This is a genomic window from Paenibacillus wynnii, assembly GCF_030812855.1.
GTDB lineage: Bacteria > Bacillota > Bacilli > Paenibacillales > Paenibacillaceae > Paenibacillus_AQ > Paenibacillus_AQ wynnii_A.
Genome location: NZ_JAUSTK010000004.1, coordinates 56,242 through 171,584, shown reverse-complemented (window position 1 = coordinate 171,584; position 115,343 = coordinate 56,242). Strand labels below are relative to the sequence as shown.

The following is a 115,343-nucleotide window of genomic DNA, read 5'->3' as shown; positions in this document are numbered from 1 at the left end:
GGATTTTTGGTGTGGAGTTATTTTTAACAAATCGTGGAGTGTTGTTCAGCGAAGTATCACCAAGGCCGCATGATACCGGTATGGTGACGATGGCGACTCAGGACTTATCACAATTTGCCTTACATGTCAGATCGATTCTTGGATTTCCCGTTCAGTCAGTGAATTTATTGACACCGGGAGCCTCTGCTACCCTTAAAGCGGTAGGGAATGGACAAGCCTTTGCTGTTACTGGACTGAAGGAGGCCCTTGCGCTTCCGCGTACTCAGGTTCGGGTGTTCGGCAAGCCGGAAGTTCGTCCCGGTCGGCGGATGGCAATAACGTTAAGCGCAGCGGAAAATGTGGAAAACGCAAGGACGACAGCCAAAAAGGCAGCGTCTATGCTAAAAGTGGAGGTATATGAGGATGAACAGTAGTATTGCGGCACCAGTACTGCAAATTCGCAAATGCGGCATGAACGATCTGGAGAGAGTTACTGCACTCTTGCGTGAATTCGGCTATCCAACAACGCTTAGCGTAATGAAAGAGAGATTGCAAGATATGGAGAATGATTCCCTCCATTGTACATTCGTTGCCGAACTGGACAACGAAGTCGTGGGTATGATCGGACTGCGGCAAATAAGTTCATACTACAAACAACAAGACTGTATTACCGAGATAACAGCACTCATTGTATCAGAGCAACTAAGAGGAAATGGACTCGGAAAAAGACTTGTAGCCTCAGCGGAAGAATGGGCACGCCAGCAAGGTTGCTGTCAGCTTTTCCTTAGAAGTGGAAACCGAGTAGAGAGAGCCCCGGCGCATGCTTTTTACCGTCATATCGGGTTTGAAAAGGCAGGTTACCGTTTCAACAAGGCGTTATAGTAGAACGTATACGTTAAAGATCATCCCCATCCCGGTTCAGGCGGGATGGTTTTTTTTCGAAAAAAAGACCGTAGTAAATCATTATCTTAACTTAAACATAGATCGTATTGATTGAATCATATAGAATAGTTTTATTACGAAAATTAACCTTATCCAAAGAGGGATGAATGCATGTATAAATTAATTTTGGTTGAAGACGAAGAAGATGTAAGAGAAGGGATTATAGCTCAGATCGATTGGGCGAAATACGGCTTTGAAGTAGTTGATCAGGCGGAGAACGGAAGAGAGGCGGCAGAATCGATTGACCGACTCATGCCGGATGTAGTTGTAACTGACATACAGATGCCATTTATGAACGGACTGCAGCTTGCGGAGTGGATTCGCAGTCGTCATCCGAATACAAAAATTATTATATTAACGGGATATGATGAATTTGAATATGCCCAGCGGGCAATCAAGCTGCAAATCGATGAATATGTATTGAAGCCTTTCTCTGCTCAGGAACTGATTGACATCCTGATTAAGGTAAGGGAACAGATTGAAGCTGAAATCTCCGAAAAAGAGAATGTTTATGTACTCAGCGAGCATTATCGTAAAAGTCTGCCTGTACTTCGTGAGCAATTCCTGTCTTCCCTTGTTTCCCGTAGACTGCGTCCGGCAGAGATTGCCGAGAAGAGTGCAGAATATGGGCTGAAGCTCTATGGAGCCTTATTCCAGGCTTCAGTAATAAGTGTGGATTATATCCGTGGGGATGGACAGCCTAACACTTCGGGAACAAGACAGATTTCCTTGAGAGATACTGGAGATCGTAATTTACAGCTGTTCGCTGTGCTTAACATCGCCGAGGAAATATGCATGAAGCACGGCTTTGGCAAGGTGTTTATTCATAGAGATGATATCGTCATGCTCTCGGTGAGCGGAACACTTGATGAGGCAGAGATTACCGGCAAGACCTTTGCAATTCTAGAGGAAATTAGACAGAGCGTGCAACGTTTTTTGAAGCTGACTATTACCGCAGGAGCCGGAACAGTATGTCAATCTGCGGCACTGTTGTTCAATTCTTTCGCAGATGCTTTGCAGGCCCTGGATTACCGGCTTGTTCTGGGCAACAATAGGGTGATCTGGATTGAGGATGTTGAATCCCGCTCTAATCGGATGCTTGCCTATGATGAACTGACTGAGCAGGCTTTGATTCGAACCCTAAAGCTGGGTACCGTGCAGGAGTTAACCGAAACCATCGATGAGCTGTTCAGCGGTTTGGATGTGGATCATGTTTCCACACAAGACTATCAGATTTTTCTACTGGAGATTATCACATCGATCCTGCGTGTAGCCAAAGAAGCAGGCAGTGAGACCACAGAACTGTTTGGACCGGGTTTTTCTTCACTAATGATCATGAACCGCTTTAATAATTTGGGTGAGGCTAAACAATGGATCATTTCGGTATGCACCCGGCTTATGGATAATATCGCCACAGAACGGCAGTCCAGCTATAAACTGTTGATTGAACAGGCTAAAGGGTACATCCGGGCCCATTATGAGGAATCTGATATTTCAGTCGGTAAGGTTTGTCAGCATCTGCACATCAGTACAGGTTATTTCAGCAGCATCTTCAAAAAAGAAATGAAAATGACTTTTGTCAGCTACCTGCTGCAAATTAGGCTTGAGGCTGCAAAGGATTTACTGCGTTCTACGGAGCTTAAGGCTTTTGAGATTGCGGAGAAAATCGGCTTTGCTGATCCGAATTACTTCAGCTTTTGCTTCCGCAAGAAATATGGACAATCTCCTAAAGAGTACAAAAACAGCTCCAGAGGAGGATAAGCAATGTCGATGAAGAAGGCTTTTTTTCCGCTACGACCTGAGCGGCCCAAAGGAGGGAAGCTTCGACTTTCCTCCAAGCTGCGCAGCATCCAATTCTTAATTACAGTTACCTTCACAACCGTTGCCGTTCTTGTAGCGGTTATTGTGAGTTTTATGCTATATAACAAGTTTGCCAAGACCGCTGAAGACAATGCTAATCTGAATATGCAGCAAATTATAGAACAGGTGAACTATAACTTGGAGCTGTATGTCAAAGGTATGCGGAATATCTATGAGAAGGCTGAGGAACAAATCTCCCAGACTTCATCCATCGATACTCCGCTTCTAAAGGAAAGGCTGTCCACTCTTCGTGAGACACGGGAAGATTTAGTATCTGTTGCATTGTTTACACCTCAGGGAAAGCTGGTACTTGATGTGCCGAGTACGACGATGCGCAATAATACACAGTTGGGGAACCAAAGCTGGTTCACTGCACCGACGCGTACCTCAGAAATCTCATTTTCCCCCCCTCATATTCAAAATTTATTCAAGAATCAATATACATGGGTCGTCTCCATGAGCAAACTGGTACAGTACAAAGAGAATGGAGTGCATAAGACCGGGATTTTACTGATAGACTTTAACTTTCGGACGATTGATGAGCTCAGCAAACAGGTAAAGCTAGGTAAAAGAGGATACGCTTACATCCTGGACCCTTTAGGCAATATTGTGTACCATCCTCAACAGCAGCTCATCTATGCCGGATTAAAATACGAGAATGTGGAACCGGTGCTCGAATATGCGTATCGAAGCTATTTGGATGAATCCACCGGGGAGAAACGGTTTATCACCGTTCGTACCCTGGCACAGACAGGCTGGAAAATTGTTGGTGTAGCGTATTACGACGAAATTGTCACTACAAAGAGGGATCTAAATCAATTTCTAGCCGGGTTTTTAGCAGTTGTAATCCTAGGTGTAATTATCGCGTCAGTTCTCATGTCCGCTCTGATAGCAAGCCCAATCCGTAAGTTGGAACGGACGGTTAAGCTGGTGGGAGAGGGAGACTTGAACACTCCAATAGATGTTAGTGGAACCTATGAGGTGGAACAGCTCTCCAAAAGGTTCAACTTAATGCTGCAGCGTATCCGCCAGTTGATGGATCAAATTATTTATGAACAGGAGACCAAGCGGAAAGGAGAGCTGGAAGTTCTGCAATCGCAGATCAATCCCCACTTTCTATATAACACGCTGAATTCGGTTATTCGGTTAGCAGAGCGCGGTAAAACAGATGAAGTGGTAACGATGATTCAGTCTCTATCCAAGTTTTTCCGTATCAGCTTAAGCAAAGGAAAGAATATAATAACCATCCAAGAGGAGCTGGATCATATCCGGCATTATCTGGTGATACAGAGTTTTCGGTTCAAGAATAAATTTCGCTTTGAGATAACTGCAGACGAGGAAGTTCTGCCTTATCAGACCATTAAGCTTATTTTGCAGCCGATTGTGGAGAATGCACTATATCATGGTATCGAGATGATGCCGGATGAGGGTCTGATCTCTATTCAAGCAAAGCTCAAGGAAGGCCTTATTGAGATTTCGATTTGTGATAATGGATTGGGCATGTCGGAAGAAATTCTGAATGGGATTTTGACAGGGGGAAGCAAGAGTGGAGGCGGATCCGGTGTAGGGGTTCGAAATGTTAATGAGCGCATTGGACTATACTTCGGACGTGAATACGGGCTTTCCTTTGAAAGTGAAATTGAAGAAGGAACTACCGTCACTATCACTTTTCCTGCGTTAATCAATCAAGAAGACCCTATAGATAAGGAGGGGGGGACTCCCGAATGAAAAAAGTTCGGTTTGGCTTAACCCTGCTGCTGTGCATTGCCCTATGGGTAACCGTCACATCCTGCTTTAGTGCAACACCTACTTATATTGGAAAAAGCAGTGAAACCCGTAATATTCATATGATTGTAAAGATGAACAGAGGTGAATATTGGAATACCGTCAAGCAGGGAGCGGAGGCTGCAGCCAAAGAGTTTAATGTTAATTTGACCTTTAAGGCCCCTAATTCTGAAAGCGACGTCATGGATCAGATACAAATGGTAGAGGACTCTATTACGGCAAAAGCCGATGCAATTATTTTGGCTGCCAGCAGCTATATGGGACTTGCGCAGGTTGTAGATAAAGCATCTTATTACAAAATACCTGTGATTTCGGTGGATGCGGAGGTTGGCTCGGCTAGAGTTACAACCTACGTGGGAGCAAATAGTTATGAAGCCGGACAAAAATCCGCCGAAAGGCTTATAAAGCTTCTGAACGGATATGGAGAAATCGGGATCATTAATTTTACGAATTCTTCTTCACACGAGGAAGGTGAATCCTCTAGTTCCATGGATATAGGGGCCCGGGATGCGGATGAACGGGAGAAGGGTTTTTTGAATTACGCAGCCAGATACCCTGATGTGCATGTCGTTCAGATCTCTTACACCAACTCAGAGATAAAGGACGCCGAGGACCTTACAAGACTGATGCTGATCAAGCATCCGAATTTACGCGGTATAGCAACGTTGAACGAAATTGCATCTCAGGGAGCAGCTAAAGTAATACAAAACTCAGAATTGGATAATATAAAGATGGTTGCATTTGATAGCTCTCCGGCCATGATGGAACTGCTGCAGGACGGGACTGTCCAAGCTGCGGTGATCCAAAACCCATTTAGTAATGGATATTTGGCTGTGAAGCATGCAGTAGAGGTAACTGAGGGTCTAGATGTACCAGATCGGGTGGATACGGGTACAAAGCTCATTGATCTAGAAAATATGTTGTGGCCGGAAAATCAGAAGCTGTTGTTTCCGTTCGTCAGATAACCTAATTCCCCTAATGAAAGGAGGATTTTTATAACTTTATGAGTATTGTTATAAGAGTCTGGGCAGTACATTAGAATTTTCATAAAACAGAGTAGTATTTTATATTCGCAACCGTTTTCAGGTGTTGCATAATAAGGATGTACCCGGGACAACACGGGATAACAAAAAAGAAATATAAAATGGAGGTCAATGAATAATGAAAAAAATCACTTCCGTATTACTCGCTAGTGCTTTGCTGGGTGCTGCTCTTGCAGGCTGTGGCGGCAACAACAACAAAGAAGCTAACACAGGTAACAATGCTGGTAATGCTGCAGAAGCAACTGCTGCTCCTGCTGCCGATGCAGCTAAAACTCCAAAAGTTGGCGTAGCAATTTACAAATTTGACGACACTTTCATGACTGGTGTTCGTAACGCAATCCAAACTTCTGCTGAAGGTATCGCTGAAGTAGACATCGTGGATAGCCAAAACTCCCAACCAACACAAAATGACAAGGTTGACTTGTTCGTTACTAAAAAATATAACGGTATGTTGATCAACCCGGTTGACCGTACAGCTGCCGGCGTTATCATCGACAAAGCAAAAGCAGCAAGCATTCCGGTTGTATTCCTGAACCGCGAACCGCTTCCTGAAGATATGAAGAAATGGGACAAAGTTTACTATGTAGGCGCTAAAGCAGAAGAGTCCGGTACAATGTCCGGCCAACTGATTGTTGACTACTGGAAAGCACACCCAGAAGCTGACAAGAACAAAGACGGAGTACTTCAATACGTAATGCTTAAAGGCGAGCCAGGACACCAAGATGCTGAGCTTCGTACAACTTACTCCATCCAAGCTATCGAAGATGCTGGAATCAAAGTTGAAAAATTAGCTGAAGATACTGCAATGTGGGATCGCGTTAAAGGTCAAGAAAAAATGGCTGCATTCTTGGGTTCCAACGGAGACAAAATCGAAGCTGTACTTGCTAACAACGATGACATGGCTCTAGGAGCTATCGAAGCTTTGAAAGCTGCTGGATACTTCACAGGCGACAAATTCATGCCTGTAGTAGGTGTTGATGCAACTGCTCCTGCTGTTCAAGCATTGCAAGATGGAACTATGCTTGGTACTGTGCTGAACGATGCCAACAACCAAGGTAAAGCTGCTATCACAGTTGCCGCTTTGCTTGCAAAAGGCGAAACACCAACTAAAGACAACGTAGGCTTTGACGTTACTGACAATCAATATGTATGGATCTCCTACAAAAAGATTACTAAAGAAAACGTTGCTGAAGCTAAATAATAATTCTTAAATAAGGGTATGCATAGGGAGCGCTATCGCTCCCTAACATTCCTTTCGGGTAGGGAACAGGATAGAACCGCTGTGCCTCTCATAAAAAAAAGAAAAAAACTTAGGGGGCGTAAGAAAATGGCTCAAAGCGAGTTTTTGCTGGAAATGAAAAACATCACGAAAGAGTTTCCCGGCGTTAAAGCACTAGATGGTGTAAGCTTGCAGGTTAAACCGGGCTCTGTTCATGCTCTTATGGGCGAGAATGGTGCTGGAAAATCAACACTAATGAAATGTCTCTTCGGAATTTATTCACCGGATGCCGGTGAAATATTCTTGGACGGCGAGAAAGCTTCTATTAATAACTCCAATGATGCACTGAAAAGCGGAATCTCAATGATTCACCAAGAACTGCATCCAGTACCTTTCCGCAGTGTTATGGAAAATATCTGGTTAGGACGTTTTCCGACCAAGGGAATCGGGCCGCTTCAGTTTATTGATCACAAAAAAATGTATGCTGATACGGAAAACCTTTTTAAAGATTTGGATATCGATCTGAATCCCGAAACTTTGGTGGGCAAGCTGTCCGTATCCAAAATCCAATCCATTGAAATCGCGAAAGCAGTCTCTTTTAATTCTCGCGTTATTGTAATGGACGAACCAACATCATCCCTGACAAGCGTAGAAGTGGAGCATCTATTCCGGATTATCCGTGATCTCCAAAAAAGAGGCGTAGCCATTATTTATATATCTCACAAGATGGAAGAGATTCTTGAAATTTCTGACGATGTTACCATCATGCGTGATGGTAAAAAAATTGGTACTTGGCCTGCAGCAGAGATGACTACCGACCTTATTATTTCCAAAATGGTTGGGCGGGATTTAACGAATCGTTTCCCGGAACGCTTTAATGTACCAAGTGAAGTCTACATGAAGGTTGAAGGGTTAACCTCACCGGAACCAAGATCCTTCAAAGACGTGTCTTTCGATTTGAGACGCGGTGAAATTCTCGGTATTGGTGGTCTTGTAGGCGCTCAGCGTACAGAAGTTATTGAAGCACTGTTCGGTCTGCGTGCGATTAAGTCAGGTACGATCTCCATCGCTGGAAAACAAGTTAAAATCAATTCTCCAAAAGATGCAAAGAAGCATGGTTTAGCATTGCTTACCGAAGAGCGGCGTGTAACCGGTATTTTCCCGGTATTGTCCGTACATGAGAATGGTGCGATCGCAAACCTTGACCGTTATCAGAAACCGTACCTTCTGCTTGATGGTAAGAAGAAAAAAGAAGAAGTGGATAGAATGATTGAAAAATTGCGTACCAAAACACCTACAACCAAAACGCAAATCATGAACTTGTCTGGTGGTAATCAGCAAAAGGTGCTGCTAGCCAGATGGTTGCTTACAGAGCCTGAAATTCTTCTTCTTGATGAGCCAACGCGCGGTATCGATGTTGGAGCTAAATTTGAGATTTATACCATCATTGCCGACTTGGCAAAACAAGGCAAGAGTATCATAATGATTTCCTCTGAAATGCCGGAATTGCTCGGAATGTCTGATCGCGTTATGGTCATGTCAGAAGGAAAATTGACAGGTATATTAGAAGGCGCGCAGGCTACGGAAACCGAAGTTATGCGACTCGCTGCACAGCACTAGGATAGGACGAAAGAGTATGCTTTTCGAAGACGGTTTTGCGCAGCAAAACTGGTTATGCTTACGAAGAGAGCTACGCATCGCGTAACTTTAAGGAGGAACACTACTAATGAACGTTAAAAAAGCTCAATCCTTTATAACACAAAACGCTATCTACATCGTATTGGTACTGCTTATCGCTGGTATTGCCTTGTATGAACCCGCTTTTATCTCTGTAAACACTTTGCGTGACATTATGATTCAATCGTCCACGCGGATCATTATCGCACTTGGTGTTGCTTTTATCCTCATCACGGCTGGTACAGACTTGTCTGCAGGTCGGGTAGTAGGTTTCACGGCGGTTATCTCCGCTTCCATGCTGCAAATTCCGGATTATTCCCGTCGTTTCTTCCCGGACCTGCCGCAAGTAAATGTACTTCTTCCAATTGTTATTGCGATCATTGCAGGTTTGCTATGCGGTCTCGTGAACGGACTGATTGTATCCAAGCTGAATGTTCCACCGTTTATCGCAACACTGGGTACCATGGTTATCGTGTACGGTGTTAACTCCCTGTACTTCGATATGGACCCGAACCAATCGCAACCTATCGGCGGTCTGCGTCCTGACTTCACTAAAATCGGTTCCGGATTTATTGGCAGCGGTCAGTATTCCATTCCGTATATCGTAATTATAGCCTTGGTAGTGGCCGCCTTTGTCTGGGTATTGTTTAACAAAACAAAGCTTGGCAAGAACATGTACGCTATCGGCGGTAACATGCAAGCTGCTAAAGTATCCGGTATCGACGTTTCCAAGAACCTGGTCTACATCTACGCTATTGCCGGTGCTTTGTATGGTCTGGCTGGTGTGCTTGAAGCTGCTAGAACAGGCGGAGCAACAAACAATTATGGTAACATGTATGAACTTGATGCGATCGCAGCCTGCGTAGTCGGCGGTGTATCCACAACTGGCGGTATCGGTACTGTACCGGGCGTTCTGGTCGGTGTTATCATCTTCACCCTGATCAACTATGGTTTGACCTTTATCGGCATCAGCCCGTACTATCAGTTGATTATCAAAGGTTTGATCATCATCGCTGCAGTTGCCTTCGATATGCGTAAATATTCATCGAAGAAATAAGGGGGCTCGGTGATTGAGCCGTAACTGCGGTGAATATTGAGCTTACGATCGCTGTTGTTCTCGGATTTCCTGATTTAAACCGCTGTTCGCGGTAGAAATCCGAGAACAGCTTATGCTTACGAAGCGAGCTTTTCTACGAAAAGCTTTCGGGCGACCACTAACGTTTCTCCAGCTTCAATATTCCCCTTCGTTACTTCTCATCACCTCGCCTAAGCAGGTGGCAGTCCAAAAAGCGTTTGCGATACACAGCAAACGCTTTTTGGCATGTTTTATATCGATTGCTTCGCTCCGAAATAACACCCCAGACCCCAGACCCCAGACCCCAAAACCCGGAACCCAGAACCCAGACCGCGAGCCGCGAGCTGCATCCTGAAGTTTCAAGCTGGCTGAAACTTCGTCTATTTAAACACCCACTCCAAGTAGGGTGTTTTTTGTCTTTCTTTCACAGATGTTGAAGTTGGTGTTGGGGGTGGTAGTTGGGTTACCGCTGATAGCAGCGGAGAGAACGGAAGGATTGCGGAGAAGCGTCAGCGTTCGCCTTTGTATCCAAATTTCAACCGCGCTGCGGTTCCAATCCAGAAATTTGGATACAACAGCGATTGTAGCAACCTTCCGTTCGTGTAGCGGCCGTCCGAGAGCAATCGTCCGAGCAGGGACCGCCAGCCATCACATCCCACTCCCCAGCCTCAACTTCATGTGTGACAATAAGACACATAAACACCCGCTCCCCCATATTCTATAGGCAAATGCCTTGTGCAGGGGGAGCGAATGAAATGATACGGATGAGGTTAAACGGCTTGGACAGCGGGCAGGGAGACCACCTGCTTCATGTAGAAGTATGGAAATGGGACGGAATGAGCTGGAAAGCTTGGTTGGACCAGCAGCAAAGCTTTATCCGCGGGGAGGAAGAACAATTTGTAACGATTCCTGCCGAACCAGGATTATACCGTGTTGATTACTCTTCCAGACCGTGGGAGGCGCTCTCTCTGGTTGATCAGGGGGACGAAAATGATTTACGGGTGACAACGCTGCACCCGGCCCCCTTTAAGCTTAAGGAAGGAATGCTGTGGGGTTATATAAATGATGACGGTAAGACTGTGATTGAACCGCGGTTTGAATATGCGGAGGAATTTCAGGAGAATGGGCTAGCGATCGTGCAATTGAAAGGACATAGTGGACTCATCGACAACATGGGGCGGGAGAAAGTAAAGCCCATTTATTCGTTTATCGGTCCATTCTCTGAAGGCCGCGCAGTAGTCTCAGATGAAAAGGGATATTTTTTGATAGATGAAAAGGGCAAAACCGTTACCTCGAAACGCTATGATTTTTTGAACTCATTGCAGGAAGGGCGGGCACTATTTTATACAGGATTAGAGGGTGGGAAAATTCTTTATGGTTATCTGGATCGTCATGGAAAAGAGGCCATACCTGCTGAGTATGAGGATGCCGGCGATTTTAAGGAAGGGACGGCCGTGGTTAAGATTAGCAGCGGTGAATTCGCTTTGATTGATACTGAGGGGCGCAAACTGCATACCTATAATCATCCCTATGTAGGAAGTCTTAGTGAGGGTCTGCTTCCTTTCCAGGAGACGGAAAATGGTAAATACGGTTACCTCCAGATCGACGGAACCATTGCTATACAACCACAGTTCACATCTGCCCTTCCTTTTTCTGAGGGGCGAGCTGTTATAAATACAGCTGAGAATTATGGTAATGCATACGGATTGATCGATAAACAGGGAAAAAGGATTATCCCCGCAAGGTATTACGAGGTCCAGCAGCTTGGAGAAGGCAGGGTGGCACTTGGCACACCTATCTACCCGGATCAACCTTATCGCGGTTCCCGCTACGCCATTGCTGATGCGGAGTCAGGACAGATTTTAAGTAATCAGCCGCTGCTAGCCGTCAACAACTACGATAGGGGGGTAGCGTCAGTACATGATGCGAAGGAGACATACTTTATTGATAGAAGCGGCAATAGAGCAGCTCAGCCACCCGTCATTCCGGGGTCCGGAACACTTTCCTTCAGTGGGAACTTAATTAGGGCCGATGTAGATCAGCGAACAGCCTATTATAATCGCATGGGCAAGCAAATATGGAAGCAAAATACGGTAATCCCTCTGAGACCCCCATATTCGGTCTTAGAGAAAAAATACAAACCGAATGCGGACTATTTAGTCTATTATCCGATCGTTGAGGGAATCGCCAATGTAGAGGTCTCTAGAGAAGTTAATAATAGGCTGCGGAAGCTTTCACTAGCAGAAGGTGCAGGGATCGGTGGGGCTTCGAAGGAATTCAGCTATACTGGGGACTTTTCAGTAGCCTTTTTCCGTAAAAATTTATTGGTGCTTGAGTTAAATGGTTACAAGTTCCCCTTCGGGGCTGCACATGGTATGCCTACCAGAGAGTATGTACACATCAATTTACGGAGTGGAAAATTCTATGAGTTGCGTGACTTATTTAAACCGGGAAGTAAATATGTGGAGAAACTTAGCGAAATTGTGGGTAAACAAATCGCGAACGATCCGCAGTATTCTTACGTATTCCCCGGTTCATATAAAGGAATAACTGCGAATCAGCCATTTTATGTGGATGAACAGGCACTTTATCTATATTTCGCCCCTTATGATATTGCGCCCTACGTTGCTGGATTTCCCACATTCAGGATTCCTTATGCTGAAATAATGGGGTTAATCTCAACAGAAGGGGATTTTTGGCAATCCTATCATTAAAATTAGGATAAGTAACGCCGATAAATGTAGTAGTGAAGCGTAATCTAAATTGATTTCTAGGCCGCTCCCTACGGGGGCGGCAATGCTCAAATTCCAATCTTTTACTTCGACAATGGACAAGCCTTTTTAGCCTATAATTTACAGAAAATAACACCGCACAACTCAATAAATTGTGATACAATGACTGAGGACGAGAAAAGTTACATATTTGTAATCTTTTCCGCCATGTATCTAAACAGCTTAGAGAATAGCATCCAGACTTAAGGAGATGACAAAATGAAGAACAAAAACCTAAAAGCATTATTAATAGGCGGTAGCCTTGCAACAGTTATGGCAGTTAGTATTTCTTTACCCTCACAAGCTAGTGCGGCTACAAGCAGCCCTATTGACCTGACTAACACTCGTTACGAGCAAATACTGAAATATTTTCAAACTTATTATAGCCAATCTGCCCCTACTGTAGTGGTTAATACTCCTGTTGTAACAGAGCAGAAGGCTCCAGTAGCACCAGTAGCTCCGACAAAAACTACTCCAGTTGTTACACAAGCTCCCAAGAGCACACCAACAACGGCTGTAGCAGCTCCAAAATTAACTTATACTCAACAGGTAGTAGTCTTAGTCAATAAAGAGCGAACTGCTGCCGGACTAAAACCGGTTACCGGATTGGACAGCTTAAATAAATTGGCGGCCACTAAAGCGACGGATATGCGTACGAACCAATATTTCTCTCATACCTCCCCTACTTATGGATCTCCATTTGATATGATGGGTACCTTCGGAATTACTTATAGAGCAGCGGGCGAGAATATTGCTATGGGGCAAAAAACTCCGCAAGAAGTAATGACGGCTTGGATGAATAGCCCGGGTCACCGCAAGAATATCCTCAGCGTTGATTTTAACTATATTGGCGTAGGATTTGATAATAATTACTGGGTTCAAGAATTCATAGGTAAATAAGCAAATCAGTGACAAAGTCTTACAGGAAAAAACGTTCTTCGCCTATTAGCGGAGAGCGTTTTTTATTATGAGCAAGTATAATTGTGTATTTATGTCCTTGTCATCTATTCCTGATTAGGAACATTTGCAAATTGCAGATAGAAGATTTATGTTTAACTACATAGCTAAAATTACTGAACAATTTGGCAGAATATAAGGGATATGGAGGAATGGCTTTTGAATGATTCCAAATGGACCTGGCGGTTTGTATGCCTGATTTCCATAGCAGCAACCCTAATCTTTATAGTTGGTTTTGGTTATGCGGTGAAAGATATTGTCTACCCGCAAGGAGATGCTCCTCTGACCGCTCTGCCACAGAAGACGGGTGCGCCGGATGAGGAAGTGACCGGAATTTTGAAGGTGGTCGCTATTGGAGACTCGTTGGCAAAAGGGACCGGCGATAATACAGGGAGCGGATTTGTTAAACGAGCCGTTGAGGGAATGTCAGAAGGAGACCAAGAGGTAAATTTGCTTGGAAACCTGGGAATAAATGGACTGACCACTCTTGGGCTGCAAAATGAACTCAACGAAGAAGGTGTTAAGTATACCCTTCGACAAGCCAATACCATTTTGGTGTCTATAGGCGGTAATGATTTATTCAGAGGAGCAGGTATTGTTCAGAGTAACAGCAATACAAGTTCACCAACCTCGGATGAACCCTCGGCTCCAACAGATGAATTAACCTCGAAGGAACTTTTGGCAGCTCTACCCGAAGCCTCAAAACGGCTTGAAGAGGCGCTTCTGAAGATCGCCGAAATTAATCCGGAAGCAAAAATCTATTTTTTGGGCCTATATAATCCATTTGGCGATATTCCGGAATTGCGGGTTCCCGGTAATCAAGCCGTCACAGTTTGGAATAATGCAGCCATGGATATCATTAATACTCACAGTAACATGACGCTGGTACCGACTTTTGATTTGTTCCACAACCACCTGGAGAAGTATCTTTCAACAGATCATTTTCATCCGAACGGTGACGGTTATCAGCGAATAGCGGATCGAATTATACAGGCAGTGCATTAGAGGACTGCGGTTTTTTTATGGATTTCGACATGAGGGTACTAAGGAGTTGTAGGGATATGAATAATGAGTACGGCAGTACCGCAAAAGTTGTCTTGTCAGTTAGTAACGTCCGTAAAAAAATCGCCCATAAGTGGATTATCGACGATGTATCCTTCGACGTAAGAGAAGGCGAAATATTTGGCTTTCTTGGACCTAACGGTGCAGGAAAGACCACGACTATACGTATGCTCGTTGATTTGATACGGCCAAGCGCCGGGACTATTACTGTTTGCGGGTATAATGTTAACCGTCATCCTGAAAAAGCACTGCAATTTGTGGGCTCTATCGTAGAAAACCCGGAGGTCTATACCTATTTGACGGGCTGGGAAAACTTACAGCACTTTGCCCGTATGCAGCCTGGAGTGGATGAGGCCCGGATCGCCGAGGTAGTGGAAATAGTACGACTGGATCAGCGCATTCATGATAAAGTCAGAACCTACTCTCTTGGAATGCGTCAGCGGTTGGGTATCGCACAAGCTTTGCTCGGACGTCCTCGACTGCTTATACTGGATGAGCCAACAAATGGACTTGACCCTAAAGGCATTAAGGAACTGCGAGAGTTTATCCGTCAGCTGGCTGATGAAGGTTTAGCTGTATTTGTCTCCAGCCATCTACTTAGTGAAATTCAGCTTTTATGCGATCGGGTCGCAATTATAAGTAAAGGCCGGGTTTTGGCTGTAGGCGGAGTAGACGAGCTTGTATCCAGGAACTCTCCATATGTATTATGGAATGTTGAGCCTTATGATAAGGGTAGGGAACTGCTTGCAGCCCGAAACGGAATAAATATAACAGATCCGGCAGATGTCAGTTTAGACGATACAGTAATTGCAGGTATGGGAACGAACTCGGTGATTACGATCATGGAGGATGAGCTAATTCCGGAGATCGTTGCCATGCTGGTTGCCGCTGGTATAGAAGTTAGAGGCGTGCATAAAATCAACCCTACACTGGAACAGCTATTCTTGAAACTGACGGAGGGTGAGACCATTGAATAATCTACTGCCGCTCATCCGAAATGAGTGCATAAAGATACTGAAAAAGAAACGTTTTTATGTTATTCTGCTTATTCTGGCTGTATTGGTACCGATGTTCACCTATGCACAGATGCGTATAGCTGAGCGCAGTCAGGATAAATTCAACTCTGATTGGCGATTAGAAGTACAACAGCAGATTACCGATAACCAGAATTCACTAAGCAGTGACCGGATTCCTGAGGAGTGGAAATCGTACCGCCGTATTTTTGTACAGCAGCTTCAATATTATCTTGACCATGATGTGAATCCGAATGAACCGAGTGGAGTTACCTTTACTCGCGAATTTTTGGACAACTCCGTAACGTTATTCATTCCGCTCTTGATTATGGCAGTGGCCTCCGATCTAGTATCAGGTGAAAGAACCACAGGTACAATTAAGATGCTTCTAACAAGGCCGGTTAAACGTTGGAGGGTACTCTTCAGTAAAATGACGGCTCTGATCATGTTTGTTTCATTGATTGTTTTGTCTACATTTTTAGTAAGCTACTTAATTTCAGGACTGGCCTTTGGGTACAGAGGGTTTAATGTGCCGGTATTTACAGGATTTCAGATCGGCGGGGATACCGTAAATATGTCTACAGTGCACGCAGTGCCTCAATGGAAGTATATCCTTATGCAATGCGGTTTGATCTGGTTTGTCAGTATCGTTGTAGCTTTATTGGCTTTTATGGTTTCTGTACTCGTGCGCAGCACGGCGGCCAGTATCGTGGTAATGATGGCAACACTAATCGCTGGAACCATATTAACGAACATGGCATCGGCTTGGACAACTGCCAAATATTTGTTTATGGTTAACCTGGGGCTAACCGGATATTTAGCGGGTACACCCTCGCCGATAGAGGGAATGACCCTTCCATTTTCAATGGCAGTGCTGGGCACATGGGGTTTGATTTCAGTGATCATTTCATTCACCGTCTTTACGAAACGGGATATCTTGAATTAGAATAAACAAAGTGACCAAAACGTTTGTTTGCATTTTGGGTATAGAGACAAAAGAAGGAGGAGCATGAATGCTCGAACAGATCGATATGTTTGCAGAGTCATCAAAGACCGGTGCAGCAGGCCGGACTGGATACGATGCTGACGACATTCAAGTGCTCGAAGGTCTGGTTGCAGTACGCAAACGACCTGGCATGTATATTGGCAGTACTAGCGCCTCGGGGCTGCACCATCTAGTATGGGAAATTGTTGATAACGCAGTAGATGAACATTTGGCGAAATATTGTTCCAAAATTGATATTACGCTGCGCAAGGATGGCTCGGTTACCGTGATTGACAACGGTCGGGGAATACCGACAGGAATGCACAAGACGGGAGTACCCACGCCGCAGGTCGTGTTTACGATTCTGCATGCCGGCGGAAAATTCGGCGGTTCAGGCTACAAGAAATCGGGCGGGTTGCACGGAGTAGGGGCTTCAGTTACCAATGCTTTGTCCGAGTGGCTGGAGGTCGAGATTTACCGCGAAGGCAAAATTCACCGGCAGCGCTTCGAATATTGGGTAGATAAGAACGGGAAAGAGCATGTAGGTGAGCCGGTTACGGGTTTGGAAGTCTTGGGTAATACGAACAAAACCGGTTCGAAGATTACCTTCAAACCGGATATTCGTGTCTTCCCGAATGGGATTGCTCTTAACTACGATACGCTTGCCGAAAGAATTCAGGAGATAGCATTCCTTAATTCTGGTCTGCGAATCACACTTACAGATGATCGAAGCAATAAGCAGGATGAGTATTTCTATGAAGGCGGAGCAAGTCAATTCGTTCAATTCCTGAATGAAGGCAAGGATGTATTACATGATGTCATCCACTTCACTGCAGAGAAGGATGATATAGAAGTAGAGATAGCCCTTCAGTATAATGCTGGCTATACCGAAACCATAGCTTCCTTTGTGAACTCGATTCCTACCCGCAGCGGAGGAACACATGAGACCGGCTTCAAAACAGCCTATACTCGTGTCATGAATGATTATGCAAGGCGTACACAATTGCTGAAAGAGAAAGATAAGAATCTGGAAGGCAATGATTTGCGGGAAGGCATGATGGCTGTAATCAGCGTGAAAATGTCTGAAGTTGAATTTGTCGGTCAGACCAAGGATCAGTTAGGGAGTGCTTCTGCTCGCAGTGCTGTAGACTATATGGTTTCCGAGAATATGGCGCGTTTTCTGGAGGAAAACCCCCAGGTTGCGCAGAGCCTCTTGAAGAAATCGATCCAAGCCTCCAAGGCTCGTGAAGCGGCCCGCAAAGCCCGTGATGAAATCCGCACAGGAAAAAAACGGAGCGAAAGCTCGAATCTTGGCGGGAAGCTGACACCTGCTCAGTCCAAAGATGTTACGCGTACAGAGTTGTTCATTGTGGAAGGGGATTCCGCTGGAGGGTCGGCGAAGCAGGGCCGTGATTCTAAGATTCAGGCTATTTTGCCGCTTAAGGGCAAGCCGATGAATCCTGAAAAGGCCAAGCTGCTGGACATTTTGAAGAATGATGAGTACAAAGCAATCATCTCTGCGATTGGAGCGGGGATTGGCACGGAATTTGCCGTGGAAGACAGCAATTATTCCAAAATCATTATTATGACCGATGCGGATACTGACGGAGCGCATATACAAGTGCTGCTGCTTACGTTCTTCTATCGGTATATGAAGCCTTTGATTGATGCCGGAAAAGTATATCTGGCCCAACCGCCACTGTATAAGCTGACTCGAAAGACAGGAAAGCTGGAAACGGTGCGTTATGCATGGAGCGATGAAGAACTACAGAATTACCTGAAGGAATTCGGTAAAAACTTCGAGTTGCAGCGTTATAAGGGATTGGGAGAGATGAATCCTGACCAGCTATGGGAAACGACAATGAATCCTGAATCCCGCACACTTCTACAAGTGCAGATTGAGGACGCTGCAAAAGCTGAGCGCCGTGTGTCCACTCTAATGGGTGACAAAGTCGATCCCCGTAAACGCTGGATCGTTGAGAACGTCGATTTCACCGAAATCGTAGAATAGCACTTAAGATTTTGAGTAGTGCAGTAAGTGGCAAGTGACGAATACTTCCCTTTTTTTATTTTTTTGGTGATAGGCAAACGGAGTAGGCGGAATCGTTCTGGAGGAGCGTAGCGTTCGCCTTTGTTCCCGGATTTTAACCGCGATCAGCGGCTATAATCAGAAAATCTGGGAACAACAGCGACCGGAGGAATGATCCGCCAGCGGAGTGTCTGAATAATACCAATGTTTAAAAAACATGGACAGATTGAGGAACAGAAGGTGAGCCAATGAGTAGTTTATCAGAACAATTTTTACCGGCTTTTCTGGAAGAGGTCGTCGGTGACCGTTTTGGCCGGTATTCCAAATATATCATTCAGGACCGCGCTATTCCCGATGTGCGTGATGGTCTGAAGCCGGTTCAACGTCGTATTTTGTATGCGATGTATGATTCCGGCAATACTCCGGACAAGCCGTATCGGAAATCTGCAAAAACTGTCGGGGACGTAATGGGTAACTACCATCCTCACGGTGACTCCTCGATTTACGACGGCATGGTGCGTATGGCACAGCCTTGGAAGATGGGACATGTGCTTGTTGACGGACATGGCAACTGGGGTTCGATGGATGATGATCCAGCTGCGGCTATGCGGTATACGGAGGCTCGCTTGTCTCCGATAGCTATGGAAATGATGCGGGATATTGAGAAGCGGACCGTATTGTTCAAGGATAACTTTGACAATACAACTAAAGAGCCTGTCGTTGTTCCTTCACGGTATCCGAATCTGCTTGTGAACGGTGCAAGTGGTATTTCTGCAGGTTTTGCAACCGAAATTCCACCACATAATCTGCGCGAAGTCATTGATGCCTGTATAGCAGTAATGCAAAAGCCCGATATTGAGCTTGAAGATATCATGACCTTCATCAAAGGTCCGGATTTTCCAACAGGCGGCACCATTATGGGCGGCGACGGAATCATGGATGCTTATCGTACCGGCAAGGGTCGCATCTACTTGCGGTCTAAGACGGATATTGAGAATTTACGCGGTGGCAAGCAGCAGATTGTCATTACTGAGGTCCCTTATCAAATCGTGAAGTCACGACTGGTTACTGCAATGGAAAATATCCGTCTAGAGAAGAAAATTGAGGGTATTGCCGAAGTTCGTGACGAGAGCGGGCGGGAAGGCCTTCGTATCGTGGTGGAATTGAAGAAGGAAGCGGACGCACAAGGGATTCTGGCTTATTTACTCAAGAAAACGGATCTGCAGGTTACATATAACTTCAACATGGTGGCGATTGTTAACAAAGCGCCCCAGCAGCTCGGTTTAAAATCGATCTTGGAAGCCTATATCGCCCATCAACGCGAAGTGGTAACGCATCGGACACGCTATGATTTGGAACGTGCAGAAGATCGTGCCCATGTGTTGGAAGGGCTAGTTAAAGCCCTGAACATCTTGGATGAAATTATTGCGGCAATCAAAGCGTCGAAGAATCGTCAGGATGCCCAGAATAACCTGGTGTGGATGTTTGGTTTCAGCGAACGTCAGGCAGACTCTATTCTTACTTTGCAATTATATCGTCTAACCAACTTGGAGATTAACTCTCTACAGAAGGAACTTGACGAAATGCATGCTCGGATTGCGGTTCTACAGGGGATATTGGACAGTGATAAGAAGCTGATCGCTGTAATCCGCAAAGAACTCATGGAGATTCGTGAAAAATACGGGATAGACCGCCGCTCTCTCATCCAAGGTGAAGTAGAGGAGCTCAAGGTCAGTCTTGAAGTGCTGGTTAACGCAGAGGAAGTGTTAGTCGCGCTTTCTTCTGACGGTTATATTAAGCGTACTAGTATGCTTTCCTTTACCCGTTCCGGCAGTGAAAGACATACTTCCGGGGTTAAGGAAGGCGACCATATCGTTAAGCTGATGGATCTGAATACAAGGGACAGCTTGCTGGTATTTACCCGTAAAGGCCAGTATTTCTTGCTTCCGGTTCATCAAATTCCAGAGTTTAAATGGAAAGATCCCGGAACAGCGATAGTAAACGTCATCAGCTTGGCTAAAGGCGATGGGGTAGTTAGTGTTCTGCCCGTGAATAATCTGGAAGATCCGCAGCAAAGTCTTGTGTTTATCACCCGTAAGGGTCAGGTGAAGCGTACAGAGCTCAAGGAGTACTCCACAAGCCGTTCTGGAGCAGTAGCAGCCTGTAAGGTGGCTGAGGGAGATGAAGTCCTTACGGTGGCGATTAGCCGGAATGACAAGGACATAGTTTTGGTCACTCGCGAAGGGATGAGCATCAGGTTCCATGAGAATGAGGTAAATCCAATGGGTCGGGTGGCATCCGGAGTAAGAGGGATTCAATTGCGGGAGGGTGATAGTATCCTATCCTGCTTCTGGGTCAGCGAAGATGAAGGCGAAATCTTGACCATTACGGATCTAGGCTATGCCAAGCGTACACTGCTCTTGGATTATCCATCCCAGAGCCGCGGGGGCAAAGGGATGCCGACGTTTGAATTCAAGGAAGGTAAGCGGGTTCGTCCGAACGGAAGCCGATTAGCGGGTGCGTTCTATTGCAAAGATCCGCTGGAACTAACTGCTGTTACACAGGATGGTTTGATACACACGTTTACTTCCGAATCTGCACCTCTTGGAGAACGCCGGTCTATAGGCAAGCAGATTGTCCCAGTTGAGAAAAAAGACGAGATATTAAATATCATACTTACGATTAAGTAATGGAAACTTAACAATAATAAGAGGCGTTTGATCTATCTCCTAAGAGAGCGATCAAACGCCTTTATGCATAATTGTTAGTATTTTATTTTTTTCCTTTTGCAGGAAATAGAATCTTTTTCGCGAAATGTAGATATACAGAAAAGAACCGTGGGGAAAGGAAGGAATAAGTGTGCACTCCTCTGAATTCAGTAAAATTTGGCATAAGATTTTGAAGGACTATAAGCTACACATGGATAGCAAGCTTGCCCCGACGTTGACGGATGCCCAACTCACTGTGCTGGAATTGCTTCAAGAGCGTGATGTCATGAAACCTTCTGATTTGGCACCACATCTGGCGACCAGTCCGGCAGCAGTTACCATGCTCCTTGACCGAATGGAGAAACATGAGTTAATCAGCCGCGACCGGGATATTGCTGACCGCCGGATAGTATGGATCAGTATCACCGAGACAGGGAAGAAGGAAACGGAGCGTGGCTTAAAGATACGCAGTGACTTTTTTGCTGAAGCATTAGATCCTATTTCTTCACACAATCAGCAGTTGTTGCTATATCTGATGGGAAAGATGGTTGTTACTTCAACACCTGAGGCTGCAACGTCTTAAGGTTGTTATTTCTACAATTGTTAGTAAGAACGTTTACATATGATCCAACTGAAGCGGAATTCATGTGAAAAAGCAGGTCGTCCATTAACGGACGGCCTGCTTTTGTAATTCCTGCGCCCACAAATTCCAAGGATGGCTTTGCGGCGGTAGGGATATTAACTGTATATCTTCTTTGGTTGTAGGATGGGGGAACCCAACAAGTGCCGACCAAAGTGCAATTTGCTGTCCCGGTTTATTCACCGAGGCACCGTACTTCTGATCACCATAGAGCGGACAGCCCTTGGAACTAAGCTGCACACGAATTTGGTGGGAACGTCCGGTTAGCAGATCTACCTTGAGCAGGCTGAAACCTCCCGAAGTCCCGAGTACGGTGTAATCCAAAATAGCTTCCTTACCGCCGGGTGTTCCTTTTCGAACAACGCTAACGGTATTGCTTTTTTCATCCTTTAACAGAGTGTCTGTAAGACGTCCCTGCGAGGTAGGGAGCGTTCCGTGAACCACTGTAAGGTAAATTTTACGGAAACTTCGGCTGCGTACGCTTTCCGAGAGACGTGATGCGGACTTGGAGGTTTTGGCGAATACCATCGCACCGCCTACGGGTCGGTCCAGACGATGAACCAATCCCATATACACATTGCCGGGCTTGTTATAACGCAATTTAACATCCTCTTTAAGGATATTGAGGAGATCCAGATCTCCTGTGGCATCCTCTTGTACAGGAACATTAACAGGCTTCACAATGCCGAGCAGATGATTGTCCTCATATAAAATCTCGACAGATGGCAACCCGTTCTGACTCTCATGCTGTGCCATGGCTTACGCCTCCCAGCGTCCCAAGATACCGCAAGGAAGGTTCATTCCGGTGGAGGTAATCGGTAAGCCGATCTCGCCGGAGGTCAGCTTGCCGCCGTAGCGCTTACCCATCGTCATCGACAGCATATTTCTCAGTACAGTTGGAGAGATCCCTGTTGTATAAGAGTTAATGAGCATGAACAAAGGATTGTCACTCATAATTTCCATACAGCTTTCTAGGAAAGGATAGAGACTGGATTCCAGCTTCCACATTTCGCCGCTTGGCCCTCTGCCATAAGAAGGGGGATCCATGATTATCGCATCATATTTACTGCCGCGTCGCTGTTCACGCTGAACGAACTTGAACACGTCGTCTGTGATGTAGCGGACAGGGCGTTCGCTGAGACCGGACAGCTTCACATTATCCTTCGCCCATTGCACCATGCCTTTAGCGGCATCAACGTGAACAACTGAAGCCCCTACACTAGCCGCTGCTACAGTTGCTCCTCCTGTGTAGGCAAAAAGGTTAAGCACTTGGATGGGACGGTTAGCCGCTGAAATCTTGTCCATCATCCATTTCCAGTTCGCCGCTTGCTCAGGGAATAATCCCGTATGTTTAAAGTTAGTCGGACGAAGTTGGAATTTCAACTTGCCGTAGTTAATGTGCCAATGATCAGGGACAGCTTTCTTCATCTCCCATTGACCCCCGCCAGCCGAGCTGCGGTGGTAATGTCCATGTACATTTTTCCACTGAGCTGTTTCCTGCTCCAAAGGCCAAATAATTTGTGGGTCTGGGCGTCTAAGTATTACATCTCCCCAACGCTCCAGCTTCTCCCCGCCTCCGGTATCAATAACTTCGTAGTCCTTCCAATCACTTGCTATATACATGTTTTTATCCATCCTTCAAAATTTCATTTAGCCTTTATTGTACAACATTTCGCCCTACAGCTACAAACAAATAGCTGCGATTATTCTCATTTTATCCCATAGAACGCATGTGTATAAGATTACAGCTGTTATTCTGGCACTCCTAGTAACGATTGTGTATGATTAAGTGGATATAACCACAGATGATTTTCAGATAAACAATATTAATTTTGTGGCCACTTAATCAGAAGTGAGCATATGAACATTACATACACCGAGGACGGTCAGAGAAAGGACCTTATGTTCAATCTATCAGAGCTATATCATCCTCTAACAGCGAAACCTGCGCATACCAACGAGTTCTTACCTTGTAAAGCATTGCAGCCCTATATACGCTGTTTCTGGGGACCGGAATCTTCCTTTTCCTTGGAGGAACCGCAAACTTTTGCTACTCAAAAAGAGATGATCATACCGGATACCTGCATGGACATTATTTGGGAGTTGGATGAAGCGGTAGGCAGGCCGGAAATTTATTTTTGCGGAATTAATGATACTCCCTTTGAAATCATGCAGGAGAATATGAAAAGCAGAACAACACGCTTCGCCATCCGTTTTCACTTTTGGGCAGTACAGTTTTTTGCCGATCATCATCTTAGAGATGTTCTTAATGTGAGTACTGATGTGGAGCATTATTTCAGTTCCTTCAGGAAAGACCTGGGTGATCTGCTGGCGGTGGCCTGCACAATGTCAGAACGGATCGCTGCCGCGGAAGCCTATTTGCTGCGTCGTTTGGAGGGGCCACACCGGACCAATGATAGTCTAATGAATGCTGTTCACTTGATTATTAAGCGTAAGGGTGTCGTGACCGCTGATGATTTGGAGAGCACTTCCGGTCTTAGCCGGCGCCAGCTTGAAAGGCTGTTTCAGGAGTATATAGGTGTTGCGCCCAAAAAAACGGCAGATCTCGTACGTTTCCAGAATGTATGGCAGGACTTGTACTACAGCCCAGGTAGAAGGGGGAGGGTACAGGATATTGTCTTTGCTTATCAGTACAGTCACCAGTCCCATCTCATTAATAATTTCAAAAAGTATGCCGGAAGAACACCTATGGAGGCCTTAACGAATGCAGGGCGGTAAGCATGTCGTTTTTTTGCAATACTTTGGATAGAAATGAAGGTAAGATGTCTCTAGCAGAGATAACTGCCGTCATTACTAAATATTAAATGTGAGGGGACGAGCTATGATTTCTTCATTTGAGGGCATTAATATCTACAGTAAGGACACCGCTGCATTGGCAGCATTTTACACAGAGGTACTCGGTATTCCACTAGTCTTTGAAGGATTCGGGAATTTTGACGGTGCAAAAATCAGCTTTAATGTTAATCAACCCGGCATAATCCTATGGGATGAGATCAAATGGAGTAAACTCACTACCGGAGCTATTAATTTAGTATTCTCCTGCGGTAATTTGGATGATACCTATAAGACGCTCAAGTCCAGAGGGCTAGAATGCGAGCCTCCGGTGACTATGGAATATGGCGGAAAAGAAATGAATTTCAATGATCCTGACGGCAATAATATCACGCTGCTTCAAGGTTCTTATGTCCAATAAGCAATAGCATATTCCAAAAGAAAGAACGCAACAGCGCCGGGGTAAAGCCGGTGCCATTGCGTTTCTTTTTTTCTTTATATTGACAATGATAATCATTATCAAATAAAATAAGGATAATAAAAATATAGGTTGAACTAAAAATAATCTCTGGGTGATAGAAACGAAGGGGAATTTTGGAACTGGAAGAGCGTCAGCGACCGCCCAAAAGCTTTCCATAGGAAAGCTCGCAACGGAAGCATAAGCAGTTTCCGGATTTCATCCGCGGACGGCGGTAAAAATCAAGAAATCTGGAAACAACAGCGGCTGGAAGTCCAAACATTCACCGTAGTTACTACCACACCCAAATGAGAATATCTTAGGTTAGATTAAATTTTATCTATCCATTTAGGGAGGAACAAATGTATGACCAAGATTTTGGTTGCGTATGCGAGTCTGACCGGCAACACGGAAGAAATTGCTGAACTCATAGTTGAAGGTATACGCGATGCAGGAGGAGAGGCTGTCTTGAAATCGGTCACTGACTGTAATGCGGTTGAGATACAATCATACGAGGGTGTCCTGCTGGGTGCTTATACTTGGGGGGACGGAGAACTGCCGGATGAATTCCTCGATTTCTATGAGGAGCTGGAGGAGCTGGATCTATCCACTTCTAAATCAGCAGCCTTCGGAAGCGGAGACACTGGATACGACATATACTGCGGAGCTGTAGATCGAATTGAGGAAAAGCTGAAGGAGCGCGGAGCTATCATTCTCCAAGAGAGTCTAAAGATCGAATACGGGCCAACCGCACCGGAAAAAGAAGCTTGCCGTCAGTTCGGCCGTCAATTCATTGAAGCCTGCAAAGCGGTTTCATAAATATGGGCGGCCCCGTAGATACTTATTCGGCTCGAAATGGTACTTCGCCAACAGAAGGGTATAGAAGACTTCACGATTATCGGGTGGAGCATATCATGCTGGATAGAACCTATATTTCAGGTAGGAGCCCTTCTGCCACAGGACTTCCTCGTTGGCGCCAACAGGTCCAGTATGCAGTGGGGCACACGTTGAACGATTTTTATAGTCTGCACCCGGATGTTCGCCGAGAAACACCGATTCAGTTTCTACTGGAACGTCGATGGCCTCCCAAGGGAACTTCCTTTTCTTCCTTAATGAATTACTGGGATATCAAGACAAGAATAGCCGATGAGCTGATGCGAATCGCTTCTGTCAATCATTTGCAAGATAATCCTGTGAAATTGTATGAACAATGGTTTGTACCCGTACCGGAGCTTAAGATTGAGCTGTCTATTATATTTCAGCTAGCCTGGAAATCTCAAATCAGAGGTCGCAGTCTTCATGTGCAAAAGTTCATGGTTACGGCAGATGAAGAAGTGATTTCCGGATTTTTGCATTTGGTTAATGTCTTTTGCCACTATGCCTATGGAGAGCCACCTGAGCGGGTGGAAATCTATTCTCTGCTGGATGGACGGAGACACAACTTTGACTGTAGCTCCATACCGCTTGCTAAATCCTTAGATTATATTCGACTACTGTCTGTGTTTTTAGAGCAGGAAGAAGTTTCTGATTGTTCTTTAACATGCGCCGGCCGAAAAAGCGAGAAGAATGAGGATTCGTATGGTAGATTTGGATTGATGTAAAAACACCCTTAACTCCGGCTTTTTACGCTGGGTTAAGGGTGTTCTATTCTAAGTACTAATCAGCCAATGTATCGGTAATAATCCTGCTTGTTCAGAATGACAAAACCGCAGCTCTCATATAGCTTCAGGGCATTGGGATTATCCAACGCTACCTCAAGATTTACTCCATTATAATTGCGGCGTTCACGCTCGATGGTCTGCAACAAAGCACTGCGTCCGATGCCGAGCCCGCGCAATTTCTTGTCGACCGTAAACCCGTAAATCCAGGTTTCGTTATCCTCTGTCCAAAGGCGCATTTTTCCGGCTGGATGTCCATCCAGCTCAATAATAATATGTTCCTGTAATTCTTCTTGCTTCTGAAGTTCGTAGACTTTGGAGGCCTCCTCCTTCGTCATATTGAATCCCCCGCAGTCCAGATCCACAAGTATATGAGCTTCATCATCGCCTGCAGGCCTCAGAATTACTGCACCTGAGGCTGAGCTGGCCTCTGATGAGGCTAAGTGAGCCGAAGCCCCGTCCCATTTCATTTGATATTCTGCATGATTAAAGGAGAGTGGAAGAGTGCTTAGGAACGCCTTCGCTGTTGTAGAAGCTGCAGGGGCATTCAGTAGCAGCTTTGAAACGTTACTCCCTATGATGATACTACGGGCCCGCTTCCAAAGAGAGGTAAAGATACCTCTCCGGCGATAACCCGGACGTACCATTCCGCATACTTCCATCTCTCCACTGATGCTGTACATTCCTAAAAATCCGACCAGCAGCTCGTCCTCATAAGTAACCAGCCATTCTGCACCCTCCGAAGACGGGGGTTGACGCAGCATGTCCCAATTTAGTTTTAGCGATATTCCGTCGAATTGCTCGCAGCGGCGCTGCAGCTCTTCCACATCTTTTAAAGTGTCGGTTGTTGTCAAACTCTTTCCTCCCAAGCTGAAATCTCATTTAATTAAATGCTACTAACGGTCATTCACTGCTAAGCACGTCTTGGTATTCTGGATGTTTCTTGAATTGATGAGCCGCATAGGAACATACCGGAACAATCTTCAATCCTTCATTTCGAGCCTTGTCTACTACAGCCTTAACCAGTTCTTCACCGGTACCTTGTCCGCGAAGTTCCTCTGAGACACGGGTATGTTCTATTACAAGAATTCCCGAATCCTGCTGGTGCTTGAATGTGATTTCCGCAAGATCTTTCTCTTCTCCAGCCACCCAAAAACGATCTTTCTCACTTTGAATTTGTACCATGTTTCATCACTCCCGCCATTTTAATTACCTTTATTTTACTACCCTGATTTGCAAAAAGCGAGGAGAGACAAGTAGGCATCTATTTTATTGTTAATTCAATTAACGTTTAATTGGGTCGAAATAGGGGTAATTTGATAATCAGATATCAGTTTATTTTAAATTCATATGTATAGCTAATATGGATTTCAATTAAATATTACTTAGGAGGAATTGTCATGAATACAACAGTACGTTTGACAGAAAGATCCGGATCAACTACTTCACAACGGAAAAAAGGCTTTGTACCAGTCGTTATCTACGGTGCAGGTTCAGATAGCCAATCTTTTACAGCGGACGCAAAAACAATCAATGAAATATTAGGAAAGAACCCGCGGGCGATTCTCAAAGTAGAGTTTCCGGGATCCGGTTCCAAGAATGTAGTTATCCAGGAGGTACAACGCCAGCCGTTATCAAAGCAGCTGCTTCATGTTGATTTTCAACAAATTGATATGAAGGCAGAGCTGGTTACCAAGGTAGCGTTCCATTTTACCGGTGAACCTATAGGTGTAAAGAACGGAGGCACCCAGCAAGTTGAATTGTATGAGTTGGATATTCGTACTCTCCCTGATAATCTGACGGCATCCTTTGATGTTGATATCAGCGGATTAGATATTGGTGATCAACTGTTGGTTTCCGAACTGCCTACGCATAAAGGATGGGAAGTATTGACCCCTGAAGACACACTTGTTCTTAGAATTGCGACTCCGGCTCATGAAGAGCCTGCTGAAGGTGAGACTGCTGCCGAACCGGTAGCTGCAGACGCCTCCGGTGAGGACAAGTAGTAAGTTAAATCCTAAACACGCATTTGGATAATTGAACGTTAAGGAGTAGACTAGTATCCGTAACAGGGGCTGTCTACTCTTTTTTAAGTGTATGAGTTTGGTTATTCTGGAATTGTGGATCTCCTATGTATTAAATGACAATAATTTGTCTCTCTCTCTTTTCTCCTAAGCTCGCCGCCACCGCAGATAGTTCATAAAGTTTTCGATCTCGATCAGTTCTGCTTCCGAATAATCGGATAAGTCGATTTTCCTTTAAAATTATATATGAACTTAGCAAAGATTTAACCGATTTTTTTGATAACAAGATTCGGTTAAGTCTATGGTTTATACAACGAATGGGTAGTAAACTTGGGAATAGATGGATTCTACCAATAATATACTTGGAGGTCTTACTATGCTTCGGCTATTTGATAGCAACAAAATAAGGCGGGTACGCGAGCTTGAAGGAGATTGGGATTTTCATCCATTAGATGCGGGACAAGAACTGCCTTCCATGTATAGCTACCGCTTACCGGTGCCCGGTTGCTGGGAGATGCATCCTAAGTTTTCTACATATCGTGGAAAAGGTGCATATCGTACAACGGTGAAAGTCGATAGAGAAGGTGCTATTCGACTAATCTTTAAAGGAATCAGCCATACCGGTGAAGTTTATTTGAACGGAATCAAAGTGGGTGAGCATTACAATGCCTATACCCCTTTTGATATCGTGGTTCCTAGTGTTAAGAGTGGTGAACATGAGCTTGCCGTTATCGTGGACAACTCTTTTAATAGTAATTCAGCACTTCATGTTCCTAATGACTATTATACATATGGCGGTATTATCCGGCCTGTTGCCGTTGAATTTATTCCGAATACCTTTGTTGAACGTATGGAATTCATGCCGAACTTATCTAATAACATCTGGGGTGCGGAGATAAAAGCGTATGTGAGGAATATTGGCGAAGAAGAGGCAATGCTTTACTTAAAAGGTAAGCTTGGCGGGATTACTTTGGATTTTGGGAAAAAGGCGTTGAATCCGGGCGAAACCGGAGTGTTCACCGTCAATCAAACGATTCCGGGGGTTATCCCTTGGAGCTCTAAGCAACCTCAATTGTATTTGCTGGAGCTTAATCTTCATTCGGAAGGAAATACGGAACCTGTGGATGATTTGATTGAGCGTGTTGGATTCCGTACTATAACTACAAAGGATGGCCGCATTCAGATCAATGGAGAGAATCTGATTCTAAAAGGCTTTAATCGGCATGAGGATCATGCGCTGGCAGGTGTAGCGATCCCTTACCCCTTAATGGTGCATGATCTGGAGCTTATGCTTGATATGGGAGCCAACTCGGTGCGTACCAGCCATTATCCTAACGATGAGCGGTTCCTGGATCTTTGCGATGAACGCGGCGTTTATATTTGGGAGGAAAATCATGCCCGTGGGCTCTCTATCGAGCAGATGCGCCATCCTTTATTCGAGAAGCAGTGTGAGGACTGCAACCGGGAGATGGTAGAGTCCCACTTCAATCACCCAAGCATCATTATGTGGGCGATCCTGAACGAATGTGCTAGTGATGTGCCGGAAGGGAAGGAGATGTACCGTGCACAACTTTCTCAAATCCGCAGGATGGATACTTCCAGACCCCTTACCTTTGCCTCGGATAAACGTGACAGGGAGTTGTGTTTTGAGCTTGCTGATATCGTTTCCTTTAATCTTTACCCGCTCTGGTACGGTGATGAAGATCCGGGTGAGCTAATGCAGCAGGCAAGGCAGTGGGCAGATGCTGCAGGGGGTTCAGGCAAGCCGATGATCATGAGTGAGTTCGGAGCCGATGGACATTATGGTCTCCGTGATCCTAGCAGGGTGAAGGGAACCGAGGAACGCCAATGTGATATCTTGGAACGTAATCTACAGGCTTATACTTCCTCAACTTTAATATCCGGAATGTTCATATGGCAATTCTGCGATTGCCGCGTGACCGAAGGGAATGGCTGGCTATTGGCTCGGGCCGGAACGCAGAACAGCAAGGGTGTGGTGGACAGATACCGCAGACCGAAGCTGGCATATGCCACGGTGAAAGAATATTTTACTAAACCTTAAATAGTTCATTGAAGAAGCAGATAGATCCTCCTACGGGAGGATCTATCTGCTTCTTTTTCATATCATATAATCGGTATGACATCTGGATTTACAGCGTAACAGTGTTATGTTACAATCCTCGCAAGGAGTGATTGAGATGGAAGAGGATTTAATCTCCAAAAAAGATCTGTTGGATTTAACCGGCATCTCTTACGGACAATTATACCGTTGGAAACGAAAGCAGCTTATACCGGAGGATTGGTTCATTCGAAAGTCCACGTTTACGGGCCAAGAAACCTTTTTTCCAAAAAAATTGATTCTAGCTCGTGTCCATAATATCTTGAATCTGAAGGATGATCTTTCATTAGATGACTTGGCAGGTAAATTGTCTGATAACTTCTCCTTTAGTACGCTTACACTATCCGCTGAAATGGCATTAGAACGTAACATTGTTTCGAATGTGACGATGAATAAATTTGGTGAGTGGCCAGGTGTGGGACGGGAGTATAATTTTGATCAATTACTGCATTTATACACGGTTGACAGTCTGTTGGGCAATGGTGAAATCAATCTAGAAGAGGCGGATCTTTTGCTGCAAACATTAAGACTTAGAACCCCTAGATTTGAGGGGAAGAATTATGATCTGTTTTTTATCCGTAAAATGGGCGTTTCTTCGTTCATCCTAGCCCCATCCCCCGCAGAGCTGTTATTTGATGAGGGTGTACGGCTTGTGACTAAAGTGAGTCTTGGAGATCTAATTGAGCAATTGAAGGGAAAGTTAACATGACGGGGGGACCAATGATGAATAAGAATCAACTGCCAGATATGATTATTAGCGGAGTTAGTGATGCAGCAGGTGGATCATATGACCAGGTGATCATCGATGGTGTTGGGAGAATAAAGGGTGCAGTAACATCCAGAGTTTTTAGGGGTAATGGGAATATTCATGTTATGGGTGATCTGGCAGCTGAAGAATTGGATTGTAACGGAACCATGAATGTAAGAGGGAATATAAGTTTCGATACCATGAGAGCGGATGGAATGTTTAAAGTCAAAGGTGCCCTGCGCGGTGAGCGTTTCAATCTTAATGGATTAATAAACATTCAGGGTAATTGTGAGCTTGAGGAATTTAAAGGTGAAGGTGGATTCACTATCGACGGTTTATTGAGTGCCGGGCATGTGGATTTCCAACTGCAGGGTTCTGGGAAAGCGCGGGAAATTGGAGTGGAAAGCATCGTTATCCTTCAAGCCAATATTGGGGTTTGGAGTAAGCTGTGGAGTGGGATCTTTCCGACATTCAAACCGGAACTGGTCACGGGCACGATTGAAGGAGATCATATTAATCTGGAATATACTACGGCTGAAATTGTCAGAGGCAATACGGTTATCATTGGCCCAGGCTGCAAGATTGGTCTTGTGGAGTATCGATCTGAGCTATCTGTACATCCTGCTTCAGTGATTGGAAAGGAGGAGAAGATCGGTGGCTGAACAAATCCGAAGTAACTTGAAAATAGTAGGAAATACAACCACATCGGGCGGATACTTCCGGCATGTAGGTGTGACTGGAGAATGTAAATTTACAGGAGATGTGGATTGTCAGAAATTGAGCTTGACCGGGGAGTTAAAAGTACTGGGGAATCTGCATGCAGATGAACTGAAGATTACCGGTGAATGTGCCATTGAAGGACGTGTGGAGGGCTCTTCCTTAAAAGGACGGGGTGAGCTTAAAATAGCCTCCGACCTAAAAATAGAAAGAATTAGATTCACCGGCAACCTGGCTGTAAAAGGACATTGTGAATCGGAGAACCTGCATATTTTTGGTGCGATTCAAGTTGAGGGCCTGCTCAGTGCAGACCAGTTGGAGATCGGACTATATGGGCCTTCCATCGCCAAAGAGGTAGGGGGAGGATCTATAATCATTAAACGAAGCACTGCAGCGAAGATTGTGGGACTCATGAAGCCAAGGCAGGATGCTTACTTTGTGGCTGAACTGATCGAAGGCGACCTAGTTGATCTTCAGAATGCTAAAGCTGGCATTGTCAGAGGTAAACATGTCATTATTGGTGCAGACTGTGAAATAAATACGGTAGAATACCTAGATACGCTGGAGATTCACAAGGGCGCTAAGGTAAGGCAGCAGATCAAGCTATAAAAGGATCACAGAACAAGGAGTGGAGTACATGAGTTCGGCAAAATCGCCCAATTTGGGCATTGTTATCGCAGGATTGCTACTAGGAATACTGATGGCCTCCATGGATAGCACGATTGTTGCTACAGCAATGGGTAATATTGTCGGTGAGCTTGGCGGAATGGATAAGTTCGTATGGGTGACCTCTGCTTATCTCGTTGCCGAGATGGCAGGAATGCCGATATTCGGTAAGCTGTCGGATATGTTTGGCCGTAAGAAGTTTTTTGTATTCGGCATTATTGTGTTTATGGCGGGCTCGGCGTTATGCGGCACCGCGGACAGCATTACTCAGCTGGCGACTTATCGAGCGATTCAGGGTATCGGAGGCGGAGCGCTTGTTCCGATTGCCTTTGCCATTATGTATGATGCTGTGCCCCTAGAATCACGAGGTAAACTCGGTGGTGCCTTCGGAGCGGTATTTGGTTTATCTAGTATATTCGGTCCTTTGCTAGGAGCTTATATTACAGACCATATTGCTTGGCAGTGGATATTTTATATTAATTTACCGCTTGGTATTTTGGCCTTTGTGATGGTTGTATTTTTCTACAAGGAATCCCATGAGCATTCCAAGCAGCGCATAGACTGGCTGGGAGCCGGCACTCTGTTAGGTGCGGTTATTTTTCTCATGTTCGCGCTGGAGTTAGGCGGCAAAGAATACGCTTGGGGGTCTTCTGTAATCCTCGGTTTGTTCGCAGCTTTTGCAGTGCTTACGGTTCTTTTCCTTTATGTAGAGACAAAGGCCGAAGAACCGATCATTTCTTTCAAATTATTCAAAAAAAGGCTATATGCCTTCAGCATCCTTGCCGCCTTGTTCAGTGGAGCCGCTTTTATTGTTGCTTCGGTGTATATTCCTATTTTCATCCAGGGTGTATTGGGCGGGTCTGCCACCAACTCGGGGTTGGTTCTGCTGCCGATGATGGTGGGCTCCGTAGTGACTGCTTCGATTGGCGGTGTGTTGATGACGAAGTTCAGTTATCGAAGTCTAATGATTCCAACATTGGCATTACTGGTGATAGGTACAGGATTGGTATCTACGCTTACCCCTGACGCTTCCCGAATGCTGGTTACGTTCTATATGATCCTGATTGGTCTTGGAATCGGTGCCTCCTTTTCTGTATTAAGTAATGCGGCAATACATGGTCTGACAGCTAATCAACGCGGGTCGGCCAGCGCGACTATGAATTTTATCCGCTCGCTTGGAATGACTTTGGGGATTACAGCCTTTGGAATTATCCAAAGCCATTATTTCACGGATAGTCTAAGTAAGCTTTTCACCGGAGGTGGGAGTGACGGCGCAGCAGCGGGCGGAGTTTTAGATTTTAAAGATCCTCATTCTTTACTCTCCAAGGATACCCGGGCTTTAATTCCACCCGAGATCCTTAGTAAAGTTACCGAAGGGTTATCTTCTTCGATTGTAAATACATTTGCATGGGCAGTAATACCTGCCGGTCTAGCCCTGTTGTTCTCTTTCTTTATGGGTCGGCAAAAGCTGGATGAAACCGCAGAAAGTTATGACCCAAGCTCCGGTCACTAGAGATTAACTAGTAGTTAAGTGAGCCTTGAATCGCAGAACCGTCTTTAGCTTATCCGGATGGGTTTTACGAGCATCGTTAAGATAGATCTCCTTGTGAGTGTGAGAAGTCCTTTGTAGACCGTTGTCAGTACAATATTGCTCCATTATAGCGAAACTGTGCGGCTCCTCATCGTAATGTCCGAGATGCAGCATCTGTATGCAAAGGCCTTCCTCTAGACTGCTAAAGGCTGCTACCTCTAACAGGGGGTGAGGTTTCTTACGTTTCACCATCTCAATCACTTCATCCGCCAGCTCGGAAGTAACAAAATCAGGTTGTCTAATCATTATGGTGTACAGCAGCTCGTCTTTATCGAGGGCTGTTTTTCTTTTGCCTTCCTCGGTTAAATCCCATATCCCTTCCAATGGAAAGATGGAGTATTCATAATATCCGTCTGGTACTTTCCCGCTTTTTGGCATCATTTTCACTCCATAAGATAGGGAGTAAAGGACACCGATGGCTTCAGCATAAGCCTCATGGTTAGGATTGCCTTTGCCGCTTATCATGAAGTAATTGAAGCTTGGTATCGTGAGGATCTCCGGTGCATTTTTAGGCTGGTACAGATGTTTATCTTGCTTCTTCCATTCGTATTTCAATAGATTCAACCTCCTCTAATAACGCTAAGATTATCATAACTAACTAGACAAGAGTATGTCAGGGTTTAGTTGAAAATGGTCATTTCTCCTGTGAAAATGGTTCACAAGAATCATACGATCCTCTCCTAAGGAAGTCCGTCTGTCACTCACCCCCAGGGTTTAGAAGCTGATAGGATGAAGGCGTAAACAAAATCTGGGTATAGGAGATTCCGCTATGGGGGTAACATCGGGTGAGCTTATTCGCAGTGTACAGCCGGTTAAGCGGCCGCGCAGGAAGATGGCGAACAAATTCAAATTGTTTTTCATGGCACTTCCGTTTCTTATTGTAACTTTTATATTTTACTATTTGCCGATTAGCGGATGGATTTATGCTTTCTATGATTTTATCCCCGGTATTCCGTTGTCGGACACCCCTTATGTAGGGTTGAAATGGTTCCGGACCATAGTGTCTAATCCGACCCAAACGGCGGAGGTCATGCGTGTTCTGAAAAACACGCTAGCGATGAGCTCACTGGGCTTAATTACCTCGGTTTTTCCGGTCATTTTTGCCATATTACTGTCAGAAGTCAAAGCAGGATGGTATCGAAAGCTTGTACAGACATTGACTACCATTCCGAACTTTATCAGTTGGATTCTGGTGTATGCACTCGCGTTCTCCTTATTTTCTGTAGATAACGGCGTCATCAGTCATATTCTTGTACAGTTTGGATTGGTGGGTGAAGACTTTAATTTCCTTGCCTCGAACTCTAACATTTGGGTTACGATGATTGCCTGGTACTGGTGGAAGTCACTAGGATGGGGAGCTATCTTATATCTTGCGGCTATCGCTGGGATCGATCAGGAATTATATGAGGCTGCAGAGGTGGATGGGGCGAGCCGATTTCGTAAAATCTGGCATATCACGGTTCCCGGTATTATTCCCACATTCTTTGTACTACTGCTCCTCTCGATCGGCAACTTGGTTAACAACGGAATGGAGCAATATTTTGCTTTTCAAAATGCCATGAATAAAGATTCGATAGAAGTACTGGACTTATACGTGTACAATATCGCATTCGCCAACAATTTCCCGTTCGCTACAGCCGTCAGTATGCTAAAGTCGGTAGTCAGCGTTGTTCTGCTGTTCGCAGCCAACACGTTGTCCAAAGTAGTTCGTGACGAGTCCATTATTTAAGCGGGGTGATCCAATTGAAAAGAAAAAAATTGAAGCCCGGCGAGGTTTTTTTTCAGAGCATAAACTATCTGCTCTTCGGATTGTTTACGCTGTCCTGCATTTATCCTTTCTATTATCTGTTCATCAATACGATCAGCTCCAATGATTTAAGCGCCGCGGGTTATATCAAATTCTATCCAAGGGATATTCATTTCGACAATTATTTCAAAGTCTTAAGTATAAGCGGCCTTAGTCATGCGGCACTCGTCTCCGTCTATCGAACCGTAGTTGGGACATTGCTAACTGTGGGCGCATCGGCCTTTCTCGGCTATCTCTTTACTAAGAAAGAAATGTGGGGCCGCCAAGTCTGGTACCGCAGCGTGGTAGTCACTATGTATTTCAGCGCCGGTCTGATTCCTTGGTATATCACAATGAATAATCTGCACCTGACCAACAACTATCTAGCGTATATTTTGCCATCGATTATTACACCCTTCAATATCATTCTAGTCAAAACCTTTGTGGAGGCGATTCCGCCCTCGTTGGAGGAATCAGCCTCCATGGACGGCGCGGGTTACATACGGGTGTTCTGGAGTATCATTATTCCGCTAACTACACCTATTCTGGCTACGATTACGATTTTCTCCGCGGTGAATCAGTGGAACTCCTTCATAGATACTGCCTTTCTAATGACGGATACCAAATATTTCACACTGCAATTTCTATTATGGCGCTACTTAAATGAATCCAGCTCACTAGCCGCGTTAATTCGCAATTCGCCGGACATGGCGGCCAGTATTCAGAATATGCAGACCCCAACCTCCGTGAGAATGACCGTTACGATGATTGTCGTATTGCCGATTCTCATAGTTTATCCGTTCTTCCAGCGTTTCTTTGTGAAGGGAATTATGATCGGTGCTGTAAAGGGTTGATCGTTATAAGCCCGAATGTAAAACCGAGGTTGAGTTTGTCTCCGCCAGAAAGCGGGGTTGGACTATATGAAGCTATTTAAGGGAGGGGTACAAAGCAATGAGAGTAAAAAAGATATCGCTGCTTATGCTGGCCGCAATCCTCGTGTTTGTCTTGTCATCTTGCAGTGGGGGGAATGGTAACTCTGCGAATTCGAACAAAGAAAACAATGCAGGTAAGCCGACAGCAGCAGCCACGGATTCAGCTAAGGAAACAACCGCTCCATCTGATGGTTCGCTCGATCATTCGAAGCCGTTGAAGCTGACGGTGTTCTCTACAACCGCCAATTATGCCGGCCCGCAAACCGGATGGTTCGCTAAAATTATCAAAGATAAATTCAACATTGAGATGGAGATCGTCGCGTCGAACTTGACGGGTGGGGATACCAAAATTTCGGCCATGATGGCTTCCGGTGATCTCGGAGATATTATCATCTTCGGGGACGACAAGAACCATTATCCGAACGCAATAAAAGGTAAGCTGCTATTGGACTGGACTCAGGACGGTCTACTAGATACGTATGGAAAAGACATTTCTCAGGCTTTTCCTAAAGCGGTGGAGAAAGCTAAAGTTGCCTTTGGCGGCGGTTCATCCGTTTTCGGAATGGGGAACAGTGTGGCTACCAACCCTACAGGACCGTCTGAAGGTAAAGATATGACATGGGGCCCGGATCTTCGGTGGGATTTATACCAACAGATCGGCGCGCCTGAGATTACGAAGATTGAAGATTATCTCCCTGTCCTGAAGAAAATGCAGGAATTAGAACCCAAAAATGAGCAAGGCAAGAAGACTTATGCGTTCTCACTCTGGTCCGACTGGGACGGCAATTATAAAATGACATTGGCGAAACAATTCGCCAACATGCTGGGGTATGATGAGATCCCGGATACTGCACTATATGTTAAAGCAGATGAAGAAAAATACTACGATTTTCTATCTGATGACAGCTGGTATATGAAATCTCTGAAGCTATACTTTGACGCCAATCAGATGGGTTTGCTAGACCCGGATTCATTAACCCAAAAGTTTGATGATGTTGTAGCCAAATACAAGGATGGACGTCTGCTATTCTCCTGGTTCCCATGGCTCGGAGCGGCAAACTACAATACACCGGAAAGAACAGCGGAAGGAAAAGGCTTCGCACTTGTACCCTTCAAGGATGAGCTAATGTACTCAACAGGCTTCAACGTATACGGCGGTAACGGAATTATTTCCATTGGTGCCAAAGCGAAGGAACCTGCTCGGATCATGGAGTTTATCGACTGGATGTATACACCGGAAGGTGCAATGATTTCGGCAGGCAGTGGTACCGCAGTTCCGAATGGTCCACAGGGCCTTACTTGGGATTTGGACAGCAGTGGGAAACCTATAGTCACAGACTTTGGCTGGCAGGCTTTTACCGATCAGCAAAATACTCAAGTTCCTGCAGAATATGGCGGCGGTGACTATTACTATGGCTCGAATCAAATGAACTTCTCCTTTGTTGTTCCTGCGATGGTGAACCCGGATAATAACGAACCGTATGATCATAATTTGTGGACGACAACCCTGCAGCGGAATCCTTCGAAGCTGGACAGTGACTGGAGAACGAAGATGGGCGTGCTGACACCTAAGGAATATTTTGAAAAGAATAATCTCCTGGCTGTTGCGCCACAAGGCTTCACCGGCAAAGAACCGCTGATGATGGACAAAACATTAGAACAAAAGAATAAACAAATCGGTACAGTGATTCAGCAGTTCTCCTGGAAAATGGTTTTTGCTAAAGATCAGGCTCAGTATGACAAGCTAAATAAGCAAATGCATGATAAAGTTAACGGTTTGGGTTATGCAGATGTTATAGATTTCTCTGTTAAAAAGGCAGAAGAACTTTTTGAAGCTCGTAAAAGCGTACAATAGTGCTGGATCATAACTAACCATAAGGCAGGGCGGCATGTAGGCTGTTCTGCCTTATTATTTTCAGAGATCGATAAATCTGATATGCTTAAGGAAGTAATTAAAGCGGTTACAAGAAGGCGGGAAGATGAGAAAGATGGTACTGGCGACTCTGCTTAGAAACACCCGGGCGAAAGCATCTTTGCGTAAAACGTTGGTTATTTATCTGATCGTCGGCAGCCTGTTGCCGGTTCTGCTTGTCGGGATTGTGACCTATACTTCTATTTACTCTATACTTACTGGAAAAATCGGCAACGGGATTAGTGCAAGCTTGAAGCAGGAAGCGTTTAGCCTGGAGAATGCCATCGATAATCTTGATTTCGCGTCCAAGCAGTTTGCGCTAGATGGCCAAATTGTTAAAGAGATGTCCTCCTTTCTTGAAGCCAAGCAAATTTATCTCAAATCTCAGATCATGAACTCTATCAACCAAAAGATCAATTTGGTTAATTTCACGAACCCGTATATTGGACTGACTGCCTATATTATGCCGGATTCGCAAGACCCGGTGTTATTCACGAATATGAGCACAAGACGGAATTTCAAAGTGGACTCTCTGCCTGTCTTTATGCGCTACAACGGAGCGGATTATTACGGACCCCATGGAACAATGTATGCCGTCGGTGATAATCTCGTCTTCTCCGAGAAGCGTATAGTAAGAGTATCCGGTCAACACCCGCTATATATTTATTTGGAAACCAATTATAGTTTGTTCCGCAAGATTTTCAATCAGGAAGCCTATGGAATGAAAGTGAACCATCTGCTGGTTAATCAGCAAGGAAACATAAAGGTTGTCATAGATGGTAAATTACCTTCTGAAATTGTAAAAGCGGCCGGTGAAAGCTCAGATCTTCAGCATGAAGAGATAAGCGGCTATCATCTATTCCGTTATCAAAGTCCTCAAGGATGGCAGCTTGTTGCTGTCGTCAAGAAGTCGGTTTTTAACAGTGAAATTAACGCTTGGGTTTACAAAATGATTGTGCTAATCCTATCTACGCTATTGTTCGCCGGATTTCTGGCATTTCTAATATGGAAAAGAATCTACGGTCCGTTGCGCAAGGTTAACCTCGAAATCATCCGAATGGCGGAGAATGTGACCGTACCGGTATCCTACACAAACGTTGTGGAATTTGACCTTGTACTAAACAACTTTCAGCAAATGAAGGATCAGGTCAATGCATTGATTCTCGCAGTAGCTAATAATGAGAAGCAGAAAAGCAAGTTTGAAATCGAGAAACTGCTCAGTCAGATTAACCCGCATTTTTTACATAATACCTTAAATACGGTTCAGTGGCTGGCACGCTTAAACGGTCAGAAAGAGATTGATAAGCTGGTAACTTTGTTGGTAAAAGTCTTGCATTATAATCTGGGTAAACAAAGCATCATTGTCACAGTGGGCGAGGAAATTGAAGCCATCCGCAATTATATGGAGCTGCAACGTATCCGTTACGACTATGAATTCGAATTCAATGTGAAGGTAGATAATCAAGTGATTTCCGCAGCCGTTCCGCGATTTCTACTTCAGCCGTTGGTGGAGAATTCCATCTACCATGGTCTAAGTGACAACGGAAGTGTAGACGTAATTATTACGGCACATGGCCCTACAGAAGTGCTTCTATGTGTTAAGGATAACGGTACCGGTATAGAGCCTGCACTTATGGAGCAATTACTCTCTGATGATGACGAAGCTAAGAAACGAGGGCTTGGGATCGGATTCTCTTATGTGAACCGGATGCTGAAGACTTATTACGGCGACCAGATGAAACTTGAAATATTAAGCATACCCGGAGAGGGAACTACCGTATCTATCATTATCCCGATAAAAAGTAAGGAGGACTTCGATGATTAGAGCTGTAGTAGTGGATGATGAGAGACTTGTACGCAAAGGCTTTATTTCTATGATCGATTGGTCATCATTCGGCGTAGTCATTGTCGGGGAAGCGGGTGACGGTAAATCAGCTTTGGAGCTGTTAGAACATAAAGAGGTGGATCTGCTATTTGTTGATATTACGATGCCGGGAATGTCCGGCTTTGATCTGATACGAATCGTTCGACAAAAATATTCCGGTATTCGTTCGGTTGTGCTTACCTGTCATCATGAATTCGATTATGTGCAAGAGGCGATGCGGCTAGGCGCAGTTGACTATATCGTCAAAACACTGCTTGAAATGGAAAATGCAGATGAAGTTATCGGGCGTTTAGTCGAACGGATCAAATGGGAGGACGGTAACCTTGAAGCGATGATTCGCGGGGAAGGAAAGCGGATGGCTGCGGATAAAGCTATGGTCTATCTCCCCTTAGGGACAGCTGTTAATGAGGAAGAACTGTATCAGTTATCTATAGTTAGGAATAATCCGTTAATCACCTTTCAAGATATGTGGCTGACTCCTCTGCACCAACGAATGCAGGAGGAAGATGGGGAACGTGAGCGGGCTATTCATCTTGGAGGACGGTGGCAGACGGTATTAATCAGTGGCCTGCGGGATCAACCGCTGGAAGAAATCGAGGCCATCTTTACAGCTAAGTTGCAGCATGCTTTATTCTACATCGGTAGCGCGGAGGAGCTGACCTCTCTGGATTATAAGGAGTTGAAGGAGTCAGCTTTCTCTCCGAAATCCACACAGATAAGCCATGACATCCTCACTCAAGCGGAGGACCTAAAATGGAGTATCGATGGCATGTCGTGGGATATATTTATGCAAGAGATTATTCTCCAGAAACCTGATTATGAACGTTTTCCTGCTTTTGGAAAATCATTATGCCGGAGCTGGGGTTCGCTGCTTCTGAAATCGGAGGAAGCCCGGCAATTGGAGGAGGACCTGAGCCGGAATAGAAACTGGTGTCATTGGAAGCATTGGCTGCGGCGTTTCTCCGATAGGATTCAACGCAGGATGATTGAACTGAGTTTGACGAAAGAGGTAATGACTTGCCTGATTAAGGCAGTGATCTATATGAGAGAACAAGCCGGCAACAAAATCAATCAAGGGGATGTAGCAGCCGCCATAAATATGAGCCGCGGTTATTTTAGTCAGTGTTTTGCCAAATTTGCCGGTGAGACCTTTGGAGAAAGTCTGCGGGGAATGAGGCTGGATCTTGCCAAGTCTCTTTTGCAGGACACGACTGTATCCATCTGCGAGGTAGCTTCCCGCTCCGGCTTCGAGGATGATCGTTATTTCAGCCGATTGTTCCGAGAACGGGTAGGGAAGCTGCCTAGTGAGTTTCGGGCGGACGGGATGGGGAAAATATGAATCGGATAAAACTCCTGATATGCCTGTTAGTGTTGTCTCTTGGTGGATGCAGAGGAGACAATGAATCGGAGGGACATTCTGCACAACTAAATAAAAACGACAATTCTATCGAAACAAATGCTTATGGAAAATATATAGATCCGGTAGTCCTGCGCATCGGCTTCAAGGTTCCTGATTCCAAGCTGAATACAGGTGACAGCAATGATAACAATCCCATATCTCGTTATCTGGAAAGCATTACGAATATCAAAGTAGTCCATACCTGGGAAGCAAAGGGGGAGGATACTTTTACCCAAAAGGCGCAATTATCCATCGACAGTAATGACTTACCAGACGCTATGATAGTGAACCGTAATCAATTATGGATGCTGATCGATAATGATATGATCGAGGATTTAACTCAAACTTATAAGGATTATGGTTCCCAATTAATTAAGGATATGTATGAATCGACCAAAGGAGAGGCATTAAACGATGCCAGCCGGGATGGAAAGCTTTATGGGCTCCCCAATGTGGCGATCAACGCGGATTCTCCCTCACTCCTCTGGATTCGCCAGGACTGGTTGGAGAAATTGAATCTACAACCGCCGAAGAATCTCGATGATATTGAAGCCATCGCCAAGGCTTTTATAGACAAGGACCCTGACGGTAACGGGAAAAGGGATACGGTCGGCCTCAGCGGCTACAAAAATATCGTGTATGGCACGAAGCCGCATGCGAACGGCCTGGATTCTCTATTTAGCAGCTATCATTCCTTTCCAACCAATTGGATTAACGACAGCAACGGCAATATTATCTATGGTTCCATAACACCTGAGACCAAAGAAGCGCTTGCCAAGCTAGCCAACTGGTACAAGAGAGGGTTAATTGACCCTCAGTTTGCACTGTATAAGGAGACCCAGGAGCCCATCATTAACGGAAGATCTGGCATGTTTTTTGGTCCTTGGTGGATGCCTTTTTATCCCTTGTCTGAAGCGGTGGCCCTAGATATGAAAGCAGAATGGAGGGCCTATGCGGCTCCACTTGATGTGGATGGGAAATTCATAACACACATGGCTCCTGTCACGGACCGATATTTGGTTGTACGCAAAGGTTATGAGCATCCAGAAGCAGCTGTGAAGCTGTTGAATGTTTTTACCAGGCTAGAACGTAGACAGGATCCCAACAAAGAGGGAGTTAGAGAACTGGATGACTTTTCTGCGCAAACGGGTATTCAGCCCCGCGCCTACTATCCTTTCGATCTCCTGATAGATTTCTCGGATGCTATTGAAAAGCATTATGCGGATATTCAACAGACGTTGCACGGCAAGATTGACCCCGATATGCTTGATACGGAGACACGAAAGTTATATGAGCAATGGATTGCAGAGGAGGAACAGCCGAAGAAAAATATGGAAGGCTGGAAGGCTGTAAATGCCTATAAATATGGAGCAGCTATATTATCCTCCACCCCAATTGAAGGAATCCGCAGCGTTTTTTACGGGAATACCCCGATTATGAAAAGCAAGTGGGATAATCTTATGAAGCTTGAGAGCGAAACCTTTCTGAATATTATTGTCGGCGATGCCCCGATCAGTGACTTCGACCATTTTGTTGCCCAATGGAAAAAGCTTGGCGGGGACGAAATTACTAAAGAGGTAACGGAGATTGTAGGCAGGAAATGATCTGTGGGCTGTAACTTACTTTCCTCGCTGCCCATGCCAACAAATAATGCCTGCCCGCAGAACTAATCTGCGGGTTTTTGTTTTTCTAACACTTGTTTCTTCCTCAAACCGACTACTGTCAATACGCTCGAACAACAACTCAAGGAAATGGATTTGTCGATGTGGGAGGAACTGAGGTCAACCTCCGAATGGCGATCCGGCTGAATGAAATGTAAAAGTACAATTGAATCCGCCCAAATGGAGCGATTCGGCTAAATGAAATGTAAAAGTACAATTGAATCCGCCCAACTGGTGCGATCCGGCTGAATGAAATGTAAAAATACAATTGAATCCACCCAAATGGAGCTATTTGGCTAAATGAAATGTAAAAATACAATTAAATCCGCCCAACTGGTGCGATCCGGCTAAATGAAATGTAAAAATACAATTGAATCCGCCCAAATGGAGCGATTCGGCTGAATGAAATGTAAAAGTACAATTGAATTCGCCCAAAGGGAGCGATCCGGCTGAATGAAGTGTAAAAATACAATTGAATTCGCCCAAAGGGAGCGATCCGGCTGAATGAAGTGTAAAAGTACAATTGAATCCGCCCAAATGGAGCGATTCGGCTGAATGAAGTGTAAAAGTACAATTGAATCCGCTCAAATGGTGCATTCCAGCTGAATGAAGTGTAAAAATACAATTGAATTCGCCCAAAGGGAGCAATCCGACTAAATGAAGTGTAAAAGTACAATTGAATCCACCCAAATGGAGCGATTAGGCTAAATGAAATGTAAAAGTACAATTGAATCCGCCCAAATGGTACGATCCGGCTGAATGAAGTGTAAAAATACAATTGAATTCGCCCAAAGGGAGCGATCCGGCTGAATGAACTGTAAAAATGCAATTGAATCCGCCCAAATGGAGCGATTCGGCTGAATGAAGTGTAAAAGTACAATTGAATTCGCCCACATGGTGCAACTAATCCGTAGGATTCTCGCTGATCTTTTGAAGCAAAGCAACGAGCTGTGCCTCTTCGTCGACTGTTAGATTACGGGTAAGGTTGCGATTTAATTCATTCAAGATGGATTGAAGTATGGGGACGAAATCTAGGGCTTTGTCCGTGGGATGGAGAAGGTAGGAACGGCGGTCCTTAGGGTCTCTTTTCCGTTCAATATAACCAGATTCCTCAAGTTGCTTCACGGAGCGGGCTGTTGTGGCTTTATCGAATTTTAGCTCATGTGTTAGTAGATCCTGCGTGATCCCGGGGTGATTCAATATCAATTTGAGAAAACTATGCTGTCCGCCGCTGCCAATCCCGTAAGGCATTAATTCTTTGACCAGTGTTTTTTGGTTTTGGCGATGGAGATGGGAGATCAGCTTTCCGATAGGTTCTGTTTTCATTAGGACACCTCTTTAGCAATTCAATCGATATAAGCAACTGTGAACAAAATTCTACAACATAGTTGTTGCATACGCAACTAATATGCTGTAGACTGTGAATTACTAGTTTGTTGCGTGCGCAACTATATGATAAAAAGAGGTGGCAATTATGAGCTCAATCGGCGCAACCTACCAAGAGGATGCGGGAATTCAGAAGAAACGCTGGATAATTTTAATTGTCTTAAATTTATTTACCTTCATGGCAACACTTGATGGGAGCATCGTTAATATTGCCTTGCCTGTACTTTCGAAGGAGCTAAACCTGCCAATGGCGCAAATCGAGTGGGTCACAACTGGCTATCTAATGGCGATTTGTGCGGCGGTACTGTTCTTCGGAAGGCTAGGGGATATCATAGGCAAGATTCGGATTTTTAAAATAGGCACGATTATTTTTATCATCGGTTCTCTGCTGTGTGGACTTAGTTCAAGCTTACCGGTATTAATTGCTTCCCGGATTATTCAAGCCATGGGAGCATCAATGACGATGGCGAATAGCCATGGGATAGTGACGGATATTTTCCCAACCACTGAGCGCGGTAAAGCGCTGGGTTTTATCGGAGCCTTTGTCTCATTGGGAAGTATTGCAGGTCCTAGCTTAGGCGGTATTATTGTTTCTACTTTGGGCTGGGAGTATATTTTTTGGGTGAACCTCCCGATAGGGCTGATTGCTATTGTTCTGGGATGGAAGGTCTTACCGAAGGATCTAGTCAAGGTTAAAGCCAAAATCGACATTCCTGGCAGTATGCTTTTCGCTGTATTTATTGTAACTTTGTTTGCCGGTCTTTTACTGGGACAACAGCTGGGCTACGGGGACAATCGTATTATAACCGCACTGAGTATAGCAGGTGTAGCATTCATCACTTTTATATGGGTGGAACTGCACAGACCGCAGCCGTTGCTGCAGCTGTCTTTATTCAGAAATCCGCTGTTTTCTTTAAGCATTCTTTGTGGTTTTCTTGTCTTCGCCGCGAATTTTTGTTTTAACATTATTGCACCTTTTTATGCGCAGAACATGCTGAATTTATCCCCTTTTTATGCGGGCTTTCTGCTTATGCTGCTGCCGATATCGATGGTTATTGTAGCGCCAATCAGTGGTGCTTTATCTGATAAAGTGGGTTCGGAGCTCCTCACGTTTGCTGGATTGGCCGTTATGGTCACCGCACAATTTGGTTTAGCCCAGCTTCATGCCGGTAGTTCTGTGATTCTTGTCGGATTATGGATCACGATGCTTGGGATAGGCAGTGGTTTATTTCAATCTCCGAATAATTCACTCATCATGTCCACGGTCCCTCGAACACAGCTGGGCTCTGCGGGAAGTGTCAATTCCTTGGTTCGTAATATAGGTATGGTTGTCGGCATCACGATTGCTACCACCATCCTATTTAGTGTTATGAGCAGCAATGCGGGCTACCGTGTAACAGGACTAATACCGGATCGGCCGGAACTTTTTCTAGAGGGAATGCATGTTGTATTTGTAACCTCGGCGACGATATGCTTAGCGGCTGCGTTGCTGACAGGCTGGCGGTTAGTGGGTGCGAGAAGAACCAAAAAAGTCGAAGCTGAAGTATAGAACTTTTTGAATTAAAAAGAAGAGCTGCCTCTCCTGATAACAGGCTGAGGTGGCTCTTCTTGTGTAACACTTAAATTAATTCTTGAAGCTGTGAATCGGAGCAGGGATACGTCCGCCTCTGTTAATGAAATTCGCGCAGTTGAAGCCGTTAACCGCCATCACCGGAGCATAACCCAGAAGTCCGCCGAACTCAACCATTTCGCCTACATCCTTACCAATGACCGGGATTACGCGTACGGCAGTTGTTTTGTTGTTAACCATTCCGATCGCTGCTTCATCGGCAATGATTCCGGAGATCGTTTCTTTAGAAGTACTGCCTGGAATCGGGATCATATCCAAGCCTACCGAGCATACACAAGTCATCGCTTCGAGCTTCTCCAGTGTGAGTGCACCGCGTTGAACAGCCTGAATCATGCCATGATCTTCACTGACCGGAATGAATGCACCGCTGAGTCCTCCAACATAGGAAGAAGCCATAACGCCACCTTTTTTCACATTATCATTCAAGATAGCCAGAGCGGCTGTGGTTCCTGGAGCACCTGCTTCTTCAAGGCCCATGACCTGGAAGATTTCGGCAATGGAATCCCCGATTTCCGGTGTAGGAGCTAGAGATAAATCAATGATTCCGAAGGGAACGCCCAATCGTTTGGAGGCTTCCTGAGCCACAAGTTGTCCTACGCGGGTCACCTTGAAGGCGGTACGTTTGATCGTCTCGCACAAGGTTTCGAAATCCTGCCCTTTTACTTCCTCCAATGCCCGCTTAATTACACCGGGACCGCTGACTCCGACATTAATTACACATTCCCGCTCGCCCACACCATGGAATGCACCTGCCATAAAGGGATTGTCCTCGACCGCATTGCAAAAGACTACCAGCTTAGCGCAGCCGATTGAATTTCTGTCTTTGGTACGTATTGCTGTCTGGAGAATGATATCCCCCATTAGCTTCACAGCATCCATATTGATTCCACTGCGGGAGGAGCCAACATTAACGGAAGAACAGACTCTTTCGGTAACGGCTAACGCTTCAGGGATACTGTCAATCAGAATTCGATCACCTTTGGTGCAGCCTTTTTGCACAAGTGCGGAGAATCCGCCAATAAAATTGACGCCGACTTCTTTCGCAGCCTTGTCCAATATTTCAGCTACAGGAACATAGGTGTCGGTCTTAATTGCACCTGCGGCAATACCGATGGGCGTTACTGAAATCCGTTTATTAACAATGGGAACACCGAATTGCCGTTCCAGATCCTCACCGGTTTTTACCAGCTTCTCTGCTGATTTAGTGATTTTGTCGTATACATTTTGATTGAAGATGCGCATATCCGTATGAGCACAGTCCATGAGGCTGATTCCCATGGTGATGGTACGTACATCCAGATTCATTTCACGGATCATTTTATTCGTTTCCTGTACTTCCACGAGTGAAATCATCGAAATCCTCCTCTAGTTGGGCAAGTTTTAGCTGATGAACGATAGCCGCGACTCTAAATTCGGTGCATAATATTAAAAATATCTTCGTGCTGGAGCTTAATCTCTACACCAATGGCTTCGCCTACCTGCTGCAACTCTTCGACAATGTTCTCAAATGGCTGGGTTGCACCGGAAATATCCACAATCATCATCATATTAAAATAGTCCTGAACAATCGTTTGAGAAATATCCAATATGTTCACCTGATGCTCGGCCAGATACGTACATACCTTGGCGATAATACCCACCTTGTCTTTTCCTAAAACAGTAATGATCCCCTTCACTCCGTAAACCTCCCTATTTCTATATTCTTTCTTCAACTTCCTACAATGGCATTGACCATTTCAACTATTATGGCAAAAGGTATAAGAAGGTTCAACAAAAGGTTTTGTGACGGATGGTTTTTGTTGAGTTGGATTTTTCTTAGTTTTCTTTCATAATATAAAGAGTAGTGAAGGGTTTAACACCATAATCATGAGCCATTATCAAAAATAATGTGTTCTGCAAAAGAGGCGAATTTATGATCATTATCAAAACTATGGAGGAAATCGAAAAAATGCGGGCGGCTGGTAAAATCCTTGCGGAATGTCACCGGCAAATAGAAAAGATGCTTAGACCCGGTATTTCAACTTGGGAAATTGACCAGTTTGCAGAGAATTTTATACTCTCTAAAGGAGCTACTCAGGAGCAGAAGGGATATCACGGCTACCCTTATGCAACTTGTGCATCAGTAAATGATGTCATATGCCATGGATTTCCGAAACACGAACCCCTTCAGGAAGGGGATATAGTCACTATCGACATGGTGGTGAATCTGAATGGCTGGTTGGCAGATTCCGCCTGGTCCTATGGAATTGGAACGATTAGCGATACGGCTGCCAAGCTGCTTCAAACGACAAAGGAATCCTTATTTAAGGGAATCGAACAAGCGGTAGCCGGGAACCGGATTGGCGATGTCGCGCATGCGATCCAAGTGTATGCTGAGTCTAACGGCTACTCGGTGGTTCGTGATTTTATCGGTCACGGGATAGGCTCTGAAATGCATGAAGCACCGCAGGTTCCTCATTACGGACCGGCAGGTAAAGGACCGCGGCTCAAAGAAGGGATGGTATTTACCATTGAACCCATGCTGAATACAGGCAGCTTCCGGACGCGCATTGACGCAGACGGCTGGACAGCCCGTACCATCGACGGTGGTTTGTCAGCCCAATATGAGCACACCTTAGCTATTACTCCTGAGGGCACGATTATACTAACAGAGCTTTAATAAATACTTGTATTTTTTGCAAGCGCGGCAGTTTCCCTTGTGACCTGTCCGCGTTTTTTTGTATGTACAGGTGTGAAGAAGTAAGGAATTGACAAAACTTAATAATTGACAATATATAAAAAACGTGGTTACCTAAAATGTTGACAACATGACCGGAGGGATTGCTATGACAACGCGGAAATATAAGGATCTGATAGAGCAGCGGACGAGACAAACTCTGCAGGAGTGGTCAGAACAGTCGGGTATTGAGGAAAAGGATATATACCGTTTCTTACATAATTTAAAAGGAACTGCAGGAACAGTCGGGTTGAAATACGTGGAGAAATTAGCGGAGAGCACCATCTTGTTCTTCTCGGAAAGCAGTGATAAAAGCTGGTCCGTAGAGGAGTGGGGAGAATATTTGTATCCATTCCTGCCTGTTTTTAATGAGGATATCTCATCTGATATATTGTTTCATGTTAATCAGCAACAAGTAACCGATAACAATGCAGACCATTCAAAATATGAAATACTTATGATAGATGATGATGTGGAATTGGTTGCTTTTTTCAAAGAGTCATTGGAGAAGCAGTCCTATTATGTCACCATTGCTTTATCTGCGGAACGGGGATTGAAGGTTTTTTATGAGAGCAAGCCGGATCTGATCCTGCTTGATATTCTGTTGCCCGATAAAAGTGGGATTGAGGTCTTGCATCAAATTGTAGGTAAGGCTACCAAAGAGCATATTCCGATCATTATCATAAGCAGTGAATTCTCCAAAAAGCTTCAAATGCAAGCTTATTCTCTGGGTGTAATGGATTTTGTGAAAAAGCCGGTGGATATGGATCTATTCCTGACCTTAATCAAAAACCGTTTTAAGCTTAAAACGGAATGGCAGAAATCTATCATCGTGGATGAGCTGACGGGTGCCTTTAACCGCAAGCATTTCAATCAGACCTTAAAACAGCTGATCGCTGATTTCAAGCGTACAGAGCGGAAGTTTTCTTTAGCGCTGCTTGATCTTGATTATTTCAAAAAAGTAAATGATACATATGGACATCTTGTTGGTGATGAGGTACTGCAGAAGTTTGCAGAAATCGTTCAGAGTTCCATACGTATAGAAGATACTTTTTGTCGATTTGGTGGAGAGGAGTTTGCCTTATTTCTGCCTAATACGGATGCATCCTCTGCAAAGCTGGTTGTTGAGCGTATTCAGGAACGCTTCTCTGCTAGGGAATTCCAAGCCAAAAATGAATTTTTCCAAGTGACCTTCTCGAGCGGAATAACAGAGATCATAAATCCTGATGTGGATGCCGATAAATTAGTAGAGGAAGCTGATCAGGCTCTATATGTCGGCAAATATGTCGGAAGAAATCAGACGATCCTGTATACTGATCATTTGTCTGCGCTTCGATTAAATTCCGTCCTAAACTTGATTATTGTAGATGATGATGCACTGATCCGCAGGATCGTAACCACTCAATTCTCAACCTGGACACCGTCTAATATTGCCAAGGTCAATATAAGCAGTTATGCGAACGGTCTGGATTTTTTGAATTCGAATTGGTATTCGGCAAACGAGAAGTATATCATCCTGTTGGACGGAGTGATGCCGGATCTTGACGGTGTTGAAGTGTTGGAACGAATACGGAATGATTATCCTGCAGTAAATATATTAGTAATTATGCTGACAGGCAGAACGAATCAATCTGATATTATACATGCACTGCAAACAGGAGCGGATGACTATGTCATCAAGCCATTCCACATGAAGGAACTGCTGCTTCGAATTGAGCGTCTGGCCTTTAGATTTTTATTTTAGATATCTTACTTAGGTAACTTGATTTTACAGCGGAGGTATTTAATGCAGAAAGTTCTTGTTGTTGAAGATGAAGAAGTGCTGCGGATGTTAATAGAGGATACACTGGAGGAGCTAGAGGGTGTAGAAATTCATACCGCAGAAAATGGTGTAGAGGCGCTGGCAAAGCTTTCTACGGAGTCTTACAGTCTGGTGCTCCTGGATTATATGATGCCGGTCTTGACGGGAATTGAAGTGCTGGGTCAGTTGGATGAGGCTACGAAGAGTGCTACTCCCATATTGATGCTGACTGCCAAAGCACAGGAAATGGATCGCAATAGAGCAATTTTGGCGGGCGCCCGTTATTTTATGCCCAAACCATTCAGTCCTATGGAACTCTTGCAGATTGTGGAGGGGATCCTAAGTGATGAAAGACAAGACTAAACGCATGAACACAAGTATCAAAACAAGATATCTTCGAATTATAATTAGTTTATTCTCCATCATTATATTGTTGGGATCGAGTTCCTTCATTTATTTAAATAAAGAACAGACTCGGTTACAAGAGGCTAGGGAAGTTTTACAGAACAAAACGAATACGATAGATGTATTAGCTGAAACACTGAAAGAAGTGATTTTCCGTGCTAGAAGTTATGCGGCTTTTAAGAGTGACAATGAATTAGAGTTGTTAAATGCAGAGCTTCAAAAGCTTAATGGACTAATGAACACCTATTCAATGCTTGATTTGTCAACGGAGGAAGCGCAATTTAGAGATGATATTGAGGCATTCTATATCCAATATAAAACAGATATCCTTCCAGAAGTGATTCGTTTGGTCGATGCTGATGACTATACAGGCTTGAGAGCCTTCTCTCAAGACGGCAGTTCTCAAGTTGTAAATAATTTTATCCTCTATACCAAAGAATTCAAGCAGAAGTCAGATCACACTCTAGATGCTATGGCTATGGACTCCATGAAGAAGGCGAACAATTTTACTTGGATAGGGTACTTATTTAGCACATTTGTTCTGCTGTTCTTCACCTGGATCACTTGGCGAATTATTAAGGATCTGATCAATCCCATTCTGTTACTGGAAGGAGCAACCCACTCTCTGGCAGCAGGTGAAGAAATATTGTTAAGTCAACTTCATAGTCAGGATGAGATCGGTCGCCTCTATAATGCCTTTCTTGATATGGCTAGAAGTATTCAGGATAAAGAAGAAGAGCTCATGATGCAGAATGAAGAACTTCATGCCCAGCAGGATGAGCTTCAAGCTCAGCAATCCAAACTACAAAACTCCTTAAGCGAGATAAATAGTATGATGAAGGCTCTGGATCAATCGTCTGCGGTAGGGATACTTACACATAAAGGGGTATTTACCCATGCCAATGATAATCTTAGCGAATATACCCAGTATAAGAAATCGGAAATTATCGGTTATACGTATAGATTATTTGAAGTAAATAATATTTCTTCTGTACAATTGCAACGGATCTTCCGTAAATTAAGAAATGGCGGAGTGTGGAGCGATGAAGTTCAAATCCTAACCAAAGATGAATCTTTCCTATGGCTGCATCTGACTGCAGTGCCCTACTTAGATGAGAATGGCAACGTGTATCAATACATCCTGATTGCTAATGATATCACCTCCATGAAGAGCGCTCAGCAAGAGTTGGCCAATACGTTGAAGAATACCCAACGAACTCAAAAGATGCTGGAGCTTAACAATCAATTGAACCATGAAATTACTTACACATTGGACAAGCATGAGTTTGTGGATAAGTTCATACAGTTCATGAACAGGCTTTATTCCTTTGATTCCAGTTTCTTTCTACTAGTCAGAGATAAAATCGCAGCTGTCAGAGGGATACCTCAGGAAAGTGTTGAACGTTATATCGAAAATGAAAATAATGAAATGTTATTTCGTCTGCAATCAGAGAAATCATATATTATTAAGCGCCTAACGACCCCCTCCGAACAGGGGATCTCACCTGATGAAATGTACAGTTACGATTACTATACAACTGTTGTGAATGCCAAGGATGAGATTTTGGCTGTTTTCTGCGGAAGTAGAGTTGGACATTCCTTCACCAAGGAAGAGATCAACGAGGTTCAAGGGATGATGAATAGAGTAGCTCTAGCAATAGAACGGTTATTTATGTATGAAGAAATTGAACACGGAAGAAAATTGAATCAGGATATCGTGAATAATGTGAACGAGGGAATTCAATTTGTTGACTCCGAGGGTTCTATACTTCATATCAATAAAACCCTGCGCCAAATATTTGATTTCCGATTATCAAGCGAGGGAACGCAGATTCCTAAGGAACAATGGATGGAGCATTTTACTTCAAAGTCTACGGAATCCAAGGATATTCAGTTGTTTTACCTTACAGCAATCTCCGAGTATTCGGTCGAATCTAGCAGCATGAAGTACTCTATTGGATCGAAACCAGTGAAGCATATTGATGTGTATGCTATTCCTGTGTTCCGCCGTGCAACCCGTATTGGTACATTATTCGTACATCGGGACATAACCAGAGAGTATGAGCTTGATTTGATGAAATCAGAGCTGGTAAGTACAGTTAGCCATGAGCTTCGGACACCGTTATCGAGTGTGTTAGGCTTTACGGAACTGCTGCTGTCCAAAACGATGAAGCCGGAGAAGCAATTGAAGTATCTGGAGACGATCCATAAGGAAGCGAAGAGACTAACCGATCTAATCAATGATTTTCTGGATCTGCAGAGGATGGAGTCGGGTAAACAGCAATATTTGACAGAGCATGCCAATCTTAGTGAAATCGTATTGGGTGTTATTGATCAATATAAACTGAGCGATACTCATCAGGTTCTCCTGGTCGATGAAGCTCAAAATGCTGAAGTGGATGTCGATAAGGATAAAATCGTTCAGGTTCTGACGAACCTTCTTAGTAACGCAATCAAATTTTCGCCTAACAGCAGCGAAGTCAAAGTGCTTCTGCATAATGAACCGGGGCATATTGTTGTTCAAGTACAGGACACCGGGATGGGTATTGCACAAGATCAAATTAGCCAGCTTTTCCAAAAATTCAGAAGAATTGATAATAGTGCATCCAAAAGAATCGGTGGAACAGGTCTGGGACTTGCGATCTGCAAAGAAATTATTGATAAACAGCAGGGTACCATCGGTATAGATTCAGTGGAGGGTGAGGGTACCACAGTCTGGTTCAGAATCCCCATTCTTCATGCTGAAGCAAACGGGCAAGAGGAAGACTCCAACAAATGGGGCGGCGACAAAGAAACCAAACCTAATGTTATGATTGTAGAAGATGACTACAGTCTGTCCCTGCTCTTGTCAGAGGAGCTAAAAGCAAAAGGCTTTAGGGTCACCCATCATTACCATCCGCAAAAAGCATATGATCAGGCTCTAAAAACTTCATTTGTTGCGATAGTAGTTGATTTAATGCTTGGAGAAGAATTGGATGGTTGGGATCTGATCCGAATGTTGAAAACAGATCCAAGAACGGAGAACATTCCGATCGTAATCTCTTCGGCTTTGGATAAATCGGATAAAGATTTAATGAACAACGTTGTCCAAAAGTATTTAACCAAACCCTATCCTCCAGGTGAGCTGTCCAATACACTTGAAGAAATTGTGAAGATCAAGCAAGGAATGGGTGAGGTTCTGTTTCCGGGATAATTTGCTTATTGGTAACTAGGGATGATAGTCAAATCACCTTCCCCGTTGAATTCGGCATACGCTATGCTCTTAATGTTCGGGCATCTCTTTTTTTCAATCTGACTCTTAAACCAAGCTTGATCTTTACCTAAACTGTGGAGATTTTCCTCGTGTAAAACACCGTTTTCCACGATACAAAGCGTCAATGGGACTTCCTGATCTGGCATATTCAAATCCTTTCGGAGTACACCTTGATACAGATGTTTTTTAAGAATGCTCAAAGACCCGTTTGTTTCATAAATGGCAAAAGCAACTTCTTCCAGAGAAAAGGTGTCCTTTGCTCGAAGCATCATCCGCAACTGATCAAAGTCTAAGTTATTTTTATGGAGTTTATTCAAATCAATTTTTCCATCATGAATTAGGATTTCAGCTTGGCCTTCCAAGGGTTTGCGAAGCTTGGGTATAAACTGCGTGATTTTTTCAAAAAGAACAGAGAGTAAGGTCCAGATGACAAGAGTGAAAATCAGCTTAAGCACGGAATGCTCTGTTTCATAAATCGTATTTCCTACCAGATCACCCAACACCACAGCGGATATAAAGTCAAAGGGTGTCAATGCAGAAATCTCTTTCTTGCCAAGCAGTCTTGCCATACTCCATAATCCAAAGAATCCAGTAATTATCTTGATTAAAATGGATCCGAATTCCATGATGTGCCTCCTTTAGAGTAAGGGTGAATGAATTGATTTATTACCACGGGATCTTTTATTCTAACAATTGACATCATTTGATTATCACGTTATCTAATCAAAGTCATCATTATTTATAATGAAGCGGCTTAAATCAGGGTGATTTACTCTGATTTAGACTGCTTTTTCTTATTTTGCACATATTATTACCTAAGTATCCAATTAATAGGAAGTATATCTTCGTTGATCGTTTTCCTTAATTATGTTAGCCTGAATCCATGGCAGTTTAGTAGGTTTACAAGAGTAGGTATTAATATGGATATAGATTTCAGGATTAGGAGAGGTGGATTTTGTTGCAACTTCAAGTAACGAACAGTCCCTTTAATGAGAGCCAAGTCGAACTTCTTAATCGGCTTTTGCCATCCTTAACGGAAACACAGAAGATATGGCTTAGCGGGTATATTTCCGCTCTTCACTCTGCTGCAGAGACACCGAGTGGTACAGAACCACTGACTATTTCAACAGCGGCAACCACTGATGTTATTTCCACAGCAGGTCAGTCCGCGGTTTCGCGTGAAGTTACCGTGCTTTTTGGTTCTCAAACCGGTAATTCTCAGAGACTTGCCGGGAGCTTGTCCCGTAAGTTGGAAGAGCAGGGTTATCAGGTTACTCTGGCTTCCATGAATACATTTAGACCCAATGGACTGAAAAAGGTCGAGAATCTGCTTCTATTGGTCAGTACCCACGGAGAAGGAGAGCCGCCGGATAATGCCCGTTCTTTCTACGAATTTCTCTATAGCAAAAGAGCGCCTCAATTAGACAACCTGCGGTTTTCTGTACTGGCTTTGGGAGATACCTCTTATGAGTTCTTCTGCCAAACGGGAAAAGATTTTGATCAGCGCCTGGAAGAGCTTGGAGGTCAACGGCTTACTCCACGTGTAGACTGTGACTTGGATTATGACGATCAAGTAACAGAATGGTTTAAGAGTGTATTAAGTTCTCTAAATGGACAGTCAAATGCTCATACTCTTGCCGTCGAGGTAGTCCAAGCTGCGGAGTCTGAGGAGTCGGATTATTCACGTAATAATCCCTTTAGAGCTGAGGTTCTTGAGAATCTGAATCTGAATGGCCGTGGTTCAGACCGTGAGACCCGTCACCTTGAGCTTTCTCTTGAGGGCTCTAATCTGCAATTCGAACCCGGCGATTCACTGGGAGTGTATCCGGAGAATCATCCAGAACTGGTAGATGCAATTATAGAGGCGATGGGCTGGAATTCTGCGGAGACCGTTCCTTTTAACAAAAAAGGTGAAGAGGGTACACTGCGCGAGGCGTTACTCTATCACTACGAAATCACTGTTTTAACCAAACCTCTTTTGGAGCAAGCGATCCAGTTTTCCTCCGCTAGCGGGTTAAGTGAGCTGCTGGCACCGGGCCGACAGCAGGACCTTAAAGAATATATCCAAGGGCGTGACCTCTTGGATTTAGTACAGGATTTTGGACCTTGGCAAGCTCCAGCCCGCAACTTTGTAACCATTTTGCGTAAGCTGCCGGCCCGTCTATACTCAATTGCAAGCAGCTGGAAGGCTAATCCGGATGAAGTGCATTTCACAGTAAGAGCTGTGCGTTACCAGGCCCATGGTCGTGATCGTTACGGCGTTTGCTCAGTTCATTGTGCAGAACGTGTACAACCGGGCGGGACTTTACCGATCTATATCCAGCACAATCCCAATTTCAAGCTTCCTGCGAATTCGGATGTTCCAATTATTATGATAGGTCCTGGAACCGGTGTAGCTCCGTTCAGATCTTTTCTGGAAGAGAGAGAAGAACTGGGCGCGCAAGGCAAATCCTGGCTAATCTACGGGGATCGGCATTTTGTAACGGATTTTCTATATCAAACCGACTGGCAGAGAATGCTTAATGACGGCGTACTCACGAAGCTTGATGTCGCGTTTTCCAGAGATACAGAAGAGAAGGTATATGTACAGCACCGCATCATGGAAAAAAGCCGTGAAATTTATGAATGGCTTAAAGAAGGTGCCCATATCTATATCTGCGGTGACGAAAAGCATATGGCGCATGATGTTCATTCCGCCCTCATCACAGTCATTCAAGTGGAAGGCGGTATAAGCCTGGAAGAAGCGGCAGCCTATCTTGAAGATATGCAGCAGCAGGGGCGTTACCAGCGCGATGTTTACTAATCACCAATAGAGTAAGTGAATGATATCGGGAGGAGATAGCAACAATGGCAAACAATGAAGTGGTTAAGCCGATTGGCGGGCCGCCAAGTGATGTTGAGCATATTAAGATAGAGAGCAATTACTTGCGGGGTGCGTTAGTTGAGACCTTGAGAAACCCTATTACCGGGGGCTTGCCGGAAGATGATAACCGGTTGTTAAAATTTCACGGGAGCTATATGCAGGATGACAGAGATTTGCGTACCGAACGGGATCGGCAAAAGCTGGAGCCTGCTTATCAGTTCATGCTCCGTGTGGTAATACCGGGCGGTGTAATGACATCGGCACAGTGGCTCGTAATGGACGATTTGGCTCATAAGTATGGAAACGGTACGCTTCGGATTACCACCAGACAAGCTTTTCAAATGCATGGTGTGCTGAAGTGGAACTTGAAAAAGACGATCCGATCCATTAACGATACTCTGATGACAACACTAGCCGCTTGCGGCGATGTTAACCGTAACGTCATGAGTAACCCTAACCCATATCAATCAGAGGTTCATGCCGAGGTAAATGAATGGGCGCGTAAAGTTAGCGATCACTTATCACCGCGAACACCTGCTTACCATGAGATTTGGCTGGATGGAGAAAAGGTAGTGGACAGCTTGGCAGACGGAGCAGAGGTGGAGCCTATCTACGGTCCCGTATATTTGCCGCGTAAATTCAAAATAGGTATGGCGGTACCTCCTTCGAATGATGTAGATGTTTTCTCCCAAGATCTAGGTTTTATCGCTATTGTTGAAGAGGGAAAACTTATTGGTTTTAATGTTTCGGTTGGCGGCGGTATGGGGATGACCCATGGAGATACAAGCACTTACCCGCAATTGGGACGTGTGATCGGATTCTGTCGTCCTGAGCAGCTACTCGATGTGTCCGAAAAGACGGTTACTATTCAACGGGATTACGGCAATCGTTCTGTCCGTAAAAATGCGCGGTTCAAGTACACCATTGACCGTCATGGCATTGAATGGTTTGTAAGTGAACTGCATGAAAGATTGGGCTGGCAGCTTGAAGCAGCGCGTTCATACCATTTTGATCATAACGGTGAACGCTATGGCTGGGTGAAGGGTACCAACGGCAAATGGAATCTGTCGCTCTATATCCAAAGTGGACGAATTCATGATCAGGACAACAATCCGTTGATGACCGGATTACGGGAAATCGCCAAGATTCATACAGGTGATTTCCGCCTTACACCGAATCAGAATTTGATTATTGCTAACGTAACCAGTGCTAAAAAAGGTAAAATCACTGAATTGGCTAAGCAATATGGACTCACGGACGGTGCACATCATTCCGCACTGCGGAGAAGTGCCTTGTCCTGTGTGGCCTTCCCTACCTGCGGATTGGCCATGGCTGAAGCAGAGCGTTACTTGCCTTCGTTGCTGGATAAGCTGGAGGTAGTTCTAGATAAGGTTGGTCTTCGGGATGAGGAAATTAATATCCGTATGACTGGTTGCCCGAATAGTTGTGCCAGACCAGCGCTTGGTGAAATTTCATTTATTGGTAAATCTCTGGGCAGATACAATATGTACCTGGGCGCAGGGTTTGCCGGTGACAGATTGAACAAGATCTATAAAGAAAATATTGATGAGACCGAAATTTTGGAGACCCTTGAGCCTATCATTCATCGATACGCATCTGAACGTAATACCGGCGAGCATTTCGGCGACTTCGTCATTCGTGCTGGTTATGTGAAGGCAGTTACCAACGGTCTGAATTTTCATGACTGAGGAATCACAAACCTCCAAACCATACATGTTATGGTTTGGAGGTTTTTTTTATTTGAAAATTATGTCGAAACTCACAGCTGTTGTAACTATATAAGTGATATTATTATTATTATTATTTTTATCATCACATGGAAGGAGTTCGAGAATAAAACGACAGAGATTTCTCCTACACTAATAAACAAACGGAGAGATATAGAAAGGAACATACATAATGAAGTTGAGCCTAAAGTTGAAAATCAGCATAATCATGATCATAATTATAAGTCTTCCCCTATCCATTTCGGGTATGATGTCCTACAATATGGCTTCCCAATCTTTACAACAGGAAATAGAAACACAACTTAAAAATACTACGGGTGCAGCTGCTAATTCGATCGACGTTGCTCTAGAGGATGCTACCCGCTACTTGCAAATTGCAAGCAAGAATGACACCTTGGCAAAACTTACCGTAAATCCTGCAGATGAGAGTATTAGGACAAGCGCCTATCAATACATATCCAGTTTTCAAAAAGATAATGCAGCCCAATTCGAATCACTGATCATAGCTGATAAAGAAGGGAGTGCAATGGTTACGAACGAATCCGATACACCAGATATCAATGTGAAGGACAGAGAGTATTTTCAAACTGCACTCCAAGGCAAAGAAGCAATTAGTGAAGTGATTCTGTCGAAAGTGACGAATAAGCATGTTATAGCTATTGCATATCCGCTGGTTAATAACGGTAATACTACTGGAGTGCTGATAGGTACTATTATTTTTGATACTATTTCCGAAGCTGCTGTGAAAATTAAGGTAGGAGAAACCGGTTATGCTTATATGATTGATCGTCAAGGGCTTATCGTCTCCCATCCTGTTAAAGATAAGATTCTTAAAGAGAGTCTTGATGGCAACAGCAATAAGGAATTGAACAGCTTTGTCCAAGAAATGAAAGCGGGAAAAACTTCAAATGGGTTTTATACTTATGAAGGCATCTATAAATATATGTCTTTTCAACCAGCTGGAAATTGGGTTGTTGTGACTACAGCTAATTACAAAGAGTATATGGCACCTGCCATGGAAATTCGTAGCCGGACCTTGCTGCTTACAATCGTGTGTATCCTTGGATCAGTTCTAATAGGATATTTTTTAACCTTAGTAGGGATAACCAATCCGATTCAAAAACTGAAGAAGGCGATGGCTATGGCTGGCAATGGTGACTTGACCGTGCATACCTCCATTAGATCAAGAGATGAACTACAGGAGTTAAGTGATTCGTTCAATACCATGATCGACAAGCAGGAAGCTGTTATTGAGAAAATAAGATCCAACTCTGGCTTGTTAACCTCCATGTCACAAGAGATGGCAGCATCTTCGGAGCAAATCAGTGCCTCCATTCAGGAAATTAGCTCCAGTACTGAGGAGATTGCTGCGGGTGCGGAGAATAGTAATCTGTCCATCGTAAATGCTTCGCAGGTATTATTACAATTATCCAGTCTTATTCACTTAGCTCAAAATAAGGCGGATGCAACCTTCTTGAATGCAAATGCTACAAATGAGGCTGCCCAAGCCGGAAGAACAAAAGTCATTAATACCGTAGAAGCCATGGATACAATTAGCATCAGTACGTCTGAAACCAGCAGCATTCTTGAATCCATCAATGAGATGACGGATCAGGTCTCTACCATTATTGGAACTATTAATGCCCTTGCAGGGCAAACGAATTTACTTGCTTTAAATGCTGCTATTGAAGCTGCAAGAGCTGGGGAACAGGGCCGAGGGTTCAGCGTAGTAGCAGGTGAGGTTAGAAAGCTGTCAGACGAATCACATCTGCGGGCAAATGAAATTTCAGAGTTGGTTGAGAGTATGATTGCCAAAATCCAAATGGCCGTAGTATCTATGAAAGGCGCTTTCGAAGCAGTTACAGAAGGTGTGAAAATTGTCCACGAAACCGATCGCTCTTTCATTCACATTATAGAATCTATGGAATCGATAACTGGAAATGTTAAAGAGATAGTTGACATAGCCAAGGCTGAGGTAGCAACCTCGGAACAGATCGTCCAGCTGATTGACTCTTTGGGTAATACATCCGAAACAGCAGCTGCCAATAGCGAAAGTGTATCTAGTGCTGTTGGAGAACAGGCGGCTACGGTTAATAACTTAGCAGCATCTGCAGAAGAAGTAAGTGCTATGGCAAGTGAATTAGAGAATTTGGTAGAAAATTTTAAAATTAAAGAGTAACGCGAGTAATATAAATCATATTATATAAGCATCATATTAAAGGGGCTGTCCCATAAGTCATGAAATGGCTGCTTGGGACACCCCTTGTTTTTGGAGTCGGATAGACGGTTGTGCTTGTGAGGACGCTCCGCGAACGGACCGTTGCTCCAATCGCTGTGCTCTCCAGATTTTATTTATTTTCCTTAGCGGTAAAAATCCGGAGTGCAAGGCGACCGCTACCGCTTTTCCGCAATCGTTCCGTCCTCTCCGCTACTTTCAGCGGAAACCGTTCCAAAATCTTCTCTAATACAGCAAAAAGAAACCTCTCTTTGGTAAAATGGAGTTACCACACAACCATTTCAAAGGAGAGGTTTCTTTTGTACATTCAATATACCATGGACCAACTTTGCCTGCCAATGGATTTAGAGGACGACATTCCAGAACATCACCTCGTTCGTGTCGTTAACGCAGCCGTAAATCGGCTTGACGACGCCATCTTTGACGCTGCCTATCCCGGCGGTGGTCGCGACAGTTACCATCCCAAAATGCTCACCAAAGTCATTATCTACGCCTACACCCAGCGCATCTATTCCTCTCGTCAAATCTCCGAGGCTGTGCGAGAATATATTCCCTTCATGTGGCTAGCCGGAAGGCAGCGCCCGGACTTTCGCACCCTCAATCGCTTCCGTTCCCAGCGGATGAACGATGTCCTTGAAACCGTGTTTACCGCCGTGTTACAGTTCTTGGCCGAGGAAAAGTACGTCTCCCTAGATCATTATTTTGTAGACGGAACCAAGATTGAAGCGAATTCCAATCGCTACACCTTTGTTTGGGGAAAAGCCGTTGTTAAGCACAAAGCTAAATTGCAGGAGAAAGTGCATACCCTTTTTGCTACTATTGAAACTGACGAGCAGCGGGAAGAGCAGATTCAACAAGGCAGAGACCTTGCCGAACTCGGCGAAAGAACAGAACTGACCGGCGAGAAGTTAGAAACCGCCATTCAAAAGCTGGAAGCCCGGCTCCAGGAGAAACCGAAAGATAAACCTCTGAAGAAAGCGGAAATCGGGCAAGGGAGCTACTGCGGAGCGAAGAAGGATATGCGCTTGCGATTCAACGGATGACTGAGCCAGAAAGTGTGTTTGGCCAACTGAAGAACAACCGGGGATTCCGGCGTTTCCTGCTTCGAGGGTTGTCAAAAGTGACGCTCGAAGTCGGGTGGCTTTCGCTTGCCCATAACCTGCTAAAGCAAGCCACTACGGATCAAAAACGAAAACGAGCCAGTCTCCGGGTTATTGGAGACTGGCTCGTTTTTAGCTTTTAAGGCTTTGAAGTACAAAAAGCTATCTCATTCGTCAAAAATATCTACTTTTGAGACAGCCCCTTTTTTGTGCAAAACAGTACTTTCTTAAATATACTCTGTCATTCCTTTTTCCTTCAATATATCGACGATGTCTTTGACGGCCTGCGCATTGTCCTTAGGGCAGATTAGAAGCGCATCCCCGGTATCTGCAATGATAAAGCCGTCAACACCTATGGTTGTAATAAGTCTGCCGTTGCCATAAATAATAGAATTGCGGGTATCAATGCCGATATGATTGGCTTTAATAATATTGCCTGACTCATCTGGAGGGAATATGGCACCAAGAGCATCCCAGCTTCCGATATCATTCCAGCCGAATTGGCCGGAGAGAACAACAACTTCATCAGAGCGCTCAAGGATGCCGTAATCAATCGATATGCTTTGAAGCGTCGGATATATCTGATTTATAACAGCATCTTCCTGATCTGTACCCAGACCATCACTGATGGGAAGCATCGACTTATACAGCCGGGGAAGATATCTTTTGAAATTATCAATAATAACCGATGTTTTCCAAATGAAGATGCCGCTATTCCATAAATAATTACCGGATGCCAGATAACCTTGTGCTTTCTTAAAGTTTGGTTTTTCTACAAATTCAGCTACATCGTATATCGCTACAGGGTTTATAGAAATAGGATCTTTATCATAGGCAATATAACCGTAGCCAGTTGAAGGGAACACAGGCCTAATTCCTATGGTCACTATTTTATCTCTTTCCATCGCTACTGTGCATGCTTCATCTAGTGTAAGACGGAATTGTTCCTCATCGGTTATATGATGATCTGAAGGCAACACAACCATTAAAGAATCGCCGTGGGTTTTCTCTATGCTTAAGGCAGCAAAAAGAATACTTGCAGCCGTATTTCGTGCAACGGGTTCAATGAGAATGTTGTTCTTCGATACACTGCTATGCATAATACTTTCCAGCAGCACGGCTTGAGTACGATTCGTAACAATTACTGTATTTTCTTGAGGGATAATCCCTTTGAAACGCTCTATGGTATCATTCAACATTATATCGTTACCGCTAATATTCAGGAGTTGCTTAGGAACCTCTTGTCTAGAGAGTGGCCAGAAGCGGGTACCTCCACCTCCTGCCAGGATCGTCGCGAATTTATTCATGGTGCATCACCAGATGGGCAATGGAGTAAGAAATGATACTCTCCGAGCCTTGGTTCAGGTTCAATCCTGTACTGTGGATGCCGTCATAACAAGCTCCGGTTTGCGGATCAATGAGAGACGTATTTAATGAGTTATGACCTAAATACCAATCATAGCATAGGGCTGCTTTCTTAAGATATGTCATGTCTTGAAGGATAAGTGCTGCTTCTTTGCATGCGAGAAGCATTTCACAAGCCTCAATAGGCTGTTCATCGTAGGGAGCAGCTTTTCCACCCCGAAGCAGCCACCCATGGCTGCCAATCGGCTTATAGTAGCCTTCATCGGAGAATGTCTTAGAGCTCAGGAAATCCAGACTTTCTTTAGCAGTATCCTTCAAATTGACGTTGCCGGAAATGCGAAATGCTTTTAGAAGGGCCCAAGGAAGCATCGAGTTCCCGTAAGTAAGGCTGTCCTCGAACCAATTCCAACCGCTCCCTTTATTGAGGGTATATTGATTATGCAGACGAACCGCTACAGTTTCAATCAGATCCATGATGAATTCTCTTGGCAGAAACGCCTCTTCTTCCGCGGTGCTTGGTGTGTGGGGATAGGGAAAGGCATAGGTCAATGCATTAGGTGTTTCGATCAGGTAACTTAGACCGATCAGTGCATAAGCTCCTGCACGGGGTGAACCCAAAGCTTCGATATGCGGTAAGGCTTGATTGATCATGTAACGGCAAGTGTTCAATAGATTATCGGGTAAAGATGAGGAATGGGAAAGGGCAAAACCAAGCGCCCACAGCGTGCGTCCTTGACAATCCTCGGAGCCGCTATCCTCCATAAAGGAACGGTTGTAATCCATGAAATTTCTAAAGTTTCCATCAGAATTCTGAGCATGGTGAATAAAGGATATATAGGTGTGAATCAGATCCAGTGTGTCTGAATCCTTATAGCTGCTGTACATCAGCACAGCAGCTATTAATGCGCGTGCGTTATCATCTGTCGTATAACCCTTCGAGCGATCGGGCACGCCAAATTTGGTGTGCTGGAAGATCCCTGTATCATCCGTAATTCTGCGCATGTAATCATTTTTGAACTTTACTATCGTTGGTACTACCATCAAACCACACTCCTGTTTGCTAATTCCGAGCTCGCAATTTTCTCTTGGAACATTGCAGCATAGGTTTTGGCGATTTCGCTCCATAACATCGTTTTCCCAAGCTCTAGTGTTCGGTGTTCCATTTCTATTACTAAATCAGGGCTATCCAACAATTGAAGGATACAAGCTTCCAAAGAGGCAGAATCGCGGAAATTAGCAAGCAAACCTCTGCCTTCAGCTAGCATTTCTTCTGCATAGCGATAAGGTGTGGAAACAATGACTCGGCCATAACCTACTCCATAGGCCAATGTACCACTTACAGCTTGATCCTTACCTAAATAAGGAGTCATATAGATGTCTGACATTACAAGGGATTGAATTACTTCTTCCTGCGTTAATAGCTTGTCGACGAATATTACGTTATGCTCTAAATTGAATTCTTTTACAAGATCCATCAGCTTCTGTCTGTATACCTCGCCTGTTTCTTGTTTGACCACAGGATGTGTTTTACCCCAAATGATATAGAGGCAATCCGGATGCTGCTCAACCACTCCTTGCATGGCTTCTATGCTATATTCGATTCCTTTACCCGGGCTTAAAAAACCAAAGGTGGATAATATTTTTCGGTTGGCAAAGCCGTATTGTTCTTTTAGTTTGGACCTGGATTCTGTTTTGACATAGGGTACTCCATGGTGGATAAATGAGATCTTTTTGGACTCTATTCCATAGATAGAAATTAGATCATTGACCGTGGACTGGGCCATCGTGACGACTTTAACGCTTAGTTCAGCTAGTCGTGTAATAATTTGCTGCTGTTTTAGTGAAGGTTTTGTTAATACGGTATGAAAAATAACGATGAATGGTATATTGAGTTTTTCGACGAACGGAATCAAATATTCTCCGCTTTCTCCTCCATAAATACCGAATTCATGTTGGATAACGAGAAGATCCATATTCGATTTATTTAGTAAATCGGCTGTATCTATATAATCGGACAGCTTGTGCTGGTCTATTTCTCTCCATACCTGATCTCCGTAGTGGTAGGTTTCGTTGTTGTTAATGGCGATAATACGAGGTTTATTAAAACCACGCATATGTTCAAACTGGTCTAATAAATCTTGTGTGAATGTAGCAATACCGCATTCTCTCGGGAGACTGGTGCTCATAAAAACGATATTTCGATTGCTGAGTGTACTTTTCATTAAGAGCCTCCGTTTGGGTTTGGGATTTTTGGGAACAAAAAAAGAAAATAAAGAGGTCTTTATTTCCTTGAGGAAGTGGGTATAAAATTTTCTGAAAATACAAGAATTACAAATTTTTTCCTGTCTTCACTATAACATGACCATTTTTTCTTGTCAATTTTATTGACTCTCTGTCATTCCCAATATATATTGTTGTAGGAGGTGTATGTATGCCGGTCATACGCAGCAAACTGAGTGAGGTCATGATAAAACACGACCCTAAATTATCTATTCGCAAGCTTGCAAAAGATGTCAATTACCATTTCGATTCCGTTCGCAGGATGTATAAGGATGAAATGGTTCAATACCCTCGGGATCTTTTGCTAAAGCTTTGTCTATACTTCAATGTTCAGCCGGGTGAGCTCATTCGGATAGAAGAAACTACAGAAGATGTTGACACGCTAATTGAATAGAATCACCCTAAGGAGCATGGTTATGAAAAGGAAACAGACTAAGACAAGAACCTGTACCCAGCTTCTAGACACATTTTATGCGAATCTCCGTACAACCCGGGTGGAGAAACTAGCCTTCTCCGGGGTTGGCAATCGAGACGTATATAATATAACGGCCCCTTTCAGATATAATGGCGAGGAGGTCATCATGGGAAGAGTTGAGGAACGAGATAGTGAGTTCTCTCAAGTCTTCTTTTTTACATGCGAGAATGAAGTCTGGAGTCCTCGGGCTCATACACACACCTATAATTTGCAGGATCCGTTCTATTCCATAATCAATGGTGAATTAATCGTCGGTGGAGTTGAAGTCATAACAGATCCAGATGAGCCGGAGAAAATCATGTCATGGGTCACTCAATTTTATCGTGGATTCAATATCGATTCCTTATGCCACTTCTCTTCCGGACCTGGTACTATGAAGGATATTCGCCTGATTGAGCTGACAGATGGCAGGGTGGGGGTATTTACAAGACCGCAGGGTATTAGAGGTGGAAGAGGAAAAATAGGATTCACGATTATACCTTCGCTAGATGAGCTCAATGAGCAAACCTTTATAGATGCAGAGGTTTTCCAAGACCAATTTGTTCCTTCAGAGTGGGGAGGCGCCAACGAAGCGCATCTATTGAAAAATGGCCATGTGGGTGTGTTGGGACATATTGCCTGCTTTGATACCATAGATAACAAGCATTACTATTCTATAGTGTTCTCCCTAAACCCTGAAACAAAGGAGACCTCACCTATAAAAATTATCGCGGCTAGAAGTGACTTTCCCATTGGTCCCGGCAAACGTCCCGACCTAAAGGATGTTATTTTCAGTGGCGGACTTATACGCTTTGGGACTGGTCGAGCCATTCTATCTGTGGGAGTTAGTGATGCAGAGGCTTATCATATTGATATTCCAGACCCTTTTGATGAATATGAATAAACGCAAGTGGTGATTTGACTAGATTCTATGGTCATGTTATAATCGGTTTGACAAGAATTTATGGTCAAAAGAGAGCAGGAACCAAAAAATGAGTAAATTTATTCAATTAGACAAACGCACTGGTGAAACAAAGTCCCAAAAGAGTCAAGCTAGAAAATTAGGACGCCTCCCCGCTGTGTTGTACGGCATTGGTAAAGATACTTTGAATGTAGAAGTGAATGAGAAAGAAATGCTGGATATTCTGAAAAAGAATCCACGCGCAATTCTCCAAGGCAAAACAGCCGATGAGAAGGTAATGCCAATTGTTGTTCAAAACATCCAAAAGGACTCATTATCAGGTAAAATTATGCATATCGACTTCCAACATGTAAATATGACTATAAGCATGGATAGCAAAGTTACGATTCATTTTGCTGGAGAAGCTATCGGCCTTAAATCCGGTGGAGTACTGCAGGTCGATTTATACGAAGTAGAAGTTCGTTGTATGCCAGATGTTTTGCCAACCTCCATGGAAGTTGATATTAGCGGCCTTGATGCCGGTGATCAACTCCTGGTGTCCGACCTGATTTTCCAGGATGGAATAGAAGTACTTACGGATCCAAGTACAGTAATGATCCAGATTAAAATCATGCATGATGAAGTTGAAGAGCCAACTGCTACCGTAGCTACTACTGCATAATCATAATATTAACTTGCACATATAAGAAACCGTCCCATGATCTCAGAACCTGCTGATCTTGGGACGGTTTTTGTTTGCACATTAAAATTTTGCAGCTAATATTCCGAGGTATTCTTTCAGTGCTGTTGCGGTTAAGGAGAGGCCTGAGGAGGACGGTATGAACTTTGACACATAGAGCTTCTCTGGTTTGCTGGTCCAATAATCAGTAGGATAAGGCTGTACAATCAGTCCAGCATGCTTGAACTCAATAATGGCTCGCGGTAGATGAAAGCCAGAAGTAACCAATATAGGTTCAGAAAAACCTTGATTCTTCAATTGTTCTGCTGACAATCTAGCATTTTGTTCGGTATTCAGAGATTGGTTCTCGATAAATATGTCCTTCTTGGGAATACCCAGTGCTTGCAGCTGCCTCCGGGAAATTTCTGCTTCATTCCCCGTATCGGAGAATACTTTTCCACCGGATATGAGGATTGGAAGTCCACTGGAGCGGTAAAGCCTGACGGCTGTTAATAGACGGTTGGCAGCTGATCCAGACAAATTCCCTTCGCCGTCGAAATCAGGAGTTCCCGAAGTAGCTCCACCTCCAAGTACTACGATAATATCGCCCTTTAGCACACTCGGCTGGGGGTATTTTCGTTCCAGATTCCCTATTAACATGCTCCCGACCCAACTCGTTGCAGATAGGTATATGACCAACGTTACTCCAAGAAGCAGCAAGGCCGGCTTCCGTTCACGTTTCCATAGCCACAGAGATATTCCTGCCAGAAGAAGTATAAATATACCAGGTGGAAGAATGAAGCTGTAGATAAGTTTGATTAGGTAGATCATTACTAGAACCCCGCCCTTTTAACTCTTTGGTTCTATTATATCAAAAGATTGGAATTCTTTTTAATCTGTTATATTTCTAGTGTAGTACTCAATAATATCTTTTCGGCGGATAATACCTAAGAATACCCCACCCGTTTCGATGACGGGAACAAAATTTTGATCGGCCGCAAGCGTCAGCATATCCTCCATTTGAGCATTAATTAAGACGCTTTCATTATGAACATGCTTTTGAATATCGCTTACTGGAATTTTCTCCATGTTGTCAAAGGTAAGATCCGGTGTGTTTTTCAGTTTCCATAAAAGATCGCCTTCCGATAGAGTGCCTACATATTTCCCAACTTCATCCACAATGGGGATCGCCGTGTAATGGTGCTGTTCAAGCTGATCCATGGCTTCCCGCATGGAGAGTGAGGAGGTTATATAGGCAACCTTGTCTTTGGGTAATAAAAATGAGGATATTTCCATCTTATAAGCTCCTTTACTCTGGAATTTTCTTTTACGATACTTTATTAAAGCATACTTTTCTAGGAAAGCGCATTCAAAACTTACAAAAATTTTAATAAAAAATTAGAACCGAGTGTATAAAATGTTAGGGTTCTCAATATTAAAATTACTATACGGTGATATACTGAATGATATTCGACTTAGATTTACGGAGGTTAACACTGTGACGAACCCAATCATTTCTGATGCCCGTTTATATAATCAGCGAATATCTAGTTCTAAACCTCAGACTCCTGAACAGGTGGTTAAAGAGCTGGGTGCTCTGCAGGCACAAGATTATATGCAGGCAGTCTGGGCAATCGGATTACGCACACAAGCTGCAACGTTATTGAGTATACAAGAGGCTATAGCAGATCGAAAAATAGTTATAACATGGACTCTGCGGGGTACGATTCATTTTGTGCCTTCGGAAGATGTGAAATGGATGCTTAAGCTTTCAGCTTCACGCGTCCTGGGGCAGGCCAAAGGAAGATTTGCTCAGTTAGGTCTGGATGAAGACACTTTGGAGCTCTGCCGAAGAGTTATATATAATGCTTTAAAAGGTGAGCGCCAGGTAACACGTTCAGATCTTCTTGCACATCTGGAATCTGCGGGCATCAGCACGGCTAACCAAAGAGGCTACCATATTTTGTGGAATAGTGCGTATCACGGCTTGATTTGTTTTGGACCCATGTCCGGCAAACAGCAGACCTTTGTCTTGTTGGAGGAGTGGGTACCCTTTTCCCGTGAGCTGTCTTTCCAGGAAGGTTTAATTGAACTTGGTGGACAGGAATGACTCTCACAGATTCTAGACGAGCGCACGAAGCCATTAAGGGGAATCTAAAGTCTGAACTAATAGACGGCACAGAATATTGGGTCTCTATAGACCGTGACTCCCAAAATCCCAATGATTCTGAAGTGTACCTTCTACCGGGGTTTGATGAATATATACTCGGGTATAAAGATCGCAGCGCTGTGCTTAAGCCTGAGATTGCTCCCTTAATTGTGCCGGGTAATAACGGGGTATTCCTAGCAACAGTGGTGGCCGGAGGCCGGGTAGTAGGGACTTGGAAGCGGAATTTTAAGAAAAAAGGAATGGAACTGAGGATAAATCCTTTTGAATCTTTAAAAGGCAGACAAGAAGCTGTGATCCAGGAGGCTGATCGTTATGCGGCTTTTATAGGGTTGCCTATCTTAAAGATAGATTTTACAGAAAAAGAACGGTAAAAAGTATAAATACTAATTGATAAATGCTGTTTCTATTGTATATATTAAGAATTAATAGGCTGGTGTGTACCTGATCATTCAAAATGAATTGGTATACTGGGAGGTTCGGGTATGGATTACGATAAAGAAATAAAGTACTTAAGAGAACAAAAAGATACGATTATCTCAAATTGGAGTATTCTTTTAGATAGGGATGATCGTATTTATGCAGGGCAGATAGATATAACTAAACGAGAGATCGTAGCCTCCTTATTTATCGACTTCATAACGGACATCCATATTGCTGCTGAAGCCCATCCTTTTCTTGATATCGCCAGAGAGTGGAGTGAGAAGAATTTTAGTAATTATAAATCGATCTCTTCGATTCTCGATGTTAATGATAAATTAAGAAGTGTGATCATGGATATTATCAATCGTTATCCTAATCAGGAGAATGCGTTGAGATTTTTGGGAGTATTAATTGACCGCCAGAATATATTCTTCAGAGAATATTGTGAAACCCATATGAGAATTTATGCAGAAGTATTAAATGAGAAGGATTCCAAAATTGATAAACTTCATGATGATCGCTTAAATTTGATAGGTAAAATGGCTTCCAGTATGGCACATGAAATTCGAAATCCATTGACCTCGATTGCAGGATTCTTAAAATTAATTCGTCATGATATCAGTAACCGCAAACAAAGCAATTTAGACAAGTACATAGATGTTATTGATGAAGAATTTACATCCATTAATATGCATATCACCGGGTTTTTAAGTTTCTCAAGAAATAACGCCTTTCAAGAAAAGAAAACAGAAGTCTCCGTTACGGAAGTAATTCATTCCACACTATATTTACTTAATCCTCGATTAAATAATGAGAATATTATGTTAACGATTAACTTTGAAAATGATTATTTTATATATATTCAGAAAATATCAATTCAACAGGTAATATCTAATATTGTTAGCAATGCGATAGATTCTTTGATCGACATTAAAACGGATAGAGCTATAAGAATAGAGTGTTTTCAGGATGAAGAAAATATAAATATACATATAGTAAATAATGGCCCCAATATATCAGAAGAAATTAAACATTCATTATTCCTTCCTTTTATAACAAACAAAGAAAACGGCACAGGATTAGGCTTGGCAATATGTAAAGAACTTATGATTAAAAACAACGGAAATATCGACTTTGAATCGAATGAGAGTGAAACGAATTTTATGCTGTCATTTAAAAAGGCAGATAAACTGGATTTGCCAAACTTATGAAATAAAATTAACGGGTAACTTCCCTAGTTTTTGCAGATACTTGTAAAAAACAGTATGGGGAGGAACAAATGGAGCAGGAGCACGATAAAAAAGGTTTATCCGTGTGGCAGCTTACAATGCTTGCACTTGGTACTGTAGTTGGAGGCTCTTTTTTTCTGGGTAGCTCGATTGTTGTTCGTGCGGCAGGCCCTTCTGCGCTAATCGCTTTTGTAATTGGCGGTATATTGGTGTATTTCATTTTGACTGCGATGGCTGAAATGACGGTGGCGAATCCGCAGTCAGGATCATTCCGCTCTTATACCGAGCAAGCTTTTGGAAGGGGAGCAGGTTACACGGTTGGTTGGGTCTATTGGATTGGACTTGTACTGGCTATGTCTAGTGAGGCAACAGCTGTGTCGATTCTTATTAGGGGCTGGTTCCCTGGCATATCGCTGCAGCTCCTCGGTAGTATTATTATTGTGGGTGTGACCCTGTTGAATTTGTTGGGAGCTGAGCGTTTAAGCAAGCTGGAGAGCGGACTAGCCGTATTTAAGCTGCTCGCAATTGTTGCCTTTGTATTCATAGCGATTTTCTTTGTAGTTGGATTTACTACGGGTGCCTCGAGAGCGGTAGGCGTCAATGTCCTTCGTTCTGAGAATTGGATACCGGGGGGGATCCGTGGGATCGCTGGAAGCATGCTGATCGTAATGTTCTCATATTCCGGTTTCGAAGTCCTCGGACAAACATCCACTGAAACAGCTGATCCAGCAAAAACAATACCAAAGGCTATTCGTAATACTACCGTATTATTGATTGGCCTTTATTTAGCTGCTATGGCTGCGTTGTTCATGCTGATTCCTTCATCTCTGGTGTCAGAAGAAGTTAGTCCGTTTGTATCCGCACTCAGCCTGCATGGTTTGGGATGGACGGGAATGGCTATGAATATTGTACTGATATCAGCCGTCTTATCCACCATGCTCGCATCTGTATTCGGACTTGGACAAATGCTTCGTTCTTTAGCAGATGAAGGACACACGCCGGCTTGGATGAAAGACCGCAAGGACATTCCCTATCGCGGAATCCTTATATCTGGAGGATCCATGTTAGCAGGACTTGGTCTAGGAATGCTTTTACCGCAAGGCGTCTATTTGTTCCTGGTTAGCTCAGGCGGTTTCTCGGTACTGTTCACGTATGCCATCATTATGGCCAGCCACTACCGGCTACGCAAGAGGCATGGAGGCCCATTTTCGGAGCAGCATGGATTGAAGGGTTTTCCTTACACCTCCTGGCTCACGATTGGAAGCCTTATTGCAATTATAGTAAGCATGCCACTAATCCCTGGGCAGGGGGGCGGATTGGCTGCCGGTGCTATGTTTGTAATCATATTCGCAGGCTTGTACGCATGGGGACGTATTCGTAAACCTGTAGTAGTTGCTCCCAAGCCATTAGTACGATTCCCATCCATAACCTCGCCTTTTTCCGGTTTAGCCCAGACGGAGATGTCCGAAGAACTGACTGAAGGACTCCCTGAAGGGCTGGCTAAAGGCACCGAATTGAAGAAGGGTGATGAACCCCGGAAATGAGTTTATGATGAGTTTATAACACGGACGATTGAGTAAGAGATAAAGCCGTCGCTTTGGCGGCTTTTTTTGATGGAATAATATAACGATTGATGTCTCAGCAGTTATACTAACCTTATAGAAGTATCTATACATATAAAGCAAATGACGTTCAAGGAGTGCGAATATGGGAAGACAACAATTACTAATCGTTGAAGATGATGAGACTATTGCCTATGGAATTCAGGTATTTATGCAAAAGAGGAACTTTATGGTAACCTGCGCAGAAAGTGTTCATAAGGCAAAAACAATTTTGCAAACCCAACCGTTTGATCTAATACTGTTGGATTGGAATCTTCCTGATGGAAATGGGTACGAGCTGTGCGCTTATATGAAAAAAAACTCAAGTACACCTGTTATTTTTCTAACGGTTCGGGACGATGCGAAGGATGTTGTAAGGGGACTTGACATGGGTGCAGACGACTATATTATAAAGCCGTTTCAGTTAAGTATTTTGTTCTCCCGTATTAACGCCGTGCTTCGCCGGGGCAGAGTAGTACCCACAACAAACAACCCTTCCTGTGAAGGAATTTTGCTGGATAAGAACAAGACTCAGGTGTTTTGTGATGATAAAGAGGTGATGCTGACCGCCAGCGAATACCGGCTGCTTCTAATTCTTTTGGAGAACAAAAATAAAACCTTAACCCGTAGAATTCTACTTGAAAGCTTATGGGATATGGACGGCGCTTTTGTAAATGACAACACATTGACCGTAACCATGAAGAGACTCCGAGAGAAGCTTGGAAATCCATCCTGCATTAAAACGATTCGCGGAATCGGCTACAGAGCGGAAGATGCTGATGAGTAGAAAACAGTTAGCCCTGGCTCTAGTTATAGGTTTTGTAATCGCTACATGTATTGGACTATTGATGGGTATTCTGGCGTCCAGGACAATATCAAATACAACGTATAACCATACTGCCTACTTAATAGGAGCTGTATATAGCCAACACCCGGATCTCGAAGAATCCTTGATACAAGGACTCAACCACCCGAAAACTGAAGGATCACAACTTGGTTTCAAAATCATGAACAAATATGGTTACACCCAACGGTTGTTTTTCGGAGAAAACCTCTGGGCCACCATTACACATAGCCTTTGGGTTTGGGGACTTTTATTTCTGCTGTTCACCGTGACCCTATGTGGTTTTTCGAGGAAAAAAAGAGTGCGAATCAATGAACTAACTAGCTATCTAAGTTCCATTAACCGAAGGCAGGAAGGTGTTTTTCACCGGGTTCAGGAAGATGAATTTTCTTTACTAGAGGATGAAATGTATAAGACAGTTGTGGAACTTCGCCAGACTCGTGAAACAGCTTTGAAGGAACGGCAATCCTTGGCGGACAATCTGGCGGACATCGCTCACCAGCTTAAAACTCCGATTACCTCCGTATTTTTGATGACGGAGCTGCTCTTGGACAGCAATAGGGATAGGGAGGAACTTCTATATATAGAAAAGATTCATGGTCAAATGACTCGGCTGGAACATCTGGTTTCAAGACTGCTGACATTATCCAGACTGGATGCCGGAACTCTGGAAATGCGGCAGGAACCGATTAATGTGTTTGAGATGCTCACAAGTGCTTCGGAACCGTTGGAAAAGGTCATCAGCCAGAAGAGACAGACCCTAATCCTTCAGTCCGCGCCAACCGTATTCTATTGTGGAGATTGGTATTGGAGTGTGGAAGCGCTGATCAATCTAATCAAGAATTGCTCCGAACATACCCCTGAGGGTGGGACTATTTTGCTCAGCTACGAGCAAAACCCTATTTTTACGAAAATCGTGGTGGAGGATAGCGGTCTAGGGTTCGTGAAGGAGGATATTCCACGTTTGTTCGAGCGGTTTTACAAAGGGAGAAATGCCCATAAGAATAGCGTGGGTATCGGGCTTGCGATGGCCAAATCAATCTTTGAGAAGCAGAAGGGCACCATTCGGGCAGAGAATCGGCCGGAGGGTGGAGCACGATTTATCGTAAAAATGTATACGCGCTGAATTCTGGTTTGTCACCGGAATGTCATTTTGGGCGAGTATAATGGCTGCATAAAGGAGGTTCGTACAGATGGAGATATTGCGCTGTGAACATTTAACCAAAACCTATGGATCTGGTGAGACGATAGTAACCGCACTTCACGAAGTGAATCTTTCGGTGCAAAGGGGGGAATTCGTAGCCATTATGGGCCCGTCAGGCTCAGGGAAATCTACACTTTTGCATATGCTGGGGGGCGTTGACCGACCCACACATGGAACAATATCCATTGAAAACCAGGATATATCTAAACTTAATGAAGAGCAGCTTGCTATATTTAGGAGGAGAAAGGTGGGTCTGATTTATCAGTTTTATAATCTGATTCCCACTCTAGATGTGAATAAGAATATTAGGCTCCCACTTCTGCTGGATGGCAGAGATCCGGACGAAGAACAGTTCAAAGAGATTATCCGTACACTGGGTCTTGAGAATCGGCTCAAGCATTTACCCAATCAGCTTTCAGGAGGACAACAGCAGCGGGTAGCTATTGCCCGTTCATTGATTTACCGACCTGCTATTATTCTGGCAGACGAGCCTACCGGAAATCTAGATAAAAAGAATACGGAGGAGACGATTGAGCTTCTTAAGCTCTCTAATCAGAAATTCAATCAGACCGTCCTGCTCATTACCCATAATGAGAAAATAGCGTTGGAAGCAGATCGCATTATTCAGATTGAGGATGGTAGTATAGCTTCTGACGAGGCGGTTCGGAAATGAAAATCATCCGTGAATATGTGCTCTCCCATCTGATAGAAAACCGGCGTAACAGTGTTTTTATATTCATAGCTATCCTAGTTGCATCTTCCTTAATCTGTGCTTTGGGCGTGTACAGCCATACTGATTGGCTCAATAAAATTGACATGACGATTGCCTCCAGAGGTAGCTGGCAGGGACGATTCGAGGAACCCATTCCACAGGAACGTTTGAAGTACATACAGAAGAATCCCCAAGTAAAAGAGGTATACTTACAGTCGCATGCTCAAACTCTGAAGCTATCAGATGCATCGCGCTCCTATATAAGTATCACCCCACTGAGTCCCAATTCGTGGGGAACAACCATCAACTTGAAATTGTTGCTAGAAGGGAGGCTCCCCGCGAAAAGCGGAGAAATTGTGGTCTCCAAACTATTCTTCTCCGAGAATCCCCAATATAAGATCGGTGATACACTAATTCTTCCTATGGGAGAGCGTGTACTTGAAGGGAACACGATAGCCGTGGACTCTCCCCGTTTAGAGGGAGAAACCTTTCTAGCTACTGGGGAACTAACGGTTACGATTACAGGTTCGCTGAATGTGAAAGGGGTCTCCTCTTACCCCTGTTATGACTCTTATGGATTCATGGATACGCAATCACCCTTACCAGAAGGGCAATACACGGTATCGGCTAGTTTGAAAAACATCCGTAAAGCCTACGAAGTGTTCCCTCTGCTGGCTGCCAATAGCGGAGTGAAGCTTAATGATGAAGGTCAATCTGTAATAACATACAACACCCCTCTCTTGGAATTGTATGGAGTTAGAGACCCTAATGGTTATGGTAGAAATACCGGCTTATCCGGCTATTTACTCTCAGCTTTTCTGTCGATGGGTCTGGTCATGCTTCTGTTCATTATTCTTATCTATAATGCCTTTACAGTTACATCTGAAAGCCAAATCAAACAACTTGGTATCCTCAAAAGCGTGGGAGCTACACCGAAGCAAATCCGATATTGTGTCTTAATGGAAGCTTTTATTCTTGCCAGTTTGGCGATTCCTCTGGGTATTACCCTTGGCTACACAAGTATGCTAATACTTATTAAATTTGTGATGTCCCTGTTAAAAGATAATATGGATATGCACCTTCAGGTTGTTTTCTCCTGGGAGATTATACTGATATCTATCCTTGCGAGCGTGTTCACTGTTCTATTATCCGCGTGGGGTCCCGCAATCAAGCTTGGAAAGCTACTGCCCATTGAGGCTGTCCGTAATTCACCGGGATCTATTAATCTTAAGAAGACTAGAGATCACCGATGGATACGTAGATGGTTCGGGTTTGAAGGAGAGCTTGCAATTAACGCCCTGCATGCTAATAAAAAGGCATACCGAACGACTATGATCTCCTTGACATTATGTATCACGCTGTTTCTAGGATTTCAGAGTTTTGCAGCGATCTGGATCATGGACCAAAAGCAGATGCTTGCCGGAAGAACATATACTCTGACGGTATCAGCGGACATCTTGAAAGATCCCGCTCCACTCATGCTGAAGGAACTTTCCGGTATTCCGGGTATCCAAAAACAGGTATTGTACCGTGATTCGTACCATAGCTTGTTATTGGATGAGGAGAGATTAAGTCCTGATTTTCGTGCAGTCGGAGGGTATAAGAACCACTACTTTGGGAGGTACAATCTGGAGCGGGAAGGAGTGCGCCCGCGTATATTTGTGGAATTGAAGGGCCTAGATGCCGCTTCCTTTGCAGAATATGCTAAGAAGGCGGGTGCTGATCCCGCGCAGTTTAAGATTCCGGCCGAGCATAAAGGAATTGTCGTTAATTACACTAGTGGTAATATTAATACAATTATAGACAAGCTCCAAGCTCCCCTAACTGAATATCTCGATATTGCTGTAGGAGATTCGCTTGCTGTTGAAGAAAGAGCCCAGATTGATATTCATAATTTAAAAGGTTATACGCTAAAGGTAGGAGCACTTACCCAACAATATCCTGAACTGGATCAATATTATTATCCCTTTGGTCTTATTGTTATGGTGCCTATGGAAACTTACGAGAATATAGTGCTGAACCTCAATCCAGAACGGGGGCTGGATTATCAGAGAATTACCTATAAGATGTATATTCCGCGTGAAAATCTAGCCGAAGCTCAAGATCAGGCCAATACGATACTAAGCCAATATCTTCCGAAGGAGGATTGGAATACACGATCCTTGATTGATCAAGAATCGTATTATAACAAACTGATGCGATCCGTTGCGATACTTATTATCGGTTTCTCAATATTCCTCGGAATCGTCGGAATCACCGGAGCCTTCACCGCTGTGTCCGGAAATCTTATGGCACGAAGAAGACAATTTGCAGTGCTCCGCAGTTCCGGGCTGTCTCCTAAAGGAATGAACAGGATGCTGTTGCTTGAAGGTGTATTTTTTGGATGTATCCCTTTGCTGCTGTCAATACCTTTGCTCATAGGTGGATGCAGCATCATGCTGAGGAACGCGAGCAGTGTGACATGGGAGACCTTTATATCAAATGCGCCATGGGGTTACGTCGTTCTCTTCCTCCCTTTTATCGTTAGCTGCGTAGGTTTGGCTTACTGGATAACGGGTACCAAAATAAAGAGAGAAAGTATTATTGATGCGATAAGGGATGAGGAAATATAGAGGATGAAGAAGTAAACACCAGGGACCTGTAGAGTCTAATTAGCAAGGGGCTGTCTCAAAAAGTAGATATTTTTGATGAATAAGATAGCTTTTCGTAGTTCAAAGCCTTAAAAGCTAAAAGACGAGCCAGACTCCGGGTTATTGGACACTGGCTCGTTTTCGTTTTCGGTCCGTAGTGGCCTGCTTTAGCAGGTTATGGGCAAGTGAAAGCCATCCGACTTCGAGCGTCACTTTTGGCAACCCTCGAAGCAGGAAACGCCGGAATCCCCGGTTGTTCTTCAGTTGTCCAAACACACGTTCCGGTTCAATCATTCTTCGAACCGCCAGGCCATATCCTTCCTCACTTCGCAATAGTTCCCTTGCCTAATTTCGGTAACGTAGGGCTTCCATACTGACCGTGACTTCTCGGTTCCCTGTAACTTTTGTACAGCTAGATTTTAATGGACAGTCTTCGCAACTTGCGCTTCGATAATGACGTTTACGAATTTCGTATCCACTTTCCGTTCTTTCTTTGCTCTCGTAGCGAAAATGAAGAGTTCGTCCAGCCTTACAGGTCCACGTATCTTGCTCCTCGTCGTAATTCCAGTTTTCAATCTTTCCGTCCTGGCTTTTCCAGGCTTTACTTTTCTCTTTGTGATAGCTGTCGCGGCCACCTCCCGGATACGCTGCGGCAAAGAAAGCGTCGTCTAGCCGGTTGACGGCGGTATTGACGACACGAACGAGGTGATGGCTCGGGATTTCTTCTTCTAAATCCATTGGCAGGTAAAGTTGGGCCATGGTATATTGAATGTACAAAGAAATCGCTCCTTTGAAATGGTTGCTGGTACTTCCATTTTACCAAAGGGCGATTTCTTTTTGTGATTTCAATGAAGATTTTGGGCTCAACACTAAAATCAGTTCTTGACAGGTGACGAGAAAGACAGAAATCCGTTACGCCCAATAGAGGAATTTTCTCCCTCTATTTCTGCTCCCGCTACCCCGTTTGGGCAATTAGAGGGAATTTCACCCGCTAATTTTGAGGATATACCTCTTTGGGACGGAATGGGTAAGATTATAGGGATATTTTCCCTTTAATCTCATATTCATGGCGTTTCGGTCGGTATTAGCAGGCATTTTCCCCTCTAATTCACCGAAGGACTGGTCCGCAACCCGGATTCGCTACCTGTAAGACGTAGTTGCCCCAAACCCGGTGAAACATCAGGCGAAGTTAAATCGAAATCGTTCCCGGCACAGTGACGTAAACAGAAAATCAAGCACTGATTTCGAGAAAGAGCCAGATTTTGAGTATGATTTTTCCGCTGAAACCAGCGGAGAGGACGGAATGATTGCGGAAAAGCGGTAGCGGTCGCCTTTGTGTCCGGATTTTCACCGCTAAGGGGAATTAAAAAAATCTGGACACAACAGCGTTGGAGCAACGGTCCGTTCGTGGAGCGTCCACACCAAGTGCACAAGTCAATCCAACTCAAAAACAGCGGGGCCGTCCCAAGTAGCCTTTTCATGGCTTATGGGACAGCCCCTTTATTCTAAAATTATATAAGTTGAACTAAAGAAAATAACAAAAAGCGAGAAGGAACGAAAGGGGAATTTGGAACTGTAGGAGCGATAGCGACCGCCTGAAAGCTTTCCGCAGGAAGCTCGTTTCGAAAGATAAGCTGTATCCGGATTTCAACCGCTAAAGCGGGTTAAATCAAAGAAAGTCTTACTACAACAGCGGCCGGAAGTCCAAATCTTCACGGTAGTGACACCTGAGCCTTAAGTTAATATCTTAAGTTCATCTTAGATAATATAAGTCCAGTACATATTCAGTTCACAAAGAAGTGTTAGAATTTAGTGGAAGGTAGAGATAGAGATGAATAATAGGATATGGAGGAATAAAAATGTCATTATTAGAAATCAAACACTTGAATAAATCTTACTTGCTGGCCGGTAAAGAGAGGGTGCCTGTACTTAAGGATGTAAATGTAAAATTTGAAAGTGGTGAATTTGTATCGATCTTGGGCGAATCCGGATCAGGCAAGTCTACACTTATGAATATAATCGGAGGAATGGACTCTGATTACGAAGGTGACGTTCTCATTCAGGGGAAGACCCTGCGCACGATGAAGGAAGTCGAAATTGATGCTTACCGTAAAGATAAGATTGGCTTTATTTTTCAGAGCTTTAACTTAATTCCTCATTTGTCCGTCCTTGAAAATGTAATGATTGCTATGCAAATGACAGACCATAGTACTCAAGAACGTACTCAGCGTGCTAAGGAAATTCTTACGGAAATCGGCTTAAAGGATCACTTGGCTAAACGTCCAAATCAGCTGTCCGGGGGTCAAAAGCAGCGTGTAGCGATTGCCCGGGCGCTTTCCAATGATCCGGATATTATACTTGCAGATGAGCCTACAGGTTCGCTCGATCAGGAAACCAGTGAGCAAATACTGGAGCTGTTGGATTCCATTGCGAAAAAAGGTGTCCTCATCATTACAGTAACCCATTCACAGCGTGTAGCAAGCTTTGGGAGTCGAATTGTTTCCGTAGAGGATGGGTGCATTAAGGAAGATCAGTTTTTGAAAGAACGCTATTTGTCCGTTAAAGAGACGGAAGAGAAAAAAGGAAAGAACCTTAGCTTCACAGCCTCCTTCAAACTGGCCATCAAAAATATGATTTTGAATTCAAAGCGGAATACTCTCGTTGCTGTCGGCGGGGCTATCGGAATTTTAAGTGTTATTCTAATGCTCTCTCTTGGAAATGGGATAACAGGTTATATGAATGACCAGATTAATTCGAGTTTGAACCCCCTTTTAGTTGATGTGGTAAAGCCTGCAAAGTCAGCAGAAACAGTAGGAGAGCAGCAAAATGGCGGTCCCATGCAGCAACTATCAAATGAGCCCTTCACGGAGCAGGATATCATAACCGTAAGTGGTATTAAAAATGTGGACCGAGTCGAAAAAGTTATAACGATCAGTGGCAAAAACAATATGGTGTTCAATGATACGAATAAAGTACTCTCTTCAGTTGGGACAATCACAGATTCAATCAAAGCTGAAGATATAGAAAAAGGTGCATTGCCTTTGGAGAACGAAATCCTCCTAACGGCAAGTTTTGCAAAAGGTCTTAGCAGTGAAGAGACCTATCAATCCCTGGTAGGTAAAAAGGTCCACTTGTATATGAACGAAATGAATGATCAGAACCGGCCGGTTACTGTTGAAGCGGATTGGGTGGTCTCAGGGATATATAAGCAGGAAGATAGAGGTCCAATGAGTGGAGCTAACGCCTACACTTCGTTCACAACGCTTGAGAATGCCTACAGCGAACAAGGTTTAACCCTTCAGCCCACTCAACTTAATGCTTATGCGGAAAATATTAATGATGTAGCGGGAATTAAAGAAGTGATCAAAACGGATGGATTCCAAAGTTCTCCTCTAGCTAGTATTATGGAGAGAGTTACAACGTATTTGAAAATGGCATCATGGGTGCTGTCTGCCATAGCTGGTATATCATTACTAGTCTCAGGCATCATGATTTTGGTAGTCTTGAATATTAGTGTTGTGGAAAGAACGAGAGAGATTGGTATTTTGCGGGCGATCGGCGCGCGTAAGAAGGATATTCGCCGTATCTTCTTCTCAGAATCCGCATTATTGGGGTTGTTTAGCGGATTGATTGCCGTAATAGCAGCTTGGATCATTAGCCTCGGACTGAATAGTGTTCTATCTAATGTCTTTGGTGTAGAATTAGTCAGACTGTCTGCTACTTACTTGATATTCGGCCTTTGTGTCAGTACATTAATCAGTGTTGTCGCGGGTCTATTGCCTTCATCCAAAGCGGCTAAGCTCGACCCTATGGAATCTTTACGCTACGAATAACGTGTATTTTAATAAACCTGTGCCCATGGCATGGGTTTTTTCTTTATTAATAAACATAATAGAGCGAGTAGCAGGAATAATCTGGACACTTATCGAATGATACATAATAAATAAACAACAAATTTCGACTTTTTAATACAAAGTGATTGGATGGTAAATTTCATAATGAAAAATTGGAATAATAAGTTTTTTCTAATCATTACTTTTGGTTTGATTTTCATTCTGCCACTGATAGGAAGTTTAACTAAATGGGAAGGCTTTCCGGCAGGCTACGGCGATTTTCCCGCTCAAAAGGTAGGTGCGGACCCGGGCTTTAATGTTATTTACTTTTCATTAGCTGTCCTTGTAGCTTTGTTTATTACCTTATTTTTGGTGTTTCCTGGGCTCTTTGGTTTTAAAAAAATGCCGGTGGAACGAAGACAATCAGATGCGAAAACGGGTTTTCCTGTTTGGTTCTGGTGGAGCTTACCCGTACTTGCTCTAAGCTGGTTCTTCATGTGGGCGCGGATTAAACTATTCATATCTATCGAATACTACACGTTTGTTCCATTATGGTGGTCGTTCATACTTATCCTGGACGGGATCGTTTATAAACGCAATAATGGGTTGTCTATTATTTCCAAGAGGCCTCATGTCATGCAGTTGCTGGCCGTTGTTTCCTGCTTCAGCTGGTTTGCTTTTGAATATCTGAACTTCTTTGTCTTGGAGAATTGGTATTATCCCAATAATCAAGTGTTTTCAAATTTCGGAAATGTTTTTTGGTTTTCACTGTCCTATACGACTGTTTTGCCTGCAATCGTTGAATGGTATATGCTCCTTAAGACCATCCGTTTGTTCAGAGATCGATACCGATTCGGCCCCCAATTTAAGGTGTCCAAAATCTTTCTTATAATCTACTATGTGCTTGGATTGATATTGGCTTTCGGGATGGGCTACTATCCTTATTTGTTGTTCTGGGTGTTATGGGTTGCCCTTGTCCCCATGTTATCTGCTGCCATGGCACTTACCGGCTACTGGACTCCCTTTACTCCAATTAAGAACGGGGATTGGTCTAAGGTGATCCTGATCGGACTGGCAACTTTATTCAACGGATTCTTTTGGGAATTCTGGAATTTTGGTAGCGAGTGGTTTCATGATTCCATGCCCACCAACCCGAATTACTGGAAGTATTCTGTTCCTTTTCTTGATAAAATACATATTTTCTCCGAGATGCCTATCCTGGGCTATTTCGGGTATTTATTCTTCGGGCTGAACTGTTGGATTATCTGGCTTATTGCTGCGTATATTTTTAACTTTGATGCCGATTTTGAAGTGACGGAAGATAACAGCTAAAGGTGGAATAGGTATGTTTGCAATGGATAACTATCAAATACTGGAGACCCTTTCCGATAATTATAGAAAAGCCGTTTACAGATGCAGAGATGCGGCAACCGAAGATACCTTTATCTTAAAAGTGTTGAAAACGGAGTTTACCGGACATGAAGAAGTGATGCGATTTAAGCAGGAGTACAGGCTGTTAAAGGAGTTAAGCGAACGAACGCCCGGAGTAACCAAGCCGCTTAAGCTGGAGGAACAAAACGGATACTACATCATGAAACTGGAAGATATTCGCGGACGGTCCTTGAAAAGGATCCTAGAGAAAGAGAAATTGGATCTTGATACTCTGTTAAAGCTGACCATCAAGATCGTAGATATTATTGGGGCCATTCATGAACAAAACATCATTCATAAGGACATCAAACCTTCAAATATTATTTGGAATCAAGAAAAAGATGTGGTGCAGGTCATTGATTTTGATCTGGCAGTGAAACTGTCAAAGGAAAAGAAGGAGTTCCAGAACAGCGGTGTGCTCGAAGGAAGTCTGCTGTATATCTCTCCTGAACAGACTGGCAGAATGAATCGGGATATTGATTATCGAACGGATTATTATTCTCTGGGCGTGTGTGTGTATGAGATGGTGACCGGGATCAAGCCGCATGAATCAGTAGAAATGCTGGATCAAATTTATTCAATTATTGCTAAAGAAACCTTGTCCCCTTATACAATAACTGAAGGGAAGGTTTCCAAGGCTTTGTCCGATATTATCATGAAGCTTTTGGAGAAATCATCCGAGGATCGGTATCGAAGCGCTTATGGACTAAAAGCGGATTTGAAAAAATGCTTAGAAGAAACTGAGTATTTTGAGATAGCCAAAGAGGATCGGCTGAATATCTTCCAGATTCCGCAAAAGATATACGGCAGAGAAGAAGATATAGCACGTTTGGTTGACGCTTTCCGGAGAAGTGTCAGGGGCAATCCGCAAATGATGCTCGTATCAGGAGATGCAGGAGTGGGCAAGACCGCACTGGTACATGAACTTCATAAATACATAAGCCAAGAAAAGGGGCTTTTTGCTGAAGGGAAGTTTGACCAGTACAACAGAAATACCCCATACAGTGCAATGATCCAGGCATTCCGGAGATTAATTAGCCAACTGCAGAGCAGTCCGAATGTGGACTACAAAGAAACTATGGAGAACTCTTTGCTCAAAGCTCTAGACGGAAACGGCGCTCTGATGACCGGACTTATACCGGAGTTAGAGTCTTGGATAGGTGTTCAACCTGAGATCGATCGTTTGAATCCAGAGGAGGAAACCAATCGGTTCTTCATGACCTTTGCCAAATTTATTGAAGGTATTACTAACAATGACAGACCCCTCGTATTGTTTCTGGATGATGTTCAGTGGGCGGATTTATCAAGCCTACAGCTAGTTGAGAAATTGATTTTGAATACCCGTTTACGTAAATTTTTCGTTATATGTTCCTATAGGCACAATGATATTTCTCAAGGACATCTTATTTTCTCTTCTATTGTTAAAATAGAAAAAAGCAGAGAAGTTGGGCGAATTGTTCTCGATTCCCTGTCTGTAGAAGCTGTAGAAAGCTTAATCGCTGACACGCTTTGCACCGATTCAGGCAGTGTTAAAGAGCTTACTGATGTTATCTACAAGAGAACCAAGGGGAACACTTTTTTTGTAAATGAAATCTTGAAGGATTTATATAAAAAAGGATATCTCTATTTTGATGACTTGAAGGGTGCATGGAACTGGGATCTTAATCAAATTTTGAATCTGCCTTTCAATGACAATGTCGTTGATTTCTTAATCATGAATCTGAAGAACTTGCCCGAGGATGTACGCCGGATGTTGATGTTAAGCGCCTCTATAGGAAGTTTGTTCGATTTTAACATGCTGACTTTAATTGGTGAAGTGGATAGAGTGGAAATTGCCCGCGCTCTAATGAAAGCTGTTGATGAGGATATCATCCTGCCTGTGAATTCAAATTATTCGATATTTTCTGATTATCTGGAGGAGGAAGAAGATGTCGTCCAGCAGATTCATATACAGTTCAGATTTCAGCACGACCGAATTCAGCAGGCGTTCTACCAAATGCTTGATGTTGAAACAAGTCATCGGCTGCACCTGACCATAGGAAGACTGCTGCTTAAACATCTGCCTCCTGAAGAAATTGAAGAGAAGATCATGGATATAGCAACACATTTGAATAAAGGAGTCGAATATATCCACGAAGGGGAAGAAATCGACCAAGTTATCCATTTGACCCTGAAGGCCGCTAGAAAAGCCAAAGCTGCTTTTGGTTACGATTCTGCGTTTACACTATTAGAGGCCGCTAGAAGCCTATTAACGGAGGACTCTTGGCTCGATAATGAGCAGCAAACCTCGGAGATATACCAATTATTTACTGAATGTGGATACCTCACCCATCGGCTTGAAGCTGCTAACGAAGCTTGCTTGATTCTCCTTAGACATACCCGGGACAACTTTGCCATAGCCCAAATCTACGAGATGCAGGCCAATCATTATACGTATCTGGGGATGATGAAGGAATCCATAGCCTCCGGCAAGTTAGGACTCCAAGCAATGGGCATTAAAATTCCTGAAAAAATCGGAATGGCATCGGTATTAAAGGAATTCTTGAAAGTGAAAGCCAGTCTCAGAGGAAGAACAATTGAAGAAATTTACGAAAAACCGGAAATGAATGATTCGAGAATTAAGCTCATTATGAGACTGTTGATCAACTTTATTCCACCGAGCTTTATCTCTGGAGAAACCGCACTTTTTGGCTTTGTCGTATTGAAGAAAGTAAGTATGACGCTGAAGTACGGGAATTCACCTGAATCTGCCCTTGCTTTTATTGGATACTCCATTTTATTGTCCGGATTTGGCGATCATAAGGGGGCTTTTGATTACGGCAGACTGGGTATAAGGATCAACGATAAATTTAATGATCTGCAATGGAAAGGGGCGGCACATGTTTTATACACGCTTTTCTGCCATACATGGACCGAACCTTGGGAGACTCTGGAGGATTGGTATACAACCTCGATTGAATCCAGTTTACGATCAGGGGATATGCTGTATCTTGCACACGCCTGCTTTTATCTGAATCTTTGGAATCCAAGCATGGATATTCCTACAAATCTGCTGGAGAACAGCAAATCCATCGCCATGATTGAGAATACGAAGTATAAGGAAGCCCTAGCGACTGCTAAGCTGTTCAGACAGCAGCTTCTTAGCCTTGCGGGTGAATTAGACAACAACCTTTCTCTAAATGACGGGACCTTCAGCGAAAAGGCCTATGTTAAGCAGCTTGAAGAAGCGAAGTATTATTCAGGGATTGCTATCTATTATATTTATAAAATGAAGCTGCATTTCACCTATGAAAGCTACAAAGGTTCGTTGGAGTATATAGACAAGGCGTATCAGATTATAGATACACTTGCAGGGTCTGCTTTCATGGAAGAGTTCGCTTTGTACACGTTCTTGAATTTAGCTTACTGTTATCAGGACTTAAATACCTTTGAAAAAGTTAAGGCAAAAGCAAGAATGCGAAAAGAATACAGCAGGGTAAAAAAATGGGCGAAGCATTCCCCAACAAATTTCCGGCAGCATGAATATCTAATGAAGGCGGAATGGGCCAGAATTTCCGGAAAGGATGAGTTGGCCGGTAAATACTACGACCTGGCAATCGAAGTCAGTGAAAAAGGGGATTTCGTGAGGTATAAGGCGCTGACGAATGAACTGGCCGCCAAATTTTATTACAGCAGAGAGTATAGAGAGTTTGCAGCGTACCTGCTAAGACAAGCTCTATATTACTATACCGTCTGGGGTGCCAAGGGGAAGACCAAGCATTTGAGCGAACAGCATCCGAATACGATGTCCAAAATCAACACCAAGGATTTCTTGCATGGAAAGACGATCACTGATTTCACTGAAAGTATTGATTTGAATTCTATGATTATGGCTTCGCAGGCGATTTCCAAGGAAATTGATCTGAACAAACTGCTGGAAGCACTAATGGACATTGTGATTAAAAATGCTGGAGCCCAAAGAGGCTGCATTGTGATGAGATCCAACTCCAACCTGCTTGTAGAGGGGGAATATAGCCCAGAACATAACAAGATAAACGTTGTGGTCCACGACTATTCGCTATATCGGAATTTACCGGAGTCCATTCTGAATGATGTGGAGGAGAAGAGGGAAAGTCTGATCTACAACGATGCTTTTTCGGAAACACAGTTTGTCAATGATCCGTATATTGTTAAGCATCGACCTAAGTCAATGGTGTGCATGCCGTTGATTAATCAAAACAAGACGATAGCGATCATTTATCTGGAAAATAATCTGGTATCAGGTGTATTTACAAAGGAACGGATGAAAGTGATCAATCTGTTATCTAGGGAAATGGTGTTTTCACTTGAGAATGCCAGTTTATACTCCGATCTGGAGCGGTCCGAAGAGAAATATCGGGAGCTTGTCAACAACTTGCAGGACGGTATATTTATTACTCAGGACAAAAAATGCAAATATGTAAATGCGGCCTTAGCCGATATGCTGGGTTATGAGATGGAAGAAATGATTGACCAGCCCTTCGAGAAGTTCATAAGTGAGCGGGAAAGGGAAAAAGTGATGCACTTTTACTCGAGAAGGTTTGATGGGAAAAATGCTCCCCAAGAATATGAAACAAGTCTCAGGCATAAGGACAGTACCCGTGAGGTATATGTGATTCACAAAGTAACGATAATCAACTATATGGACAAGCCAGCCGTTCAAGGGACGGTTAAGGATATAACTGAGCGTAAGAAGGCGGAAGAAGAGCTTAGACGACATAAAGAGCATCTGGAAGAACTGGTGGTGGAGCGGACCCAAGAGCTGGAGCTGAACAATGATGAGCTAAATAAATATATTCAATTAATTGAGAAAATCTCTATAACGGATGAATTAACAGGTCTGTACAACAGAAGATATTTCAATAAAATCTTTCAAGAGGAAGTAGATAAAGCCGCCAGAAGTAAAGATTATTTAACCTATATCATGCTCGATATCGACTATTTCAAAAAATATAATGATACGTATGGGCATTATGAAGGCGATAATATCCTGCGCAAGCTTGGGGAGAACATTAAAGAGTTCGCCGGAAGGGCTAAAGGTTACGTATTTAGATTGGGAGGGGAAGAATTCGGTATCATTGTCACCGGTTTTACTCCCCAGCAGTCTGGGCAATTTGCCGAGGGGATTAGAAGGAGTATCGAGGATTTACGATTAGAGCACGCGATGAGCTCCAAATACGGTATCATAACCGTTTCTATAGGTGTAGCGGTTGTCAGATTGGAGGATCTCCGAGAAGAGGATATCTACAAGCTCGGAGACGATGCCCTATATCAATCCAAGGCTAGTGGAAGAAATTGTGTTACGCTGTTGAATAAATGACACTCTTGTATAATTTTACTTGAAAGAAATACTATAAATAGATATTATATAATTAGGTCTTTTTAACTATATATCACGGGCAAACCTATTGAAAGGTAGGGACGCAAAGCCATGGGTCTAAGGTTCCTAGGAACTACGAAAGCCAGGTTGCAGGTTGAGAATTTTTTTTGATTTGATCTTTTATGGTCATTGAACCCTTCAACTGCTGAAGGGTTTTTTATTTTTAACAGGATTTTTTTAAGATTGGGAGGATATTGAGATGAAAAAGGTTCTGATTGTTGATGATTCAGCTTTTGTACGAATGAGTCTACAAGTATTATTAAGAAAAAATGGTTTTCAGGTAGTTGGTGAAGCAGAGGATGGAAACATGGCTATTAAAAAATATGTCGAATGTCAGCCGGATATTGTAACGATGGATATCACCATGCCGGAATGCTCAGGTATAGATGCCCTTAGAAAAATAATGAAATTTGACCCAAACGCAAAAGTGGTTATGATTTCAAGTATGGGTCAAGAGAAAATGGTTCGGGAAGCCATGATAGCAGGTGCAAAATCTTTTTTATTAAAACCGTATAATGAAGAACGTGTAGTTAAGACACTTCAACAAATTGCTGAAATGGTTGTTTTTGTTTAGCTATTGACACTGATTCAATTCTCTTAGATATGAACTGCATCTACGAAGCAATGTAAATGGACGGGAGCGAGTACCTTAAGTCCTTCACCGAGTTCAAAATCCTTCCCTTGAGCAAGCTGCCTGCCTTTCTCTTTGAAATAGACTCGATATAAGGCTAGGATATCGTCGTTAAATTGACTGCGGTGCAGCTCTATAGCTTTGAATTTCTTTTCAAAGACATCTGTCGTGTCTATTACTAGATTTGGGCTGGCTGTGAAATAAAAACCGATAGCCGATACTTGCCAAGGGTGGGTATGGGTGCCTTTAGGATAACGGGCAAGACCTGACGAGAGGAAGGCATGAGCTACCGCTTTTCCCGTAATAATATGATCATAATGTGCTTCATAAGTCAGCCAAGGGTCCGGGCAGAATACGGCTTCCGGTTTCACCGTTCGAATGATCTCCGCAATTTCTCCAGCTAATCGAGGAATATTCTCTAACGTACCGTCCCCGTAATGTAAAGAATGAAAGACCGAGGCTCCAAGGAAACGCCCGGCTTCCTCCAGTTCTTTAGAGCGGATCTCGGCGACTTCCTCATGGGATAAACGCTCATCCATGGTGCCTAGATCACCATTGGTCACCGTCAAGTAATGAATTTCGCAGCCTTTGTCAGCATAAGTAGAAATAATTCCACCCATTCCGATTTCGTTATCATCCGGGTGAGGCTGTACGCACAATATTCTTTTACAGTTATGAATGTCAGGAGGTACCATCAGGGTATTCAAGCTAGATAAGTCCATTTCTATACACTCCTTCTATGAGTCTCTAGTTCAATCAACATCTGATTTCTCTTACTATTGCTTAAGGTATAAAAAAGTATTGGAATGATAGCAATCACAAAACACAATGCCGGCAAAACAAACATCACAAAGCTTAAGCCGTGTTGAAGACTGGCGGTAGCAGGCTGGTTCTCAATATAGTTCAACAATCCCAGGCTCGCACCAATGATCAACTTCGAAACAGCCCCGCTAAATTTAGTGACAAAGGTATGCGTTGAGAATACAATTCCCTCGCCGCGGAAGCCCAGCTTCCATTCGGAATAATCAATAGTGTCTAATAGCATGGAGGTACTTACAATCGTGATCACACCTGAAAAAAAGAAGCTTACGGCGAACAACACAAGTGTGAACGTTATATTACCGTCTCCTTTAATGTAAGGAGTCAAACAGGATAGGCTGCCTAATATACAGGATATAATAAATACTTTCTTATGCGAAAATACACGGAGTAGCTTTGGTGTCACGATCATCCCCAGCAGCATTCCTGCAACCAGACTCATCCCCAGCTGACTAACATAGCTCGAGTCGCCCCAAACATAAACCACATAATATAATTGAATGCTCTGTCTTACTCCGATAATCAAATTGATGATCAAAAGGGCTGACAACAAAGTTAACAAAGGTTTATTTTTGTATATAGTTTGCAGATTTCTACGGAAGGGAATTTGTTCAGCAGGAGGGGCTACCCTCTCTTTGGTGTAGAAGCCTGCCAGGAATATGGAGATGGCTGCGAATACGGCTATAATCATTGCCGAGTACAAATAGGCATTTGTATCTCGTTCTCCACCGAAGGCTAACAGCAATTGAATCCCCCCGACAGTTATGGCGACCGCACCTATCATTCCTCCGATTTTTCCCAAGGTTACGATGAGCGTTCGTTCATTGGGATCTTTAGAGATTACAGAAGACAGTGCCCAAAGCGGCGTATCACAGACGGTGTAAAGCATCCCCCAAAGTAAATAAGAGACAGTGGCAAAAACAAGCGTCGTCGTGGATGAACCGCCAATATCCCAAAAACATAGTACGGTAGCAGCAGCAATTAAGCCAGGGGCAAACAGCAGATAAGGTCTGAATTTTCCCCATCTCGTTCGGGTTTTATCTGTGATCATGCCCATTAGAGGATCCAGACAGGCATCAAATATACTTGCGACTACTAATATAGCGCTTGCCGTGGTTGCTGGTATCCGTAATAAATCCGTGTAAAAAAACAAGATATACGTGGACATAAAGCTATATAAAATATTCTGGCCCAGCAAGCCACCCGAGAAAAATAACTTCTCTCTTATTGAAATGGTTGTCCCCAATGTTCTTGCCTCTTTTCTGTTTTCTTAACATAACGATTAACATAATGATGTCCCCCACCAACACACTGGCAGAGGACATATTCGTACTCTAAATATGATGTAAAGATATAGATTAGGAATTCAGACGTTTACAATTCTCGCTGGCAATACTGACCAATGCTGTATATAAGGGCTGTACATTGAATTTCTTGCCGAACTCGAACTTATACAAGGATGTCTGCAGATTGTTGGACTTGTGATAAGGTGAGGTAATGTAATGAAGCGTAACTTCGCAATCCTCGAAGCCCGTACCGCCCGTTTCCATAGTAACCTCATAGATGGAATTAAGATGTATGGAGGCAACGCGGGTCTTTTTCCCTGTTACTCCCTGATGATCAATTAGAATCAAACGGTCATCCGTAATAATAAAAGCATCGCGGACCAGCTTGAACCCCATCCGAATCTCTTCTTGGGGCGTAAGATAAACCCCGTATTGACTTTTTAACTCAGGAATACTTACTTCAGAATAGTTACCCAACAATCCGCCGAACAAGTTAACCATTATTTTGCCTCCTGTTTTGAAAAATCTATTGTTGTTCAATTGATACTTGTACATTGTTGATATTCTTCGTAGAATGACAATATCCTGCTTAATTCTTCCATAAATCCAAAAATGTGCAGGCTGATGATGAAATTAAACAGAACCAGCGGAGGGATAACATGGATAAGGAAAAAGAGATGAAATCTAACTGGTTTCCTCGGAGGCTTATGGTTACATGTACACTCATTTCCGGGGTAGCAACGATTGCAGCCCTAATCAACTCCATATCCTCAGGAGAATATGAATTGTTAATTCTTTGTCTATCTTGCACTCTACTTTGTTTGCGAAGCTTAATTAATAAAAGCCGCTCTAAATGACGGGAAAAATCTCAATTCTCTTTATCTAATCTTATGGTATAGTTAAAACCGGAGTGACATTTATTCCATTATTATCCTTAGCTATTTTCACTACAGATTTGATCTTAAAGGAGAGAGAACAATGAGAAAAAAAGAAGCCAAAGGACATCCGATTCTATTTTCAATCATGCTGGGGGTAGTGCTGACTTTAATGATTTCAGTAGCATCTGCCGCAGCGACAATCATGGAGTTGGAAGATACGGGGATGATGGCTGCTCAGGCTTGTGCATTCTTCGTTATGGCAGTAATTGTTTCATTGTACATGAGAAAAAAGGACCCTTCCTTTGGGAGTTTTGGCTTTAAAAAGCTCGATATCCGTAAAGAAAGTGTAACGCTCTACTATATTCCCTTGCTTGTGATCGCTGCCGTTCAACCAATGATGGGCGGTTTCAACTTGGAGCTTACAACTGCTCAAATAATCCTTATTGTTGTTTTCTCATTACTTGTCGGTTATACAGAGGAATCCATTTTTAGAGGGATCATTAGAGAGAAACTGCAGTCCAAAGGACCTGTTTTTTATATCGTTTTTTCTTCTATATTTTTCGGTATTTTACATATGGCCAATGCGCTTAACGGCAGTGATCCCATACATATCGTTCTACAAGTCATAAATGCATTTCTTATCGGGCTCATTCTTGCTCTACTCATAGAGACGACACCCAACATTCTACCCTTGATCGTTTTTCATTTCATGTTTGATGCTCTCGCTCAAATGACGAACACTAATATCGAAGACAAAGAGATACTGGTAGTATCCATATTAAATATTTTCTATTTGCTGTACGGAGGCTACCTGATCTATGTATTGCTGCATAGGAAAAAGATGAAAACCTCAGTAGACACAAGCTTGATTAATGATCTTAGATAAAAAGGAGAATACATCATAGATCTGCCAGAGATATTGTAGATAGCAGCCTCTTGCGGCTGCTTTTTTCTCATGTGAATGCCTACCGATTTCAGCCGAAAAAGGGAATGTTCGCCTATACATAAAGTGCTATAATTAAGTATTAAACCCATAATTAAAGAGAGATGCTCATACTAATGGCAATCGGAAAGGACAGGTATGATAACACTTGAGACTAAAGATTACCACAAAGCAATTTTGCCTTTAAGTCATGTGAATATCAACACGTTATTTGCCGAAGCGGTGATCCTACAGCGTATTTCAGGTACGATTTTTGTGGATTGTGAGAAAGACCCAAGTACGTTTTATGTCGTACATCCCTACGGAATGTCACTGTTATTCGGGGACACTGACAATGAATATTTTCATCACGCACTCCTAGAATACATAACCAATAGCAAGCAGATCAGGAACAAGCCGGAATGGCTGCAGATTGCACCAGAGGGAGCTTGGATAAGCAAAATTGAGTCTATGGTGAATACCCATAATTGCGCTAATCATCAGAACCCGATTATTAAACAACGAAGAGTTAATTTCATTTTTAATAAGGAGACCTATCATCAATCGAAAGAACATTATCATAGTCAAGGCACATACATAATGCAGACAACGAAAGAACAGTTTCTATCCCTTACCGGCAGTGTGAGTCCGAGGTATTTCTGGAGGAATGCTGACCAGTTCTTAGCGGAGGGTATAGCCTATAGCTTGCTGGATAACGAAGAAGTTGCATCAACGGCATTTTCCGCATTTCGAAATGGGCATCAGTTGGAGATTGGCATTGAAACCTCTGAGGCGTACCGCGGGAAGGGATATGCATATTCCGTTTGTTCCGCACTGATAGATTATTGTCTGAAGAATGAATTAGAGCCTGTCTGGGCATGCCGGGTTGAGAATGAAGGTTCTTATAAATTGGCTTTGCGACTGGGTTTTACACCAACAACAAACATACCCTATTACGGGCTGGCTTACTTTTGAATCCTACCCCTTTAATGTTGTACATGAATTGTCGGATGGTTCACCCTGGTTTTTGATACGCTACAGTAGAAGGAGGAGAGGTGAGGATGAATTCACTTGAGAACATGAACAAAGCATTGTCCTATATTGAAGAAAATCTCACTCAAGAGATTGACTTCAAAGAAGCGGCAAAGAGGGCCTTATGCTCGGAATATCATTTTAAAAGGATGTTTTCATTCCTAGCCGGTATATCCCTGTCAGAGTATATCCGCCTAAGACGTCTTACTTTAGCAGCGTATGAGCTTCAAAGAAATCAGTTAAGGATAATCGACATAGCCTTGAATTTTGGATACAGTTCACCGGATGCATTTGCGAAGGCTTTCCAAATCTTTCATGGGGTTACCCCCTCAGAATCCAGAATTAAGGGCCAATCTTTAAAGTCCTATCCCCGCATGAGTTTTCAGTTAACGATTAAAGGAGGTAGTGAAATGATCTACCGTATTGAAGAAAAAGACTCATTTCGAATCGTGGGTCTCAAAAAGAGAGTCCCTATTATATTCCATGGAGTAAATCCGGAAATAGCTGCGATGTGGGCAAGCCTAAATGAGGAATTAATTACTCAATTGAAACAGCTGTCGAATGTCGTCCCTTTAGGATTGATTAGTGCATCTGCTAATTTTTCCGAGGGCCGAATGGAGGAGCAGGGAGAATTGGACCATTATATAGGTGTGGCTACAACTGAGGAATGTCCGGAAAGTCTCTCGAAGCTAGATATTCCTGCAACGTCTTGGGCTGTATTTGAGGCAGTCGGACCTTTTCCCGCAACTCTTCAACAAATTTGGGGACGGATCTATTCCGAATGGTTTCCCTCCTCAGATTACGAACAAGTGGAAGGCCCGGAAATATTATGGAATGAAAGTAAGGATACCACTTCCCCTAATTTTAAAAGCGAGATCTGGATACCTGTTGCGAAAAAGCTGTAAGAGAAAAACAGGTTAGCCGGAAACAGAACAAAAGAGATGCCTAATCATAGCATCTCTTTTGTTGTTGATAGAATAGAGGGAATACTTCTAGTATCAAGATAATGTTTTATTCAGTACAAATAGAAATGTAAATATACATCCGTTAATGAACCCATGTGCAGCATAAACAGCCCAAAAACTTCTGGTTTTAATAAATAAAATCCCTAAGAATATTCCTAATACACTGACAACTACAAGATGAAGCGGAACAAAATATGTGATTTGGAACGGATACAAAAGGAATCCGATATGTCGGGCAGCAAATATTAGAGTAGAAGCGATAAACACTGCAATCTGAAGATAGTTAAGTTTGGTGAACATATTGTCCCATAACTTAAAAAGAAGCAGGATCACAAAACATCTGAAGAAGATCTCCTCTAAACCGGAAATCAATAATTGAAATATAAACCATTGTAATATATTGATGATTGTCAGAGGGAACTGAAACGAGTAGTCAAATAAATGTTGATTTGCCGCAAGAGAGCCGAAAAAAATATAAATGATCATGAACACGATAACAAAGATCAGGATGGGTCTATAGCTTTTTCTTAATGTATTGAAGCGGAAATCCAGTTCTTGACATGTACGTCTAAGACCTAGACCTCTTGAACAGACGATTAAGAGCAAAGAAGCGAACAGTGCACCCATGATACCGTTAAAAAGATAAGAAGAAATATATGTATTCATGGATGTGTATGGGACAATATACGGCGCTACAATGTAAGTATTAATCCAATCATTGCTGAAGTAGCTTAATAGAACGAGTAGAATAATATGTAAGGGCATAACAGCGAAATAGGATATTTTTTTCAGAAGGCACCCCCAGAGGAGAATGAATTTGATAATGAAAAGTTTTAATAAGAAAAGTAAGCTCATTGTCTATGGGATCTCAGTATTACTGGTATTGATATTAGCAATGTTGGCGGTTGATTCCACATCTATGCCTTCGATTAAGGTAACCATTGAGGAAGCAAATAAATTAATTTTAGCAACTCAAGATATTACTCTAACGGAGAATATGGATCTGATTGAAATCACCTCTCCTGATATTTGGGATCAAACCAATCTTCAGCTTTTTAAAATTGTTGGGAATTCAAGCTGGGAAACATTCATCGTGTCCAAACAAAAAGTTGTCCATATAGGTATTGGATTTGGCGGATATGGGGTAACAAGTGTTGTACCCTTTGATGTAAATAAGGATGGAACTTTGGATGTAGTATATGCCTATTCATTTGGTTCTGGTATACATCGGTCTGTAATTTCATGGTTAGATTTAAAGGATTTTACCGAGCATAAAGTTCTAGATCGACCGGAAAATGCTGGATTCAGAATGGATGATTTGATACTAAAAAATGAAGGCAAAGAAATAGCAGTCTATCGAATTGCAGGCATAGATAAAAGTGAAATCAATTTTGACTTTCTGAGAACCTATCCCACGAAGAGGGATATAGAACACATGACTTTAGAAAAGATTGGGGTGTTATTACGAGAGAATAATCAATTATACAATATTCTCCAGTAGGATTGCGACATGAATAAATTGAAGGTATGATTCAATAAGGGAATTTTTGGAATCATATCAATATGCAGAAGTATGTTAATGCTTTGTTTGTTGTGTTTTTATGGGGAGCCTCATCATCAACTCTTAACCCATTCTGAGGTAGCCGAGTATTTAGGGATAAGTGAAGCTGAAGTAGACCAATTGAATCCGCCACTTGATGGAACAGCTCATGCTAGTAGTGAAATTCCTTACGTGAGAATTGGAGACACCACCTATTTTCCTGTAAAGGCAATTGATAAATGGCTTTCAGAGATACAAGCATTTAGTGTTGAATGACCGAGTGTGGAATTAGAAAAAAACATACGAAACCGATAATTATTAGTTTGTTATAGATCCCGGTTTGCTATTTAGTCTATGAACCCGTGATAAATAAAGTTTAGAGGGAAAATTCCCCTGTAAATCACAAATAAAGCCTTGTAATCAATAATTAGAGGGGAAAATTACCACTAAATGCAACCGAATTATCCATATTGAGGAGTTTTGAGGCTAAAATCTGAATTTAGAGGGAAATTTTACCACTAAATAACTCGAAAGGTGGTTAATCCTTGAATTAGTAGGAAAAACTCCTTCTAAATAAGTATCCACTCTTTTTCCAGAAGGAGATTATATCGTTTTATTCAGCCAAGGCAGTGGTGCGGAAATGTCTGTACACATCAAGACAGAACTTATAATATAGCTTCTCTTTATAAAGCGCGCTTAATTGAGTTGTGACATGTATTCATATGCTGTGATTCCGAATACACTCTTGAAATGCCTATTCAGGTGAGTTAGATCCACAAATCCACATTCTGCAACGGCGGAATAGATATCCTTATTTTTCTCAATAGATTGCTTGGCATGCTCGACTTTACAATTCAAGAAAAATTGATAGGGCGATATTCCGGTGTGGGACTTAAACTCCCGGATAAACTGATATTTTGACATCTTAAACTCTTTGCTGAGGTCGTCAAGCTTTAGCACATTCTCTAAATTATAGAACATCATTTCTTTTGCTTTGTTAATAAGTTCATTATTCTTTCTAGTGGCTGTATCTATTTCCGTATTAGAAACAAGGTCGACTAAGGTTAAGAGCAGCTCACTGCTTAGAGATTCTTCTTTGCCGCTCAAGATGGAATGGCTTAAGGATAATACACAGTTTGCTAATTTGGCATCGTAGACGATAGGCGAGGAGAAACGCACCAATTCCTTCTTACCAGAACTCTCTAAAAACAAGTCCGGCTTGATATAGAGCATGACATAATCAATACCAGCCTTATCATATGAGCTGCCATCATGAGATTGCTCGGGATTAAACAGCATTACGCCATTTTTATGGGAAGATTGGAAACTGCCTTCCAAGTTATATTGTTGGATGCCGCGTAGAGTTACACCGATCGCATATTCCTCGTGGCAATGTTTTTTATAAGTGAAATCTGTAAAGCTTGCCGACAATGCCAGAATATCTGCTGATTTTTTATAATTGAATTTCTCCACGCTCTCCACCTCCAACTCTTTATAGAATTCCTGATACCATTATTGCAGAATACACTAAAAAAAGCGCCATCAGGGTATTTATCACTTTTTGGTGGTTTTGTAGAAATCTTCTGAATACTGCGCCAAAGACAACCCATGTTGTGAATGCCAAGAAACCAATGACAGTTATGATCATAACGAACAGGAACGATGACGCAGATGAAGTATAGTAGGGCATTACATAGCTGGGTATAACGGTTAGTGTAAATAGAAGAACTTTAGGATTAACAAATTGCATAAGTAAGCCTGAGACAAAATTGGCTGTTGACGTAGGTTTGGATTCTGTTGAACCCATCTTATAGATTTGATAAGCAAGGTAGAGCATATATAAGCTGCCTATGATCTGCATGATGCTCAGGATATTTGGAATGACCCCGGCAAGAATACGGTTTAGCATGGAGGAAGCGGCAAGTAACAGGCCAAAAGCGATTGTGGCTCCGCATACATATTCCATGGCTTTTTTTACACCAAAATGGTGCACAGATGATAAAATAACAATATTGGTAGGTCCGGGTGTAAATGTAACAACAACACAATAGATAATAAAGGATATTATATTCATTATGACCTCCTGCAAAAGTAGTCTCATGAATATACACCGTATAACTTGAATGATTATAGTATATTATTGCAGATGGGCAAAGCCTAAGGAAAGAAATGTTAAGGAGGATATATGAAAAGAACTCGTGCAGGTCTTCTAATCCTTATGATCATACTTACTGGGGCGTCGCTAAAATACGTGATTACGGAGCATCAGAACAAGCAAGCGGTAAGAACCCTAGGAATGAAATATGTCCGTAAGGAATATGCGGAAGGTGATACGTTGAAGGCCGCAGCGACATGCAAGCCATTATTTGGAGGCAGCGGTTACCAGTTGGTACTCAAAAATCCCCACGGGGAAGCCTACTATGTCATTATCATGCTCGGACCAGAACGCAACTTAGTTACTTTGAATGATCTCACATTAGATGTCCGTAGTGGGTCATCAGTTTTTCCATGCCGTTAACGGTGCAAGAATCAACACTCAGACAGGGAGGGGACTCCATTGAATTATAATCGGTCACACATAAAGATCGAATTGGGGAGGGATTATTATCAAGCATACGGAATAAATGTTACATATACTCATTGTCAGTATGATAAATTTGAACATGGATATGCACAATTAAATACTGCATTATTGAGCTTTTTGAATCTGGATTTTGCTAATCGTTCAGCCAATATATTAACCTGTCACCGCTGTGGCTATGTTCAATGGTTTAATAAAGATATTAAAAGGGTGCATAGATAACAATAATATCAATTTACTACTAAGGGGCCGAGGGATCATATGGATCAATTACTTTTCAAACAACTTGAATTTGTACGTCTTCTGACAATCAAAGCTGTAGAGGGAATCTCAGAACAAACACTGGATATCATTCCCGAAGGGTTTAATAACAATCTAAGATGGAATTTAGGACATATTTATTTAGTTCAAGAGAAACTTGCATTTCAACTAGCTGATTTGCCCATGCAATTACCTGAAAGCTTTGGTCGATTATTTGGAAAAGGATCCAAACCAGCCGAATGGAACGAGGAACCTCCAACACTTGAGGTATTACTAAAGATGCTTGCCGAGCAGCCCGGACGTATACAAGAATCTTTACAGAATCGCTTAGGTGAACCAGTGACTGAGCCATTTACCATTAGCAGTGGATTAACTTTAAATACATTAGGCGAATCTCTAAACTATACGTTTTATCACGAGGGATTGCATTTTAATACGATAACTCTGCTGAAACGCTTTGCGGATAAAAGTTTCTAGAATCTAAGAAAGAAGGCTGCTGATGAACCGGCAGCCTTCTTAGTATATTATAAGATGGATCGCTGTTCGCAATAATTGTGTGGACAATTACAATGTCAATTTACATTTCTTCATAAAGGTAAAATGAAAGGGATTGGGAGCAATGACTGGTAAGCAACTACTTAAAATAGTGCTAATTAGTTTTACAGCCATCATCATTCGTTCAATGCTGCAATTATTAATACCTTCAGCCAATCAAACGGTGTTGCAACAGAGTATATTTGTTAAGAATGGAACGTTACCTATTGTTTTTATGATTTATGGTACCTTAGCATTTACTGCAATTACTATTATTTTTGTACTTATTCAAAGGGGAATGGGTGGAGGCAGTGTATCAAAAGGTTTGAAAACCGGAATCATATTCTCGGTGGTTTGGACTGTGTTCTTAGTGGAACCCTTACCGCATGGCTCTACAATTGATTTATTTTCATATCCCTTGGCTGACAGTATAGTTCTTTTATTCTTGGGATTCATGTCAGGGCGATTTTTATCAGAGAATTCAACAAAGAAAAAGCATGAATTTACGAGTAAATCCATAGTGAATATCGCAATTATGACTTTGGTTTTTACAATGGGCAGAATTATTCTGTATAAGGGTTTTCATATTTATTCAATGTTTGAACAAGCGCAAGTAAGGACCCTTATATGGGTCATCTGTACAGGAATTATTATAGGTTTGATGTTTGAGTATTTAAATTATACGATTTATAGTAATAAGGTTTTTACAAAGTCTTTAGTATTTGGAGGAGCAATTTTTGGGATTAATTTAGTGTTCTTTAACTTTTTCCTGCCCCTGGTTCTAAAGGTAGATATTCAAGATATGATTATAAGAACTTTAATGGATACCGTATCTGTAATTATCGGGTGTCTAATTATAAATGTTAAGGATAGCAAAGTAATACATAGATATTGATGTTACCAGAGCTGATCCGTTGGATTGGCTTTTTTGTTTGGAACAACGCAACCGGCATTTGAAGTCACCGGATTGAAATTTGCAAAGTTTATATTCAGTTTAAAAAGGTGAGCTATCATCCTTATATATTCAGTTTCTAGGAGGAATAGTGAATGAAACATGTACAAAGAACGAATACGGCGCCAGTTAAGGGAGGCTTGGCCATTGAGGCGCAGGGACTCGTTAAAACTTATGGAGACAATCGTGCGGTTAATGGTGTAAATCTCAATGTGGGGACCGGGATGATCTATGGCGTACTGGGTCCAAACGGTGCGGGGAAGACCACCGTAATTAGAATGTTGGCGACCTTATTGCGACCCGATGCAGGTTCGGCACGTATCTTTGGTCATGATGTGGTGAAGGAGCCGCAGATCGTGCGTCAATTGATTGGAGTGACTGGGCAGTATGCGTCAGTCGATGAGTCACTAAGTGCGACAGAGAATTTGGTCATCTTCTCTCGATTGCTTGGCCTCGGGCGTGCTGAGTCGCGTCTTAAGGCCGCGGAGCTGCTTGAAGAATTTGGTTTGACAGAAGCTGCAAAACGTCCATTGAAAAACTTCTCCGGCGGTATGCGCCGCCGTCTGGATTTGGCGGCGAGTCTAATCGCACAGCCACCGCTGATTTTCTTGGATGAACCTACTACCGGATTGGATCCGCGGACGCGTAATCAAATGTGGGATACGATCCGGCGGTTGGTAAAGACGGGGTCAACCGTATTGTTAACCACACAGTACCTTGAAGAGGCTGATCAACTGGCTGACCGGATTGCAGTTATCGATCACGGCCGGGTTGTCGCTGAGGGTACTGTAGATGACCTGAAAGCATCTGTGGGTACTTCATCGTTGCATTTAAGGGTTCAAAATCGGCAGGACATGGAGAATGCGCGTCAAACTGTGGAGCAGGTGCTGAATGTAAAGTCCAATATTTCAGCGGAAGCAGGAAGGATCACTGCGCCGATGGGGGACGTTGACCGGGTTACAGATCTGCTTATCGCTCTTCGCGAGGCAGGTATCCCCTTGTCCGAGATGAGTGTGCAGAAACCAACACTCGACGAAGTGTTTTTGACACTCACGGGTCACGGTGTGAAGGATAACGATTCAATGGCGTCCGATAAATTGAATAATGTAGAGGGGGTAATTCTATGAGTACTTTAATAAAACCGGGTGCCGATCGCCAATTAAAAAACCATACGAGCTTCGGCCAATCGGTACGAAATTCGTTGACGATGGCCTATCGAGGTCTGCTGAAAATAAAGCGTACACCCGAGCAATTGTTTGACGTCACGCTTCAGCCCATCATTTTCACCTTGATGTTTACTTATATCTTTGGCGGGGCCATCTCTGGAGATGTGGTAAGTTACTTGCCGGTGATTATTCCCGGTATCCTTGTCCAGACTGTAATTACGACTTCGATAGTCACTGGTGTCCAGCTGCGTGAGGATATGGAAAAGGGTGTGTTTGACCGATTCAAATCACTGCCTATCTCGCGAATTGCTCCGCTTGCAGGGGCTCTGCTCGCAGATACCATCCGATATACAATAGCAACTGTGTTAACCTTCGTTATGGGATATATCATGGGCTTACGGCCTGAGGGTGGCCTAGGAAATGTTGTTATTGCTGGACTTCTCGTGATTGTGTGTTCTTGGGCAATCAGCTGGATCTTCGCCTTCTTCGGCGTGATTGCGCGTACGGCTTCAAGTGTGCAAGGGATATCGATGATTGTGTTGTTTCCGCTCACCTTCCTCTCTAACGCATTCGTACCGGTAGATACTATGCCTGGTTGGCTCCAGTGGTTCGTAAAGATCAATCCGATTTCACATCTTGTCACTGCCGTCCGAAATCTGGTCAACAATGGAACCATGGGCGTTGATCTTGTCTACTCCCTTATTGGTGCTGCTGTCATTGTGGCCATCTTTGCACCGATCACGGTTCGGGCTTATATGCGCCGCACATAGATATGAGATAGAAAAAGGTAAAATCAGGATGACAGATTGGGGATTTCAAGTATAATTATCAAAAAGAAGGTAGCGGAGAGAATAGTGAATCCCGACTTTGATCTTAAACCCGATTTGACTAAATAAAATAATAGCAGTCTAAAGGAGGGCTTTATCATGTTTATTCGGCCATCAAAGGAAGAATATAACGCCTATTATGAAAGTTATGTAAAATTAGTTCCTAACGGGGATATCCATGATATTCTTACTCAATCACTTAAGAGTACAATAACTGTTTTATCAAATGTTGTAGAAGAGCGGGCAAATTATCGATATGCCGAAGGAAAGTGGAGCTTGAAAGAAGTGCTGGGACATATTACTGATAATGAGCGAATCATGACCTATAGGCTTCTACGAATTGCTAGAGGGGACAAAACCCCATTAGCGGGTTATGATCAGGACGTATTGAATAGCGGAACTTCTTTGGATAAATGCCCCATGGCAAATTTATTGGAAGATTATACCGCCGTACGACGTGCCACGCTCACTTTGCTTCGTGGTCTTTCGGAAGAAGCCTGGTCTAGGAGAGGTATTGTAAATGATAGTGAGTCATCAGCAAAGGCGTGGGCGTACATTATTAGTGGTCATGAGATTCATCATATGAACGTTATTAAGGAAAAATATCTGAATTAACCACATTCACCGTCGTCGATAATTCATTTATAAAACTTAAATTTAAAATCGTAGGTAACCCATTTCTCTGGAGTTACCTTTTTCTATTCCTAAATATAGCGAAATAAATACAAATTCTTCTTCAGTCAATCCATTTTCTATAACTGTTTGTAACGGTATATTGAGAAAAAGAACAATGATTCTTTGTATGTATGGAGGGTTTAGAATGAGTGTTTATTATGCGTCTAACCAAGAAGATATCACTAAGGAGGCTCTTCAAGAGTTATTTCTTTCGGTAGAATGGGAGTCTGGGAAGTACCCTATCGAGCTTCTACAAGCAATAAGAGGGTCTCATTCCATTGTTGCAGCATGGGATGGAGATAAGCTTATCGGGTTAATAAATGCTTTGTCAGATGGAGCCTTAACGGTATATTTTCATTATTTGCTTGTCAATCCGAGTTATAAAAGTAAAGGTATAGGTAGGGAAATGATGAACATGATGCTTGATCGGTACAAAGGATGTAGAACAAAAGTTTTAATTTCTTATCCTCATGCAGTAGATTTCTATAAAAAAATCGGCTTTAATACAGAGGACGGGTCCACACCCATGTTTATTTCAGAGCTAATTACGATTTAACCAAGGAATGTATTGAAATTAGGGGGCCATAGCATGAAGCAAAATGAAAAGTTAAAGCTACATACATTATCTGAAATCGAAAATTTAAAAGTTCATGGCAGAACAACCGGCTGTCTTTCTCCATTAACTCTGTTTTGGACTGGTAGTGCTATTGAATTAAATGTAAAGGGTTCGGAGCTCTGGATTGAATTTGAGGTAGATTATGATATTTATGAACCTTGGATTAGTATAGTTATTAACTCTACTCCTGTAAGCAGACAAATGTTAACAGCAGGTAGATATTGGGTTTGTGTATTTAGAGGTATGAATGAAAATGCTATAAAAAATGTGCGTATTGTGAAAGATTTACAGGCTATGAATGAAGATCCTGGCAACTCCTTGCAGATACATGCAGTTAAGACGGATGGAAAATTTTTACCTGTTGAAGAAAAACCATATAAAATTGAGTTCATAGGTGACAGTATTACATCAGGTGAAGGTATAATTGGGGCTAAAGCTGAAGTAGACTGGATTCCCATGTGGTTTAGTGCAATTAACAATTATAGTACTCTGACAGCAGAATATTTGAATGCGGACTATAGAATTATTTCTCAAAGTGGATGGGGAGTATTTACAAGCTGGGATAATAATCCACATGCTAATATTCCTGAATATTATGAGCAAGTTTGTGGTCTTCTAAAGGGTGAAAAAAATGAAGCTTTAGGGGCCTTAAAAGAGCACTCATTTACTTCTTGGCAGCCAGATGTTGTGGTCGTTAATCTTGGAACCAATGATAGTGGAGCTTTTCAATCACCAGAATGGAAAGATGAAGTAACTGGGCAGACTCATAAACAACGACTATGTGAAGATGGTTCCTATAATGAAGAGGATTTGGGAGCTTTTGAAGAGGCCGTTCAGAATTTTCTGATCAAGCTTAGAAAAAATAATAAAAATGCACATATCGTATGGGCGTACGGAATGTTAGGTATACCGTTAATGCCTGCTATCTACCGTGCAGCAGATACTTATATGAAGAAAACAGGTGACAAAAAGATTTATGTTTTTCAAATTCCGAACACCACCGATGAAACAGTAGGGTCAAGAAGCCACCCAGGTGTACTAGCACATAAAAAAACAGCGCAAGAGTTATCTGAATTTATAGTAGAAATTTTAGCGAAATAATATAAATCCTAGATAGGCATGCTTTGAAAAGGCACTAACTCCTCGTTAGTGTCTTTTTTGACTTTTGCGGGTTCTCTTCAATGACTGGGCAGAAGCCGGGGTTCGTCCGGCATAACCTTTGGGTGAATATCGGCTTAAGTTGTGAGAGCTTTGTAAAATAGCTTCTTATAATGTGATTGAGGCCTATAGCTCCATTCTGGAAAGTTAGCGATGAGAGGGTTTGGACATGACTGTAATAATACTTTTTCTCCCGCTTGGGAAGTTTGTAGATGGATGGCGGAGCATGTGTTACGACGTCAAAAGGATTGGCAATACGGTAGCTATTTCGGACATACTTTGTAAAAGCCTTCGCAAAAGCTGGATCGCCTACACGGGGAGAACCAAATGTGAACAGGTTGGGAGAGCTGTATGCAGTGTTGGCTGCAATGTCAACAGCACACAATGTCGCGAGTGCTGCACCGAGACTGTGCCCTGTAATGTATAAGGTCTTATCGGTTGACAGCTTGGTGAGTGCGGAGAGAATTCCGTTGCGGGCTGTAGAATAGATGTCTGTGAAGCCTCGATGTGTTAGACAATCTTCCTTAATATATTTGAAGCTTTTTTGTGAGGCGATGATATCAGAGATCCAATCGGTTGTCGAACTCGTTCCGCGAAAAGCAACAATAATCTCTTGCGGAGATTCAATAATAAACCCGAAGCGTTCCCATTCATTGTTAATGGATTTCGCTTGAATCGTATAATTGACCGAATAATTCTGCGGAACGACAAACGAACCGTCTATATTTGTAAATTGAGCATAGGTCTGTCCGCAGATGGCAGCCAGGAAGATTGCCCACTCTTCATTAACAGTATTGTTAGGCACCTGCATCCCGCCCTTCTTTCCTACCTATTTATGATAAGAACACGAGATTGGTGCTTGTTGATGTAATAAAACAAAAAAGGGAATGCTTACATATGCAAAAATGTTATAGTTAGTATATTAATTCCAAATTAAACGAACAGGGAATGTACAGAGCCATCGGGGGTATGAAATTGGTAGAGGAAATGATTAAGCTAGATGATGTAAGGGTTAATGTAAAATATTCATTAGTGGCGGGAATTCGAACATGTGGGAGGGAATCATACCGCAATTTGAAAAGAATTATAGTATCGTTGCTCCTGATTTTCGAGGACATGGCAAATCAGATAAGCCCGAAACAGGATATCACATTGATGATATGGCTAATGATATCAATTTATTGTTGCAGCGTTTAAATATAGATCACTGTCATATCATAGGTAGTTCGATGGGGGCTGAGGTTGGTCTTAGTTTAGCGGCATCACATCCAGAGCTTGTCCTATCCCTAATTTGTGAGGGCGCCTTTTATAATGAGTTTGGAGAAAATGGGTTATTTAATGGTACAGAGGAAGAAATTGAACATAGAAAAGAAGGCTTACAGGCTCAATTAGCTGAAAGAATTGAACGTGTATTTAAATCTAAAAAAGAATATATTGAGGAAGAGAAAGCAAAATTAATGCAACAAGGCTTATGGAATGACTATTTCTTAACCTTCTTTGAGAATAATCTACAACAGTTGGAAGGCGGTAGCTTTACTTATTGTTATTTAAACCGCGTTAGAACAGAATATATTCAAAAATACTGGGATGTAAAGTTTGAGCAATATTACAAGAAAGTACAATGCCCTATTTTATTTCTTCCTAGTGAAGAAGAGTGGGGGAATGAGGAAATTAGAAGTAGTCTACATACGTTTACTAGTCTGTTAGATACATATGAAATTGCGCGTGTCTTGGAAAAGAATATAACGCTACCCCACAATTCATAGATATTAATCCGTTTCTTACATTTTTATTAGGGGGATTTATGTGACTATTCGAATTAAAAGTTTGATCGCATTCACCTTAATTTTCGTACTTGTTTCAATTGTTTTTATTTATCATAATACTATAGCAACTAAACAGAACAGTAGTATTCTAACCTTTCAAAATAAAGCGTTGACCTCTGCATTATTAGCGGATGATATCAAACTTTCTGTCGTTCAAGTGCAGCAACATTTAACGGATATTAGTGCAACAAGAAGTCTAAATAGTTTAGATGGAGGATTTAAGCTAGCACATGAATTTGCTGATCTATTTTATAAGGATATTGCGGAATTTCTTATATTAAACCCAGAGATGAAGATAGAAATAAATGAAATTAAAGCTTTATTTAAGATTTATTACCTCACAGGAGAAAAGATGGCACTGGATTTTATTGATGGTGGACCTGCAAAGGGAAACTTATCCATGCCTGCTTTTGACGTTTATTCTGATGCTATCAATAGTAAAATTGATCAAATTCAAAAGAGACAATTGGCATTGATTAATAATAATATGGCTGGAATAATACAGTCCAACAGAACAATGATCCATAATACTTTTGTTTTTGGAATTTCAGTAATATTGCTCGGAATAGTTATTGCATACCTTCTCTATCGTTCAATAACGAATCCGACCCTAAAACTAATTAGGATTGCTGAGACTATTTCCAAAGGAGATTTGAGCAAACCTATTCTTTCACAATCTAACAATGAAATCGGAAAACTTTCTCAGTCCTTTGAAAGAATGAGAGAAAATTTAGATAAATTACATGATGATCGGTTAAATTTAATTGGTAAAATGGCTTCAAGTATGGCACACGAAATACGAAACCCATTAACCTCTATCGCAGGATTTTTAAAATTGATAAGGCATGATATAAATAGCGGCAGACAAACACAAATACAGAGATATCTGGATGTTATAGATGATGAATTTAAAGCAATAAATATGCATATAACTGGGTTTTTGAGTTTTTCAAGAAATAACGCTTTTGAAGAAGAAAAAGTAAAGATCTCAGTTACACAGCTAATTCATTCAACAGTTTATTTACTAAATCCACGATTAAGTAATGAAAATATAAATCTGCTTTTAAAAGGCGGAGAAGATTTATATTTTTTTATTCAGAAAATTTCAATACAACAAGTTTTATCGAATATTATCAGCAATGCCATTGATGCGTTAATTTCAGTGAAGATGGATAGAGTCATAAATATAGTTTGCATGGAAGATGAAGAGTGTGTTCAAATACATATAAAGAACAATGGGCCACAAATTCCAAAAGAAATAGAAGATTCGCTATTTCTTCCTTTTATAACTAACAAAGAAAGTGGCACTGGATTGGGTTTGGCAATATGTAGAGAGATTATGACTAAAAATAACGGTAAAATAGAGTTTCAGTCAAATGAACAGGAGACAAACTTTATTTTGTCTTTCAATAAAGGCTCAACACCAAAATCAGTGCTTGACAGGTGACGGGAAGGACAGAAAGCCGTTATATCCTAATAGAGGGATTTTCCCCCTCTATTTCTGTGCCCGGCACCCCGTTTGGGTAATTAGAAGGGATTTCGCCCGCTAATTTTGAGGATTTACCTCGTTGGGGCGGCATGGCTAAGATTAGTGGGATATTTTCCCTTTCATCTCAAAATAAAGTCGTTTCGGTCGGTATTAGCGGGCATTTTCCCCTCTAATTCGCCGAAGGACTGGTCCGCAACCCCAAATCGGCTACTGTAAGGTGTAATTCCCCAAACCCGGTGAGCATCAGGCGAAGTTAGATCGAAATCGTCCCCGGTACAGTGAAGCAAACGGAAAGTCTAGCACTGATTTTTAGAAAGAGCCTCAATAAATCATAATTTTAATTTTGAAGGGGGAAATAATAAATTGAATCAAGCCTTATTAATCATTGATGCTCAACAAGAATTAATAGATGGGAATCAAGAAGAAAGTGCAGTATTTAATAAAGAGCAACTAATTCAGAATATTAATATAGTAATTAAAAAAGCAAAAGATGCCGATGTAAGAATTGTGTTTGTAAGGGATCTCGATGTAGCTGATGGAAAAGGTGCAGGTTTTCAAGTGCATAATGAAATCAATATGCCTTCGGATGCCAAAATATTTGATAAGTCAGCAACAAATTCTTTTCATGGGACGGGGCTTCTACAATATCTGAACGATCAACAAGTTGAACATGTGGTCATTATGGGCTGTAAAACACAGTACTGTATCGATACTGCAGTAAGAACAGCTACTGTTAGTAACTTGGATGTAACACTAGTCGGTGATGGACATTCAACTACTGATAATGATGTTTTAAGTGCAGAACAAATCATCAAGCATCATAATAAAACATTACATGGACACTACAATGTTGAACACTTTTCAATGGTTAGAATTTCTGAGGAAAACTTGTTTCTTCCAACACATGACTCGTATAGGTAATGTATACCTAAGCGCCTTCAAAGGCGTTTTTTTCTTTGTGTATGGTTCATGTATTGCAGAGTACTCTTCAAAACTTATAAAATAAACAAACTAATGCACTGCTCTACTTGTCTTATACCATTCTTTTAAGTTGGCATAGAATATATCAACCCTAAGAAAAGGAGTGGTATAAATGGCAAACAGTGATGTACGTCTTGCGCTTTGGTCTGGCACCAATTTTTCCGTTCGTAGAATTTTATTCAGACGTGGAGGGGTTGCAGTTCGTGATCTTGGAGCTTTTCGATTTAACAACGTACTCTCAAGTTTCAGACTTAGAAATGTTGTGCAGAGCTCTGAAGTAACACTTGTACTTTTTTCGCGAATTAACTTTCAGGGATCATTCCGTGTGTATCGTGGAAGCCAAAGTGTGGCAAACTTGGGCAATTCCAACTTTAACAATGTCACATCTTCGTTTGTTTTGGTAGGTCGCAACCTTACAAATGCTGAAATTTCTCAAATCCAAAATACCAGTAGACCTCCTCAAGATGTCCTTATTATCAGACAATAATACTACTAAAGAACAAGGAGAGCTTATTGCCATTACCTTGTGTGTGAACTAGACCATAGAGACCAAACGTAGAAGTTATACGATTGGTCTTTATTATTGTACTGTTGAAGGATAATATTAAATTTTTTGTAGGTTATAAGACGATCGAATCCGTTCGCTGGTGAAGATTTCAACGATGCCAAAAGTAAAGGACTGATGTTCGATCCTACTACTATTATTCATGATAAAATGCTTAAACGTCTTCAAGAAATACACTTAGTTATTACCAAAGAACTCTGTAGTAGGTTGGCGGGGGGGGATGGATATTCTCAAGAAGGCTTATCCAGAATATTTTCATCCAACACATGACTCTTATCGGTAACAATAAAGGAAAGTGGACGGAAATGTAGGGGGGGAATATCTCACTTCGTTGCTGGATTAATTGGAATGAATTTTGGAATTAAGTAATTAACAAGTCTAATCAAAAAGAGGGTGTATTTTCATTGAGAAAAGTGGATATCGAAGGTTTACTGTACTGTGGTGTGATGGGCTTAGTATTTGGTTTGGTAGTTATTTTAACTATAGTATTAGGAAGAAGAAAGAGAACCTTTACCAAGTCTTTGTTTCAGTCAATTGGATTGGCTGTTCTTCTATATAGTATTGCGTGTCTGTGGTGGTTTTCATTTGTTCAAGTAAATACCGGGATTCTGTACTTTATCAATAAAAGCCTAGAACACCCCTACCTCTATAGGTTGGGGATGAATCGGCGGTTTTAGAAACCGAACATATGTGCTAATATATCCCTAGAACCCTTTTGAAAGGAGATGTGTGGCATGCTGGCATCGGATCCAGATTTTGGTACACAAAAACGTGTCCATAAAGCCTATAAGTACCGAATCTATCCGACAAAGGAACAACAACAACTCATCCATCAGATGTTTGGCTGTTGCCGTTTTGTGTTCAATCATTTCTTGGGACTATGGAACAATACCTATGCGACAACAGGAAAGGGCTTATCCTACAACACCTGTGCCACACAACTTCCAGCTCTCAAAGGGCAGTTTGATTGGCTCAAAACGGTGGATAGTATCGCCTTGCAATCCGCCGTTCGACACATGGCAGATAGCTTCGGCCGGTTCTTTAAAAAACAGAATCAGGCTCCACGGTTTAAAAGCCGTAAGCATCCCGTGCAAAGCTATACTACGAAACAGACCAACGGCAACATTGCCATTAAAGAAAACAAACTTAAGCTCCCGAAGCTCGGTTGGGTTCGGTTTGCCAACTCCAGAGCCTTAGAGGGACGTATCCTTTCTGCCACCGTGCGACGAAATGCGGCTGGTAAGTATTTTGCATCCATTGTCTGTGAAGTTGACATACATCCCCTGCCGCAGAACAAGAAGGCGATTGGCATAGACCTTGGACTCAAGGAGTTTGCGGTCTGCTCCGATGGATTACGTGTGGCCAACCCAAAGTGGTTTCGCCACTACGAGAAGAAGTTAGCCTTCTGGCAACGCCGCATGGCTCGTCGCACGAAAGGCGGCTCCAATTGGTTGAAAGCCAAGCAGAAGGTTGCCCAAATCCACGAGAAGATTGCGAACGGTCGCCATGATTTTTTGCACCAACTCACCACCAGGCTGATCCGTGAAAACCAAACGATCAGCATAGAAAATCTTCGTGTAGCCAATATGCTCAAAAATCATAAGCTGGCGAAATCGATTGCCGATGCGTCCTGGAGCGAGTTCGAACGCCAAATTACATACAAGGCGAGTTGGTACGGACGGACGGTTAAGATCGCTGACACCTTCGCACCCACCAGCCAAACGTGTCATGTGTGCGGCTTCATCAACCAAGAAGTGAAAAACCTTTCGGTGAGGCAGTGGACCTGTCCATGTTGTGATGCACTTCATGATCGGGATGAGAATGCTGCACACAACATCATACAAATGTCAAAATAGCAGGATACATTCAACTGTGGGAACCACAGGGATCGCTTGGGATTCGATTTTCCATGTTGGGAAATAGAATTATCACAACTCTGCTTCATTAGAAGCAACTACCCAAGAATCCTCCACCTCTACAGGTGGCGGGAGTGTTCAATTCACTCACATTTGCACATCATTCCAAGATATAAGGATGAACCATTAGTTGGAAAAGACTTAAGAAGTTTTCTTGGAAAAGAAGATAATCGCAGACAAAGTTTAGTGTGAATAATTCGAATAGCTTACTTTAACTTGGGGGGAAACGATTGAGAGAGATCAATAATACTGGATATATTGCACAGTTAATAGGCGGTAATGAAATATGGGAACCCTTGTGGGGACTAAAAACAAGATTAACTGAAACTGAATCCGAGTTACTCCAATCCTCTCCTGTCCGCAGGTTGCATTTCATACATCATAACGGTTGTAGCTACATTAACACACAACATGTCGCAACACGGCTGCAGCATACCCTGGGAGTGTTTTCCTTAGTAGCCTATTATTGTCCTTATTGGTATGAACTTCGGATTGCAGCTTTGTTACATGACATTGGTCATAGTCCCTTTAGCCATGTTCTAGAACAGATTGAAGGGATTGATCATCATAGAAGAACCCATGAAATACTACATTCCTCTGAGATTAGCTCAATTCTATCTAAATACAACTTTGACCCTGGTCTGATATTAGATTTAATAGAGGGAAACATAACAAGTCCCTTACGAAATAAGGATAATAAAGTCCATTTGGACCATCTAGATTCATGGGTAAGGAGTGCTCAAATAACAGGACTTCTAACGTCTCCTACTCTGTTGTTATCTAAAATAAAAGTAGAAGGCGATTATATTTCAATGGATTTTGAAACTGCCGAGTTAATATTGCAATTCATTATTTCCGAAGCAAAGTTTCATTGTTCAGAAGCTAATATTGGACCGAATGTAATTCTAAAGCATTTAGTAACTACTTTAATCGATCAAAAAGCAGTAACTGTCGAGTCTATAAGTAAGATGACGGATTCAAGACTAGAATCATTATTAATAGACTGTAAGCAGACATCAGTGGAAACGGATCGTTTATTTTACCGTCCACATGAAATAAGGGTAACTCGCAGCGAAAGAGTTAGTGCTTCAACTGAATATGTCTTTGTTCTTAATAAACTTTATTTATCGGAACCTTTGATTTCTAAAGGACTGGGATCCGTTCATTCCCTCACATCATATCCTATTCTTGAACAATTGAGTTCCTTCTTAGGGACGTATTATATTTATTGGAATAGAAACGATAATTGACTTACGATTATGTAGTAACTATAATGGTTACAACGGTGGTGATAATCTTGAAGCAAATAAGTACTCGCTTTTCGATGGCAGTTCATATCCT

General features: G+C 42.9%; 97 protein-coding genes, 2 pseudogenes and 1 riboswitch (2 of these 100 only partly in view). Of the genes and pseudogenes, 76 read left to right on the top strand and 23 right to left on the bottom strand.

Annotation, left to right across the window (positions count from 1 at the left end):
- From purT to mglC, 8 genes are all read left to right on the top strand, one after another.
- Window positions 1-413: the 3' end of a formate-dependent phosphoribosylglycinamide formyltransferase gene (gene purT, locus J2T20_RS06135; RefSeq protein ID WP_307586589.1), read on the top strand. 778 nt of this gene lie to the left of the window's left edge; 413 of the gene's 1,191 nt are visible here — the last part of the coding sequence; the start codon falls outside the window, past its left edge; it ends in the stop codon at window positions 411-413.
- Window positions 403-861, top strand: coding sequence for a GNAT family N-acetyltransferase (locus J2T20_RS06130; RefSeq protein ID WP_307586587.1), 459 nt, complete (start codon window positions 403-405; stop codon window positions 859-861). Before purT ends, J2T20_RS06130 begins: the two co-directional genes overlap by 11 nt.
- A gap of 171 nt (window positions 862-1,032) precedes the next feature.
- The gene (locus J2T20_RS06125; RefSeq protein WP_307586586.1) at window positions 1,033-2,682 is read left to right on the top strand and encodes a response regulator transcription factor; all 1,650 of its coding nucleotides are present in this window, start codon (window positions 1,033-1,035) and stop codon (window positions 2,680-2,682) included.
- 9 nt (window positions 2,683-2,691) lie between these two features.
- Window positions 2,692-4,509 carry a sensor histidine kinase gene (locus J2T20_RS06120; protein WP_373457762.1) on the top strand — a complete coding sequence of 606 codons (1,818 nt, stop codon included), beginning with the start codon at window positions 2,692-2,694 and terminating at the stop codon, window positions 4,507-4,509.
- Window positions 4,506-5,531, top strand: coding sequence for a substrate-binding domain-containing protein (locus tag J2T20_RS06115; RefSeq protein ID WP_307586584.1), 1,026 nt, complete (start codon window positions 4,506-4,508; stop codon window positions 5,529-5,531). Before J2T20_RS06120 ends, J2T20_RS06115 begins: the two co-directional genes overlap by 4 nt.
- Before the next feature lie 196 nt (window positions 5,532-5,727).
- Window positions 5,728-6,810, top strand: coding sequence for a galactose ABC transporter substrate-binding protein (locus J2T20_RS06110; RefSeq protein WP_307586582.1), 1,083 nt, complete (start codon window positions 5,728-5,730; stop codon window positions 6,808-6,810).
- Window positions 6,811-6,936: 126 nt separating this feature from the next.
- Entirely contained in the window at window positions 6,937-8,448 is a 1,512-nt protein-coding gene (locus tag J2T20_RS06105; protein WP_307586581.1) for a sugar ABC transporter ATP-binding protein, read from the top strand.
- A 106-nt stretch (window positions 8,449-8,554) separates the two neighbouring features.
- A complete protein-coding gene (gene mglC / locus J2T20_RS06100; RefSeq protein ID WP_307586580.1) occupies window positions 8,555-9,562 on the top strand; it encodes a galactose/methyl galactoside ABC transporter permease MglC in 1,008 nt (335 codons plus the stop codon).
- 553 nt (window positions 9,563-10,115) lie between these two features.
- On the opposite strand, the gene J2T20_RS06095 is transcribed toward mglC, so the two are convergent.
- Window positions 10,116-10,277: a hypothetical protein gene (locus J2T20_RS06095; RefSeq protein WP_307586578.1), complete on the bottom strand. Its 162-nt coding sequence runs from the start codon at window positions 10,275-10,277 to the stop codon at window positions 10,116-10,118.
- Between the two features lie 58 nt (window positions 10,278-10,335).
- Here J2T20_RS06095 and J2T20_RS06090 point away from each other — a divergent pair, with 58 nt between their 5' ends.
- From J2T20_RS06090 to J2T20_RS06055, 8 genes are all read left to right on the top strand, one after another.
- Entirely contained in the window at window positions 10,336-12,294 is a 1,959-nt protein-coding gene (locus J2T20_RS06090; protein ID WP_307586576.1) for a WG repeat-containing protein, read from the top strand.
- Between the two features lie 276 nt (window positions 12,295-12,570).
- Window positions 12,571-13,251, top strand: a complete 681-nt coding sequence (locus J2T20_RS06085; RefSeq protein ID WP_307586574.1) for a CAP domain-containing protein — start codon at window positions 12,571-12,573, stop codon at window positions 13,249-13,251.
- A gap of 216 nt (window positions 13,252-13,467) precedes the next feature.
- Window positions 13,468-14,313, top strand: coding sequence for a GDSL-type esterase/lipase family protein (locus J2T20_RS06080; RefSeq protein ID WP_307586572.1), 846 nt, complete (start codon window positions 13,468-13,470; stop codon window positions 14,311-14,313).
- A gap of 29 nt (window positions 14,314-14,342) precedes the next feature.
- Entirely contained in the window at window positions 14,343-15,347 is a 1,005-nt protein-coding gene (locus J2T20_RS06075) for an ABC transporter ATP-binding protein (RefSeq protein WP_373457760.1), read from the top strand.
- Window positions 15,340-16,329 (top strand): ABC transporter permease subunit, encoded by a 990-nt coding sequence (locus J2T20_RS06070; RefSeq protein ID WP_307586568.1) that lies wholly within the window; start codon window positions 15,340-15,342, stop codon window positions 16,327-16,329. Before J2T20_RS06075 ends, J2T20_RS06070 begins: the two co-directional genes overlap by 8 nt.
- A 67-nt stretch (window positions 16,330-16,396) precedes the next feature.
- On the top strand, window positions 16,397-18,379 hold the full coding sequence (gene parE / locus J2T20_RS06065; RefSeq protein ID WP_307586566.1) for a DNA topoisomerase IV subunit B: 1,983 nt from the start codon (window positions 16,397-16,399) through the stop codon (window positions 18,377-18,379).
- Between the two features lie 266 nt (window positions 18,380-18,645).
- The gene (gyrA, locus tag J2T20_RS06060) at window positions 18,646-21,087 is read left to right on the top strand and encodes a DNA gyrase subunit A (protein ID WP_307586564.1); all 2,442 of its coding nucleotides are present in this window, start codon (window positions 18,646-18,648) and stop codon (window positions 21,085-21,087) included.
- 169 nt (window positions 21,088-21,256) lie between these two features.
- On the top strand, window positions 21,257-21,688 hold the full coding sequence (locus J2T20_RS06055) for a MarR family winged helix-turn-helix transcriptional regulator (RefSeq protein ID WP_307586562.1): 432 nt from the start codon (window positions 21,257-21,259) through the stop codon (window positions 21,686-21,688).
- A gap of 84 nt (window positions 21,689-21,772) precedes the next feature.
- Here J2T20_RS06055 and J2T20_RS06050 read toward each other — a convergent pair whose 3' ends face one another.
- Entirely contained in the window at window positions 21,773-22,501 is a 729-nt protein-coding gene (locus tag J2T20_RS06050) for an RluA family pseudouridine synthase (protein ID WP_307586560.1), read from the bottom strand.
- 3 nt (window positions 22,502-22,504) lie between these two features.
- Complete coding sequence (locus J2T20_RS06045) at window positions 22,505-23,368, bottom strand: class I SAM-dependent methyltransferase (protein ID WP_307586559.1); 864 nt, start codon at window positions 23,366-23,368, stop codon at window positions 22,505-22,507.
- Between the two features lie 237 nt (window positions 23,369-23,605).
- Here J2T20_RS06045 and J2T20_RS06040 point away from each other — a divergent pair, with 237 nt between their 5' ends.
- The 4 genes from J2T20_RS06040 to J2T20_RS06025 all read left to right on the top strand — a co-directional run bounded on the left by J2T20_RS06040 (window position 23,606) and on the right by J2T20_RS06025 (window position 26,596).
- Window positions 23,606-24,484: a helix-turn-helix domain-containing protein gene (locus J2T20_RS06040; protein WP_307586557.1), complete on the top strand. Its 879-nt coding sequence runs from the start codon at window positions 23,606-23,608 to the stop codon at window positions 24,482-24,484.
- Window positions 24,485-24,587: 103 nt separating this feature from the next.
- Window positions 24,588-24,959 carry a VOC family protein gene (locus J2T20_RS06035; protein WP_307586556.1) on the top strand — a complete coding sequence of 124 codons (372 nt, stop codon included), beginning with the start codon at window positions 24,588-24,590 and terminating at the stop codon, window positions 24,957-24,959.
- 402 nt (window positions 24,960-25,361) lie between these two features.
- Entirely contained in the window at window positions 25,362-25,814 is a 453-nt protein-coding gene (locus tag J2T20_RS06030; RefSeq protein ID WP_307586554.1) for a flavodoxin, read from the top strand.
- A gap of 2 nt (window positions 25,815-25,816) precedes the next feature.
- The gene (locus J2T20_RS06025) at window positions 25,817-26,596 is read left to right on the top strand and encodes a hypothetical protein (RefSeq protein WP_307586552.1); all 780 of its coding nucleotides are present in this window, start codon (window positions 25,817-25,819) and stop codon (window positions 26,594-26,596) included.
- 59 nt (window positions 26,597-26,655) lie between these two features.
- Here J2T20_RS06025 and J2T20_RS06020 read toward each other — a convergent pair whose 3' ends face one another.
- Window positions 26,656-27,507, bottom strand: a complete 852-nt coding sequence (locus J2T20_RS06020; protein ID WP_307586550.1) for a GNAT family N-acetyltransferase — start codon at window positions 27,505-27,507, stop codon at window positions 26,656-26,658.
- Between the two features lie 49 nt (window positions 27,508-27,556).
- On the bottom strand, window positions 27,557-27,838 hold the full coding sequence (locus J2T20_RS06015) for a GNAT family N-acetyltransferase (protein ID WP_307586548.1): 282 nt from the start codon (window positions 27,836-27,838) through the stop codon (window positions 27,557-27,559).
- A gap of 215 nt (window positions 27,839-28,053) precedes the next feature.
- Here J2T20_RS06015 and J2T20_RS06010 point away from each other — a divergent pair, with 215 nt between their 5' ends.
- The 6 genes from J2T20_RS06010 to J2T20_RS05985 all read left to right on the top strand — a co-directional run bounded on the left by J2T20_RS06010 (window position 28,054) and on the right by J2T20_RS05985 (window position 34,440).
- Window positions 28,054-28,659: a 50S ribosomal protein L25 gene (locus tag J2T20_RS06010; RefSeq protein ID WP_307586546.1), complete on the top strand. Its 606-nt coding sequence runs from the start codon at window positions 28,054-28,056 to the stop codon at window positions 28,657-28,659.
- A gap of 394 nt (window positions 28,660-29,053) precedes the next feature.
- Window positions 29,054-30,739 (top strand): glycoside hydrolase family 2 protein, encoded by a 1,686-nt coding sequence (locus J2T20_RS06005; protein ID WP_307586544.1) that lies wholly within the window; start codon window positions 29,054-29,056, stop codon window positions 30,737-30,739.
- A 136-nt stretch (window positions 30,740-30,875) separates the two neighbouring features.
- The gene (locus J2T20_RS06000) at window positions 30,876-31,505 is read left to right on the top strand and encodes a DUF4004 family protein (RefSeq protein WP_307586542.1); all 630 of its coding nucleotides are present in this window, start codon (window positions 30,876-30,878) and stop codon (window positions 31,503-31,505) included.
- 11 nt (window positions 31,506-31,516) lie between these two features.
- Window positions 31,517-32,206, top strand: coding sequence for a hypothetical protein (locus J2T20_RS05995; protein WP_307586541.1), 690 nt, complete (start codon window positions 31,517-31,519; stop codon window positions 32,204-32,206).
- Complete coding sequence (locus J2T20_RS05990) at window positions 32,199-32,870, top strand: hypothetical protein (protein WP_307586539.1); 672 nt, start codon at window positions 32,199-32,201, stop codon at window positions 32,868-32,870. The genes J2T20_RS05995 and J2T20_RS05990 overlap by 8 nt, the downstream gene beginning before the upstream one ends.
- A gap of 28 nt (window positions 32,871-32,898) precedes the next feature.
- Window positions 32,899-34,440 carry an MDR family MFS transporter gene (locus J2T20_RS05985; protein ID WP_307586537.1) on the top strand — a complete coding sequence of 514 codons (1,542 nt, stop codon included), beginning with the start codon at window positions 32,899-32,901 and terminating at the stop codon, window positions 34,438-34,440.
- Between the two features lie 3 nt (window positions 34,441-34,443).
- Here the strand turns inward: J2T20_RS05985 and J2T20_RS05980 are convergent, their stop codons facing one another.
- A complete protein-coding gene (locus tag J2T20_RS05980; RefSeq protein WP_307586535.1) occupies window positions 34,444-35,073 on the bottom strand; it encodes a GyrI-like domain-containing protein in 630 nt (209 codons plus the stop codon).
- A 214-nt stretch (window positions 35,074-35,287) separates the two neighbouring features.
- On the opposite strand from J2T20_RS05980, the gene J2T20_RS05975 reads away from it, so the two are divergent.
- The 6 genes from J2T20_RS05975 to J2T20_RS05950 all read left to right on the top strand — a co-directional run bounded on the left by J2T20_RS05975 (window position 35,288) and on the right by J2T20_RS05950 (window position 44,036).
- On the top strand, window positions 35,288-36,247 hold the full coding sequence (locus J2T20_RS05975; RefSeq protein ID WP_307586534.1) for an ABC transporter permease: 960 nt from the start codon (window positions 35,288-35,290) through the stop codon (window positions 36,245-36,247).
- A 14-nt stretch (window positions 36,248-36,261) separates the two neighbouring features.
- Complete coding sequence (locus J2T20_RS05970) at window positions 36,262-37,158, top strand: carbohydrate ABC transporter permease (RefSeq protein WP_307586533.1); 897 nt, start codon at window positions 36,262-36,264, stop codon at window positions 37,156-37,158.
- Window positions 37,159-37,255: 97 nt separating this feature from the next.
- Entirely contained in the window at window positions 37,256-39,091 is a 1,836-nt protein-coding gene (locus J2T20_RS05965) for an ABC transporter substrate-binding protein (RefSeq protein ID WP_307586531.1), read from the top strand.
- Between the two features lie 124 nt (window positions 39,092-39,215).
- Window positions 39,216-40,973, top strand: coding sequence for a sensor histidine kinase (locus J2T20_RS05960; RefSeq protein WP_307586529.1), 1,758 nt, complete (start codon window positions 39,216-39,218; stop codon window positions 40,971-40,973).
- Window positions 40,966-42,372: a response regulator transcription factor gene (locus J2T20_RS05955; protein ID WP_307586527.1), complete on the top strand. Its 1,407-nt coding sequence runs from the start codon at window positions 40,966-40,968 to the stop codon at window positions 42,370-42,372. The genes J2T20_RS05960 and J2T20_RS05955 overlap by 8 nt, the downstream gene beginning before the upstream one ends.
- Window positions 42,369-44,036, top strand: a complete 1,668-nt coding sequence (locus J2T20_RS05950; RefSeq protein ID WP_307586525.1) for an extracellular solute-binding protein — start codon at window positions 42,369-42,371, stop codon at window positions 44,034-44,036. Before J2T20_RS05955 ends, J2T20_RS05950 begins: the two co-directional genes overlap by 4 nt.
- A gap of 960 nt (window positions 44,037-44,996) precedes the next feature.
- On the opposite strand, the gene J2T20_RS05945 is transcribed toward J2T20_RS05950, so the two are convergent.
- Complete coding sequence (locus J2T20_RS05945) at window positions 44,997-45,419, bottom strand: MarR family winged helix-turn-helix transcriptional regulator (protein WP_307586523.1); 423 nt, start codon at window positions 45,417-45,419, stop codon at window positions 44,997-44,999.
- Window positions 45,420-45,567: 148 nt separating this feature from the next.
- Here J2T20_RS05945 and J2T20_RS05940 point away from each other — a divergent pair, with 148 nt between their 5' ends.
- Entirely contained in the window at window positions 45,568-47,028 is a 1,461-nt protein-coding gene (locus tag J2T20_RS05940) for an MFS transporter (protein ID WP_307586521.1), read from the top strand.
- 75 nt (window positions 47,029-47,103) lie between these two features.
- On the opposite strand, the gene J2T20_RS05935 is transcribed toward J2T20_RS05940, so the two are convergent.
- Complete coding sequence (locus J2T20_RS05935) at window positions 47,104-48,459, bottom strand: PFL family protein (RefSeq protein WP_307586779.1); 1,356 nt, start codon at window positions 48,457-48,459, stop codon at window positions 47,104-47,106.
- A gap of 56 nt (window positions 48,460-48,515) precedes the next feature.
- Window positions 48,516-48,785 carry an ACT domain-containing protein gene (locus J2T20_RS05930; RefSeq protein WP_307586519.1) on the bottom strand — a complete coding sequence of 90 codons (270 nt, stop codon included), beginning with the start codon at window positions 48,783-48,785 and terminating at the stop codon, window positions 48,516-48,518.
- 236 nt (window positions 48,786-49,021) lie between these two features.
- Here J2T20_RS05930 and map point away from each other — a divergent pair, with 236 nt between their 5' ends.
- The 4 genes from map (at window position 49,022) to J2T20_RS05910 (ending at window position 55,224) form a co-directional block, all read left to right on the top strand.
- Window positions 49,022-49,768, top strand: a complete 747-nt coding sequence (map, locus tag J2T20_RS05925; protein WP_307586516.1) for a type I methionyl aminopeptidase — start codon at window positions 49,022-49,024, stop codon at window positions 49,766-49,768.
- A gap of 166 nt (window positions 49,769-49,934) precedes the next feature.
- On the top strand, window positions 49,935-51,569 hold the full coding sequence (locus J2T20_RS05920; RefSeq protein ID WP_307586514.1) for a GGDEF domain-containing response regulator: 1,635 nt from the start codon (window positions 49,935-49,937) through the stop codon (window positions 51,567-51,569).
- A gap of 42 nt (window positions 51,570-51,611) precedes the next feature.
- A complete protein-coding gene (locus J2T20_RS05915) occupies window positions 51,612-51,989 on the top strand; it encodes a response regulator transcription factor (RefSeq protein ID WP_307586512.1) in 378 nt (125 codons plus the stop codon).
- The gene (locus J2T20_RS05910; RefSeq protein ID WP_307586511.1) at window positions 51,973-55,224 is read left to right on the top strand and encodes an ATP-binding protein; all 3,252 of its coding nucleotides are present in this window, start codon (window positions 51,973-51,975) and stop codon (window positions 55,222-55,224) included. Before J2T20_RS05915 ends, J2T20_RS05910 begins: the two co-directional genes overlap by 17 nt.
- Window positions 55,225-55,229: 5 nt before the next feature.
- Here J2T20_RS05910 and J2T20_RS05905 read toward each other — a convergent pair whose 3' ends face one another.
- Complete coding sequence (locus J2T20_RS05905; protein WP_373457758.1) at window positions 55,230-55,910, bottom strand: DUF421 domain-containing protein; 681 nt, start codon at window positions 55,908-55,910, stop codon at window positions 55,230-55,232.
- Window positions 55,911-56,242: 332 nt separating this feature from the next.
- Between J2T20_RS05905 and J2T20_RS05900 the strand changes: the two genes are divergently transcribed.
- The 4 genes and pseudogenes from J2T20_RS05900 to J2T20_RS05885 all read left to right on the top strand — a co-directional run bounded on the left by J2T20_RS05900 (window position 56,243) and on the right by J2T20_RS05885 (window position 63,374).
- Window positions 56,243-58,087: an assimilatory sulfite reductase (NADPH) flavoprotein subunit gene (locus J2T20_RS05900; RefSeq protein WP_307586777.1), complete on the top strand. Its 1,845-nt coding sequence runs from the start codon at window positions 56,243-56,245 to the stop codon at window positions 58,085-58,087.
- Window positions 58,088-58,131: 44 nt separating this feature from the next.
- Complete coding sequence (gene cysI / locus J2T20_RS05895) at window positions 58,132-59,856, top strand: assimilatory sulfite reductase (NADPH) hemoprotein subunit (protein ID WP_307586508.1); 1,725 nt, start codon at window positions 58,132-58,134, stop codon at window positions 59,854-59,856.
- 211 nt (window positions 59,857-60,067) lie between these two features.
- Window positions 60,068-62,074, top strand: a complete 2,007-nt coding sequence (locus J2T20_RS05890; protein WP_307586505.1) for a methyl-accepting chemotaxis protein — start codon at window positions 60,068-60,070, stop codon at window positions 62,072-62,074.
- Between the two features lie 356 nt (window positions 62,075-62,430).
- A pseudogene (locus J2T20_RS05885) lies at window positions 62,431-63,374 on the top strand (transposase).
- Between the two features lie 84 nt (window positions 63,375-63,458).
- Here the strand turns inward: J2T20_RS05885 and J2T20_RS05875 are convergent.
- The 3 genes from J2T20_RS05875 to J2T20_RS05865 are packed head-to-tail and all read right to left on the bottom strand — an operon-like array spanning window position 63,459 to window position 66,818.
- Window positions 63,459-64,538, bottom strand: a complete 1,080-nt coding sequence (locus J2T20_RS05875; protein WP_307586500.1) for a mannose-1-phosphate guanylyltransferase — start codon at window positions 64,536-64,538, stop codon at window positions 63,459-63,461.
- Complete coding sequence (locus tag J2T20_RS05870) at window positions 64,531-65,637, bottom strand: glycosyltransferase (RefSeq protein ID WP_307586498.1); 1,107 nt, start codon at window positions 65,635-65,637, stop codon at window positions 64,531-64,533. The genes J2T20_RS05875 and J2T20_RS05870 overlap by 8 nt, the downstream gene beginning before the upstream one ends.
- Window positions 65,637-66,818 (bottom strand): glycosyltransferase family 4 protein, encoded by a 1,182-nt coding sequence (locus J2T20_RS05865; protein ID WP_307586496.1) that lies wholly within the window; start codon window positions 66,816-66,818, stop codon window positions 65,637-65,639. The genes J2T20_RS05870 and J2T20_RS05865 overlap by 1 nt, the downstream gene beginning before the upstream one ends.
- A 209-nt stretch (window positions 66,819-67,027) precedes the next feature.
- On the opposite strand from J2T20_RS05865, the gene J2T20_RS05860 reads away from it, so the two are divergent.
- The 3 genes from J2T20_RS05860 to J2T20_RS05850 all read left to right on the top strand — a co-directional run bounded on the left by J2T20_RS05860 (window position 67,028) and on the right by J2T20_RS05850 (window position 68,913).
- The gene (locus J2T20_RS05860; protein WP_307586495.1) at window positions 67,028-67,270 is read left to right on the top strand and encodes a helix-turn-helix domain-containing protein; all 243 of its coding nucleotides are present in this window, start codon (window positions 67,028-67,030) and stop codon (window positions 67,268-67,270) included.
- A 22-nt stretch (window positions 67,271-67,292) separates the two neighbouring features.
- A complete protein-coding gene (locus J2T20_RS05855) occupies window positions 67,293-68,234 on the top strand; it encodes a DUF1861 family protein (RefSeq protein ID WP_307586494.1) in 942 nt (313 codons plus the stop codon).
- A gap of 88 nt (window positions 68,235-68,322) precedes the next feature.
- On the top strand, window positions 68,323-68,913 hold the full coding sequence (locus J2T20_RS05850; RefSeq protein WP_307586493.1) for a 50S ribosomal protein L25: 591 nt from the start codon (window positions 68,323-68,325) through the stop codon (window positions 68,911-68,913).
- 81 nt (window positions 68,914-68,994) lie between these two features.
- Here the strand turns inward: J2T20_RS05850 and J2T20_RS05845 are convergent, their stop codons facing one another.
- Both J2T20_RS05845 and J2T20_RS05840 read right to left on the bottom strand, forming a co-directional pair.
- A complete protein-coding gene (locus tag J2T20_RS05845; RefSeq protein WP_307586491.1) occupies window positions 68,995-69,741 on the bottom strand; it encodes a YdcF family protein in 747 nt (248 codons plus the stop codon).
- Between the two features lie 60 nt (window positions 69,742-69,801).
- Entirely contained in the window at window positions 69,802-70,206 is a 405-nt protein-coding gene (locus J2T20_RS05840) for a CBS domain-containing protein (RefSeq protein WP_307586489.1), read from the bottom strand.
- Between the two features lie 202 nt (window positions 70,207-70,408).
- On the opposite strand from J2T20_RS05840, the gene J2T20_RS05835 reads away from it, so the two are divergent.
- The 8 genes from J2T20_RS05835 (at window position 70,409) to J2T20_RS05800 (ending at window position 79,702) form a co-directional block, all read left to right on the top strand.
- Window positions 70,409-71,020, top strand: coding sequence for a DNA glycosylase AlkZ-like family protein (locus J2T20_RS05835; RefSeq protein ID WP_307586487.1), 612 nt, complete (start codon window positions 70,409-70,411; stop codon window positions 71,018-71,020).
- Window positions 71,017-71,451: a DNA glycosylase AlkZ-like family protein gene (locus J2T20_RS05830; RefSeq protein WP_307586484.1), complete on the top strand. Its 435-nt coding sequence runs from the start codon at window positions 71,017-71,019 to the stop codon at window positions 71,449-71,451. The genes J2T20_RS05835 and J2T20_RS05830 overlap by 4 nt, the downstream gene beginning before the upstream one ends.
- A gap of 111 nt (window positions 71,452-71,562) precedes the next feature.
- On the top strand, window positions 71,563-72,711 hold the full coding sequence (locus tag J2T20_RS05825; RefSeq protein WP_307586482.1) for a sensor histidine kinase: 1,149 nt from the start codon (window positions 71,563-71,565) through the stop codon (window positions 72,709-72,711).
- Between the two features lie 68 nt (window positions 72,712-72,779).
- Window positions 72,780-74,273 carry an amino acid permease gene (locus J2T20_RS05820; protein WP_307586480.1) on the top strand — a complete coding sequence of 498 codons (1,494 nt, stop codon included), beginning with the start codon at window positions 72,780-72,782 and terminating at the stop codon, window positions 74,271-74,273.
- A gap of 163 nt (window positions 74,274-74,436) precedes the next feature.
- Window positions 74,437-75,117 (top strand): response regulator transcription factor, encoded by a 681-nt coding sequence (locus tag J2T20_RS05815; RefSeq protein ID WP_307586479.1) that lies wholly within the window; start codon window positions 74,437-74,439, stop codon window positions 75,115-75,117.
- Window positions 75,110-76,300, top strand: coding sequence for a sensor histidine kinase (locus tag J2T20_RS05810; protein ID WP_307586477.1), 1,191 nt, complete (start codon window positions 75,110-75,112; stop codon window positions 76,298-76,300). The genes J2T20_RS05815 and J2T20_RS05810 overlap by 8 nt, the downstream gene beginning before the upstream one ends.
- A 67-nt stretch (window positions 76,301-76,367) precedes the next feature.
- Entirely contained in the window at window positions 76,368-77,051 is a 684-nt protein-coding gene (locus J2T20_RS05805; RefSeq protein WP_307586474.1) for an ABC transporter ATP-binding protein, read from the top strand.
- Window positions 77,048-79,702 carry an ABC transporter permease gene (locus J2T20_RS05800; protein WP_307586472.1) on the top strand — a complete coding sequence of 885 codons (2,655 nt, stop codon included), beginning with the start codon at window positions 77,048-77,050 and terminating at the stop codon, window positions 79,700-79,702. Before J2T20_RS05805 ends, J2T20_RS05800 begins: the two co-directional genes overlap by 4 nt.
- A 138-nt stretch (window positions 79,703-79,840) precedes the next feature.
- Here the strand turns inward: J2T20_RS05800 and J2T20_RS05795 are convergent.
- A pseudogene (locus tag J2T20_RS05795) lies at window positions 79,841-80,344 on the bottom strand (transposase); the annotation flags it as partial.
- Between the two features lie 1,235 nt (window positions 80,345-81,579).
- On the opposite strand from J2T20_RS05795, the gene J2T20_RS05790 reads away from it, so the two are divergent.
- From J2T20_RS05790 to J2T20_RS05775, 4 genes are all read left to right on the top strand, one after another.
- Window positions 81,580-83,553, top strand: coding sequence for an ABC transporter ATP-binding protein/permease (locus J2T20_RS05790; RefSeq protein WP_307586469.1), 1,974 nt, complete (start codon window positions 81,580-81,582; stop codon window positions 83,551-83,553).
- A gap of 165 nt (window positions 83,554-83,718) precedes the next feature.
- The gene (locus J2T20_RS05785; RefSeq protein WP_307586468.1) at window positions 83,719-84,885 is read left to right on the top strand and encodes a small-conductance mechanosensitive channel; all 1,167 of its coding nucleotides are present in this window, start codon (window positions 83,719-83,721) and stop codon (window positions 84,883-84,885) included.
- A gap of 13 nt (window positions 84,886-84,898) precedes the next feature.
- Window positions 84,899-90,322 carry a diguanylate cyclase gene (locus tag J2T20_RS05780; RefSeq protein ID WP_307586467.1) on the top strand — a complete coding sequence of 1,808 codons (5,424 nt, stop codon included), beginning with the start codon at window positions 84,899-84,901 and terminating at the stop codon, window positions 90,320-90,322.
- A gap of 68 nt (window positions 90,323-90,390) precedes the next feature.
- Window positions 90,391-90,477, top strand: a riboswitch (cyclic di-GMP riboswitch).
- A 104-nt stretch (window positions 90,478-90,581) separates the two neighbouring features.
- The gene (locus J2T20_RS05775) at window positions 90,582-90,956 is read left to right on the top strand and encodes a response regulator (RefSeq protein WP_307586465.1); all 375 of its coding nucleotides are present in this window, start codon (window positions 90,582-90,584) and stop codon (window positions 90,954-90,956) included.
- 23 nt (window positions 90,957-90,979) lie between these two features.
- Here J2T20_RS05775 and J2T20_RS05770 read toward each other — a convergent pair whose 3' ends face one another.
- The 3 genes from J2T20_RS05770 to J2T20_RS05760 form a co-directional block, all read right to left on the bottom strand.
- A complete protein-coding gene (locus J2T20_RS05770; RefSeq protein WP_307586464.1) occupies window positions 90,980-91,735 on the bottom strand; it encodes a PIG-L deacetylase family protein in 756 nt (251 codons plus the stop codon).
- Between the two features lie 2 nt (window positions 91,736-91,737).
- On the bottom strand, window positions 91,738-93,078 hold the full coding sequence (locus tag J2T20_RS05765; protein ID WP_307586463.1) for an MFS transporter: 1,341 nt from the start codon (window positions 93,076-93,078) through the stop codon (window positions 91,738-91,740).
- A gap of 112 nt (window positions 93,079-93,190) precedes the next feature.
- On the bottom strand, window positions 93,191-93,619 hold the full coding sequence (locus J2T20_RS05760) for a PH domain-containing protein (protein WP_307586461.1): 429 nt from the start codon (window positions 93,617-93,619) through the stop codon (window positions 93,191-93,193).
- Window positions 93,620-94,096: 477 nt separating this feature from the next.
- On the opposite strand from J2T20_RS05760, the gene J2T20_RS05755 reads away from it, so the two are divergent.
- The 3 genes from J2T20_RS05755 to J2T20_RS05745 all read left to right on the top strand — a co-directional run bounded on the left by J2T20_RS05755 (window position 94,097) and on the right by J2T20_RS05745 (window position 96,855).
- Window positions 94,097-94,882: a CPBP family intramembrane glutamic endopeptidase gene (locus J2T20_RS05755; RefSeq protein WP_307586459.1), complete on the top strand. Its 786-nt coding sequence runs from the start codon at window positions 94,097-94,099 to the stop codon at window positions 94,880-94,882.
- Window positions 94,883-95,077: 195 nt separating this feature from the next.
- Window positions 95,078-95,893 carry a GNAT family N-acetyltransferase gene (locus J2T20_RS05750; RefSeq protein ID WP_307586456.1) on the top strand — a complete coding sequence of 272 codons (816 nt, stop codon included), beginning with the start codon at window positions 95,078-95,080 and terminating at the stop codon, window positions 95,891-95,893.
- Window positions 95,894-95,979: 86 nt separating this feature from the next.
- Window positions 95,980-96,855 (top strand): AraC family transcriptional regulator, encoded by an 876-nt coding sequence (locus tag J2T20_RS05745; RefSeq protein WP_307586454.1) that lies wholly within the window; start codon window positions 95,980-95,982, stop codon window positions 96,853-96,855.
- Between the two features lie 93 nt (window positions 96,856-96,948).
- Here the strand turns inward: J2T20_RS05745 and J2T20_RS25710 are convergent, their stop codons facing one another.
- On the bottom strand, window positions 96,949-97,401 hold the full coding sequence (locus J2T20_RS25710) for a CPBP family intramembrane glutamic endopeptidase (protein WP_373457761.1): 453 nt from the start codon (window positions 97,399-97,401) through the stop codon (window positions 96,949-96,951).
- Between the two features lie 337 nt (window positions 97,402-97,738).
- On the opposite strand from J2T20_RS25710, the gene J2T20_RS05740 reads away from it, so the two are divergent.
- Both J2T20_RS05740 and J2T20_RS05735 read left to right on the top strand, forming a co-directional pair.
- A complete protein-coding gene (locus tag J2T20_RS05740; protein ID WP_307586452.1) occupies window positions 97,739-98,416 on the top strand; it encodes a hypothetical protein in 678 nt (225 codons plus the stop codon).
- Window positions 98,417-98,494: 78 nt separating this feature from the next.
- Complete coding sequence (locus J2T20_RS05735) at window positions 98,495-98,731, top strand: helix-turn-helix domain-containing protein (protein WP_307586450.1); 237 nt, start codon at window positions 98,495-98,497, stop codon at window positions 98,729-98,731.
- Between the two features lie 420 nt (window positions 98,732-99,151).
- On the opposite strand, the gene J2T20_RS05730 is transcribed toward J2T20_RS05735, so the two are convergent.
- Entirely contained in the window at window positions 99,152-99,928 is a 777-nt protein-coding gene (locus J2T20_RS05730; protein WP_307586448.1) for an AraC family transcriptional regulator, read from the bottom strand.
- 19 nt (window positions 99,929-99,947) lie between these two features.
- Complete coding sequence (locus tag J2T20_RS05725) at window positions 99,948-100,529, bottom strand: LysE family translocator (RefSeq protein WP_307586446.1); 582 nt, start codon at window positions 100,527-100,529, stop codon at window positions 99,948-99,950.
- Window positions 100,530-100,640: 111 nt separating this feature from the next.
- Between J2T20_RS05725 and J2T20_RS05720 the strand changes: the two genes are divergently transcribed.
- The 8 genes from J2T20_RS05720 (at window position 100,641) to J2T20_RS05685 (ending at window position 107,168) form a co-directional block, all read left to right on the top strand.
- Window positions 100,641-100,973, top strand: coding sequence for a hypothetical protein (locus J2T20_RS05720; protein ID WP_307586444.1), 333 nt, complete (start codon window positions 100,641-100,643; stop codon window positions 100,971-100,973).
- Window positions 100,974-101,297: 324 nt separating this feature from the next.
- Window positions 101,298-101,774: a DinB family protein gene (locus J2T20_RS05715; RefSeq protein ID WP_307586442.1), complete on the top strand. Its 477-nt coding sequence runs from the start codon at window positions 101,298-101,300 to the stop codon at window positions 101,772-101,774.
- A 142-nt stretch (window positions 101,775-101,916) separates the two neighbouring features.
- Complete coding sequence (locus J2T20_RS05710) at window positions 101,917-102,726, top strand: hypothetical protein (protein WP_307586441.1); 810 nt, start codon at window positions 101,917-101,919, stop codon at window positions 102,724-102,726.
- 152 nt (window positions 102,727-102,878) lie between these two features.
- Window positions 102,879-103,910 (top strand): ATP-binding cassette domain-containing protein, encoded by a 1,032-nt coding sequence (locus J2T20_RS05705; RefSeq protein ID WP_307586439.1) that lies wholly within the window; start codon window positions 102,879-102,881, stop codon window positions 103,908-103,910.
- On the top strand, window positions 103,907-104,719 hold the full coding sequence (locus J2T20_RS05700; RefSeq protein ID WP_307586437.1) for an ABC transporter permease: 813 nt from the start codon (window positions 103,907-103,909) through the stop codon (window positions 104,717-104,719). Before J2T20_RS05705 ends, J2T20_RS05700 begins: the two co-directional genes overlap by 4 nt.
- Window positions 104,720-104,875: 156 nt before the next feature.
- On the top strand, window positions 104,876-105,391 hold the full coding sequence (locus J2T20_RS05695; protein WP_307586435.1) for a DinB family protein: 516 nt from the start codon (window positions 104,876-104,878) through the stop codon (window positions 105,389-105,391).
- Window positions 105,392-105,596: 205 nt separating this feature from the next.
- The gene (locus J2T20_RS05690) at window positions 105,597-106,007 is read left to right on the top strand and encodes a GNAT family N-acetyltransferase (protein WP_307586433.1); all 411 of its coding nucleotides are present in this window, start codon (window positions 105,597-105,599) and stop codon (window positions 106,005-106,007) included.
- 33 nt (window positions 106,008-106,040) lie between these two features.
- Window positions 106,041-107,168: an SGNH/GDSL hydrolase family protein gene (locus J2T20_RS05685; protein WP_307586431.1), complete on the top strand. Its 1,128-nt coding sequence runs from the start codon at window positions 106,041-106,043 to the stop codon at window positions 107,166-107,168.
- A 34-nt stretch (window positions 107,169-107,202) separates the two neighbouring features.
- Here J2T20_RS05685 and J2T20_RS05680 read toward each other — a convergent pair whose 3' ends face one another.
- On the bottom strand, window positions 107,203-108,036 hold the full coding sequence (locus J2T20_RS05680; protein WP_307586429.1) for a lipase family protein: 834 nt from the start codon (window positions 108,034-108,036) through the stop codon (window positions 107,203-107,205).
- Window positions 108,037-108,247: 211 nt separating this feature from the next.
- Between J2T20_RS05680 and J2T20_RS05675 the strand changes: the two genes are divergently transcribed.
- The 7 genes from J2T20_RS05675 to J2T20_RS05645 all read left to right on the top strand — a co-directional run.
- Entirely contained in the window at window positions 108,248-108,991 is a 744-nt protein-coding gene (locus J2T20_RS05675; RefSeq protein ID WP_307586776.1) for an alpha/beta fold hydrolase, read from the top strand.
- A gap of 40 nt (window positions 108,992-109,031) precedes the next feature.
- The gene (locus J2T20_RS05670; RefSeq protein ID WP_307586427.1) at window positions 109,032-110,498 is read left to right on the top strand and encodes a sensor histidine kinase; all 1,467 of its coding nucleotides are present in this window, start codon (window positions 109,032-109,034) and stop codon (window positions 110,496-110,498) included.
- Between the two features lie 405 nt (window positions 110,499-110,903).
- On the top strand, window positions 110,904-111,461 hold the full coding sequence (locus J2T20_RS05665; RefSeq protein ID WP_307586425.1) for a cysteine hydrolase family protein: 558 nt from the start codon (window positions 110,904-110,906) through the stop codon (window positions 111,459-111,461).
- A gap of 172 nt (window positions 111,462-111,633) precedes the next feature.
- The gene (locus J2T20_RS05660; protein WP_307586423.1) at window positions 111,634-112,008 is read left to right on the top strand and encodes a hypothetical protein; all 375 of its coding nucleotides are present in this window, start codon (window positions 111,634-111,636) and stop codon (window positions 112,006-112,008) included.
- A gap of 812 nt (window positions 112,009-112,820) precedes the next feature.
- Complete coding sequence (tnpB, locus tag J2T20_RS05655; RefSeq protein ID WP_307586421.1) at window positions 112,821-113,942, top strand: IS200/IS605 family element RNA-guided endonuclease TnpB; 1,122 nt, start codon at window positions 112,821-112,823, stop codon at window positions 113,940-113,942.
- Window positions 113,943-114,232: 290 nt separating this feature from the next.
- The gene (locus J2T20_RS05650; protein WP_307586419.1) at window positions 114,233-115,252 is read left to right on the top strand and encodes an HD domain-containing protein; all 1,020 of its coding nucleotides are present in this window, start codon (window positions 114,233-114,235) and stop codon (window positions 115,250-115,252) included.
- A gap of 47 nt (window positions 115,253-115,299) precedes the next feature.
- Window positions 115,300-115,343, top strand: the beginning of a protein-coding gene (locus J2T20_RS05645) for an Rrf2 family transcriptional regulator (RefSeq protein ID WP_307586416.1). 373 nt of this gene lie beyond the right edge of the window; only the first 44 of its 417 coding nucleotides appear in the window; its start codon is at window positions 115,300-115,302; its stop codon lies off the right edge, out of view.

Excerpts from the sequence above, each read along its gene's own strand:
- J2T20_RS05705 (WP_307586439.1), top strand. The coding sequence starts at position 102,879 with ATGAAACATGTACAAAGAACGAATACGGCGCCAGTTAAGGGAGGCTTG.
- J2T20_RS05725 (WP_307586446.1), bottom strand. The coding sequence starts at position 100,529 with ATGAATATAATATCCTTTATTATCTATTGTGTTGTTGTTACATTTACA.
- gyrA (WP_307586564.1), top strand. The coding sequence starts at position 18,646 with ATGAGTAGTTTATCAGAACAATTTTTACCGGCTTTTCTGGAAGAGGTC.
- J2T20_RS06040 (WP_307586557.1), top strand. The coding sequence starts at position 23,606 with ATGAACATTACATACACCGAGGACGGTCAGAGAAAGGACCTTATGTTC.
- J2T20_RS05700 (WP_307586437.1), top strand. The coding sequence starts at position 103,907 with ATGAGTACTTTAATAAAACCGGGTGCCGATCGCCAATTAAAAAACCAT.
- J2T20_RS05720 (WP_307586444.1), top strand. The coding sequence starts at position 100,641 with ATGAAAAGAACTCGTGCAGGTCTTCTAATCCTTATGATCATACTTACT.
- J2T20_RS06010 (WP_307586546.1), top strand. The coding sequence starts at position 28,054 with ATGAATACAACAGTACGTTTGACAGAAAGATCCGGATCAACTACTTCA.
- J2T20_RS05810 (WP_307586477.1), top strand. The coding sequence starts at position 75,110 with ATGAGTAGAAAACAGTTAGCCCTGGCTCTAGTTATAGGTTTTGTAATC.
- J2T20_RS06095 (WP_307586578.1), bottom strand. The coding sequence starts at position 10,277 with ATGTGTCTTATTGTCACACATGAAGTTGAGGCTGGGGAGTGGGATGTG.
- J2T20_RS05710 (WP_307586441.1), top strand. The coding sequence starts at position 101,917 with ATGACTGGTAAGCAACTACTTAAAATAGTGCTAATTAGTTTTACAGCC.
- J2T20_RS05770 (WP_307586464.1), bottom strand. The coding sequence starts at position 91,735 with ATGGACTTATCTAGCTTGAATACCCTGATGGTACCTCCTGACATTCAT.
- J2T20_RS05745 (WP_307586454.1), top strand. The coding sequence starts at position 95,980 with ATGAATTCACTTGAGAACATGAACAAAGCATTGTCCTATATTGAAGAA.
- J2T20_RS05860 (WP_307586495.1), top strand. The coding sequence starts at position 67,028 with ATGCCGGTCATACGCAGCAAACTGAGTGAGGTCATGATAAAACACGAC.
- J2T20_RS06075 (WP_373457760.1), top strand. The coding sequence starts at position 14,343 with ATGAGGGTACTAAGGAGTTGTAGGGATATGAATAATGAGTACGGCAGT.
- J2T20_RS06030 (WP_307586554.1), top strand. The coding sequence starts at position 25,362 with ATGACCAAGATTTTGGTTGCGTATGCGAGTCTGACCGGCAACACGGAA.
- J2T20_RS05955 (WP_307586527.1), top strand. The coding sequence starts at position 40,966 with ATGATTAGAGCTGTAGTAGTGGATGATGAGAGACTTGTACGCAAAGGC.
- J2T20_RS06015 (WP_307586548.1), bottom strand. The coding sequence starts at position 27,838 with ATGGTACAAATTCAAAGTGAGAAAGATCGTTTTTGGGTGGCTGGAGAA.
- J2T20_RS05995 (WP_307586541.1), top strand. The coding sequence starts at position 31,517 with ATGATGAATAAGAATCAACTGCCAGATATGATTATTAGCGGAGTTAGT.
- J2T20_RS05760 (WP_307586461.1), bottom strand. The coding sequence starts at position 93,619 with ATGGTTAACTTGTTCGGCGGATTGTTGGGTAACTATTCTGAAGTAAGT.
- J2T20_RS06050 (WP_307586560.1), bottom strand. The coding sequence starts at position 22,501 with ATGGCACAGCATGAGAGTCAGAACGGGTTGCCATCTGTCGAGATTTTA.
- J2T20_RS05685 (WP_307586431.1), top strand. The coding sequence starts at position 106,041 with ATGAAGCAAAATGAAAAGTTAAAGCTACATACATTATCTGAAATCGAA.
- J2T20_RS05680 (WP_307586429.1), bottom strand. The coding sequence starts at position 108,036 with ATGCAGGTGCCTAACAATACTGTTAATGAAGAGTGGGCAATCTTCCTG.
- J2T20_RS05875 (WP_307586500.1), bottom strand. The coding sequence starts at position 64,538 with ATGAATAAATTCGCGACGATCCTGGCAGGAGGTGGAGGTACCCGCTTC.
- J2T20_RS05740 (WP_307586452.1), top strand. The coding sequence starts at position 97,739 with ATGAAAAGTTTTAATAAGAAAAGTAAGCTCATTGTCTATGGGATCTCA.
- map (WP_307586516.1), top strand. The coding sequence starts at position 49,022 with ATGATCATTATCAAAACTATGGAGGAAATCGAAAAAATGCGGGCGGCT.
- J2T20_RS05755 (WP_307586459.1), top strand. The coding sequence starts at position 94,097 with ATGAGAAAAAAAGAAGCCAAAGGACATCCGATTCTATTTTCAATCATG.
- J2T20_RS05750 (WP_307586456.1), top strand. The coding sequence starts at position 95,078 with ATGATAACACTTGAGACTAAAGATTACCACAAAGCAATTTTGCCTTTA.
- J2T20_RS05660 (WP_307586423.1), top strand. The coding sequence starts at position 111,634 with ATGGCAAACAGTGATGTACGTCTTGCGCTTTGGTCTGGCACCAATTTT.
- J2T20_RS05790 (WP_307586469.1), top strand. The coding sequence starts at position 81,580 with ATGTCATTATTAGAAATCAAACACTTGAATAAATCTTACTTGCTGGCC.
- J2T20_RS06005 (WP_307586544.1), top strand. The coding sequence starts at position 29,054 with ATGCTTCGGCTATTTGATAGCAACAAAATAAGGCGGGTACGCGAGCTT.
- J2T20_RS05690 (WP_307586433.1), top strand. The coding sequence starts at position 105,597 with ATGAGTGTTTATTATGCGTCTAACCAAGAAGATATCACTAAGGAGGCT.
- J2T20_RS05950 (WP_307586525.1), top strand. The coding sequence starts at position 42,369 with ATGAATCGGATAAAACTCCTGATATGCCTGTTAGTGTTGTCTCTTGGT.
- J2T20_RS05850 (WP_307586493.1), top strand. The coding sequence starts at position 68,323 with ATGAGTAAATTTATTCAATTAGACAAACGCACTGGTGAAACAAAGTCC.
- parE (WP_307586566.1), top strand. The coding sequence starts at position 16,397 with ATGCTCGAACAGATCGATATGTTTGCAGAGTCATCAAAGACCGGTGCA.
- J2T20_RS05785 (WP_307586468.1), top strand. The coding sequence starts at position 83,719 with ATGAAAAATTGGAATAATAAGTTTTTTCTAATCATTACTTTTGGTTTG.
- J2T20_RS05820 (WP_307586480.1), top strand. The coding sequence starts at position 72,780 with ATGGAGCAGGAGCACGATAAAAAAGGTTTATCCGTGTGGCAGCTTACA.
- J2T20_RS05890 (WP_307586505.1), top strand. The coding sequence starts at position 60,068 with ATGAAGTTGAGCCTAAAGTTGAAAATCAGCATAATCATGATCATAATT.
- J2T20_RS05735 (WP_307586450.1), top strand. The coding sequence starts at position 98,495 with ATGCTTTGTTTGTTGTGTTTTTATGGGGAGCCTCATCATCAACTCTTA.
- J2T20_RS06110 (WP_307586582.1), top strand. The coding sequence starts at position 5,728 with ATGAAAAAAATCACTTCCGTATTACTCGCTAGTGCTTTGCTGGGTGCT.
- J2T20_RS06125 (WP_307586586.1), top strand. The coding sequence starts at position 1,033 with ATGTATAAATTAATTTTGGTTGAAGACGAAGAAGATGTAAGAGAAGGG.
- J2T20_RS05855 (WP_307586494.1), top strand. The coding sequence starts at position 67,293 with ATGAAAAGGAAACAGACTAAGACAAGAACCTGTACCCAGCTTCTAGAC.
- J2T20_RS05805 (WP_307586474.1), top strand. The coding sequence starts at position 76,368 with ATGGAGATATTGCGCTGTGAACATTTAACCAAAACCTATGGATCTGGT.
- cysI (WP_307586508.1), top strand. The coding sequence starts at position 58,132 with ATGGCAAACAATGAAGTGGTTAAGCCGATTGGCGGGCCGCCAAGTGAT.
- J2T20_RS06025 (WP_307586552.1), top strand. The coding sequence starts at position 25,817 with ATGGGCGGCCCCGTAGATACTTATTCGGCTCGAAATGGTACTTCGCCA.
- J2T20_RS05960 (WP_307586529.1), top strand. The coding sequence starts at position 39,216 with ATGAGAAAGATGGTACTGGCGACTCTGCTTAGAAACACCCGGGCGAAA.
- J2T20_RS05815 (WP_307586479.1), top strand. The coding sequence starts at position 74,437 with ATGGGAAGACAACAATTACTAATCGTTGAAGATGATGAGACTATTGCC.
- J2T20_RS06085 (WP_307586574.1), top strand. The coding sequence starts at position 12,571 with ATGAAGAACAAAAACCTAAAAGCATTATTAATAGGCGGTAGCCTTGCA.
- J2T20_RS05870 (WP_307586498.1), bottom strand. The coding sequence starts at position 65,637 with ATGGTAGTACCAACGATAGTAAAGTTCAAAAATGATTACATGCGCAGA.
- J2T20_RS05940 (WP_307586521.1), top strand. The coding sequence starts at position 45,568 with ATGAGCTCAATCGGCGCAACCTACCAAGAGGATGCGGGAATTCAGAAG.
- tnpB (WP_307586421.1), top strand. The coding sequence starts at position 112,821 with ATGCTGGCATCGGATCCAGATTTTGGTACACAAAAACGTGTCCATAAA.
- J2T20_RS05715 (WP_307586442.1), top strand. The coding sequence starts at position 101,298 with ATGGATCAATTACTTTTCAAACAACTTGAATTTGTACGTCTTCTGACA.
- J2T20_RS06000 (WP_307586542.1), top strand. The coding sequence starts at position 30,876 with ATGGAAGAGGATTTAATCTCCAAAAAAGATCTGTTGGATTTAACCGGC.
- J2T20_RS05975 (WP_307586534.1), top strand. The coding sequence starts at position 35,288 with ATGGGGGTAACATCGGGTGAGCTTATTCGCAGTGTACAGCCGGTTAAG.
- J2T20_RS25710 (WP_373457761.1), bottom strand. The coding sequence starts at position 97,401 with ATGATCATTTATATTTTTTTCGGCTCTCTTGCGGCAAATCAACATTTA.
- J2T20_RS05840 (WP_307586489.1), bottom strand. The coding sequence starts at position 70,206 with ATGGAAATATCCTCATTTTTATTACCCAAAGACAAGGTTGCCTATATA.
- J2T20_RS06090 (WP_307586576.1), top strand. The coding sequence starts at position 10,336 with ATGATACGGATGAGGTTAAACGGCTTGGACAGCGGGCAGGGAGACCAC.
- J2T20_RS05965 (WP_307586531.1), top strand. The coding sequence starts at position 37,256 with ATGAGAGTAAAAAAGATATCGCTGCTTATGCTGGCCGCAATCCTCGTG.
- J2T20_RS05695 (WP_307586435.1), top strand. The coding sequence starts at position 104,876 with ATGTTTATTCGGCCATCAAAGGAAGAATATAACGCCTATTATGAAAGT.
- J2T20_RS05830 (WP_307586484.1), top strand. The coding sequence starts at position 71,017 with ATGACTCTCACAGATTCTAGACGAGCGCACGAAGCCATTAAGGGGAAT.
- J2T20_RS05845 (WP_307586491.1), bottom strand. The coding sequence starts at position 69,741 with ATGATCTACCTAATCAAACTTATCTACAGCTTCATTCTTCCACCTGGT.
- J2T20_RS06035 (WP_307586556.1), top strand. The coding sequence starts at position 24,588 with ATGATTTCTTCATTTGAGGGCATTAATATCTACAGTAAGGACACCGCT.
- J2T20_RS06120 (WP_373457762.1), top strand. The coding sequence starts at position 2,692 with ATGAAGAAGGCTTTTTTTCCGCTACGACCTGAGCGGCCCAAAGGAGGG.
- J2T20_RS06115 (WP_307586584.1), top strand. The coding sequence starts at position 4,506 with ATGAAAAAAGTTCGGTTTGGCTTAACCCTGCTGCTGTGCATTGCCCTA.
- J2T20_RS05905 (WP_373457758.1), bottom strand. The coding sequence starts at position 55,910 with ATGGAATTCGGATCCATTTTAATCAAGATAATTACTGGATTCTTTGGA.
- J2T20_RS05945 (WP_307586523.1), bottom strand. The coding sequence starts at position 45,419 with ATGAAAACAGAACCTATCGGAAAGCTGATCTCCCATCTCCATCGCCAA.
- J2T20_RS05910 (WP_307586511.1), top strand. The coding sequence starts at position 51,973 with ATGAAAGACAAGACTAAACGCATGAACACAAGTATCAAAACAAGATAT.
- J2T20_RS05985 (WP_307586537.1), top strand. The coding sequence starts at position 32,899 with ATGAGTTCGGCAAAATCGCCCAATTTGGGCATTGTTATCGCAGGATTG.
- J2T20_RS05915 (WP_307586512.1), top strand. The coding sequence starts at position 51,612 with ATGCAGAAAGTTCTTGTTGTTGAAGATGAAGAAGTGCTGCGGATGTTA.
- J2T20_RS05920 (WP_307586514.1), top strand. The coding sequence starts at position 49,935 with ATGACAACGCGGAAATATAAGGATCTGATAGAGCAGCGGACGAGACAA.
- J2T20_RS06105 (WP_307586581.1), top strand. The coding sequence starts at position 6,937 with ATGGCTCAAAGCGAGTTTTTGCTGGAAATGAAAAACATCACGAAAGAG.
- J2T20_RS05775 (WP_307586465.1), top strand. The coding sequence starts at position 90,582 with ATGAAAAAGGTTCTGATTGTTGATGATTCAGCTTTTGTACGAATGAGT.
- J2T20_RS05825 (WP_307586482.1), top strand. The coding sequence starts at position 71,563 with ATGGATTACGATAAAGAAATAAAGTACTTAAGAGAACAAAAAGATACG.
- J2T20_RS05780 (WP_307586467.1), top strand. The coding sequence starts at position 84,899 with ATGTTTGCAATGGATAACTATCAAATACTGGAGACCCTTTCCGATAAT.
- J2T20_RS05800 (WP_307586472.1), top strand. The coding sequence starts at position 77,048 with ATGAAAATCATCCGTGAATATGTGCTCTCCCATCTGATAGAAAACCGG.
- J2T20_RS05865 (WP_307586496.1), bottom strand. The coding sequence starts at position 66,818 with ATGAAAAGTACACTCAGCAATCGAAATATCGTTTTTATGAGCACCAGT.
- J2T20_RS06130 (WP_307586587.1), top strand. The coding sequence starts at position 403 with ATGAACAGTAGTATTGCGGCACCAGTACTGCAAATTCGCAAATGCGGC.
- J2T20_RS06045 (WP_307586559.1), bottom strand. The coding sequence starts at position 23,368 with ATGTATATAGCAAGTGATTGGAAGGACTACGAAGTTATTGATACCGGA.
- mglC (WP_307586580.1), top strand. The coding sequence starts at position 8,555 with ATGAACGTTAAAAAAGCTCAATCCTTTATAACACAAAACGCTATCTAC.